This window comes from Postechiella marina (genome assembly GCF_039538365.1).
GTDB lineage: Bacteria > Bacteroidota > Bacteroidia > Flavobacteriales > Flavobacteriaceae > Postechiella > Postechiella marina.
On record NZ_BAABCA010000001.1, the window covers coordinates 461,371 to 576,713 of the forward strand.

Here is a 115,343-nt window from a genome sequence, read left to right on the forward strand (position 1 = left end):
TTGGCATAGGAGGAGGTTCTATTTTAGATTTGGCTAAGGCTGTATCTATTTTGTTAACAAACGAAGGTAGTGCAGAGAATTACCAAGGTTGGGATTTGGTTAAAAATCCAGCAATATACCATGTTGGTATTCCTACTATATCTGGTACAGGTGCAGAAGTGTCAAGAACAGCTATTTTAACAGGGCCAAAACTTAAACTTGGTATTAATAGTGATTACACACCTTTTGATCAGGTTTTACTAGATCCAGAGTTAACAAAAGATGTAGAGAAAAATCAGTGGTTTTATACAGGTATGGATTGCTATATCCATTGTATAGAATCGTTAAACGGAACTTTTTTAAATGAGTTTAGTAAAACATATGGAGAAAAAGCTTTCGATTTGTGTAAAGAAATATTTTTAGCAGATAACTTATCTGTTGCAGAATCTCAAGATAAGTTAATGATGGCTAGCTGGCATGGCGGAATGAGTATAGCTTATTCTCAAGTAGGCGTTGCGCATGCGTTAAGTTATGGTTTGTCTTATTATTTAGGAGTTAAGCATGGTATAGGTAACTGTTTAGTGTTCGATCATTTAGAAGAATATTATCCAGAAGGTGTTGCTCTTTTTAAAACTATGAAAGCTAAACATGATATTGAACTGCCTCAAGGTATTTGTGCTAACTTAACCGATGCCGAATTCGATATAATGATTAAAGTAGCTTTAAGTTTAGAGCCTCTTTGGGAAAATGCCTTAGGAAAAAAATGGAAAACAATAATAACTCCAGAAAAGGTTAAATCTTTATATCAAAAAATATAAAAACTGTTACTTTTTATAGCTAGAATAAAGATTGGCACATAATTTGCTTATTATTAAGTAGAAATGAATGAAACATAAAGTAAACAATTATTTGTTCCTAAAAAGAAACATTTATTTTATAAAAAATACAAAAGCTACCTCGTTTAAATGAGGTAGCTTTTTTAGTTTTAGAATTTATTTAATCTATGTTATTTAAAAACGGTAAACAATTGTTTAGTACGCGCAAGAGTGCTCTAATTTGTATTATTTTTCTAAAAAAAAATGTTATGTAGACCAGAGTTTTAAAATTATTTATTTTGAATTAATCAAAATAAAAGAGACTTAGAATATTTTATTAAGATGTTAAAAGATGTTAATGAATTTATTTTGAAGCTATTTAAAAGTGGCGTCTCTTTATATATTCTGTATATTTAACCTCATATGATAAAAGATACTAAAATTGCCGTATTAATAGACGGAGATAACATTCCATCAAAATATATTACAGAAATGATGGAAGAAATAGCAAAGTACGGTACACCAACAATAAAGCGAATTTATGGCGATTGGACTAAGCCACATTTGTCTAAATGGAAAAATGTATTGTTAGAAAACGCTATAACGCCAATACAACAATACGGTTATACAACAGGAAAGAATGCAACAGATTCTGCCATGATAATTGATGCTATGGACATTTTGTATTCTGAAAAAGTAAATGGTTTTTGTTTAGTATCCTCTGATAGTGATTTTACAAAGCTAGCAACGCGCTTGCGTGAAGCTGCCATGGTTGTTTATGGTATGGGCGAGAAAAAAACACCAAATCCATTTATTGTAGCTTGCGATAAGTTTATTTATTTAGAAATTTTAGCTAATGATGATGACAGTGATGGAAATGATAAAGACGAAAAAAGCACGAAGCGTAAAAAAACAAATTTATACAATATAACGCCAAAAGTAATAAAGTTGCTTAAAAACTCTGTTGATGATGCTGCAGATGACGATGGTTGGGCTTTTCTAGGAGATGTAGGCTCTTTAATACTAAAAAAACAACCAAACTTTGATTCTCGTAACTTTGGTTTTCAAAAATTAACACCGCTTTTTAAATCGCTTCCACAATTTGAAATGGAACAGCGAGACCAAAGTAATGGTAGGTTTAAATTAATTTATGTAAAGAATAAATAGTTTTACTGTGTTGGTACTATAACAAAAGCCATAGCAATGCTATGGCTTTTGTTATTTAGTTTTTATAAATAATAGTTTATTTATTCCATTTTCTAGGGCTTGTTTGGTTTGCACTTGGAAAATCTGCTGGCACTTCTTGGGTTACTTTTCCTGTAGCTACCCATTCTGCTCCGCGTTGCAAAGTGGTAATAAATCCGGCACACTCAAAGGAATAATCTGTATGTCCTAATGCTGTGTGAAAGACACGTCCCTTTTTATAATTAATAGCCATAAGCATAGGCTCGTGTCTACCCGTCCTGCTTTTTCCATTTTCTTTGTCAGAATATGCGGTGGCTAATACTGTCATATTTTCTGCTGGACCTCTTAATTTCTCGTAAAGTTCATCTTTAGTGTGTAGCCACATTTTAGGTAATCCTTTCATTATAGGGTGTTCTGGAGCTCTTGTTTCTAAAATAAATTCGGTTTGTTTACCGTGTTGCCCGCAGTTACCTTCTTTATGGTCGTGTTTTAATTCTCCTTTATCGGTGTAATAAACATATGGTCCAGATTTTGCATTTCGACCACCCCAACCACCAAGGCCAATCATTTTATTATACTCGTCCCAATCTCCAAAAGAGTTATCAGCAGCATGAATTACTATTAATCCGCCACCATTAGCCATATATTTTTCAAAATTAGCTTTAGTTTGTGCTGGCCAATTAGAGGCTTTCCATCCTAAATTAGATACTACTAAGTCGTATTTACTAAAATCTGGACTAAAATTAGGGTCTTCTTTTGGGTTTTTTACTGGTGTTGTTTCAATAGGAGGTGTTAGCGGGTATTTCTTTATTAAATCATCTCCTTTCCATGTAAAAGCCTTTCTTGTTATGTCTACTTTAAACATAGATGTTTCTTCAAGATAATCTTTAATCATTAAAGTAGATTTTGGCCAAATACTATGGTTGTTTTCCCCATCTATTATTAAAACATTTAATTTAGATTGAACTTTGTTTTTAGATGTTGATGTTCCTAATTTGCAATTAAATACTAAAACACTTAAACAATAAAATACTACTAATTTTAACTTCATTTTTTTATTTATTAATTTTTAAAAGTCCATGTTCTTGAACTGCTTTTATTTTCTAACGGAAAATCTTTTGGTACTTTTTGTGTTACATTTCCTGTGGCTACCCATTCTGCACCACGTTGCAGTGTGGTTATAAAGCCAACAGACTCCATGGAGTAATCCATATGGCCTAAAGCCGAATGGAAAATGCGTCCTTTTCCGTATTCTATAGCCATAAGCATAGGCTCGTGTCTTCCAGTTCCTGTTACTTTTTTATTCCAAGGTGGTGCGTTGTTAATAGTGTCAGAGTAGGCTGTAGCAAGAATGGTCATGTTTTTAGCAGGGCCTCGCATGCGGTCGTAAAGTTCGTCTTTTGTGTGTAACCAAACCTTTGGGAGTCCCTTCATTATAGGGTGTTTAGGCGCTCTAGTTTGTAATTTAAATTCGTATTGTGCACCATGCGAAGCGCAAATACCTTCAGAAGGATCGCGTTTTTCTTTTCCTTCATTATTATAAAAAGCATATGGGCCAGATTTTGCATCTCTATCTCCCCAAGCTCCAAGACCAATCATTTTATTGTATTCTTCCCATTGTCCCCAAGCATTGTTTGCTGCGTGAACTAAAACCATACCTCCTCCATTTTTCATGTAATTCTCAAAATTTGTTTTAGTTGCTTCAGGCCATTTAGCAGATTTCCACCCTAAATTATTTACAACCAAGTCATATTTTTCAAAATCTGGGTTAAAATTAGGATCGTATTTTGTTTCTTTTACTGCTTCTCTTTCAATACCGTCGTTAAGTGGATAAAGGGTTAAAAGGTCGTTAATGTTTTCTACGCCTTTAACTTTGTTATAATGCGGACCAATCCAGGTGTATTTCTTACGATAAACATCGACCTCGAACAAACCTGTTTCTTCAAGGTAGCTTTTCATCATGAATGTGGTTTTAGGCCATATACCATGATTGTTTTCTCCGTCAAGTATTAATACTTTTAATTTTTTATTAGTATGGCTAGCTCTTGTTTGCGATTTGCATCCAACAAGCAACATGCCGCATAAAATGAAATAGCAAGAGAATAAGAATCTCATATTTAGGTTTTAGTTTAGTGGATAAACTAAGATATAAAAAAGCGTAGAAGTGTTTTCGAAAAAAACAGCTATTTCATATAATTAACGAAACTTTTAAGTAAAATATAAAAAACGATAATTGGTAGAGTTTAATTTTTATCTAAAATTTTATCCATTATCCAGCTGGTGTGTAGCGCAGTATTGCCTGTAGAAGGGTGTGATTTGCTATCTAGTAACAAATAATCTCTCATATTTTCTACATGATATTTCTGGATGTGTTTTGGGTTTTCTATAGTTATTTCTTCTGTTTTTGAAGTGGTAGATAGAATAATTGGGTTTTCGTGAAAAACTGAAAATTCTATGGCGCCTTTGCTTCCAGTAATTTTAACACGATCTTCATGCTCGTTTGCTCCAAAATTCCAATTTCCTGCTCCAGTTATGCCATTGTTATGTATCCAGCAGGCAGTAACAGCGTCTTTGGCAGTGTATAAACCTTGCTGATTAGTACTTATGCCTTGAGCTTCTTTAATATTTCCAAGAAGGTAGGTAAATAGGTCTAAGCCATGACTTGCTAAATCGTCAAAATATCCAGCAGGAGCTATATTAGCATCTGTGCGCCAATTGTATGTTTTAGAGAGGTCTAATTTACTAGCGGGCTTGTTTAAGCGCCAACTTATGTGTCTAACATTTCCAATTTCATTGTTATCTAAAAAAACTTTTATTTTATTAAACCTAGGAAGCGACCGCCTGTAATAAGCTACAAATAGAGGGAGGTGCTTTGTGTTAAAAGCATTGTAAATCTCTAAGGCTTCTGTATAATGCGGAGTAATTGGTTTTTCTATACAACATGGTTTATTGGCTTCTGCTACTTTTAAAGCGTATAATTTATGTGTGTCTGGAGGTGTGGCTATATAAATAGCGTCTACATCAGGATCGTTTATTAAATCATCTGCATTAGTGTAGTATTTGCGTATATTATGTCTTTTAGCATAGTCAATAACTTTCTCTTTGTTACGTCGCATAACTGCAATAACATTAAATCCATCTGTTTGTTTGTAGGCAGGGCCACTTTTGGTTTCGGTTACACTACCACAACCTATAAATCCCCAGTTAATTGTTTTATTAAGAGCCATAATGATGCATTTTAATTTAGAAATATACAATTACAAAAATAGAAGAAATTGTGCATAAAAAAAGCGCTTATTAAAAGCGCTTTTTTTAGTTTATGTTTTTGGTTTACCAGCGGTAACGAATGCCTAGTGCTATATCAAAATCTAAATCGTCAGCAAAATCTCCAAATCCTAATTCTGGTCTAAAATCTAAAGATACCTGCAGCGGAATATCAAAATTGTATTCTACACCTATATCGCCAGCAACAAATAAAGCGGTTTCGTCTGTGCCTTTTAATGCGTTTTTACCATCAAAAATAGCAAGACCTCCACCAGCACCAACAAACCAGTTAAAATTACCATCCAATTCCATAACCCATTGGTATAAGCCTGTAAGTTTAATAGCGTTGTAGCTACTGCTGTTTCTCCAACCTAAATCGGCTTCTAATCGGTTAGAGTCGCCTAAAGCACGTTGATATGATACTTCTGCACCTAAACCATCACTGTCTCCTAAACGTAAGCCTATAGCGTTGTCTGATATATCTTGAGCAGAAACTGCCATTGTAAAACCTAAAAGTGTTAATGATAATAGAAATAATTTTTTCATAATGTTTGTAGTTATCGTTTTTGTTTATATACGGTCGGATTGCTAAAAAAGACCACTTTTTAAAATTCAATTTACTTTTGCAAAAATAACGCCAAAAATGTAATTATATTTAACAACTGTATAAGATTATAGATTATTTAAAAATATTTATGACGTTAACAACACATTTACAAGAGCTAAAAGCAAAACTTTCTGGCGAATTATTTTTCGATGATTTAATAAAATCCATTTATGCCACAGATGCGTCGGTTTATAGAATGTTGCCTTTAGCTGTTGCTTACCCTAAAAACAATGATGATTTAAAGCTTTTAATTGCTTTTGCTAGAGTAAATCAAACTAGTTTAATTCCTAGAACAGCAGGCACATCTTTAGCAGGGCAATGTGTGGGAGAAGGTATAATTGTAGATGTTTCTAAATACTTTACTAAAATAATAAAGCTTAACGAAGCTGAGCAAACTGTTACAGTGCAGCCAGGAGTTGTTCGCGATACTTTAAATAATTATTTAAAGCCTTTTGGTTTATTTTTTGGCCCTAATACATCGACATCAAATCGTTGTATGATTGGTGGTATGGTTGGTAATAACTCTTCTGGAACAACAAGTATTCAATATGGTGTTACTAGAGATAAAGTTTTAGAATTACATACTATTTTAAGTGATGGTAGCGAAGCTGTTTTTAAGGATTTATCTGCAGAAGAGTTTCATCTTAAAGCAAAAGAAACGTCGTTGGAAGGAGAAATTTACAAGACGATTTATTCAGAATTAAAATCAGAAACGGTTCAAAATCAAATTAAAGATAATTTTCCTAAACCAGAAATACATAGAAGAAACACAGGTTATGCAGTTGATGAGCTGATTAAGAACGAGGTATTTGCTAATACTTTAAGCAAATTTAATATGTGTAAGTTGCTTTCTGGCAGCGAAGGTACTTTGGCTTTCTCTACTCAAATTACTTTAAAATTAGATAAGTTACCGCCACAAGAAAGTATTATGATAGCAGCTCATTTTAGCAGTATTTCTAATTGCTTAAGTGCTGTGGCACCTGTAATGAAGCACAATTTGTATACCTGTGAAATGATGGATAAAACCATTTTAGATTGTACAAAACAAAATAAAACCCAGGCCGAGAATAGAATATTTATTCAAGGAGATCCTAAGGCTATTTTAATATGCGAAGTAAAAGCAGATACCCTGGCAGAGGTAAAGATTTTGGCTAGTAATTTGTTAAAAGATATCGAAAATACAGGTCTAAGTTATGCTAATGCTATTCTTGAGGGACTAGATATTAACAAGGCTAGCGAGTTGCGTAAAGCGGGTTTAGGCTTGTTAGGTAATATTGTAGGCGATAAAAAAGGCGTAGCCTGTATAGAAGATACCGCAGTGGCGTTGCCAGATTTAGCAAACTATATAGCAGATTTTGCTAAATTGATGCAAACATACAATCAAGATATTGTGTATTATGCACATGCAGGTGCTGGCGAGTTGCATTTAAGACCAATTTTAGATTTAAAGAAAGCGGTTGACGTAGATTTGTTTAGACGTGTAACTACAGATGTCGCTAAATTGGTAAAAACCTTTAAAGGATCGTTTAGTGGTGAGCATGGAGATGGTATTGTAAGAGCTGAGTTTATTCCGTTAATGATTGGCGAAGATAATTATCAACTTTTAAGACGTATAAAAAAAGCCTTTGATGCTCATAATATTTTTAATCCGAATAAAATAGTTGATGCTTTTGCAATGGATAAAGCATTGCGATACGAACAAGATAGGGTAGAGCCTGAAATAGAAACGTTGTTAGATTTTTCTAAATCTCAGGGTATTTTACGAGAAGCAGAAAAATGTAATGGTTCTGGAGATTGTAGAAAACTGCCTGAGTTTGGTGGTACAATGTGTCCAAGTTATCGGGCTACCAATAACGAAAAAGATACCACGCGTGCACGTGCCAATGTGCTGCGTGAATTTTTAACAAATTCAGATAAGTCGAATAAATTTAATCACGAAGAATTAAAAGATGTTTTCGATTTGTGTTTAAGTTGTAAAGCTTGTTCTAGCGAGTGTCCAAGTAGTGTAGATGTGGCTAGTTTAAAAGCAGAATTTCAGTATCAATATCAAAAGGAGAATGGCGTCTCAATTCGTACTAAATTATTTGCTTATAATAATAGTTTGAATGTATTAGGAAGTAAGATGCCAAAGCTTGCTAATTTTGTTTTTTCTAATGGGTTTACGTCATCAATTTTGAAAAAAACTTTTGGAATTGCAAAGCGTAGAAGTTTGCCTTTTATTTCGACTAATAGTTTAAGTAGTCTATTTAAAAATACTGAATTTGAAGTTGTTGATAAAAATATTGCGAAATCTGTAATTTTGTTTAATGATGAATTTACTAACTATTTAGATACCCAAATAGGTATTGATGCTATTGCGCTTTTAAAAGCTTTAAATTATAATGTAAAACTAGTAAAAAATGAAGAATCTGGGCGTTCTTTCTTGTCTAAAGGACTTCTAGAAAAAGCAAAAAAAATAGCTAATAAAAATGTTGATATTTATAAAAATTTAGTTTCAGAAAACACGCCTTTAATAGGGTTAGAACCGTCTGCTATTTATACTTTTAAAGATGAGTATTTAAAGCTTGCAGACGATAAAATTTCTGCTGAAGCGATATCGAAACATACATTTTTAATAGAAGAGTTTCTTCAAAAAGAAATTGAATTAGGCAACATAAAAGCAGAGCAATTTACTATAGAAGCAAGAGTAATTAAATTTCACGGACACTGCCATCAAAAGGCAATGAGTAATCAAATGTCTAGTTTTGCAGTATTAAATTTACCTAAAAATTACAAGGTAACCATTATACCTAGTGGTTGTTGTGGTATGGCAGGTAGTTTTGGTTACGAAAAAGAGCATTACGATGTAAGTATGCAAATAGGTGAGCAAACGTTGTTTCCAGCTGTTAGAAAAGCAGCTATAAGCACAGTTATTGCTGCTAATGGCACAAGTTGTAGGCATCAAATAAAAGACGGTACAACTCGCGAAGCAAAACACCCTATATCTATTTTAAGAGAAGCCTTGATTTAGGTGTATGGGTTTGTTTAATGCGATACAACTTTTAATCCTACTATAGATGTTATAAGGGTTGTTATAAAAAATAACCTCCAAAATGTAGCGGGTTCTTTAAAAACAAGAATGCCAATTATAGCGGTGCCTACTGCACCAATACCTGTCCAAACAGCATAAGCGGTACCAATAGGTAGTTCTTGTGTTGCTTTTATTAGTAAAAACATGCTAATGGCTAAGAAAATTATAAAGCCAATGTACCAGTATGTAGTTTCGGTTCCAGAAGATTCTTTAGCTTTTCCTAAACAGGCAGCAAAAGCAACTTCGCAAAGCCCTGCAATAATTAATAAAATCCAATTCATGTTTAAAGCGTTTCGTGTTGGGGTTTAAAAATGCATTTTCATGCCTTCGTGAGAATCTATAAACCCTAGTTTTTTATAGAAATTTATAGCCTTAGGGCGCAGTTTATCGCTTGTTAATTGTAATATACGCACATTTTTTTCTTTAGCTCTTTTTATGGTCCAATCAAATATGGTTTTACCTACACCAAGTCCGCGTTGATCTTTTCTTACTTGAACAGATTCTACTTGCGCTCGCAACCCGCCATAATAGTTCATGTATTGTATATAAGAAAGTTGAAAAGTAGCAATAATCTCTTTATTATCATTTTCAACAACCATTAACTCTTGGTTCTTATCAGCATCTATGGCCTTAAAAGCATTTAAATAGGTTTCGGGTAAAGGTTTGTTTAACTGCTCTCTTTTTTTTCCTAAGGGGTCGTCTGCAAATAAACTTACTATTTGGTATATGTCTTTTTCGGTAGCTCTTCTAAAGTTCATTCTAGATTAAATTTTAAAAAAAATAAACGCATTGTATATAGTAAAGCAATGCGTTTAAAGGATATTGTAAACTTTAATCAAAAATAATAAATTTAAAGCACCTTTGGCTAATTAAAAGCGAGTCTATATTATTAAAAAAATCTTAAAAATTAAGGTTTTATAGTTTGTTTCTTTTTCTGCGGATTAAAAATTGTAATAGCAGCAATTAAATCTTTCATTTCCATGCTTTTTACGTCTTCATCAGCATAAAAAGGCGATAATTTATCTTCGCTATATACGTAGGTTTTCCAGCGTTTAAATTGGTATTCTAGGGCAGTAAAGTGTTCTACCCAATCGCCAGAGTTTAAGTAAAGTGTTTTACCGTGCTTGTTCTCTTTGTATTCCATTTTTGGTTGGTGTATGTGCCCGCACACCACATAATCGTAATTGTTTTCTATTGCTAAATCAGATATTACATTTTCGTAATCATTAATGTATTTATCAGAGTTTTTGGTGTTGTTTTTAATTTTTCTAGAAAGCGAAAGCTTTTCTTTACCTAACCTCTCTAAAATCCAGTTAGTAAATCTGTTAATATGTATAAGTATGTTGTAGCCATAACCCCCAAACTTAGCAATCCATTTTGTGTTAGGAATAGAAAGATCGAATACATCACCATGAAAAAACCAACCACTTTTACCGTCTAAATTTAAAACCAACTTGTTCACAATAGTAATATTACCAATAGTCATGTTGCTAAATTTACGTAACATTTCGTCGTGGTTTCCAGTTATATAGATAATTTCTACACCACTAGCGCTCATATCCATAATTTTTTTAATTACCTTAAGGTGCGATTTAGGAAAATAACGTTTGCTAAATTGCCAAATATCAATAATATCGCCATTTAAAATTAATTTTTTAGGCTGAATACTATTTAGGTAAGTTAATAATTGTTTCGCGTGGCACTCGTAACTGCCAAGATGAACGTCGGATATTACTACGACTTCTATTTTTCGTTTTGTTTTCAATATCGGCTGGATTTTAATAACATAAAGAACGAAAATTAGTATTACTTAATGATTACCATATATTTATGTAACTATCAGTTTATTGTTAAGCTACTGTAATACTATTTGCTTATTTTTTCTTAATTGTTTGGTTTTTATGCTTTTATTTACCTTTTTAAAAATCTATTTTTTACAAGCTTAAAATAAATACTACAAATCGTTTTTTAGTGTAATATTTAGAACAATTAATGTGTAAAAAAGCATTATTTTAGCGAAAAAAATATATTATGGCAGGCAATTCTTTTGGAAAACTATTTAATCTTACAACTTATGGCGAATCTCACGGACCTGCATTAGGTGGTGTAATAGATGGGTGCCCATCTGGTATTGAGTTAGATTTAGATGAGATTCAAAACGAATTAAACCGAAGAAAGCCAGGACAATCTGCCATAGTAACCCAACGTAAAGAACCAGATACCGTAAAGTTTTATTCTGGAGTTTTCGAAGGAGTAACAACAGGAACTTCTATTGGTTTTGTAATAGAAAATACCAACCAGAAATCTCACGACTATTCGCATATTAAAGATAGTTATAGACCAAGCCATGCCGATTATACTTACGATAAAAAATATGGTGTTAGAGATTATCGTGGTGGTGGTCGTAGTTCTGCACGCGAAACCGCATGTCGTGTTGTAGCTGGCGCTATCGCTAAACAAATGTTAAAAGGTGTAGAAATACAAGCCTATGTGTCTGGAGTTGGTACCATGCGATTAGATAAACCATACACTGAGTTAGATCTTACTAAAACAGAATCGAATATTGTGCGTTGCCCAGATCAAGATATGGCAGCAAGCATGGAAACCTATATAAAAGAAGTACGTGGTAAAGGCGATACTGTTGGCGGTATTGTAAGTTGTGTAATTAAAAATGTACCCGTTGGTTTAGGCGAACCGGTTTTCGATAAATTACATGCCGAGTTAGGCAAAGCCATGTTGTCTATAAACGCTGTAAAAGGTTTTGAGTATGGTAGTGGTTTTCATGGTAGTACAATGTACGGTAGCGATCATAACGATGCATTTAATAACGATGGCACAACAAAAACCAATTACTCTGGAGGTATTCAAGGAGGAATAAGTAACGGAATGGATATTTATTTTAACGTTGCCTTTAAGCCTGTAGCAACGCTTATTCAAAAGTACGAAACCATAGATAAAAATGGTAACACCGTAGAAATGCAAGGTAAAGGGCGTCACGATCCATGTGTTGTACCAAGAGCTGTGCCTATTGTAGAAGCTATGGCAGCCTTAGTAATTGCCGATTTTTTCTTAATAAATAAAGTTTATAGTTAGAAGCTATTTCCCGCTTTCCACTATATCTTTTTAAAACGTAATTGCTAAAAGCAAGTATTCGTGGCCTATTTTTATTTTAGTGTCAGCCCAAGTATAACGGTTTTAAGTTATTAAAAAGGATGTCGTATCAATCGGGGCTAAGCCACCAGTAAAGGCCTGTTTTTTAATTAAAGTAAGTGTTTGTTTAAAGCTGTAGGTGTTGGTTTTTAATATGTAATATTTTTAAGAAGAGTTTAATTTATTGCTTTATTGCGTTTTTCTTTCTTAAATCTATCTTATAAAAAAGACCTAATTGTAAGCGGTGTAAGTCTAACCCTTTTATTTTTCGGTTTAAATAGCCCACTTGTATATTAGCAGATTTAAAAATGTTAATACCCAATGCAGCATAAGCTCTATTTTCTGTAAACTGGTCGGTATCTTTGGTTTTTACAACAACTAAAAATTCGTTGTTTAGCCTAATAAATAATGCGTTATTAAGTTTTATTTTAGTGCCCAATCTATAACGTAAACGGTTTAATAAAATGTTATTTGCAGGCTTATTTAAAAAGCGTTGTTCTACTCTAAACCTATGGTCTATTGGTAGTTTTGCTAATTTATGTTTGTAGCTAATTTGCTCCATTAATCTATTTTCGTAGGTATGCGCACTTTCTTTTTTAAAACCACTATCTATATCCATAAAACCGTAAGCAAACGAGGTTGTAAGTTTATTAGAAACACGATAATTAACAGCAAGACTAGTAAACAGAAAGTTAAAATTGTCTGCAATTTTGTAATGCCAAGATTGCAATGTGTTACTAAAACTCATTTTGTTAGATATTGTATAAGTACCAGATGTTGTAAACCAAGAACCTAATTGGTCTTCTACAGGTGTTTGACTAAGCGTAATGTTTATACTAAGCAGTAATACTATAAGGGCTATATAATATTTCATCTTAAAAAAATATAAGAATTAATAATAAAAAGGAGCTCTATTAGAGCTCCTTTTTTGGTTAAATAAGAACCTACTAAAAGTGTTCGTGTAAGTGATGGTGTTCATCAATTAACGGGCCACCTTCAATAATTTGTTCGGATGCTTGATGAGCAAATTTCTCAAAGTTTAAGTGAAATGAGTGTGCTAAGTGTATAGCTTTACCAACATAGTCTCCTTTTTTAAGCCAAGTATTCATTGGGTCTAAAATCTCTGATGGTACACCAGGACAGTATTTAGGCATAAATAACCCGAATATAAAGTTTTGTTCGTAGTCTACATTATCTAACTCTCCGTTAAGTATAGCAGTAATCATGGCTCTTGTATACTTTAATTTTATACGCGACCCCACACCGTAAGGTCCTGCGCTCCATCCTGTATTAATTAGCCAAACATTTACGCCAGCTTCAGTCATTTTTTTGCTTAACATTTCGCCATAAACGGTAGGGTGTAATGGCATAAAAGGCTCTCCAAAACAAGCAGAGAAAGACGGTACAGGCTCTGTTATACCAGCCTCTGTTCCTGCAACTTTAGCGGTATACCCAGAAATAAAGTGGTAAGCAGCTTGTCCTGGTGTTAATTTAGATACAGGAGGCAATACACCAAAAGCATCGCAAGTTAAAAAGAAAATGTTTTTAGGGTTGTTAGCATATAGCGTTTCCTGTATGTTGTCTATATGGTAAATAGGGTAGCTTACACGTGTATTTTGGGTAATGCTACTATCTTCATAATCTGGTTCTCCATTGTCTTTAATAACAATGTTTTCTAGTAAAGCTCCTGGTTTAACAGCTCTAAAAATGTCTGGTTCTTTTTCTTCGGATAAGTCGATTACTTTAGCATAGCAGCCACCTTCAAAGTTAAATATGGTGTTGTCTTTTGTCCATCCATGTTCGTCATCACCAATTAGTTTTCTTTCAGGATCTGCAGAAAGTGTTGTTTTTCCGGTTCCAGATAATCCAAAGAAAATTGCAGTATCGCCATATTTGCCAACATTAGCAGAGCAGTGCATTGGTAACACGTCTCTTTCGGTTGGTAAAATCATGTTTAGAGCAGAGAAAATACCTTTTTTCATTTCTCCTGTATACGCAGATCCTCCAATTAAAGCTATCTTTTTTGTAAAGTTTATAATAGAGAAATTACCTTGGCGTATACCGTATGCTTTTGGGTCTGGACACTCGTAACCCGGTGCATCAAGTATTAACCAATCTTCGTTAAAGTTTTCTAATTCTTTTTCGCTAGGTCTTAAAAACATGTTGAAAACAAACATGTTAGACCAAGGGAATTCTGTTATTGTTCTTATATTAGTTCTATATTCTGGTTCTGCGCATACATAGCCATCTCTTACATAAATTTCTTTTCCAGAAAGGTATGTTGTAACTTCTTTTTCAAGTTTATCAAAGTTTTCTGGAGAAATAGCTTTATTTGTTTTTCCCCACCATACTTTTTCTGTGGTATAATTGTCTTTTACAATAAATCGATCTTGTGGAGATCGTCCTGTAAATTTTCCTGTATTAATAGCAAGAGTTCCATTGGCAGTTTCTTTACCTAAGTTTTTTTCAACAGTAATTTTCTGAAGTTTTTTAGGAGATAAATTCCAATGTGCAGTAACGTCTTTTAATCCGTATTTTTCTAAATCAGGATTTTTTGTAGTGATGATTGCTTCTTTCATTTTAATTCAATTTAAAGGTTCCTATTAATAATTATTTTAAAAAGGCCATATTATTGGCACTAGTAGTAATGTTATAATGAAAAACATAAGTAAAAGAGGAGCTCCTACTTTAAAGTAATCCATAAATTTGTATCCGCCAGCAGACATAACCATAGCGTTTGTTGTTGTACCTACAGGAGTTAAAAATGCTGTAGATGCGCTTATGGCAACAACAATCATAAAAGGTTCTGGCGACAGGTTTAACGACGATGCTGCAAGTATGGCTATTGGCGCCATAAGTACTGCGGTAGCAGAGTTGTTAATTACCTGGCTAAATGTAGTTGTTAGTAAAAATACACCGCCTAACAATACGATAGGGTGAATGCTTCCTAAATGGTTAACTAATGCATTTGCTACCAGTTGTGCTGTTCCTGTTTTTTGTAATGCTATGCCCATTGGTATCATGGCTGCTATCATAACAACGCTTGTCCAGCTTATGCCTTTGTATGCTTTAGATATAGGTACGCAACCTGTTAATAATACAATACCTGCACACATTAGTGCTGCCATAGACCCTGGTACTATTTTAAAAACTAATAGTAAAATCATTAATAATAAAGCGCCTAGTGCGATAAATGATTTAGTGCTTAAAGTGTCTACATTTTTAGACATGCCTTCTGGGCTGCCACATATAACCAGGTTTTCGTGGTGTTCTTTTAAATCGTCTATGGCTTCCCATGTACCGCGTATTAAAAAAGAATCTCCTACTTTTACAGTAATTTCTTTATTTAATAAAGGTTTGTTGTTTCTAGATGTAGCCAGTAATTGTATGTTATATCTTTTAAAAAAATCTTCTAGTTTGTCTTTTTTACCAACTAGCATAGAGTTTGGGTTTACTATAACCTCTGTCATTCCAACCTCTTGGTTAATTAGGTTGTGCTTTAATTCATGGGTAACATGTTCTAGGGGTAATAAGCCTAGTCTAAATGTTATCATTAACTTATTAATAGCTTCAGTTTCTCCCTTTACGGTAATAATATCGTGATAGAATAAAGTAGTGCTAGGATCTGGAAATTCTTCAAATTGCCCTATACCTTTAATTACATTTGGATGTCTTCTTTTTATTCTAATAATACTTACGTTATAATCGTTTTCAAATTGCCATTGCTCTAGTTTTGTGTTAATTAATGGCGATAAAGATCTTACGCGAAGTCTGTAATATCCGCTATCTACCTTATAGGCTTCAATCCATTTATGGAATGTAGATTCTATATTTACAGGTTTATTGTTTGTTTTGTTTTTAGGTAAAAGTTTGTATCCTATGTATCTAAAGTAAAGCAGAGCAATTATTAAAAGCGGTAAACCTATAAGGCTAAATTCGAAAAACGAAAAACCTTCATATCCTGACTCAATTAAAGCATTACTAGCTATAATATTTGGAGGTGTACCAGTTAAGGTTAATAATCCGCCAGTGTTAGATCCAAAAGCAACAGGCATTAACATTTTAGAGGGTAATGTGCCAATACTCCAAGCTGACGATATTGTTAAAGGCATTAATGTAGCTACAGTGCCTGTATTGCTTACAAAACCAGATAATATACCAGCACCAAGGGATACAATAACTAATAGCTTCGAAATGCTTTTTCCTGCCCATTCTACAAACTTTTTACCCGCCAATGCGGTCCAGCCTGTTTGAGACAAACCTTCTCCTATTATAAAAAGTGCAGCAATCATTATAACAGTAGGATTGCTAAAACCACTCAAGGTTTCTTTAGCGTCTAGAATACCTGTTAAAAACAAGCTTATCATAGAGAGTAGAGCAACAATATCTGGTGTAAATTTACCCCAAACAAATAAAGCAATGGTTATACATAATATAATTAGCATTAAATAGATCATTCTTTTATTGTTTTAGGTGGTTAGTCTTTATTTTAAAATCTTTATAATTAAATTTGCCTTTTAATATGAAGTAAAATTACAGAGCATGTCTGTTATTAATTATGACGATTGTCATGCTTTAAAATAGGGGCTTTCTTTTAGGTTTTTAGCAATGTTTAGTAGTTAGAAATAAGAAAAACATAAACGAAAACGTATTCGTAATAAAGGTTTTTACGACATTGTGTTACTTTTATAAATTATTGTCTTTTTTAGACAGTAAAAAGGCCTTAAAAAAATAAATAAATTATTATGAAATTAGATATTCTAGCTATTGGAGCGCATCCAGATGATGTAGAGTTAGGTTGCGGAGGCACACTAGCAAAAGAAATAGCATCGGGAAAAAAAGTAGGCATTGTAGATTTAACTCGTGGTGAGTTAGGTACGCGAGGCACAGCAGAAACACGAGATAACGAAGCTGCTAATGCATGCAGGATATTAGGAGCAGAAGTTCGAGAGAATTTAAAATTTGCAGACGGATTTTTTATAAACGATAAGCAACATCAATTAGAAGTTATTAAAATACTTAGAAAGTATAAGCCCGAAATTGTTTTGTGTAATGCTATTAACGATAGGCATATAGATCATGGTAAAGGGAGCCAATTAGTTAGTGATGCTTGTTTTTTAAGCGGTTTAATTAAAATAGAAACTAAGTTAAATGGAAGTAACGATGCACAACAACCTTGGAGACCTAAACAAGTATACCATTATATACAATGGAAAAATATTGAACCAGATTTAGTGGTTGATATTACGGGTTTTATGGATGCTAAAATGGAAGCTGTTTTCGCATATAAAACACAATTTTATGATGAAAACAGTAAAGAACCAGAAACACCAATTACGAGTAAGAATTTCTCTGATAGTGTTAAATATAGAGCTAATGATTTAGGTAGGTTAGTAGGCGTAGAGTATGCCGAAGCATATACAGTAGAGCGCTATGTAGCGGTAGATAGCTTATTTAATTTAAAGTAAATAAAGTTTTAATTTAAAATTAGATTGCAATTTTAAACTATTTTTAAAAATAATTTAAAATTTATTTACAAATAAATATAAGTAAATGAAATAGTTAGAAGGCAAGCGCTAATTAATTATAAATACTTGATTAAAATTTTAATAAAAGTCTTTGTAGAATTGCTTAAATCTATTACATTTGCACACGCATTACAAAATGCAGTTACACGGTGGTTGTAGCTCAGTTGGTTAGAGCATCGGTTTGTGGTACCGAGGGTCGCCGGTTCGAATCCGGTCTTCCACCCAAAAATAAAAGCCTTTCAATTTATTGAAAGGCTTTTTTTGTGGAATAAAACGACTATATAAAAGCAAAATCTATTCGGTTTAATGTTTTATTTATTTACTTGTAATAAAATATTAATAGGCATCAATGTTAAGAATACTTAATTTAGCTTTTTATTATTATAAACGACATTTAAATGCAACACTATAAAGAATCCGCGAAAGCGAAAACAAAGCCAAAAGTAACCATGGCAACAGCTTTTAAAACTATAATTTGGCCTAGACGTAACTTGGTTTTTATAGGTTTATTACTTATTGTAATTCGTAGCTTTTCAGGATTGGTTTTACCCTGGCAAAGTAAAGTTTTGCTAGACGAGGTTGTACCTAATAAAGATTATCAACAGTTAAAATATTTAATAGCTTTTGTATTGGGGGCTATTTTAATACAGGCAATTACATCGTTTTTATTAACTAGAATTTTAAGCGTACAGGCGCAGTACTTAATAAGCGAATTACGAGCACAGGTACAGAAAAAGGTACTAGCTTTACCTATAAGCTTTTTCGATAACACAAAATCTGGTGCTTTAGTATCTCGTATTATGAGCGATGTAGAAGGTGTTAGAAATTTAATAGGTACAGGATTAGTACAATTGGTAGGTGGTACGTTTACAGCTATTGTATCTTTAGTTATTTTAATTAAATTAAATCCATGGATGACGCTATTTGTGTTTATACCAATATCTATATTCGGTTATATTGCCTTACGAGCTTTTAAATACATTCGCCCCATTTTTAGAAAACGAGGAAAAATAAATGCCGAAGTTAAAGGTAGACTTACAGAAACGCTTGCAGGCGTGCGAGTTATTAAAGCCTTTAATGCAGAGGAACAAGAAAATATTGTTTTTGAAAAAGGGGTAGATAAATTGTTTCAAAATGTAAAAAAGAGTTTAACAGCCACAGCTTTAATGACGAGTTCTTCGACTTTTTTAATAGGTGTAGCAACAACAGGTATAATGGGAATTGGCGGGTATTATATGATACTTGGAGAAATGACAAGTGGAGATTTTCTTTTCTTTACCTTAGTGCTTGGGTTTATGATTGCGCCTATTGTACAGATGAGTAATATTGGAAGTCAACTCACAGAAGCATTAGCTGGTTTAGATAGAACTGAAGAGCTTATGAATATGGCTACCGAAGATGAAAATGAAGACCGTGTACATAATTTAGAAACTATTAAAGGCGATATGGTTTTTGAAGATGTATCGTTTTCGTATGAAGAAGGCAAGCAGGTATTACATAATATTAATTTTATTGCTCCAGCAGGATCTGTTACTGCTTTAGTAGGGAGTTCTGGATCGGGTAAATCGACAATTGCTGGTTTATCGGCAACGTTTTTAACGCCAAAGACAGGTCGGGTTACTATAGATAATCAAGATTTATCGAAAGTAAAATTAAGTTCGTATCGTCAACATTTGGGTGTTGTTTTACAAGATGAATTTTTATTTGAAGGTACAATTAAAGATAACATTATGTTTCCAAGACCAAATGCAAGCGAAACCGATTTACAGAATGCAGTAAAAGCTGCTTATGTAAACGAGTTTACAGATAGATTTGACGATGGGTTAGATACTTTAATAGGTGAACGAGGTGTAAAATTATCTGGAGGTCAGCGACAACGTCTGGCTATAGCACGTGCTATTTTGGCAAACCCTAAAATTATTATTTTAGACGAAGCCACTTCTAGCTTAGATACAGAGAGTGAGGCTTTAATTCAAAAAAGTCTGGGAGAACTTATTAAAAACAGAACCACTATTGTTATTGCGCATAGGTTGAGTACGATTAAAAAAGCAGATCAAATTCTAGTAATAGAATCGGGACATATTGTAGAGCGTGGTACTCACGACCAACTTATAGCTCAAGAGGGACGTTATTACGATTTATATACTTATCAAGCCAAAATTTAAATTATTTATTATGACTACAGTTAATTTAAAACCCAATGAATATCACGAGTTTTACAGTACTTATATAAATAAAGTACCTAAAGAATTAGAGTTGATTGCTGGTTTTATAAAAGGAGGAGCACATTTAATTCAGTTTTTTAAAGAGCTACCTGCAGATAAATTAGAATATAGATATGCTGAAGGAAAATGGAGTATTAAAGAGGTTTTACAGCATATTATAGATACCGAGCGTGTTTTTATGTATCGTTGTTTTAGAATAGCAAGGCGCGATAAAACACCCTTGGCTGGTTTTGAACAAGATGATTATATTAACCCATCGCAAGGACATAATAAAGCATTAAAAGCTTTGCTTGAAGAGTATGAAGTTGGCAGAAAAAATGCTATTGTTTTGTTAAAAAGTTTAGGTAACGAAGATTTGCAATATATTGGTAAAGCTAGTGGTTGTAATATGTCTGCAAGAGCAATTGCATTTGCTACTATTGGTCACGAGTTACATCACATAGATATTTTAAAAGAGCGTTATTTATAATATTATATTTTAATATGATTAAACATAAAATAGTATTGATGCTTATAATTATGTAATTATTGTAACTAATTTTTTCTTGTGGTATATAAAAACAAGAACAGACAGAATACCAAAAACTGAAAAACCTATAAATAAAGGCAACACAGATAGCTCTACAAACCCACCAATGTAATTTGCTATGGGTACTGCAACTACAGTAGATAAGAAACCATTAATAGCAGCTCCTATACCTGCAATATGCCCAAGTGGCTCCATGGCCAAAGCTCTTAAGTTTCCAAAAAGAAAGCCCACAGCAAAAAATTGTACAGCAAAAAAGCTAACTAAAATGGCCACATGTGGGTTTTTACCAGACCAAAACAAAACAACATATAGCAAAGATATACATGCATAGGCTACAGCTGCGCTAAACGATATGCGAAGCATACCATATTTTTCTACAAGTCTACTGTTCATAAAAGTGGCTAAACCAATAGATATAGCTAAACTTGCGAATATGTAAGGAAACATTTCGGCTAAATTATATTGCTCTTGAAATATTTGTTGCGAGGTGCTTAAGTATACCATAAAAGAGCCTGTTATAAAACCAGAAACAGCTGTAAAAGCCACAGCTTCTTTATGCTTAAAAAACTCTTTAGTACCTTTTATAAAAAGATCAAAAGAGAATTTAGCTCTTTTCTCTTTTGGTAAGGTTTCGGGCTGTCTTAGCGAAAACCAAATCATAATTCCAATTCCAAAAATAAGATTAAAATAAAAGATAGATTGCCAATTAAACAGGTTTATAAGTACTTGCCCTAAAGTAGGTGCTATAATTGGTATTAAAATAAAAAACATAACAACTATAGATACTATTTTGGCCATGTAATTACCACTGTAAGAATCGCGAATCATAGATAGGCTTAAACTTCTTGGAGACGATAGCCCAATACCTTGAAATATTCGTCCAATAATCATTAATTCAAAGCTTTTTGTGGTAACACAAATAATACTGGCTATAATAAAAACAATAAAGCCAAAATATACAATAGGTTTTCTTCCAAAACTATCAGAAAGTGGTCCAAAAATTAACTGACCAAAACCTAAACCAAGAAAAATCATGGTTATAAGCAGTTGGTTATTTTCGTGGTTTGTTACGTTAAGTGTTTTTCCAATTTCTGGTAAAGCAGGTAGTAATGCGTCTATAGACAATGCTACAATAGACATTAACGAAGCCATTAAAGCAACAAACTCAAATTTAAATGTATTCTCTTTTTGCATAGTGCAAAAGTAGAATAATAAAAGAGGAGAAGCTTTAAATTAACCTAATAAAACAGTAGTGTTAGTGTTAAAGTTTCCATAAAAACCAAACGTTTTTTTAGCGAACTTTTTTACTCGATATTTGTTTTTTTATTCAAACTTTTATTTATCAAACCCATAGCAACATAAAGCACAGGAGATATTAATATTTCTTGAACTCCACGAGCAAAATGTTTAGTATCAAGCGTAATTTCTGAAATTAGCCAATGATATAAGCCTATAAAAACAATAATGGCTAAGCCAGAAATGTGTACCAAATGCCATAAAGATGATAACCATTTATCTTTTAATTTTCCAAGATGGAAAGTACCTATAAAGTATATAGCAAAAGTAGTAATTAGCCCAATAAGGTGCATTATTTTTGTAGGAATGTGGTCGAGATCTCTGTTTTCAGCAATATATAAATAATACCAAGTGTAAATTATTATTATTAATATAAGTCCAGCTATAAAGCGTACTTTATCAGATTTGTAGATTTTCATTTCTTTAAATTAATTTTACGACTAAACAACATCCATATTAATAAAGTTCCTGTGTAAACCATAGCGTTAAACAAATAATGGTGAGCAAAATCAAAGTATTGGTGGTAGTATTCTCGAAGGTATATAAGTCCAACACATCTAATTATATTAATTAAATGGAGAGTAATAAGTCCTAGTATAATATACTTTATTTTTCGCCAAAATAGAGCAGGCATACAAATTATAAATCCAACATAAAGCACCATTAATTCTAGACCATTACATACATTTGCTATATGAAGAATTACATTGTCGTGGTGGTATATAGCAGATATTTCATATTCAGCTTTTGTACCTTGAAAAGGATATTTATCTATTTTTCTAACAGATGTAAAACCAGACATGTCTCCTAAATTATTTAAAACATATACAGAAACATCTGCCACGTTAGTGGTTAATGGATGGTCTAAATATCTAGAATCGTATAAAAAAATATTGTAAACAATTTTCCATACAATAAATAGAAGGAAAGCTTTACCTAAAAAAAGACGAATAGGCTTTGGTATATCGTTCTTTAAAGATTTAAAATTTATCATTTTTTATGGGACTTTAATAGCAAAAAGAATAAATAAAATTCATTTATACTAGCACAGCGAAAGTAAGTACATTATTTTTTATAATTTAAATCTGTATGTAATTTTCGATATAATTTGCTTTTTTTCTTTAAAAGGCACTTAATTTTATAAAGACTAACAGTAACTAAAGCACATTAAAAGTTATTAATAAATAATAGTTAAAAAGTTTGTATAGTTATAAAACCATGTTATAATTGCTAAAATTAAGTTTTAAAAACACCTAAGATATGATGCAAAATGTTTTAATAAAGTTATTTAAGCGTGATTTAAATAGCGTAAAACTAGAAATTAACGCTTATAGTAGTGAAGCTAATATGTGGTTACTTAAAGATGGTATAAATAACTCTACAGGTAATTTAAGTTTGCATATTGTTGGTGGTTTAAATCATTTTATAGGTGCTGTTATAGGAAATACTGGCTATGTAAGAAAACGAGATTTAGAATTCTCTTTAAAAAATGTTTCTCGCCAGGATTTAATAAATCAACTTGATGATGTTGAGTTAATGATAGAAGAAATTGTAGCAAAACTATCTGATAAAGATTTAGAAAACACCTATCCTATAAATGTTTTTAAAGAACCTATGACAGTTGGTTTCTTTTTAACACATTTAACAACGCACTTAGGGTATCATTTAGGGCAAATTAATTATCATAGGCGATTATTAGATAAATAAAAATAAATCAAGAAAAAACATTTACGATAAATGCGATTAAAAAAAGGTTTAGAGTTTTAAACCTTAAAAATTGCATGTATAATATTATAAAGGCTATTAAAACACGAGAGTCTTTTTTTATTTCGGTTATATTTGCTTCAAATTAAATTACAAGTATGCCTTTTAAAAAATTAATAGAGCCATTAAAAAATATTTTAGAACATAAGGGGTTTAGCGATCCATTACCGTTTCAAAAAAAAATATTATCAAAAATAAAAGGAGGAGCAAGTATGTTTGCAATAGCTCCTAGAGGCTCTGGTAAAACAACAAGTATTGTAATAAGTGTTATTCAAAAACTAAAAGGGAAAGCTTTTGAAGATGCTCCACGTGTTTTAATTTTTGTAAAAGATAAACAGGCTGCTTTAAATTTAGAGTTAGAGTTTAATGCCTTTAAACGAGGAACAGATTTACGTGTTTATTGTGCATACGAAGAGAAAAGTATAGACGACCAAAAAGATGAAATTTATTTTGGAACCGATATTGTTATTGCAACACCTAAACGCTTAAACAAGATTTTTTACTTAAATGGAATAAATTTAAATAAATTACAAATGTGTATTGTTGAAGATGCAGATTTTTTGTTAGGTAATAATGCTTTTGCAGAAGTTACACGAACACCTGAAAGTATAGGTAAATGCCAATATTTAATTTTCTCTGAAAATTTTGATAAACGTTTTGAGCGCTGGCAAGATACTTTTATGTACAATGCACAAGTAAATAAGCTCTAATTTTTTTAAAGCACCAACTATTTTACTTTTCTTCTATATAATTCAATAGCTTTTGTTTATTCTTCTAAAGGAATATATACTTCTGTAATATAATCTGCTGGGTTTGGTGTATTGCCAGGGTCTGTTTTATAAATTTCAAAAGGGTTAATAGGAGATGTAGCTATATTATTTTGAGTAATATAAGCTTTTGCAGCATTCCAAGCTTTAGGTAAATAGGTGTAATTCCCCTTTAAAGTCGTTTTTAAAACTTTTGTTTTTGGAATAAAACCACATAAAACTTCGCTACCATCTTCAACATTTATTTTATTCATTACAGGTATGGCATTGCTCATTATAATATTGCCATTTTCAGGGTTCATTTCATTATAAATGGTAAAAGGCATTCCGTTAGAAACAATATTATTTTTAGACATATAACTCATAATTTCTCCATATTGTTTCGCCATAACTTCACTAATATTCGAGCCAGAAACAGATGTAGTTTTGTACATGTAAAACCCACCACCATATTCTGTTATACCATCTATTTTTACACTGTTTTTTTGCATACCTGCAGTTACAATACTGTCTAACTTATATAAACCTCTATCAAAATCAGGCGAAGTGTTTTCTTCAATAGAACCAGCAAAAGTGGTATACATTTTGGTCATAAAATCTTGTTTCCCTTTCATAGCCCAAGTTACTTTAGTGCCAGTTTCTGTTGGTTCAAAAGTCCAATTTATGTTAGAATTAGAATCAAAAGGTTTTATAAATGTTATAAGTTGTTCTATTTGTTTATTTTTTTCTAAATTTAAAGTTCTCACACTGCCTTCTCCTAATAGTTCTCCATTCCATTCGTAATAAGCATCTATTCCAGATGTTTTATCACCATAATTAAGATCTGCATGAGGTTCTTGCTCTATCCAAGGCGAAAATTCTGGCCAATTTTTAAAGTCATTAACCTTATTAAATAGTAAAACGCTTGGTGCTTTAATATCTCTACTTCTAGAAAAAGAAAATTCGTTTGGTTGCACAGCAATGTATATAGAGGTGCCAATAAAAAGTATTAAGAATAGAAAAGAGAGGTATTTAAAAGTTTTCATGACTATTAAACTTTAGTTTAAATTAGAGAATTATTAGTTTTAGAGAATAAGAATAAGTTTTTCGTAATTAAAAATGGTTATTTAAAGATATTATTTAAATTTGCGCTTTAAAATAAACAATTACTTATTAAAAGTAAAATTAAACTATTTTTTATGAAATTAAAATTATTATTTGGTTTGATGCTAATGCTAGTATCTTTTTTTTCTTGTAAAAAAGAAACTAAAGAGGTTAAAGCAGAAAGTACAGTTAGTAAAAAAGATATTACCTTTAATAAAGAAGTAGATCGTTTTGCTGATATAAGAGTATTAAGATATCAAATACCAGGTTGGGATGTTTTAACTTTAAAAGAGCAAAAACTTGTATATTATCTTACACAAGCTGGTTATGCTGGTAGAGATATTAGTTGGGACCAAAACTACCGCCATAATTTAGCTATAAGAAAGGCGTTAGAGCATATTTTTGTAAATTATAAAGGAGATAAATCAACCTCTAATTGGCAAGAATTCGAAACGTATTTAAAACGTGTATGGTTTAGCAACGGAATTCATCATCATTATTCTAACGATAAAATTAAGCCACTTTTTTCTTCTGCATATTTAAAAGAGTTATTGGCAAGTACTAATACTGTTTTAAAAGGTGAAGCTTTCGATGTTATATTTAATAAGGTAGATAGTAAAAAAGTTAATCAAGCTAAAGGAGTAGATAATGTAGCCTTATCTGCGGTTAATTTTTATGGACCCAACGTAACAAATGCAGATGTAGAAAGTTTTTATAAGGCTAAAAAAATGCCAAATCCAGAAAAACCATTGTCCTTTGGTTTAAACTCTCAATTGGTAAAACAAAATGGTGTTTTAAAAGAGCGCGTTTATAAATCTGGCGGACTTTATGGCTCTGCTATAGACCAAATAATTAAATGGTTAGAATTAGCTAAAGGTGTTGCAGAAAATGATAAGCAAGCCAATGCTTTAGGTCTTTTAATAGAATACTATAAAACTGGAGATTTACAAACTTGGGATGACTATAATGTCGCATGGACAAGTGCTACCGAAGGTAATATTGATTACATTAATAGTTTTATAGAAGTGTATAACGACCCTTTGGGTTATCGAGGGTCTTATGAAAACATAGTAGAAATTACAGATTTTGACATGTCTCAAAAAATGAAGGTTTTATCGGATAACGCACAGTGGTTTGAAGATAACTCTACATTAATTGATGCACATAAAAAGAAGAATGTTGTTGGCGTTACTTATAAAGTTGTAAATGTTGCTGGAGAGTCTGGAGACGCTTCGCCAAGCACACCAATTGGCGTAAATTTACCAAATGCAAACTGGATTAGAGCAGAGGTTGGTAGCAAGTCTGTATCGTTAGGAAATATTATAAATGCAAGTAATAATGCTGGTAGTTCTGGTCGATTGGAAGAGTTTGTTAATGATGAAGAAGAATTGGCTATTCATAAAAAATATGGAGAATTAGCAGATAAATTAGAGACTGCCTTGCACGAGGTTATTGGGCATGCTTCTGGACAATTAAACCCTGGAGTTGGAGAGACTAAAGAAACTTTAAAAAATTATGCATCTACCCTAGAAGAAGGGCGTGCCGATTTGGTAGCATTATATTATATGTACCATCCTAAATTGCAAGAATTAGGTCTTGTAGATGATTGGAAAAAAGTAGGAATGGCTTCTTATGATGCATATATAAGTAATGGATTAATGAAACAATTAATTCGTTTAAACATAGGTGATAATGTAGAAGAGGCGCATATGAGGAACAGACAATGGATTTCTGCTTGGGTATTCGAAAAAGGTAAAAAAGATAATGTTATAGAAAAAATAAAACGTAACGGTAAAACATATTTTAATATAAATGATTATGATAAGTTACGTGTACTTTTTGGTGAATTATTAAGAGAGACACAGCGCATAAAATCTGAAGGAGATTACGCTGCTGTTGAAGCTCTAGTTGAAGGCTACGGAGTAAAAGTAGATCAAGGCATTCATGCAGAAGTTTTAGAACGCAATAAGAAATTTACATCTGCGCCATATAGCGGATATGTAAACCCTGTTTTAGTACCAGAAAAAAATGAAAATGGGGATATAGTAGCGATTAAAGTAACACATCCTGATAGTTTTACAGATCAAATGTTAAACTACAGTCGCGACTATAACTTCTTACCAGAAGTTAATTAAATATTATTAGAATTAGTCAAACAGAAAAATGCAGGCCCTTTAGTTAAGGGTCTGTTTTTTTATTTACACTAAATACTAAAAGAATAATATTTATGGCTAAAAGAAAGCTAATTATTAATAAAACTTGCATGTAGTATTGTTTACTTATTAAGTAAGATACATAAACCTCAAAAAGGTTGCGTAAAATTTTAATGTTTTATTATAAAACAGGTAAAAACCTTTTTTTCCTACTCGTAATACTTTGTCTTATAAAAAAAAACTAAGGCTTTTCTTTCGAAAAGCCTTTATAAAATTGCGTTAATGTTAAAGTTACCTACATAACCCTGCTATTATTAATTAAACAATTTTTACTTAAAATATTATAATAAATGTTAATTTTAAACAACTAAATGCTATGCATCTATTTGCAGTATTTTAACCATGAATAAAAGTGTATTGTTCAAAAAAAATAGTGGGGATATGCTGTTAAAAAGAAGCTTTAAAACAAAATTTCGAGCTTAAGAATTTATTAGCATAATCAAATGTAATAAATTCTAACTTTTAATTCGTGATAATTTATATATTTCTTGGTTTATCAATTTGTTTAACTTTATTTTAATTAAGATTTTTTACTAAAATAAATGGTATAAAAAAAGACCTTCAATGCAGAAGGTCTTATAGTAATGTATAATGATTTTTTTATTGATAAATAGGAATTTTTAAACCAACATATACATCGGTAGTTTTTGTAGAATCTGATAAGAGATTAGATAAAACAGATCCAGACCCTACCATTAATGGACCAAATCTAAAACCTCCACCCCAAGCAAATTCTCCATATTGTCTTAGGCTAATTGGCGAGTATATACTAAACCATTTAGTTTCTAGTCTAGGAGAAAGTGTTACTGTATTTATTACCGTATTGGCATTGGGAGTATTGTTTTTTATAAGCGATAAGTTACTTTGTAAACTTATGTATATTTTATTTTTTATTTGGTAGTCTACTAATAAACGAAGCGCTGTAGGTAATTTTAATTCTTGTGTAATTTTTTCTTCAGTACTTTCGTAATTATCTTCTAGAAATTGTTCTGTGTCATCATCAAAATCAGAAGCATTAACTGTTTCATTTAAATCGTAAGTTGTTACTGTACTGTTGTCGTAACTTATAGAACCAATATCTGTAATGGCAGCGCCTATTTTTAATTTGTATTTGTTTTGTTTTCTAGAAAATAAAGAGTCTTTTACTTTATTAGGTCTGTATTCGTATGTAAAACCAATATCTGCACCAAAACCAGAACTTAAATTGTCAAAATTAATATCGTCATTATCAAAACCTTCAGTGGTTCCGTAGCTTAAAGAACCTTGGGTAGCTAATTCTTTAGTGCTTGCAGTATATTGTCCTTCAAAACCAGGGCTGTTAATAAATAGAGCTCCAGCACCTTGTAAGTATTTTAAAGTAACGCCTCCTTTTAAAAAGTTTTTGTCTGTATCTACTAATATACGCCCATAAACAATTCCTGCTTCTGCCCATGCATGAATATTTCCAGTTAGGTTTTTAGAATCAAAATCGAAGTCATAGTCAATATCAAATTCATCTGCAACACCTTCATAAAGTTCTCCGCTAATGTTATTAATATTTAAAAAGGCTCTTACTCTACTAACAACACCAATACTGCTTTTTGGAGATAAGTTAAACATAAAAGAGGGACCAAGTATGTCAACATTCATAAAAAAATTGTTAGCATTCGATGGGAATTTTTCTGCATCAGTTTCAAAATCAAAACCTTCGTCAGAGTTTATAATATCTCCTACACTTAATCCTAAATAGTCTGAGCCACCAAAAACACTAGCAGAAAATAAATTAATGTCTGCTTTATATTTAGAATCGACCACATTAGATGGATTTGCAGTAAGAGATTGTATACCAGAATAATTGTCTGCGGTATTACCAATGTAGCTTTGTGCACTTAGCTTTATAAAACCAAAAGCACATAAAACCATTACTGTTAAAGTTTTTAATTTAATCATGTTGTAAATAAATTATTGTTAATGTTTGTTAAGTTTTGGGGTCTAAAATACAAATGCTAAAGGAAAAAGGGGGTACTTTAGACAAGGTATTTTTACCCATTTATCGAAAAGTTTTCGTCAACAAAATTTTAATAATTTAAAGGTAAAGCCTCTTTTCTCTGCTAAATCATCATTTTTTATAATTATTAAAAACTGTATTTAATTTTAGCCTTGTCTCTTTTAGAATTAGAGATTTGTATTTAGATATTAAAATGATAATTTAATGGTCTCTTTTTTTTGATTAAGAAAATAAAAAAAGACTACTTAAAAATGAATTTTATAGCTACTATAGAGAGAATAAAAGTAATAAAAGCAATTAAAACCCAATAGCTGCCAGAATAAAAGCGCTTATGTAGTTTTAAATCTTTACGATAAGTAAAACCAATAACAATAGAAAAAACTACAAAAAAGATAATTCCAAAAATGATTTGACCGTTACTAAACATATGTTATTTTTATGCGAATTTAATGAAATAGAAAAGATTTTCTTCTTCAAGAAAATTAAAAATATAATTATTTATGAAAAATAAAATAGAAGCTGTAAAAGCTTTTCATACAGCATTTAAAATTGGGCATAGAGAAACGCCTAAAGCAGATTTAGGTATAGATAAAAATACCCTACGTTTTAATTTAATGAAGGAAGAAAATGAAGAATATTTAGAGGCTGCAAATAATAACGATTTAGTAGAAGTTGCCGATGCCTTGGGAGATATGCTTTATATTTTATGTGGTACCATTATTGAACACGGTATGCAGTATAAAATAGAGGAGGTTTTTGAAGAAATACAGCGTAGTAATATGAGTAAACTTGGAGAAGATGGCCAACCAATTTATAGAGAGGATGGTAAGGTTTTAAAAGGCCCAAACTATTTTAAACCTAACATTGCAGATATTTTAAACAAATAAAATACAAAACAAAAAAAGAGAAGCTAATGGCTTCTCTTTTTTTGTTAAAATTATGTTTTGTGTTAAAGTTTATACCTCCAACCAAAAGAATCTTCAGATTTATTGGTTTGAATATCTGTAATTTGCTTTTTTAATAAACTAGCGTAGGTTTCTTTTAATTCTGGTAAATCAAAATCTTCGTTTTTATAACCAAAGCCTGCAATTGGCGAAATTACTGCAGCAGTACCTGCCCCAAACATTTCTTTAAGCTCTCCATTTTTAGCAGCGTCTACAACTTCTTTTACAGTTATTTTTCTAACTTCAACAGGTATTCCTTTGCTTTCTGCAATGGCAATAATACTTTTTCTAGTAATACCATCAAGAATTCTGTCGCTAGTAGGCCCTGTTATTAAAGTGTCGTTAATTCTAACAAAAATATTCATGGCACCAGCTTCTTCAATATACTCGTGTGTATTATCGTCTGTCCAAATAACTTGTTGGTAGCCTTTATCTATAGCCAATTGTGTTGGGTAAAATTGCCCAGCATAATTACCTCCAGCTTTAGCAAAACCAACTCCGCCATTAGCAGATCTAGAATAAGTTTCTTCAATTAAAACTTTTACTTTACCAGAGAAATAAGATCCTGAAGGTGCAGTACAAATAATAAATTTATATTCGTTTGCTGGCGAAGCGTGAAAGCCATTTCCTGATGCAAAAATAAACGGACGAATATATAAAGAGCTACCTTCGTTTGTTGGTATCCAAGCTTCATCAACCTTTAGTAAAGCTTTTAAACCATCCATAAAATAATTTTCGGGTAATTCTGGAATAGCCATACGTTTAGCCGAAATGTTTAAACGCTTAATATTGTCTGTAGGTCTAAATAAAAAAACATCATTATTAGTGTCTTTGTAAGCTTTCATACCTTCAAAAACAGATTGTCCATAATGAAATATTTTTGCAGAAGGATCTAAAGTAATTGGATGATATGGTACTATTTTTGGCTTTTGCCATTTACCATCTTTAAAATCGCATTCTAACATATGGTCAGAAAAGACACTACCAAACTTTAAATTATCAAAATCTATGTCTTTAATTTTAGACGTCTCTGCTTTAATTATTTCAATATCGTTAATTATAGTACTCATAATTTTTCATTATTATATGATACAAATTTAGGTAAAATGGATTTTAAAAAATGCTATATTTACACAAATCCTTTAAAAAAAATAAATTATTGTTATGCGAATTGCTTTATTAGTATGTATCACTGTTTTTTTTGTAACATCTTGCAAAAACGAAGGTTCTAAAAAAGATGTAGAAATTAAGCCAATAACCAAAGTTAATTACCAATCTTTCGGAAAAGAAATTTTAGCTATAGACGCCATAAAAGCACCATCGATGGCTGCTCATTATAAAACCATGAGTATTGGCGACAGTGTGCCATCTAAAATGCGAGCCAAAGTTACTGGTGTATGCAAAGCTAAAGGGTGTTGGATGACTTTAGATTTAGAAGATGGTAACGAGGTTATGGTTAAATTTAAAGATTATGGCTTTTTTGTACCTAAAGATATAGAAGGAAAACAAGTTATAATTAACGGTAAGGCTTATATAAAGGAAGTACCTGTAGAAGAGTTGAGGCATTACGCAAAAGATGCAGGCGAATCTCCAGAAAAAATAGCAAGTATAATTAATCCAGAACGCACGCTTTCTTTTGAGGCAGATGGTGTTTTGCTAAAGCCATAATTTTGATTAGAGAAGTTGTAATAACAGGAGACGGATCGTCTACCATACATTTGCCAGAATGGAATGAGCAATACCACTCTAAACATGGAGCAATTCAAGAAGCGTATCACGTATTTATAAAAAGTGGGTTGCATTACCTATACAATTTACCGCATGCAAATTTTAAGGATGCGTCTCAAAACTTATCTATATTAGAAATTGGTTTTGGCACAGGGTTAAATGCCTTTATTACGCTTATAGAGGCAAATACATTAGAAATGAATATTTGTTATAATGGTGTAGAAGGTTATCCTGTTTTGGGAGAAGAAATTAATAAGCTTAATTATGCTTCAGAATTAAAAAATAATACCGAGGCTTCTTTGTTTAAAACTTTGCACGATGTAAGCTGGGAAGAGGCTCATAAAATAACTCCAAATTTTGAACTCACTAAAACTAATTTATTTTTTGCAGAAATTAAAGATAAAAGCAAATACAATCTTATTTATTTTGATGCATTTGGAGCTCGGGTTCAACCCGAACTATGGACAGAGTCTATATTTTTAAAAATGTATGAAGCTTTACAAAACAATGGTGTTTTGGTTACCTATTCTGCTAAAGGCAGCGTACGCAGGGCTATGCAGTCGGTTGGTTTTGAAGTAGAACGTCTACCAGGGCCTCCAGGCAAAAGGGAAATGCTTCGGGCCACAAAGAAAAGCGGATGTTAATACACTACAAATGTTAAACCTAATGTAAATGTATAGTCTTTGGTTTATATGTTTCGTAACTTTAAAATAAAAAATGCGCTTATTAATTACTGGTGCCACTGGGCTTATAGGAAATGAAATAGTTAAGAAATGTCACCAACAAAATATTGATGTAAATTATTTAACTACTCGAAAATCTAAAATCGAGCAAAAAAATAATTACAAAGGTTTTTATTGGAATGTAGAAAATCAAGAAATAGACACAGCTTGTTTTAAAAATGTAGATGCCATTATACATTTAGCTGGTGCAAGTATATCTAACCGCTGGACACCTAGTTATAAAAATAAAATTATTTCGAGCCGAGTAAATAGTACATTGCTTTTAATTAAAGCATTAAAAGGCGAAACTCACTCTATAAAACATGTTGTTTCTGGAAGTGCTATTGGCGTTTACCCAGATTCTTTAACGAATTATTACGATGAGTCTTTTAATGGCGAAAACGATTCGTTTTTAGGTGAGGTAGTAAAAAAATGGGAAGCTGCTGTTGATGGGTTTTCTAAGTTAGATATACATGTTTCTAAAATACGAACAGGTTTAGTATTGTCTTATAAAGGAGGCGCTTTACCAGAGATGGTTAAACCTATTAAGTTTGGTGTTGGTGCAGCATTTGGAAATGGTAAACACTGGCAGTCTTGGATTCATATTTCAGATTTAGCAAACATGTTTTTATTTCTTTTAGAACAGAAGTTGTATGGCGTTTATAATGGTGTAGCGCCTAATCCAGAAACAAATAAGGCTTTAACAAAAGTTATTGCTAAAGTTGTAAATAGACCGCTTTTATTACCTAATATTCCTAAATTTGTAATGAAAATTATTTTAGGCGATATGCATCAGTTACTGTTTGATAGCCAAAGGGTAAGTTCTAAAAAAATTGAAGATCAAAATTTTTTGTTTGAATATCATCATTTAAAACCAGCTTTGGAAGATTTGTTATGATATAATAAATTCTACAATAATATTTTAATTCATTTTATATTTTTCTCTGTATGCTGTTGGACTTAAGCCTGCCTTCTTTTTAAATAACCTTGAGAAATATTGCGGATATTCAAAACCTAATTCATAAGCTACTTCTGCAATGGTTTTATTAGGTTTTAACAAAATATTCTTAGCAGCATTAATTAGATACAATTGTATATGTTCGCTAGCTGTTTTACCTGTTTCTTTTTTTAGAGTATCGCTAAGGTAGCGTTGCGAAACCAACATTTTATTGGCTAACTGTTCTATGCTAGGAATACCTATGTTTTGTTGTGGTTTCAATTCAAAATGTGCTTCAAGCTGCTGGTTAAATATTTTTAGTAAATCATGAGACATTTCTTTTCTATTTAAAAATTGCCTTTCGTAAAATCTATTGGTATATTTTAAAAGAGTGCTTAAATGAGATATAATAATGTCTTTGCTAAAAGCATCAGGATTATTATGGTATTCTATTTCTATGTGCTCTACAATAGATTCTATTTGCTTTTCTTCTTTTGGCGATAGGTGCAAGGCTTCGTTTACAGTGTAAGAAAAAAAACTGTATTTTTTAATTTGTTGAGCTAATTCTGTCCCGTTAAGAAAATCTTCATGAAAATTTATAGAAAATCCTTTTTGCTCAAATATTACACTGTTATCCCACTGTAATACTTGTCTTGGTGCTATACATATTAACGCTCCGTTAGTAAAATCATATTTTGTGCGTCCATAATTCAAGTGACCTTTTATTATCTTTTTTAAACTTATAGAATAACAATTATTGGTAATAGGAGGAGAGTGATCTATTGGACACGGAAGAAAATTATTTGCTCCTGCTGTTAATACACTTAGCAAAGGATGTTCTGGACTAGGTAACTGCATATAATTAAAATAAGACGATAGTGTTTCGAAGTGTTTCATGCTTGTTTTAATTTTTTAATAGTTCTTTTGCCAATTGCAACTGTGTATTATAGTTGTTAATTCTAGAATGTGCTGTGCCATCAATTAATAGAATTACAATTAGCATTGCTATAGTTGTAATCATGCTAGCTCGCCAAATAGGCTTGTCTATAAATACAATAATTAGCGCACAAGTGGCTATAATTAAAGGTATTGCTTTAAAAACAATGGTTTGATATTCTTTTAAAGTGTTTTCTGCGCGTACAAGTTCAGAATTTATAAAAGCTATGGCATCATTCTTATAAGCTGTTTCAAACTCTGTAATTCTTAATTTGTTTGTATAGACCAACCCAAAACCAATAATTAAAAGTAATATACCCGCTACTAAAAAAGGGATAATGTATGCTCTTGCTATATCGGTTTTTCCTAGTTGCCAAAAGCCTAAACTGGCTAAAACAAATAATATTCCGAAAATAATGAAAAATTGGGTTGAAAAAACTTCAGATTTTGCCCAATCGGTTGCTGTTTTTAATATTTCCATTTTTTATATCAAATTAAAAATTCCAATTACAATTTGTTTCTTTTTCCGAAATACTCCAAAGTTTATCTGCAATAATTTTGTTATAAACAAAAGATTCTATTTCGCATTCGTCAACAGGGCCTATCCAATTCATTATACCTGTAGGACCGTAATAAGCTTTTTCTTTTAAGTTGCCTTCTGTGGCACACATAATTTCTGGATAAGCGCCTTTTTTTGCAGATTGTACTAATGGCGAATTTGAAAGTATAGACCAACTTATTCTGGTAATTAAAGATGTATCTTTTTTTATTAAAGATGTTTTTGATGCGCCAGGGTGACACACATAGACCTTTACCTTTTTATTAGCAGTTTTAATTCGATCTTGTAGTTTGTAGGCAAACATTATTTGAGCTAATTTACTATGACAATAAGTATTATTTGGGTGATAATTTTTGTTGAAATTCATGTCGTCGAATTGAATTGTTTTTAATCCCATTTTATAGCCTTCGCTACCAACAATAACAATTCTTCCATTTGCTTGTTCTACTTTCCCGAATAGCAGATTAATAAGTAAAAAATGCCCGTAGTGATTAATGCCTAGTTGAGACTCGAACCCATTGGTTGTAAACTCTTGCTTAGCCACTTGTGCAACTGCTGCATTACATATTAAAGCATTTATATGCGGTACTTGTTTAATAAGTGCTTTTGCTGCATGGCGTATAGATGCAAGTTCTGCTAAATCCATTTTTATAAATGATATTTTTGCATTACTGCCAAATTGCTTTTTTAATCTATTTATGGCTTTAGTAGATTTTTTTTCATTTCGATTAAGCATAACTACTGTTGCTGCTTTGCTTAAAAGTATTTTTGAAGCTTCAAAACCAGTACCTGTATTTGCTCCTGTAATAACGTAGGTTTTACCCTCTAAACTGTTTATTTTTTCTGGAGTCCATCCTTTTTTACCAAATGTTTTCGTATTCATCTTTAAATTTATTTTTTATTAAATAGAATATGACAAAGGTAATTGTTAGGTGTTTTTTAAGGTTTAAACAAAATTACGATACTTGTATATTTTTTGGTGTTATTCTTTAACAGAGCTCCAGTTTTCGCCAGTTTTTATTCTGTAAAGTTGCATTTCAGAAATTCCAAATTGTTTAGCAATCATTTTTAATCGTGTTCTTCGGTTAGGGTCGTTTATTTTACGCTTTATAAGTTTAACTTTTGTTTCTGTTAGTTTAGTATTCGATGGCCTTTTCCTAACAATGTTTTTAAACTCAGGGTTGCTAAATTGATGAATTTCTTTTTCTTTTTTTGTAGCCCATTTTAGGTTTTCTACTCTATTATCGGTCTTATCGTAATTTAAATGTAAAACACAAATACCATCATTTTTATCTAGAAAATGCTCTGCAACAAGTTTATGCACGTATCTACTAGTTTGTTTACCATTCTTTTTTTGTTTAAGTGGTAAGTTTTGATATCCGTTTATAAAGTATTCTTTAACTAGAAACTCTTTATCTGTTTTACAGTTTATAATTCTTCCGTAATTAGATATTTTAAATTTTTCGTTATCAGAAATATTGTCATCAAATACAATTTCTTTCCATTCTTCATTCCAATAATTTCGTATCATATCGTTTTGTTTTTTTATTATTGGTAATAAATGATTTCCTAATCATTTTACTATACCTTGTTTGGGTATACTATATGTTAAAACGAAGTGTAATTTAAGTTTTAACCTGTGGTAATTAAACTTAATCTACCTTAACACGTTCGTCTCTATTAGCTAATTCCCATGCTGTATGAAATATTAATCTTGTACGTTTTTCTAACAAGTCGTATTCTATTTTATCAGGTGTATCGGTTGGTTTATGGTAATCGTCGTGTGTGCCATTAAAATAAAAAATAACGGGAATATTGTTTTTAGCAAAATTGTAGTGATCCGACCTATAATAAAAACGGTTAGGGTCGTCGTCTTCATTAAAAGTATAATCAAAATTGATATTAAAATATTTGTTGTTTACAGCTTCAGATATATTGTGCAATTCTTTACTCAATTTATCAGATCCTATTAAATATAAGTAATTACTATTGTTTTTATGTTTATCGTCTATACGTCCTATCATATCAATGTTTAAGTCTGCTACAGTATTTTTTAAAGGAAAAATAGGGTTTTCTTCGACGTAATATTTAGAACCAAATAAACCAATTTCTTCGCCTGTAACATGTAAAAATAAAACAGAACGTTTTGGTCCGTGCCCTTTATCTGCAGCTAATTTAAAAGCTTCAGCCATCTCCAAAAGAGCTACGGTGCCAGAACCATCATCGTCTGCTCCATTATTAATAAGGCCATCTTTAGTAACACCAATATGGTCTAAATGTGCAGAAATGATAACTACTTCGTTAGGTTTTTCTGAGCCTTTAATGTAAGCCATAACGTTTTCTGAGTCTCCGCTTGCTCGTCCTTTAAAGTATGCTTCAGGAATTTTTTGAAAATAGTCGCCATTGGCAATAGGAGAGGGGATGTTGTTGTTAACGTAATATTTTTTTATAAACTCTACAGCTTTCTTTTGCCCAGAAGCTCCTGTTTTTCTGCCTTCAAAATCGTTAGAAGCATAAATGTATAGTGCTTCTTTTAATTCTTCTTTAGTAATAGACTTTGCATAGTCTATTACTAAAGAAGATGCTTGTAGTTTTTTTTTGCTTTGAGACGAGCTACAAGAGCTAATTAAAACAGTGAGTATAAGTAATGTTGTTATTTTCTTCATTGTAAAATGATTAATACTTTTAATTTACAAAAATATAATATTCTTTGTTTAATTTTTCAAGAATTTATTGTCTAGGTCTAGCGCTAGTCGGTTTTTTTGATTTGCAATTTGCCATGCAGTAGAAAAAATTAAACGAGATCGTTTTTCTAAAAGCGGATAATCAATTTTATCTGGTGTGTCCGATGTTTTATGATAATCGTCGTGTATACCATTAAAATAAAAAATTACAGGAATATTGTGTCGTGCAAAGTTATAATGATCTGATCTAGAATAAAAATCATTTACATCATCTTCATTATTATAAGTATAATCTAGGTTAATGTTAAAAAAGGAGTGGTTTACCTTCTCAGATAAATAATGAAGTTCTTTACTAAGTCTATCGGCTCCTATAATATATAGGTAGTTGGGGTTTTCTTTGTGCATTGTGTCTACCCTACCAATCATGTCAATATTTAAATTGACAACCGTATTTTTTAAAGGAAAAACCGGGTTTTTTGTGTAAAATGACGATCCGAGTTTGCCTATTTCTTCTGCAGTTAAATGTAAAAAAAGGATGCTTCGTTTAGGGCCATAACCTTCTTTTTTAGCTTTATTAAAGGCTTGTGCTATTTGCATTATTGCTACTGTGCCAGAGCCATCGTCGTCTGCGCCAAGGTTTATAGATCCATTTTCTTCTATACCTAAATGATCTAAATGTGCAGAAATAATAACTAATTCGTTGGGGATTTCTGTGCCTTTAATATATGCCAATACGTTTTCTGATGCATTGTAGGGTTTAGGAAGAAAGCTTTTAGGTATGTCTTGATAATAATTATCTGTACCAAAAGGTGATGGTATTTTTTCTTGGAGGTAGAATTTTTTTAGAAAATTGCTAGCTAGCTTCTGGCCTTTGGTTCCTGTTTCTCTACCTTCAAATTTATCTGAAGCAAATTGATATAATTGTGTTTCTAGCTCTGTAGCAGTTATGGTTTTATAATAATTAACAACCAAACTACTGTCTACTATTACAATGCTATTTTTTAAATTGTTAATTTTTGTTGTGTACCTCGTAGATGCGCAGGTACCAAGTAGGGTTAATGCCGAGAGAATGCAAAAAGTTTTCATGTGTGCTATAAATTAATCACATGCTTGCTTACTACTATTAATTTGTCGGGAGAATAATTATTGTAGTTTACTATTATGTTGATATAGCATCAAAGATATTAAAAATGAAATAAAACAGCTACTATTCTATTTCAATGTCTTCTAATTCTTCAATATCTTCAAGTTCTATATCTAATTCTTCAAGCTCTTCAATGGCTTCTTCTTTAGATTCTGTTTCTTTTTCTACCATATCTTGCGTGTCTCCAATTTCAGTTTCGTTAAAAGCTGCTTTGTAGGTAACAATAGCAAGAGAGGCTAGAGTTAGGAAAAATGTAAACTGAATAATTTTTTTTACTTCGCCTTCTTTTTTAGATAGATAAAAGGCTATACCTCCAAATATTAAAGCTAAAACACTGGGGAAAATGGCTAAGTTTGATACAGGTAAAACCGATAAAATTACAGCTAACACAGAAGCTATAAGTGCTAAAATGGTGAAAATTTTTTTCATAATAAGTGTATTGTTTAGTGTTAGTTTTTTAAACCCGAAGCAGATTTAATTTTTAGTTCTCCATTACCAACTGGAATTTTAAATTTACCGTAAACCATAATTTTATTAGCATCTGCAGTAAGCCATATAAGATTGCTATTAGTGCCTTTTAGCACGTCTGAATTGCTAGCGCTAATAGCTAGTTTATAGCATGTTTTACTACCAATAGCAGTGTTAATAGTTTCTTTGCCAAGGTATGTTAATTGGGCTTTGTTTTCTTTTCTATCAAAAAGAATAGTAACCGTTTTTTTACTGCCAACATTCATGCTCTCGTAATCGAATAGGCGTATGTTATAAATTGTAGAAACAATGTCTTTAGTTCCAGAATTAAAAGAGAAATTTTTCTTCTCTACATAATTTTTCTTTTTAGTTAAAACAGATTTTACAGTTTTAGTTTTATGGCTAAAAGTGTATTTCATGTTTTTAAAATAACTTCCCTCATTAATATCTCGCTTGTATAAATATGGGGTTAATGTTTTTGGGTTTACATAGCTTTCGTACAAATCACGTATTTTAAAAAAACTATCCCATTTACTGTAAGTAAGTGCAGTACATTTTAGTCTTAATAAAGTGGTTTTGGAGGTCATTACATTACTAGTTTGTAAGGTAACCTGTGCAATGTCTGTTAGTATGCCAGACATGTTGTAAGACGCGGTGTAGGTAAGCTTTTCTCCTGCAGCAATAGCTGTATTTTGCGCGCTTAAAGACACCGTAAAAAATAAAGATAAAATTAAATAGTAAGCCCTCATAATAGGTTAAGTTTAATGTTAATAACGTTGTATTTAACATTTATTGTGCCGAAAATACGATGCTTAAAAATATTATGCTAATTTTTTTACTTCTGCTTTAGTTATAAAAAGGGTTGCTGATAATTATCATAGTTTAAAATTTATTATAAAATTATATTTGGTTACTAACCAATATCATAATAATTATGAAAAATATATTATTACCTACAGATTTTTCTAAAAATTCTATTAATGCTATTGATTATGCCATGCAGTTTTTTAAAAAAGAGCGTTGTAAGCTTTACATTCTTAATGTACAAAAAGTATCTACTTTTATAACAGATGATATGATGACTGTGGCAGCATCCTCGTCTGTTTATAACACGATAATAGATGTTTCGAAAAAATCTATAGCCAATATTATTGCTACTATGCAAAGCGCTTATAACAACCCGAGGCATAAGTTTTGTGCTTTAGTAGATTTCGATAATTTTGTTGACGCTATAAAACAAGTGTCTAAAATTCATGATATAGATTTAATAATAATGGGAACTAAAGGAGCAACGGGGTTAAATAAAATTATTTTTGGTAGTAATACAGTACATGCTATGCAATGTTGTAATGTACCTGTTTTAGCGGTGCCAAATGGTTGTAAATTTACGGAGCTAAAATCTATAGCTTTAATGGGCGATAATTTTTTAAGCTTTCACGTCGATAAATTAAAACCATTAAAGCGGTTATTGTTTTTAAGAAAAGCAAATCTAACCGCTTTACTAATAAAAGGAGCTTTAAAACCTAACAGATGTATTTTTAAAAGTAACTTTTTTAACGCTTTATTTTCTAAAGTTAGTTGCCAAAGTTTGGAAGTGTCTAATAATAATTTAGTAGAAAAAGTAGACCATTATTTGTCTACAAACAATATACAAATGTTTGCCCTTTTAACCGAAAATCATTCTTTTTTAAACCGCTTATTTCGTATCCATAAAGTAGAAACTTTAGGTTTTAATATTAACATTCCTTTTTACATAATGCATGCCTAAAAAGGTGCTGTCTGTTTAAAATTTAAATTTTTTGTGTAACAAATTTGTAATTGGTGCGTCATACAAGTATCAATCAAATCACAATCGTATAAAATGAGACAAGACAATCAACTTTTAGTAGTTGCGCATTTAAGCCAGTTAATAACCTTAATAATAGGTTTTGGGAGTTTGCTACTTCCATTAATACTTTGGGTAACTCAAAAGGAGAAGGTTTACCAAATGGATTTGCATGGTAAAAATATTATCAATTTTCAATTAAGCTTAATTGTTTACTGTATTATTTGTGTGCCACTAATTTTATTTTTTGGTTTAGGCTTATTAGGTTTTGTTGTACTTAGTATTATATCTGTTGTATTTCCTATATTAAACGCCATAAGGGTAAGTCGTGGCGAAACTCCAAAATATCCATTATCTCTTAATTTTATTAGTTAGTTTAATTATACGAGATAACTAGAAAGCTTGCCTAATGGTGAGCTTTTTTTTTGAAAAGACAAAAAACAAATTCATAAAAAAAGCAGCAACCCAAAAGGTTACTGCTTAAGTTTTATATTTTTTGTTTATTATAGTATTAAGAGTTAAGCATAACAGGCATAACAAGCATAGTTATGTGTTCGCCTTCATCAAGACCATCAATTGGCGTTAAAATACCCGCTCTATTAGGCATACTCATTTCTAATTGCACATCTGTAGCGCTTAGGTTGTTTAACATCTCTGTTAAAAAACGCGAGTTAAAACCAATTTGCATATCGTCTCCTTGGTAGTCGCAAGTTAAACGCTCTTCTGCTTTATTACTGTAATCAATATCTTCAGCAGAAATATTTAATTCTGCACCAGCAATTTTTAAACGAATTTGGTGTGTCGTTTTGTTAGAGAATATACTAACGCGACGCACAGAGTTTAAAAACTGTGTTCTGTCAATAGATAACTTATTAGGGTTTTCTTTAGGGATTACCGCTTCGTAGTTTGGATATTTTCCATCAATTAAACGACAAATTAACTCAGAGTTTTCAAAAGTAAATTTGGCGTTACTTTCGTTGTACTCAATAGTAACATCTTCATCACTAGCTGCTAAAATTCCTTTTAAAAGATTTAAAGGCTTTTTAGGCATAATAAATTCTGCCACTTGGTTAGCCTTAATATCCTCACGCGTATATTTTACTAGTTTGTGAGCGTCTGTAGCAACAAAGGTTAAACCTTCTGTAGAGAACTGAAAAAATACACCGCTCATTACTGGGCGTAAATCGTCGTTTCCTGCAGCAAAAATAGTTTTGTTAATAGCAGTAGCAAGTACATCGCCTTTTATTATGGTTGTACTTGGGTCTTCTAGAGCAACTGCCTTAGGAAATTCGTTTCCGTTTGCGTAAGCCAAAGCATATTTACCGTGATTAGAGCTAATTTCTACGGTGTTGTTTTCTTCAACAACAAACGTTAAAGGTTGCTCTGGAAATGTTTTTAAAGTATCTAAAAGTAAACGTGCAGGAATGGCAACGCTACCTTCGCTATCACTTTCTACATTTAAAGACGAAGACATAGTAGTTTCTAAATCACTTGCAGAAACAGTAAGTTTGTCGTGGTCTAATTCGAATAAAAAATTATCTAATATTGGTAATGTATTCGAACTGTTTATAACGCCACCTAAAACTTGTAGTTGTTTTAATAAGTATGTACTTGATACTATGAATTTCATCTATGAGTGTAGTTTTAATTTTAAATATATGTTACTTACAAATATATTCTATACCATTTAAAATTCGAAACAAACTTATTAACATTTAAGCAGTATATTTTTTCTTTCTAATGTAGTTGAAAACAAAACCAAACACTGCGAGCAATACTAGTGGTAATAAGATGTTTATAAGTTGCCATTTTGTTTTTTGAGAGGCTATTTTACCTTGATCTAAAAAAGCAACAGCAATTTCTTTAGATCGAATGTTTATAAGTCCGCCATCATCTAATAAAAAATTAACGGTATTAAGTAAAAATTCTTTGTTTCCGTAAGTTTTTCCGGTCCATCTATCAAAGCCAAGTTCTTGTGGTATATTTTTAATTACATCGTTTTTTATAACGTCGCCATCAGCTATAATTACCATTTTTGTATTCACGCTTTTACTCTTGTTTGTATTAAGTTTAAAAGGTTTTACTCTATTTTTGTAAACCGATGAAAATTCACCTTCTAATAAGACTGCAAGCGTTTGGTTTCCTTGGTTAAATTTTTGGGGATTTTGGTCTTGTGTAACCAAATTTAAGCTTATTTGTTTTGGCGTGCCTTCTAGCTTTGTTAAAGGTGCACTTTGTAATAAAATGGTTTTTTTTATATTGTTTTTAAGTGTATCTATTTGGTTTGCAAAATCAAATTTTACTAAGTTTAAATTATTTACAATAGGGTGTTTACTGTTTGATGCTGCAAGTGGCGAATAAGGCCATTTTAAATGCTGAAATTGCGATGCGCTACCTTCGCCCATTGCCAAAGTAATAGGTGCAGAGTATAAGGTGCTAACTATTACAGGGTTTATTCTGGCACCGTAATTAAAAAAGAAATCGGTTAGGTTTAAATCTCTAGTAATAGCAAAATTACTACCAGAGTTATTATAAAGACTATCTTTTTCTATTGTTACAGCGTCTAGAAGCCATAGGCTTTTTCCGCCATTCATGGTAAATTGATCTAGAACAAATTTTTCGTTTTCAGAGAAAGCTTTTGTTGGTTTAGCAGAAATTAAAAGATCGAAATTATTTAAAGCCTTTAAAATACGTTGCGGATTTTTAGAAACGCTATCTAAGGGAAAAGGTGCTATAAAGTAATATTCGCCTAATTTTTTAACAAAATCTGCAATGTATTTGTCTTCGAGCTGTTTGTTGCCTTTTAAAATGGCTATTTTTCGCTTTTTAGGTTGTGTTAGTTTATTAAAACCATCTGCAAAAGCATACTCTAAATGTTGCACAGAATTAGATACTAAATCTTGTTGCGAAGCACCAATTTTATTCTTAATTAAAGGTATGGTAATGGTTTGGTTGTTGTAACTTGCTAATGCCCAAGGAAAAATTACTGCTTTAGACGATTTCCCGCTTTCGCTAACACTTAATTGCATTGGTGTTAATCCGCGCTCGCTTAATTGCTGTATGTTTCGTTCTCTAGTGGTTTCGTTTTCTAGCGGGTCTATAAAGTTAAAAAGTACATTGTTGTTTTTTGCAGCAAATTCTTCTAATAATTGTTTTGTTTCGCGTTGCAGACGTCTAAACTCTGATGGGAAATCTTCACCTTTTAAAAATACATCTACAACTATTGGCGATTCTAAATTTTTAATAATGTTTATTGATGCATTGCTAAGTGTATAGCGTTTATCTTGAGTTAAATCGGCACGCGTAAAAAACGAAAAAGCAGTAATATTAATAAAAATCAAGAGTATAAATAAGCCAGTAATTTTAATAAAATCGGTTTTTCTTAGTTTTTCGGTTTTAATACCATAAACGGTTAAAACAATAAAAAAAGCAGTAGTAGTTATAAAGTAAATAATATCGCGAGTATCTAAAACGCCACGACTCATACTTTTATAATGCGTGCTCATGCCCAATTGTTCTATAAATGTACTTGCTACATAATCTGCAATACCTTCAAAACCAATGTAAAACAGAAAACAAAGAAAAACAGCACATATAAAAGACACAATTTGATTTTCTGATAGGGTAGAGCAAAACACACCAATAGCAGTGTAACTTGTAACCAAAAACAGCAAACCAAAATAAGAGCCTAAAGTGCTACCCATGTCTAAATTACCAACAGGATTACCCAATTGGGAAACCGTATAAACGTAAATTAAGGTTGGTAAAAGAGCAATTAAAATAAGTACAAATGCGCCTAAATATTTACCCAAAACAATATGTAAATAAGAAATGGGCTTGGTTAATAGCAACTCTAAAGTACCTTGTTTTTTCTCATCAGAGAAACTGCGCATAGTTACCGCTGGAATTAAAAATATTAAAACCCAAGGCGCTAGTAAAAAGAAAGACGATAAATCTGCAAAGCCAAAATCTAGAATATTAAATTCGCCTTTAAATACCCATAAAAACAGACCGTTTAGTAGTAAAAAAATAGCAATAACTAAATACCCTATTGGTGATGCAAAAAACGAGTTTATTTCTTTTTTTAGTATAGCGAACATCTACTTTTGTTAATTGTTAATTGTTAATTGTTGTTGGTTACTTGTTTTTTGTTTATTTCGTAATTGTTAGTTAAGAGATTCTAATTTATTAACACTCCAAGCTTCGGGTTTAGCATTAAAAAGCACTTTTGTTTTACTCCAAATACCTTTAAATAAATCAGAGTTTCTGTAATTATTTAAATCGACTTCAGAGTTCCAATAGCTATAAGTAAAAAAAACATTAGTATTGTTTTTATCTCTATATAATTCTAAAAACTGGCAACCTTCAAAATGTCTAATTTTAAGTTTGTTTAATTCAAAATTGTCTAGAAATTCATCTATATGTTTTTCAAAAAAACTCAATTTAACAATTCGTACTAGCATTTTAATTTTTTGTTTTAATTGGTAAAATAATATACAATTTCAATTTAAAATCACATCAGTTTTTAGTTATTTATAGTGCGAATAGGTGGTGTAATAAAGTTTACGGTTATAGTATTCATTACACTTAAACCAAGCAGGGTAGACGCGCTACCAATTGTTGCAGGGTTACTTTTATACACAGCAATTTCTAAAAAACCACCAGAATTAAAAACCACTAGTTTTTTACCACCAGCATGGCGTTTATCTTCTGGTATTTCAAAATTAACAATGTCGCTATATTTAGAGTAAATGGTTTTAAACTTGTAGTTTCTGGCAGATATTTCGAACTCGCGCCCTTTTTGTATCGTTTCAAAAAAATGACGTTTTATATTAGTAACTACATTACCATAATTATCAATGTAAATAACACTACCAATAATTTGGGTTTTATCGTCGTTTACATACGGTGCAATATTTTTTATAGGCTTAATATCTTTAATGGTTTTACCTATAACTTCTAGAGTGCCACCACGTGCAATATGGCAAGATACTTTAACAAAAACATCTAATACTGGAAAACTGGTTTGAATTTTGTCGTGTATATTAATTTCTACAATTTTCTCTGGTGCTATTTCTGCACAAATCATGCTCATAATACCATTATTGGCACAAATAAAAAAATGATCGTCTAGCTTTATAGCAATATGTTTGTTCTCTGTATTTAATTCAGAATCTATACCAATAATATGTATGGTTCCTTTTGGAAAACTGCTGTAAGCGTTTTGAATAATATATGCAGCTTCTGGAATATTAAAGGGAGATACAGAATGCGAGATATCAACAATTCTTACATCAGGGAGTTCACTATAAATAGCTCCTTTTGTTGCGCCAGCAAAGTAATCTTTTTCACCAAAATCGGTAGTTAATGTAATAATCGCCATTGGCAAAATTGTTGATATGTTTTTAATGTTTGGTCACTCAAAATTATGTATTTTTGAGTTTTACGAATATAGATTACAAATCTAATAAATCATTTTATCTCTGTAAATTTATTTTAGATTAAAGATTAATTTTATAAACCTAAAACCACGCCTTTGAACGAAATCATCATTCAACTTGAAGAAATTTCTCCAAAAGAGTTTTTTGGAGCACAAAATGTAAACATAGAACTTCTTAAAAAATACTTTCCAAAGCTAAAAATTGTAGCAAGAGGCAACGAAATAAAAGCCTTTGGAGACGAAGAACTACTCGAAGAGTTCGATAGGCGAATAACCATGCTATTAAAGCACTTTGCAAAATACAATAAGTTAGACGAGAACGCTATCGAGCGCGTTTTAACAAGTCAAAGTAGCGAAGATTATAAAACATCCTCTAAAAGTGGCGAAGTAATAGTACATGGCGTAGGCGGTAAATTAATAAAAGCGCAAACAGCAAACCAACGTAAAATGGTAGAGCTTATGCATAAAAACGATATGGTTTTTGCCATAGGCCCTGCAGGAACAGGTAAAACCTATACAGGTGTAGCATTGGCAGTTCAAGCCTTAAAAAATAAAGAAGTAAAGCGTATTATTTTAACAAGACCAGCGGTAGAGGCAGGTGAGAATTTAGGATTCTTACCAGGCGATTTACAAGAAAAACTAGACCCGTACATGCAACCTTTATACGACGCATTACGTGATATGATTGCCCCAGAAAAATTAGCACATTACATAGAGAAAGGTACTATACAAATAGCACCATTAGCCTTTATGCGTGGGCGTACGCTAGATAATGCCTTTGTAATTTTAGACGAAGGGCAAAACACCACCCATGCCCAAATGAAAATGTTTTTAACACGTATGGGCAAAAACGCTAAATTTTTATTAACAGGAGATCCTGGGCAAATAGATTTACCACGACGTACCATTTCTGGATTAAAAGAAGCCCTTTTAATACTTAAAAACGTAGAAGGTGTAGGTATGATATTTCTAGACGATAAAGATGTAATACGCCATAAATTGGTTAAAAAGGTAATAGAAGCCTACAAAGCCATAGAAAACAACGATTAATTTAAGTTATAAAAAACAATAAAAATAATTAGAAGCTATTTCCAGCTTTCGGCAGTCGCTTTTTTGTGTTGCATAAGTGCAACAACACAAAAAGAGCTTCAACAAAGCCTCAATCTGGGCTAGGGCATAGTAACTAAAAATAAGCTAAGAGCCAAAAGCAATTAAAATGAGTAACACAATAATAGACACTAATTTCAATTTTCCAGGACAAAAAAGCCTATACAAAGGAAAAGTAAGAGCAGTTTATAACATTAACGACGAAGCGTTGGTTATGGTAGCAACAGACAGGCTATCGGCCTTCGATGTTGTTATGCCAAAAGGAATACCATACAAAGGGCAAATACTAAACCAAATAGCCACAAAAATGATGGCTGCAACACAAGATATAGTACCAAATTGGTTAACAGCAACACCAGACCCAAATGTAGCAGTAGGCCACTTATGCGAACCCTTTAAAGTAGAAATGGTAATTCGTGGTTATATGTCTGGGCATGCAGCACGCGAGTACAAAGCAGGAAAACGTATGCTTTGTGGTGTACCTATGCCAGAAGGAATGAAAGAAAACGATAAGTTTCCAAGTCCTATTATTACACCAGCTACAAAAGCAGAAATGGGAGATCACGACGAAGATATTTCTCGCGAAGATATTTTGGCAAAAGGTATTGTAAGCGAAGCAGATTATATTATTTTAGAAGATTATACTCGCAAATTATTTAAACGCGGAACAGAAATAGCTGCTTCTCGTGGTTTAATTTTAGTCGATACCAAATACGAATTTGGTAAAACTAAAGACGGTAAAATTGTTTTAATAGACGAAATACACACACCAGACTCTTCTCGTTATTTTTATGCCAATGGTTATCAAGAGCGTCAAAATAAAGGAGAAGCCCAAAAGCAGTTGTCTAAAGAGTTTGTACGACAATGGTTAATAGCAAACAATTTTCAAGGCTTAGAAGGGCAAACGGTACCGCACATGAGCGACGAGTATATTACATCTGTAAGCGAGCGCTATATAGAACTTTACGAAAACATAACTGGAGAAACTTTTGTAAAAGCAGACGTTTCTAACATACAAGACCGTATAGAAAAAAATGTAGTTGCTTATTTAAAGTAGCAATTGCATTATTTAATAAAAACCAAAAGACCTTGCATTTGCAAGGTCTTTTGGTTTTATAAATTCTTATATTTTTTAAAATTAGGCTTAACACTTATTTTTTATTCGGGTTTATAAACTTTTACTGCAGAATAATTTTTGGTTAAGTTCTAAATAGAGATGTTATTTTAAATGTGGGTAAACGTTTTTTTAAGGCTCAAGTATTTTTGTAATTAACGCTTTATATTTTTGAATATCTTTTTCAATTTTTTTTTGTAATACAACCCATAAAACTAAGCCTAATGCAAAGACCGTTCCTCCAAGAAAATACATAGAAGGGTTTATGCTTATTCCAGAAATTATGGCAGCAAGAAAACCTAAACCTAAAATAATATGAGTAAATATTATAAATTTTATTAAAAAGTGTTGATTAAAAGTAATTTCTACATCGGTACTATTTTCGGTATCATTTTTAAACAATTCACCATTAACAATAGTCCAATTTTGGAATACGATATACCATGGATAAAGAATTCTTTTTCGCATTTTAAACGTTAGTAAATTATCTTTTGTACTATTCGTATTAAAAACAAATCCGCCAATAGCGCTAAGCTCCAATTCTAATTTCTTACTAACCTCTTTAGGGATGTTTTTTAATTTAAAACTCCATGTTTTCATATTATAGTGTTTTTTATGTTTGCCATTGGTATAGTGAAAGATACGAAAATTAATGCTTTAAATAAATTTAGCTATTTGTTTTATTTAAGCGAAAATTTATTTTTTGATGTATACATTTGGATTATGTTTTTCCATGTAAAATTCTGGGTGTGGCAATGCATTAAAACCAAATTTTTTATAAAGCCATTCAGCTGTATCTGTCAATAAAATCCATCTTCTTAATCCTTGAAGGTTTGGGTGTATCATTATTTCATTAATTAACCATTTACTTAACCCATTTCCTCTATGATCTTTTAATATATATACATCTCCTAAATATGCAATAGTTGAATAATCAGAAATTATTCTAGCAAAACCAATTTGCTTGTTTTCGTAATAAAGCCCAAAATTTAAAGAGTTTTCTATTGATGTTTTTAAAGTATTGATTGGAATTCCGTTAGCCCAATCAGTTTCGTTTGCAAGAAATTTGTGAATGCTTAAAACATCTAACCTACTCTTGTCTGTTGAAATAGTATACTTATTTCTATGTGTTTCTCTAATTTCCAATTTAGTTTTTTTTATTAATGCTAAAAGTAGATTTAAGAAATATAGGATATTGCGTAAACCTAACCCTAAAATTATAACTAAATCAAATATAATATTTTGTTTTTTGTTAAACTTTAAAAACGTCAAATTTATGATTGGCAGACTTTGTTGTTTAAAATGTATAACACCTCTAGCTTAATCACAATTTGCAAACTAGCATTAATCAATTTTATAAATAAAAAGTAGAAATGTATCACTTGTAAAGGCGTATAAGGTGTAAATAATTATTCACGCAGAACTTGAGTCATCAAATAAAATAACTTTTCTTATTTTTAAGAAATTTTAAAAGACACACGAATGAATGTTCTAGGAATAGATATTGGAGGTACAGGAATGAAAGGCGCGCTAGTAAACGCCATTACTGGCGAAATGATAACTAAGCGGTTTAGAATACCAACACCAAAATCTAGAAAGCCAGAAGAAATGGCAAAAGTTTTTAAGAAAATTGTAGAGCATTTTGAGTATAATGGACCTGTAGGTGTTGGTTTTCCTACCATTATAAAGCATGGAGTTTGTATGGCTACGGGTAATTTACATAAAGATTGGTTGGGTGTAAATGCTAAAGCGCTTTTCTCTGATGCTTGCAAATTGCCTGTTACTGTTATTAACGATGCCGATGCTGCTGGTTATGCGGTTATGAATTATGGTATTGGTAAAGGTAAACAAGGCTTGGTAATGATGCTTACCATAGGCACTGGATTGGGTAGCGGTGCATTTTTTAATGGGGAGTTGCTTCCTAATTTTGAGTTGGGACAAATACCATATAAAAAATATAAAAAAATAGAGGAGTATGCCTCTAATTCTGCTAAAGAAAGAGACGGATTAAGCTATAAAGATTGGGGTAAACGTTTTAATAAATTTTTAGAATTGGTAGAAATAATTACTTGTCCAGATTTAATTATTCTTGGTGGTGGTAGCTCTAAAGATTTTGAGGCTTACAAGAAACAAATTAAAATAAAAACGCCTGTTTTACCAGCAGAACTTGGTAATCATGCAGGAATTATAGGCGCTGCAGCTGCTGCATTGCATGAAGCTCCTAAAGATTAAAACTAAATAAAAAAACTAAAACTAAATAGTTTAGTCTTAAAAATATAAAAGACCTTGTTTAGAAGGTCTTTTTTTTGAAATGTAATATTTTAATGCTTCTCTTTTATTCCTGATGTTTTTTTTTGAAGTATTTTTTTTATTCGTCCTATCGAAATTTGAGATAGATTCCAATTATAACCTTCAAAATTAGTGGTGTTTGTAAACTGAACCACTACTGCGTCAATAGCTTTGTAATATTCTGCTAGACTTTGGTAACCAGGTACTAAACCACCGTGGTTGTATTCGTAAATAGAGGTATAAATATCTTGTTCACCTGCATTAAAAACAGTGCCATTGTTTAAGGCTCTTAAAAATATGCCAACATCTTGTGCGGTGGCTAGCATACCTTGATCCTCGGTTTTTAAATCGGGTTCGTAGCCAACGTGATAACCGCTCATAACATCATCTATATTAACATCTTTTATAGAGAAAAAAGTGTTTTTTAAATTTAAAGGAGTTAAAATTTTGTCTTTAATATATTGCTGATGGCTATAGCCTAAAACTTGATCTATAATTTGAGAAAGTAGCAAATAATTAGTGTTAGAATATTCGTAATCTTCGTTGGGTTTAAACGATGCAGGTAGATCGAGTATTATGCTTAGAGTTTGTTCTGCATTTTCTGGCGGATTTGACCAATAATCTGGATAGTTTGTAAAATTAGGAATACCGCTACGATGTTGTACCATATGTTTTAATGTTATTTTATCTGCGTATTGTATTCTATCTATAAGCTCGGGGAAGTAATAGGCTAGAGGTTTGTTTAAATCTAAACGTTTGGCTTTAACTAATTTGGAAATAGCAACAGCAACGTATAATTTGCTAATACTCGCTATTTTAAATAATGCATTAGGGTTTGCAGGTGTTTTTTGTGCTTTATTATGGTATCCGCCAGTATAAAATTCGGGAACTTTACCTGTTTGCTCTACATAAACAATCATACCATCAAAACCATGCTTTATAGTTGCATTTACCTCTTCTTGAATGGTATTTGGTAAGGGTAATATCCATGCCCAAACTAAAATCCATGGTACATAAAACATCGAAATTATAGTTGATGTAAATAATACAATTCTAAATATGTTGCGTGCTTTATTTTTCATGTTTAATACATTTAATAAGCAAATTAAAGGTAATCATTTTGTTTGTAGAAAAGCAAACTACCCAATTGTTGTTTTTATAGTATGAATTGGTTAATACCTTATTGTACTGCTCTTTAAATTAAAAAAAATAAGTGTGGGTGGTATGTTAAAAAAAACAAGACCTTGCTTTGGCAAGATCTTGTTTTTTATTTCTTTTCTAGATTAAAAAGCGTATTTACTTTTTGTTAATTTGGGCTAAAATCGTGGGGTCTTGTATTTTATTGTCTTCAGCCAATAGTTTCATTTTCGATATAATTTCGGCCGATTTTGGATCCTCATCAACAAAAGGTAAAAATAAACGTCCCCGATGTTGGCTGTGTACAGGTAGAATAGATAAAAATAATCCGTCTTTGCTTATGTTTCCACTTCCTAAATGTATGCTGTAATTGCCTAGTTTTCCTTTTACAAGTATATGGCGTTCTTTTACTTCTATGTTGTCTAATTTAAATAATCTTGCAGACTCTTTAGCTAACACAGCTCGCATTTCCATAGTGCTATGGCTTGCTTCGGGGTCCACACCTCCAACATGAGCTACACTTACCACTAAATCTATATCGCGCATAACTTCACTAAAAATTAGAGGGTTTATGGATGCTAACGGAATGGATTCGTAATTTTTTAAAGAGGTAAAAGCAACATATTCTAGTGTTGGTGCTTCTATATCTGCTGGCGAGTACCAATCTGCAAGCGCGTGCATAGACGCCATAAAGCCTTGTTTATGGTATACCTTTTGCAAACCTTCTTCGTAATTAATAGTCCAACCTCGTCCGCGCAATAAGGCTATGGTTTTTTTAGGCTGAATTTGGTGACCTTGGTAACGTTGCGATCTGTTACTGGTTTCTTTTTCGTTATCTGTAATAACATAAAGCTCTCTAAATATTTGTTTAAATGGTTGTACAAGTTTTTTGTCGAAAGCAAAACGTTGGTATAAATCCCATTGTACAGCTTGATATAAATGCGATGGATGGGCAATAACTAGTGTATCGTCTGCATGTAATTGGTGCAGTTTATCATCACTATCTAGTAATTGGCTGTTTTGCCAAAAACCAGAACTGTTAGTCGCTTTATTAAATAAAACGAGCTTGCTTAATAACGGATTTACAACAGGATGACTCATGATGTTTTCTAGCTCTTTTTTAGAAAAAGCATCTTCGTTAATCATAGCTTTTTCTAGAGACAAGCGCGTTCTAGAATATTGCTTACTAAGATATGTTTTATTGTTTTTTAAGTTTAAAACTGCTTTGTTTTTTTGATGCTTTTTAGGAATGGATTTTTGAGTTTTTCCATTCTTTTCGACCTTTAAACTAGCTTTTCCGTTACTATCTACTATTAATTTAATTATAGTATCATCAATAGTAACCGTTGCATTATCCATTATTTTTTGTGCAGCTTTAGACTCCATAGCCCAACTAAAGCGTACACTATCTTTATAACCCGCGTTTCTAGATAGGTTTTCTAAACCAATCTCTACCGCATTTTTTTCGCTTTCTTGACGCTGCGATCCAAATTGTTTACTTTCTTTTAAAAAGGTTTGCAGCAAATCGTATCGTTTAAGTAAATCGTTTTCTGGGTTTACTTTGCTTAGAGGTATTAAGCCTAATGCGCGTACATAATCTTTATCGCGTTTGTCTTTAATTTTTTTAAGCGTTTCGGTAATTTTAACTTCATTTAATAAAACACTAGAGTATAGTTTTATTTGCTTGTGAGCTAAACCATGCGAAATGTATTTTGAGGCATTATGTAACAATTTCCAATTGGCTTTTCCTAAGTCTGAATATACATTGTAAAACCAATCTATATCTAAACTTCCTTTTTTAAATTGCTCTATGGCAACGTCTGAATATCTTGAAATAAGCGTTTCTTTTTCGGCACTCATATATTCAGAGCTATGTGCATGAAACCACCAAACCGCAGCTTCTAGTTTGTCTAATTTTAAGTAACGCCCAATCCAATTGGCCCATTGCGTAGCATAACAAGCTACTTCTATAAGTCTGGTTTTGGTTATTTTAGATGTTTTTAATTGTTCTGAGAAACTCTCGAATGTATCGGTATCACTAGGTATACAGCCTTTAATAATAGCGCTAAAGGTACTTGTTTTACTTGTGTGGTTGTACGAGTAGCCTCGTTCAAAATTAGTTTTTCCTAAACGTTCTAATACTTCAAATAGATAATGAGCGCCTTCTACATTATAAAATTTATTAATGTATTTTGATGCTTCAGTTTCTAATTCTCCACGCTCTAATTCTATTTGAAGTAAATTCTTTTTTAAAGGTTTAAAAATTTCGAAAGGTAAATTAAGTGTTTCTTTGTAGGGTTTATTTTTTGCATGTTGGCTATCCAAAGAAAACAATCTAGACTCAGATAATATGGTATTTAGTAAAACATCGTCTTTTGTAATGGTATTGTTATTATACAATTGAAACGTATCTCTTTCTGATGGGCGAGGGAAATTTCGTTTTTTTATTGGTGCGCCTAAAGCATCTTTTAAAATAGTAATGTGCTTAGGGTGTCCTAAACTTTGCGCCATTAAATAGTTTTGTAATTGCCAATATCTTTTTTTGTTTTCAATGTTTAGAGTCTCGTCAATACTAAAAAAGTTATTATACAGTAATACATCGCACCAAAACATGTTGTTTACTCGCCATTTATTAGTGTCTAGATTTTTAGTTTTTAATGCTTCAGGAAAATTTGCAATGGCATCTTCTAAAAGGTCTAATTTAAAACAAGACAAGGTGTTTTGGTCTACATACGCATTAGATAAATGATTTAGTATGGTGTAAATTTTACGGTTTATACTGTAATAAAAATGTTCTTTTTTTAAATTTAAACCATCTAATTTAGGAATGTATTTTTTATAATACGGAATTAAAGCGCCATAAACTCCATACGGGTTTGTAAATTCATGAGCATAATGCATTGCAGCATGCATTTCATAATCGTTTAGTTTGCTTTGGTTGTACCAATCTATCCAAATGTGGGCTAGGGGTAAATTATTTAGTTTTTCTAAAGGAGTGGCATCCTTGTTTTTTGTAATAGTTGTAATATGTTTTGATAGAAGCGTTGTTTCTATTTCGCCTTGATAACCTTCGTGCTGATATTCAAAATCCTTATTGTTTTCAAAAAGAAGAATAAGCTTATTAATAGATTTAACTGTTTTATCCTCATCAATAAATCTAGAAATTATACGGTCTTTTTTTCCTAGTAAACTGTTTAAAATATTTTTTTTCTCAGGAAATTTTGTTTTAAGCTTTATTAGTGGCGATAAATTATTATAGTCTATAGCTCCAAAACCATTAGTAAAACTTAGAGCGTTTGTAGTGTTAGAAAACTTATCTAAAAAAATTTGTTCGTTTTTATTAAGGCTGGTTCTTTCGTTGTAACTAGCTACTTGTTCTGTTACATAATTGGTGTATAATTGTTTTTCGTCTAGAATAGTTAAAACCTCTAAACCTGCTAATCGCTGATCTATTTTTTTAGAAACTATTAAATTGTTGGTACGTTTTTTTACAATAGTCTCAGGCTGTTTTATAAGTAATTGAATACTAGCTTCTCGTAAATATTTATTTTTACGTTCTAGTATTTTTTCTAGAATATCTAGTTCTTCATCTTGCAACTCCATGGCATAAAAAAGACGAATTCCTGTAGCCATGACCGATTGATTTCTGTCTTGTATAGCTTGATGTGCAACATGGCGTTTCCAGCCTAAGTTTTTAGAATTTATCGGGGTGCTTTTCTTTTGTGTGCTTATATTCCAATAATATGTATAATGATCTGGAAATAGTTTTCTAATAAATGCTTCTCTAGAATCTGAAGCTATAGCACTTATATTTTGAGCTAAAATCTCAGATTGTATCTCGCTTGCATTTCTAATTAATATGTCATAAAAAGTTTTTGGTGTAATTGTGTAGTTTTTCCATGAAAATACAACGCTTTCAAAAGTTTTACCTTTTGCAGGTAAAGCATCGGCATGTGCTTTAATGCTTTTAAACATAGCATCTTTAAGCTCGAATTTAGGGCTGTTGGCTAACATCCAATAGTCTAGCTCTATGTCTTTGCCAAACTCTTTTTCCATGTATGGCACCAAGCTAATGTTTGTTCTTTCTGTTTCTCTAACAAAAAATAGAGCTAGTAACTTTATGTTTTTATTTGTATTGGTATAAAGTAAGTTTAGAGCTTTAACGTTGGCTTGGTCAACCTCTTCTATACCAAGTACCCAAAGAGCAACGTATATTTCTAAAAAATCTTTACTCTCTAGCGCTTTATCTATATCGGTTTTGTTTTCTAATAAATGCAGGCTAAGCTCTAAAACCCTCTTAATAGTAGCTTTTTTAGGAGCTTCCCAGCCAAAACCAAACCAGGTATCTACAGCTCGAACAACACTGCTAAAACGCATTAAGTCGTTTTCTAAAATTATAGTAACCATATACTTTAAAGCGCCAATTTGGGTTTCGTCAAGACTCTCTAAAATGGTTTGTCGTAAACCTTCTTGGCGTTGTGCCGCAAGTAAAAGTTTGCCAACTTGCTCCCAATATTTTTGTTTTTTTGTAAGTAGTAAGCCTTTTATTAAAGATCTTGAAATACCTCCAATTTCGTCTTCAGCATTAATAATATCCGAAATTAATTCATCTAAATCTTCACCTCCTTTTTCTAAAACAACACCAATAAGATAAGCGTGAGCATGGTTTTGATGGTAAACATCATATTGTATTTGTTCGAAAAGAGACATGCTGCCAAATCCAGAATTAACTCCAGATATACATAAATATTGCAAAATTTTAATTTTGTTTTCAATTAAATCTGTATCTGGTACTTTTCTAAAAGAGCGTCTGTTATAGCCTTGTTGGTAAGGTAGTTTGTTTATTAAATCCCAAATATCTGCAATATATGGAGCGCGTATTTCGCCAAAAAGAGCACGAGCCAATTTTAAGCCTTCATTAGTTTTCCACGGATTAAATAAAGCATCGTTTCCAAAAACATCAGTATATTTTGGAGTCCATTTAGGATAGCTAACCTTACTTGGATACAATTTAGAAATGATTAACCCTAAAGTCTGATATTTTTTTGAGTATAATAGAAACGAACTTTTAGTAAGTTTTATTTTTTCTTTTGATTTTAAATACTTTTCTGCTTGTTCGTTAGAAATCATATATAATGTTGTTGTGTTTTTAATGCCAATAAATTAATATGTTTTTTTACCAATAGGTTCCAGATAAAAAGGTCATGCGCATAAAAGTAATCGTACTTTCTTTATCTATTATAATAGTTTCATTTAGTGCTTTTATTTCGTTATCATTAATAAAAACTAAAAATAAACCATCTAGAAAGCTTTGTTTGGCATTACTAATAGCATCTGCCTTTATAGCTAAAGTTTTATTTTCGATAGCTCCAAAACCTATTTTTCCTTTTTCTGATTGTTCTTGAATGTTTTGTGGGGTAAGAAAAGCTTGTAATTGCAGGTTTTCTCTTTTGTCGTTAAACTTTTTAATTTCAGATATAACACATTGCTCTATAAGTTCTTCTAGTGTTTTTGGAGTTTTTTCGATGTCGAAATTAAGTGTTTTAATTTTCTTTTTACCTAATCGCTTAAGCTGGATGGTTAGCATATTTTGCTTCTATAATTTATATGTGATGAATATTAGTACAATATAAGAAGAGTTTTGTTTTTTTATAATTTAGGCTTTTACTTTTTATCGATAAATTTTTTAGTCACAAAGTTCCCTTTTTCTACCTGAAAATCAGTGAGTAATAAAATGGCTGTTTAAAAAGTATTATTGCTATAATTAACTGATAAATAGATGGTTTTATTTATTCTTGATAAGAATATAATCTTTTTTTAACGTAAGAATATGACTTAATATTTATCAAGGTTTTTCTTGTGCATATTATATGAATATAATATGTTTGCTTTACAAACAAACAAAATAAACAATTTAAATTATGAAAAATTTATTTTTATTATCAATTATTGCGGTATTATCAATTGGAAGTGTAAATGCTCAAGAGTTTAAAGCTGGAGTTAATGCAGGTTTAGTTACTGGTGATTTTAGTGACTTGGCATCTTTTAATTTAGCATTAGATGTTGCGTACTTATGGGATGTTGCAGATCAAATTCAAGTAGGTGCTATAACTGGTTTTTCTCAAACTTTTACAAAAGAGGTTGATGGTTTTGACACTAACGATGTTCAGTTTTTACCAATAGCTGCTGCAGGTCGTTTTGCAATTTCTGATCAGTTTACTATTGGAACAGATTTAGGTTATGCAGTAGGTATTAATGATGGTAATGATGGAGGGTTTTATTATGCTCCAAGAGTTCAATACAGTGTAAACGAATCTCTTGATATTGTTGCAGCTTATAGAGGTGTAAGTATTGATGCTGGGCCTGTAACATTAGGATTTAATACAATAACTTTAGGTGTAGAATTTGCTCTATAATTTATTGTAATAACATAAAATGATAATTAAAAGGAAGCCATTTGGTTTCCTTTTTTTGTTTCTATTTTAATATATTTACAGCATGAAAAAACTAATAATCATTAACGGACCAAACCTAAATCTTTTAGGTAAAAGAGAACCAAATATTTACGGTAGTTTAACGTTTACGGAGTTTTACGACGAGGTAATAAAAAAATACCCCGATGTAAGTATTGATTATTTTCAGTCTAATAACGAAGGCGAACTTATAGACAAATTACACGAAGTAGGGTTTAATTTTGATGGTGTTGTATTAAATGCAGCAGCATATACACATACATCTGTTGGAATTGGTGATGCTGTTAAAGCTATAGAAACACCAGTGGTAGAGGTGCATATTTCTAATACTTTTAATAGAGAAGAATTTAGACATCATTCTTTTATTTCTCCTAATGCCAAAGGTGTAATTCTTGGTTTTGGTTTACAAAGTTACGAATTGGCTATTCAGAGTTTTTTATAGTATAAAAAGATAAAGCATAAAAAAAGCGATTCAATAATATTGAATCGCTTTTTTTTATAATTCTAGTTTTGCTTATATATGTATACACTCGTCGTAAGCATCAGCAACAGCTTCCATAATAGCTTCACTCATGGTAGGATGAGGGTGTACAGCTTTTAATATTTCGTGTCCAGTTGTTTCAAGTTTTCTTGCAACTACAGCTTCTGCAACCATATCTGTTACACCAGCTCCAATCATATGGCAACCAATCCATTCACCATATTTTGCATCAAAAATTACTTTTACAAAACCTTCTTTATTTCCTCCAGCACTAGCTTTACCAGATGCTAAGAAAGGAAACTTTCCAACTTTAATATCAATACCTTTATCTTTAGCTTGCTGCTCGGTTAAACCAACAGAAGCAATTTCTGGAGTACAGTAAGTACAACCAGGTATGTTTCCGTAATCTAAGGCTTCAACATGTTCGCCAGCAATTTTTTCTACACATAAAATACCCTCAGCAGAAGCAACGTGTGCTAATGCTTGTCCGGGAGTTACATCGCCTATGGCAAAATATCCAGGAATGTTTGTTTGGTAAAAATCGTTTACAATTATTTTGTCTCTATCAACAACAATACCTACGTCTTCTAAACCAATATTCTCTATGTTAGATTTAATACCTACTGCAGATAAAACTACATCGGCTTCAAGAATTTCTTCGCCTTTACTTGTTTTTACATGAGCTTTAACACCGTCTCCAGATGTATCAACAGATGTTACTTCGGCCGAAGTCATAATTTTAATGCCTTTTTTAGTAAAAGAACGCTCTAATAATTTAGATACATCTTTGTCTTCTACAGGAACAACGTTTGGTAAATATTCTACAATAGTTACTTCTGTACCTATAGAGTTGTAAAAATCTGCAAATTCTACTCCAATAGCACCAGAACCAACAACAATTAATTTTTTAGGCTGTTTAGGTAAGCTCATGGCTTCTCTATAACCAATTACTTTTTTACCATCTTGAGGTAAACTTGGTAACTCTCTAGATCTAGCACCAGTAGCAATAATAATATTGTTAGCGCTATATTCTGTACCGTCAACATCTATCTTTTTTCCTGGTTTTAGTTTTCCGTAACCAGAAATAATATCAATTTTATTTTTTTTCATTAAAAATTGAACACCCTTACTCATACCATCTGCAACACCACGACTACGTTTAACAATAGCGTCAAAATCATAATCTGCTCCTTCAACTTTTAAACCATAGTCTTCGGCATGTTTAAGGTATTCAAATACTTGGGCAGACTTTAGTAAAGCCTTTGTAGGAATACAACCCCAGTTTAAGCATATACCTCCTAGTTCGCTTTTTTCAATAACAGCAGTTTTTAAACCTAATTGAGAAGCTCTAATAGCTGCTACATAACCACCAGGTCCACTTCCAAGAACAATAATATCGTATTTACTCATTTGTTAATTTTTAGGTTACGAATTTACGAAATCGATTTTGAATAAAGAATTTAGAAACCTATAAATTTATATCTTTTACTACCTTTGCGTTGCAACATTATATATATGAACATACCAAGAACGAGTTTTCCTCGAATTGTTATTATAGGTGGAGGTTTTGCTGGAGTTTCTTTAGCAAAAAAATTATCTAAACAAGAAGTGCAAGTTGTATTACTTGATAAACATAACTACCATACGTTTCAACCGCTTTTATATCAGGTGTCTACAGGAGGTTTAGAACCAGATTCTATAGCTTATCCTATTCGTAAAATATTAAAAGATTTCCCTAATTTTCATTTCAGATTAGCCGATGTTAAACAAATAGATACAGAAAATAATAGTGTAGACACTAATATAGGAGCTCTAAAGTTTGATTATCTTGTAGTTGCTTCAGGGTCTAAAACCAATTATTTTGGCAATTCTGAAATAGAAAAACATAGTATGGCCATGAAAACCATACCACAATCTTTAAATTTAAGAAGTTTAATTCTTGAAAATTTTGAAGAAGCTCTATTAACGTCGGATTTAAATGAGCGAAATGCTCTTATGAATTTTGTTATTGTTGGTGGAGGTCCTACAGGTGTTGAACTAGCTGGTGCTCTAGCAGAAATTAAAAAAGGTATTTTACCTAAGGATTATCCAGATTTAGATACACGTTTAGCACAAATAAATATTATACAATCTAGCGGATGTCTTTTAAAAGGTATGAGCGATAAAGCGTCTGCAAAGGCCGAAGATTTTTTAGAAAAGTTAGGTGTGCATATCTGGAAAAATGTTAGGGTAACTAATTATGATGGTAAAAATGTAATAACAAATACCGATTTAGTTTTTCAAAGCTCTACTGTGGTTTGGGCTGCAGGTGTAAAAGGAGCGGTTATTAAAGGCTTGGATGCTAATAATTTTGTAAGTAGGGGTAGCAGGCTTTTGGTAAATAATTTTAATCAGGTAAAGGGGTTTAAGCATATTTTTGCTATTGGAGATGTGGCATGTATGGAAAGTGAAGAAAACCCATACGGTCATCCCATGATGGCACAACCAGCTATACAACAAGGGGAACAGTTAGGCGAAAATATTTTAAACCTAATAGAAGATAAAACTATGCAACCTTTTGTTTACAAAGACAAAGGTTCTATGGCTACCGTTGGCCGAAATAAGGCTGTAGTAGATATGCCTAAATTTAAATTTCAAGGTGTTTTTGCTTGGTTTGTTTGGATGTTTGTACATCTTTTTTTCTTAATAGGTTTTAGAAACAGAATGGTGGTTTTTGTAAATTGGGTGTACAATTATATACGTTTTGATAGAGAAGCACGTTTAATTATTCGCCCTTTTAAAAACAAAAACAAAGTGGACGATTAGTGTTTTTTAGCTTTTTTTTAAATTTATAAATCGTCTGTAAAATGACGTTTGCTTTTATGCTTGCCAAATTTTTCTTTGTTATATTTAATAGAGTCCCCTTTAGGTATAGATAAAGTTATCCAAGATTTTCCTTTTATAAGTTTGCCTAAAAGTACAATTTGCCCAGTATGGTAACCGTAGTGTGTTAACTGCCTGTTTAAGGCTTCTGTAACCGTATGGCCTTGGTTTCTAATGTAAATAAGGCGTTCTAAATCGGTTTTATCAAGTAAGTTAATAGCATTAAATAAGCAAGCCCATCCCGTGTTCCATGCTGCAATTAATTCTGTTTTATTCGTATATTTTTCTTCAAATTCTAAATCGCGATGCCTCCATGTTTTTTCACCATCTTCAGTTAAAAAATTAGTCCACCGGCTAAGCATATTACCAGCCATATGGTTTACAATTATAGAGATTGAATTTGTGCCTGGTACATATTCTTTTTGCAAAGCATTAAAAGGCAATTGCTCGAAAGTTTTGTCGCCTAAACTTTTATAATATTCAAACTGTTTAATTACACTTGATAAATACGATTCCAAATAATTTAATGTATTAGTTAGCTATAAATTTTAAAGCTACACCGTTAATGCAATGGCGTTTACCAGTTGTTTTTCTTGGTCCATCGTTAAAAACATGACCTAAATGGCCACCGCATGTAGCACAGTGTTCTTCGGTTCTAGCATAACCTAAATCGTAATCGGTAGAAAATTCTACATTACCCTTTATTTCTTGATCAAAACTGGGCCAACCTGTTCCAGAATCAAATTTGTTTTCACTTTTAAATAAAGGCGTATTACAGGCTTTACAAGTATACACACCTTTGTTGTCATTTTTATTTAAAGCACTAGAAAAAGCACGCTCTGTTCCCGCTTTTCTTAAAACATAAAATTCCATGTCTGTTAATTCAGATTTCCACTCAGCTTCGGTTTTAGATATTTTATAAGTTTTATTTTCCTTTTGGGCGTTTCCTTTACAATTAAAAAAAAAGAAAGTTAAAGCGACTATAAATATTTTTTTCATGCTAAATATGGTTTGTTTTGTTACTTAAGTCGAGAACATTAAGAAAACATAACATTGAATTCTAAATATACTTTATTGGGTGACTTCTAAAAAAAAGTTGTGTCTTACTTATTACAAGATACAAATTTTGTATTTTTATAACCTATAAACCCTAGAAAAATGAAGATAAAACATACGCTTATATTAATTGGTGCAGCAGCTATAGTTACAGCTTGTGCTACTAATCCATTTACAGGAAAAAAGACTATGGCATTGGTGCCTAATTCGCAATTGTTTCCTAGTGCTTTTGCTCAATATGGTCAATTTTTAACAGAAAATAAAGTAGTAACAGGAACAAAAGATGCCGAAATGATAACTAGAGTAGGGCAACGTATTGCTGTTGCTGCAGAGCGTTGGTTAAATGCTAATGGGCATCAAGGGTATTTAAATGACTATAAATGGGAGTATAATTTGGTAGACGATAAAACGGTAAATGCTTGGTGTATGCCAGGAGGAAAAATCGTTTTTTATACAGGTATTTTACCAATTGCTGATGGAGAAACAGGTGTTGCAGCAATTATGGGGCACGAGGTGGCTCATGCATTAGCAAACCACGGACAGCAACGTATGAGTGCTGGTTATTTACAGCAAGGTTTAGCTGTAGCAGGAAATGTGGCTATTAAGGATGAGCAAACAAGAAATGCTTTTAACCAATATTATGGAGTAGGATCTAATGTTTTAGGTATGTTACCTTTTAGTAGAAGTCATGAAACTGAAGCAGATAAAATAGGTGTGTATTTAATGGCTATTGCGGGTTATGACCCAAGTGAAGCAGCCGATTTATGGAAGCGTATGAAGGCTAATAGTGGAGGAGAAGCACCACCAGAAATGCTAAGCACGCACCCATCAAACGATTCTAGAATTGCAAATCTTACTGCATTGGCTCCAAAGGCTAAAGAAGAAGCTAAAAAGTTTGGCGTTACATCGTTTAGATAGAAAATAAATAGCATTCAAATAAAAATATTTGATTACTTTAGAAGCTGCTCAAAACGAGCAGCTTTTTTTGTACAATAATTCCTTGCTTATTTTTAAAGAGTCATGAGTTTAGGTTTTATTAATTTGATAGAAAAAAGACCTAAATAGATATTGCGTATGGTAAAATTAGAAAAAGGAAGTAAAAAACTGTTAAATGCTTGGGCGTTTTACGATTGGGCAAATTCGGTATATACTTTAACCATTGCTTCTTCTATATTTCCAATTTTTTATTCGGCATTATTTCTTTCAGAAATTAAAACAGTTCAAGCTTTTGGTACAGAATTTAAAAGTACTGCGCTAATAACTTTTGTTACTGCATTTACTTTTTTGGTAGTAGCAATAACTTCGCCTATACTATCTGGTATTGCAGATTATGTAGGTAATAAAAAGAATTTCTTAAAGTTTTTTTGCTATGTAGGTAGCGTAGGTTGTATTGGTTTGTACACCTTTAGTTTAGAGCATATACATTTAAGTTTAATGTTTTATTTTATGGGGTTAATAGGTTATTGGGGAAGTTTAGTTTTTTACAATTCGTATTTGCCAGATATTGCTTTTCCAGAACAGCAAGATAAAATTAGTGCACGAGGCTTTTCGATGGGATATATTGGTAGTGTTATTTTATTGATTATAAATTTAGCTATGGTAATGAAGCCAGATTGGTTTGGTTTTGATATAAGTATAGATGATGCGATAAGAAAAACGGGAAGTGAAGAAGATATTATGATGGCATTAAAAAAAGCTAAAGATGCTGCTTCTTTTAAAGCGATGAAAATAGCTTTTATAACAGTTGGTGTTTGGTGGGCTTTGTTTAGTCAATACTCTTTTTATTTTTTACCAGCTGGTTCATCTAAAGGACATAAGGTAACAAAAGCAGTGGTTTTTAATGGCTTAAAAGAATTGCGATTGGTGTGGAGACAGCTTAAACAAAATTTAAGATTAAAGCGTTATTTGTATGCTTTTTTTGTTTTTAGTATGGCAGTGCAAACCATTATGCTTGTAGCGGTTTATTTTGGAGAAGAAGAGATTGATTGGGGTGGTGCTAGCGAAAAAACAACAGGATTAATAGTAAGTATTTTAGTAATACAATTGGTTGCTATTTTGGGAGCTATTTTAACATCTAAAGCATCTTCTAGATTTGGTAATATTAAAACACTTATAGTTGTGAATTTTATCTGGATGGCTTTGTGTTTTTATGCTTATTTTATGCAAACGCCTATACAGTTTTATATAGCAGCAGGTTTTGTAGGCTTGGTAATGGGTGGTGTGCAGTCTTTAGCACGATCTACGTATTCTAAATTTTTACCTGAGACGGAGGATACAACTTCTTATTTTAGTTTTTATGATGTAGCAGAAAAAATTGGTATTGTTATAGGTATGGTAATTTTTGCAACTATAGATCAGGTTACTGGTAGCATGCGTAATGCTATTTTGTTTTTATTTATTTTCTTTTTATTTGGAATTGTATTGTTGTATCGAGTACCAGAAAAAGAAAAGCATGTACAATAAAGAATATTAAACAGATGCACTTTGTCTTTTTAGAAAGATAGATTTTAGAAAAATAGAGTAAAAAAAAATCCGTTTTCAATTTGAAAACGGATTTTTTATGAGTTTGATTTTATATTAAGATTCTGCAGGCTTTTCTGCTTTTTCGATAGAAATACTAAGCTCTTCAGATTTTGTATCTAAATCAATTTTAATATTATCACCATCTTGAAGATGAGAAGCTACAATTTCTTCTGCTAAAGCATCTTCTACATATTTTTGAATGGCTCTTTTAAGTGGTCTTGCACCATATTGTTTATCAAAACCTTTGTCTGCAATATAATCTTTCGCACTTTCTGTAATGGTTAGATTGTATCCTAAACCTTTAATTCTAGCTAAAAGTTTTTCTAATTCGATATCTATAATTTTGTTTATGTCTGCTTTTTCTAGAGCATTAAAAACAACAACATCGTCTATTCTGTTCAAGAATTCTGGAGCAAAAGATTTTTTTAGGGCATTTTCTATAACCTTAACAGCATTAGCATCTTCTTGTGCTTTTTGCGAAGCAGTACCAAAACCAATTCCTGTTCCGAAATCTTTAAGTTTACGTGCACCAATGTTAGAAGTCATGATAATTATCGTGTTTCTAAAATCAATTTTTCTGCCAAGGCTATCGGTTAAATGTCCATCGTCTAAAACTTGTAAAAGCATATTAAATACATCTGGGTGTGCTTTTTCAATTTCATCTAAAAGAATAACAGCATAAGGTTTACGTCTTACTTTTTCTGTAAGTTGTCCGCCTTCTTCGTAGCCTACGTATCCTGGAGGCGCACCTACCAATCTAGAAATGGCGAATTTTTCCATGTATTCACTCATGTCAATTCTAACAAGCGAGTCTTCAGAGTCAAATAATTCTTTAGAAAGTACTTTTGCTAGCTGCGTTTTACCAACACCAGTTTGTCCTAAAAATATAAAAGAACCAATAGGTTTGTTAGGGTCTTTTAGTCCTGCACGGTTACGTTGTATCGCTTTAACAACTTTTGCTACAGCTTCGTCTTGACCAATTACTTTTCCTTTTATTAATTGTGGTAATTCGGCAAGTTTATTAATTTCTGTTTGCGCAATTCTATTAACAGGTACACCTGTCATCATAGAAATAACATCGGCAACATTGTCTTCTGTTACTATTTCTCTATGTTGTTTTGTGTCTTCTTCCCATTTTTCTTGAGCAATGCTTAGTTCTTTTTCAATGCGTTTTTCGTCATCTCTAAGTTTAGCAGCTTCCTCATATTTTTGTTTTCTAACAACAGCATTTTTAGTTTCCTTAATGTCTTCTAGTTGTTTTTCTAACTCAATAATTTGTTTTGGCACATCTATGTTGGTAATATGCACTCGAGAACCTGCTTCGTCTAAAGCATCAATAGCTTTGTCTGGTAAAAAACGTTCTGTCATGTACCTATTAGTTAATTTTACACAAGCTTCAATAGCTTCTGGTGTATAATCAACATTATGGTGTTCTTCGTATTTACCTTTAATATTGTTTAATATTTCTATGGTTTCATCAACGCTAGTAGGCTCAACAATAACCTTTTGAAAACGTCTTTCTAAGGCACCATCTTTTTCAATATATTGTCTGTACTCGTCTAGAGTAGTAGCACCAATACATTGTATTTCGCCTCTTGCTAAGGCTGGTTTAAACATGTTAGAAGCATCTAAACTTCCTGTTGCTCCGCCTGCTCCAACTATGGTATGAATTTCGTCAATAAATAAAATAACATCGTCATTTTTTTCAAGTTCGTTCATTACAGCTTTCATACGTTCTTCAAACTGTCCTCTATATTTGGTTCCTGCAACTAAGCTTGCTAAGTCTAAAGTAACTACGCGTTTATTAAATAAAATACGCGATACTTTTCGTTTAACAATTCTTAATGCTAAACCTTCTGCAATGGCAGATTTACCAACACCAGGTTCTCCAATTAAAAGTGGGTTGTTTTTTTTGCGTCTGCTTAAAATTTGAGACACGCGTTGTATTTCCTTTTCTCTACCAACAACAGGGTCTAACTTTCCTTCTTCGGCAAAAGCTGTTAAATCGCGTCCAAAATTATCTAAAACGGGTGTTTTAGATTTCTTGTTAGTCTTTCCTGTTGGACTATTAAATACATTGTCTTTTGGAGCATCTTCAGAGCTTGCATCATCATCTTGAAAAGATTCTGCTTTAGGCTCTATATAGTCATTATCGTTTGTAATCATAGATTTAAATTGTTCTTTAACATTATCGTAGTCAACTTTTAATTTATTTAAAAGCTTAGTAGTGGGGTCGTTTTCATTTCTTAAAATACATAATAGCAAATGTGCTGTATTTATTGATGTACTTTGAAATAGTTTGGCCTCTAAAAACGTTGTTTTTAAAGCGCGTTCTGCTTGTCTTGTTAAATGTAAATTCTTTTTTTGGTTAGAAGCAGTGGTAATATTAGGGTTTGCAGGACTTAAAATCTCGACTTTACGCCTTAAATGATTTAAGTCTATATCTAGTGCATTCAAAATATTTATTGCTTTGCCATTACCATCTCGTAAAAGTCCGAGCATTAAATGTTCTGTACCAATAAAATCGTGTCCTAATCTTAGGGCTTCTTCTTTGCTATAAGCAATTACATCTTTTACTCTTGGGGAAAAATTGTCATCCATAATAGGTTCCTTTCTGCATTAAAAATACTAAAACATTTTATCTAAGGCAAAAACTATACCTTAAATTATAGCTAAAGTTGCTAATTGACGAAAAAAAGTTTATTAAATCAAAATTTATGCATGCATAGTTATTAACCAAAAAGGGATTAAAAATTGTTAATAAATAGTCCTAAAATTTAACTAAGATCATTTATTCTCACTAACGAAATTACTATATTAGCATGTTTTGAAATATTGATAAAAATTTAATTAAATATATATGGCAGAAGGAGAAAAATTGATCCCTATTAACATTGAAGATGAAATGAAATCTGCTTACATTGATTATTCAATGTCAGTCATTGTGTCACGTGCTTTACCAGATGTAAGAGATGGTTTAAAGCCAGTACATAGACGTGTGCTTTACGGTATGCACGAACTAGGTATTAGAGCAAATTCGGCACATAAAAAATCTGCAAGAATAGTTGGTGAAGTTTTAGGTAAGTATCACCCACATGGAGATACATCTGTATACGATGCTATGGTGCGTATGGCTCAAGAGTGGAGTTTACGTTATATGCTTGTAGATGGGCAAGGTAACTTTGGCTCTATAGATGGAGATAGTCCTGCAGCAATGCGTTATACAGAAGCACGTATGCGAAAAATATCTGAAGACATGTTGGCAGATATTGATAAGGAAACAGTAGATCATAAATTAAACTTTGATGATACCCTACAAGAACCAACAGTTTTACCAACACGAATTCCTGGACTATTAGTTAATGGAGCTTCTGGTATTGCTGTAGGTATGGCAACAAATATGCCACCACATAACTTAACAGAGGTTGTTAATGGTACTATAGCATACATTGAAAATAATGACATTGAAATAGACGAATTAATTACTCATGTTAAGGCGCCAGATTTTCCTACCGGAGGAACTATTTATGGTTACGATGGTGTAAAAGAAGCTTTTCATACCGGTAGAGGGCGTATTGTTATGCGTGCCAAAGCTAATATAGAAGAGGTTAATGGACGAGAGTGTATTATTGTAGACGAGATTCCGTACCAAGTGAATAAAGCAGATATGATTAAGAAAACTGCAGATTTGGTAAACGATAAAAAATTAGAAGGTATTTCTACTATTCGAGATGAATCTGATAGAAATGGTATGCGTATTGTTTACGTTTTAAAGCGAGATGCCATTCCTAATATTGTATTAAACAAACTATTTAAATACACAGCATTACAATCGTCTTTTAGTGTAAATAATATTGCTTTAGTTGATGGGCGTCCAAAACTTTTAAATTTAAAAGAATTAATACACCATTTTGTAGAGCATAGACACGAAGTTGTAGTAAGACGTACTACTTACGAACTACGAAAAGCAGAAGAGCGTGCTCATATTTTAGAAGGTTTAATTATTGCTTCAGATAATATAGACGAAGTTATAAAAATTATTAGAGCATCTTCAAACGCAGACGAAGCTAGAAATAATTTAATAGAACGTTTTAAACTCTCAGAAATACAAGCAAAAGCTATTGTAGAAATGAGATTGCGCCAGCTTACAGGATTAGAACAAGATAAGTTGCGTGCAGAGTACGAAGAGATTATGAAAACCATTACCGATCTTAAAGATATCTTAGATAGAAAAGATCGTAGAATGGATATAATTAAAGAAGAATTAGAGGTTGTTAGAGATAAATATGGTGATGAGCGTCGTTCTGTAATAGAATATGCTGGTGGCGATTTAAGTATTGAAGATATGATACCTAACGAGAAGGTTGTTATTACCATTTCTCATGCAGGTTACATTAAACGTACATCTCTTACAGAATATAAAACTCAAAATAGAGGTGGCGTTGGGCAAAAAGCATCAACAACACGTAATGAAGATTTCTTAGAGCATTTATTTGTTGGTACAAACCACCAATACATGTTATTCTTTACCCAAAAAGGAAAATGTTTCTGGATGCGTGTTTACGAAATACCAGAAGGTAGTAAAACTTCAAAAGGTAGAGCTATTCAAAACCTAATAAATATAGAACAAGACGATAAGGTAATGGCCTTTATATGTACTCAAGATTTAAAAGATGAAGAGTATATTAATAACCATTATGTTATTATGGCAACCAAAAATGGTCAAGTTAAAAAAACAGCTTTAGAGCAGTATTCTAGACCAAGAACTAATGGTATTAATGCAATTACTATTAAAGATAACGATGAGTTGCTAGAAGCTAAATTAACAACAGGAGAAAGCCAAGTAATGTTAGCACTTAAATCTGGTAAAGCCATTCGATTTGAAGAAGCTAAAACAAGACCTATGGGGCGTGGTGCTTCTGGAGTAAGAGGTATAACTTTACAGCATGATAAAGATGAAGTTATAGGAATGATAGCTGTAAATGATATGGAAAGTAATATTCTTGTAGTTTCGGAAAACGGATATGGAAAACGTTCTAGCTTAGAAGATTATAGAATTACTAATAGAGGAGGAAAAGGAGTAAAAACCATTTCTATTACAGAAAAAACAGGAGATTTAGTATCTATTAAAAATGTAACAGATGATGATGATTTAATGATTATTAATAAATCTGGTATAGCTATACGTTTAGCAGTTAAAAATTTAAGAGTTATGGGTAGAGCTACCCAAGGAGTTAAGTTAATTAACCTAAAAGGAAACGATTCTATTGCTGCAGTTGCGAAAGTAATGCACGACGAAGATGATGTTGAAGTAGTAGGTGAAGAGACGGAAAACGCTGCTAATACTGATGTTTTAGAAGATGGCACAACTCTTGATAATACTAATGAAGAAAATAACACTGAAAATTAAAACTAAATTTATTTAAAATGAAAAAACAAACTATTATAGCTTTAGCTCTTTCTGTTAGCGCATTTTCGTTTGCACAAAAGAAGGAAATTAAAACAGCTGAAAAAGCAGTAAAAGCTAATAATTTTTCTGAAGCTATAGCAGCTCTTAAACAAGTAGAGCCTCTTGTAGAATCTTTGGATGAGAAAACAAAATCCAAATATTATTATTTAAAAGGTGTTGCATTATTTGCAAACGGAGCTGGTAATAATAACGATGTTACTAATTCTTTAGAGAATATAAACAAAGTAAAAGGAGCTTATGGATCTGAAATAAAAGCGTTAAAACAATCTATGATTAATAGCTTTTTAACAAAAGGTAATAACGCTTACGAGAAAAAAGATTACAATACTGCATCTACTAATTTCGAGCGTGTTTATAATTTAAACAAAAAAGATACTGTATATCTTTACTACGCTGCTGCAACTGCAGTAACAGCTCCAGATTATCCTCGTGCTTTAAAACTTTATGGAGAATTAAAAGACTTAGGTTACACAGGTATAGAAACTAAATACTATGCTATTAACAAAAAATCTAAAGTAAAAGAGAATTTTCCAAGCAAACAGTTAAGAGATGTTGCGTTAAAATCAAAAAGTCATATAACACCTACTCAAGAAACAACAGAGTCTAAAAAAGCAGAAATTGTTAAAAATGTAGCTTTAATATATGTAAGTGAAGGTGATAATGAAAAAGCTGTAGAAGCCATTAAAGATGCGCGTGCAGAAACTCCTAACGATGTTAACTTAATTTTGACAGAAGCTAACCTATACCACAAAATGGGTAATACAGAAGAGTTTAAAAGATTGTTAACTATGGCTACAGAAATGGATCCAGAAAATGCAGATTTACAATACAATTTAGGTGTAATTGCTGCAGAATCGAAAGATGTTGCTGCTGCTAAGAAGTATTACGCTAGAGCTGTAGAGTTAGACCCTACTTATATTAATGCTTATATTAATTCTGCTGCATTAGTTTTAGGTGAAGAAGCTGCTCTTATTGAAGAAATGAATGGTTTAGGTAGCTCGAAAGCTGATGATAAAAGATACGATGAGTTAAGAATTAAGCGTCAAGATATTTACAGAAGCGCTATTCCTTTATTAGAAAAAGCATTAGCTATTGAAGAAAAGAATGAAAGTGCTGCTACTACATTATTAAATATTTATAGTGTATTAGGAGAAACAGATAAGTATAAAGCTTTAAAAGCTAAAATGGAAGGATAGTAATATTCTTAAAATAATAGGGTGTTAAATAAACACACCTTTATAATTATTTAAAACGCTCTGCAACATATGTTGTAGAGCGTTTTTTTGTTTTAGCTAATAGTCTGTAAAAGCTTATTTTTAGTGGTGTTTAAGCATTTGTTATTAAATTACTGTCTGTTTTATATTTACCAATGCACACATTTTATTTACCAAACTACACAACAAAATTGAGTTAAATAACAACTTTTACATGGTAAACTTAAAAGTTTTAAATGTTATGAGTAAAAGTATAAGGAAAGTCAATTTTAAATTATCAACCATCTTTATTTTGTTTATTGTGTTGTTAAACTCAGTATGCTTATTTGCAACTGTAGCAGAAAACAAAGGAGAAATTGTTGTTTTTGGAAATGAAATAGCAGATGATGCTACTCCAAAGGTATTAGAGCGTATGATGCAGGCAGAGGCATCTCCAATTTCTGTTATAAAGTTTAAAAAAGGAACGTATCATTTTTATCCAGATAAAGGTTTAGAGGTATTTTGTTATATATCTAATCATGACGATGTTATGGTAAGAACAGCTTTTCCCATATTTAATTTTAGTAATTTAACTATAGATGGTCAAGGTTCTACATTTATTTTTCATGGTAGAATGGTGCCTTTTTTGGTCGATAATTCTAAAAATATATCTATAAAAAATGTATCTGTAGACTGGGCTATGCCATTTCATAGTGAAGGGGTAGTTGTAGCTAGAGACGAAAAAAATAAAACTTTTGATTTACAAATATCAGACGATTATCCTTATGAGATTAGAAACAATCAAATTGTTTTTGTAAAAGAATATTACGAGCATACTTTAGGACAAACCATATTATACGACCCAGAGCGTAAGGCTATTGCATTCGATACTGAATCGTACACCAATATATCAAACGGAAAAAAATCTGCAGTTCAAAATAACATTGATAAAATAAAATATAAATATAAAATCGATCCACGTTCTAAAACTCAAAAAGTTTTGGGTATTCAAAAAACATTAAAGGTAGAACAGTTAAAACCAGGCTTAGTTCGATTTACAGGTCATAAAAAGAAAATGCCACCTATAGGTATGGTATTAACAAGTAAAGGAGATCAAAGTATAAATAGGTTGGCTCCTGCATTTAGAGTAACACATACTGCTGGATTTAATGCCATAAACGTGAATGTTCATCATGCTGGTGGAATGGGATTGATAGCAGAAAACTCTTCTGATCTTATTTTAGATGGGTTTAATATCACAGCATCAAATGGGCGAATGGTATCGACATCTGCAGATGCCACTCATTTTGTAGGGTGCAGAGGTAAAGTAGAATTAAAAAACTGTGTCTTTAAAAATCAATTAGACGATGCTACTAATGTACACGGTACTTACCAAGAAGTTGTAGATGTAATAGACGATTATACTTTAGGTGTAAGAATGGGACATGCGCAACAGCAAGGTTTTCAAATAGGTGTTAAAAACGATAATATTGGGTTGGTTAGATTAAGTGAGTCATTTTTCTCATATGGTAGGTTAACTATTAAGAGTATTAAGAAAATTAACGGACGTTATCAAAAAATAACCTTTAACGAAAAATTACCAGCAAAAGTAGCGCCAGGAGATTTAATAGAAAACCTAGATGGCTATCCAGATTTATTGGTAGAGAATTGTACAATAAGTAGTAACCGAGCAAGAGGCTTGTTAATTTCTAATCCTAAAAATACTATTATAAGAAATAATTTTTTCCATACAGAAATGGAAGCTATTCTTATACCTGTAGAGAGTGGACATTGGTTTGAATCTGGAAATGCAGCAAATGTTGTTATTACTGGTAATACGTTTCAAGATTGCCAACATAGTGGATTTAATAGAGGTGTAATTCGTTTTGTAACAGATGATGATAACGAAAATATAGCCTTCAAAAACATAGAAATATCAAAAAATACTTTTAATCATTTTGACAATTTAATTCTAGAAGTAGCCAATACAGATGGTTTAAAAGTGTTAGGTAATACCATTACAAATTCAGGTACATTCCCTATGCTTCACCCTAAAAATCCTGCAATTAAAATAAAAACGTCTAAAAATATTCAGTTTAAAAACAATAATTATAAAGGTAAAGCCACCACAATTTTAGAAAAAGATAAAACTATAACTAATGTAAAATTTAAATAACTAAATCTCTTTATGACAAAACAAAATCAATAAAATTAATCACTCCAGCGCATGGTATTACTAACTAAATACCTGGAGGACACATTAACTATTTAACAAAAAAATCACTAACTAAATTAAATTAAATGAAATTAAAACAAAAATTTAAAACAGCGAGGGGCTTGAGCTATTTTATGCTTACCCTGCTTGTTTCGCTAAGTTTTTGCGTGAATGCTCAAGCACAGAGTATAACCGTAAAAGGAGTAATAACTAGTGAAGACGATAATTTACCTATACCCGGAGTATCGGTTCTTGTACAAGGAACTAACACAGGTACTATATCAGATTTTGATGGAAACTTTTCTGTAAAAGCTAAAATGGGAGCAGTGCTACAGTTTAGCTATTTAGGTATGACTGAAAAATTCGTAACTGTAAAATCGGCAGAAATGAAGGTGGCAATGGCCTCAAGTTTAGAAGACTTAGAGGAGGTTGTTGTTGTTGGTTATGGCGCGGTTAAAAAGAAAGAAGTTACTGGTGCTGTAGCGCAAGTAAAGGCAGAACAAATTGAAGAGTTTGTAACGTCTGATTTAGCTTCAGCATTACAAGGTCAGGTTTCAGGTGTAAGCGTTACTGCTTCTAGTGGAGAACCAGGAGAGTCTGCAAGTATTCAAATTAGAGGGGTTACCTCTTTAATTGGTTCTAACGAGCCTTTATATGTTGTAGATGGAATTGCACAGCAAGGAAACCCCAATATAAGTCCTAACGAAATTGAAACTATAGATATTTTAAAAGATGCAGCTTCTGCAGCAGTTTATGGTACAGAAGGTGCTGGAGGTGTTATTTTAATAACAACAAAGCAAGGTAAAGAAGGTAAAATGAGTGTAAGTTTTAATACGTCATATGGTGTACAAACACTTCGAGAGGGTATTAGATTAATGGATTCTAAAGAAACACTTTTTTTTAATATTACGCAGGTAGATAATGGAGCTTCTATTTTCGATCCAGGCCCGACTAGAGTTCCAGAATGGTTAAATAACAATAATAAATTTGACGATTATGTGCTGGTTAATGGTGCGAGTACTTCGAGACATACATTAAATGTATCGGGCGGAGCTAAAGGTTTTTCATATAACGCTACAGTTAACTACTTCGATCAAGATGGTACTTTAATTAATTCGGGAACAAAAAGAATAGATGGTAGAGCTTCAACAAGTTATAAATCTGATAATTGGAGAATTAATACAAGTGTAGGTTTTACAACAGAGAGAAGACAGCGTTCTAGTAATGGTTTAATATCTAACGCGCTTCGTTATTCACCACTTTACCCATTAGTAGAGCCAGCAGAAGATGTAATTTACTCCACAGGAAATACAGGAGATGGAGGAGTAAGAACGCCTTTAGAAATTTTAGCACAGGCATTAAAGAGAAAAAATGAAGGTACTAGAGATAGAATAAATGCAAGTTTAAGTATAAGCAGAGACTTAGCTCAAGGTTTAAGTTTTACATCTACAATTGGTACTGCAATAACAGATGAGTACACCGATATTTTTTCACCACAATATTCTATAGTATTTTTAAACGGAGACCCTACAGAAACAGATCCGCTTAAAAGTATTGTACAAGCATCATCAACAAGAAGCACAACTTTATCTACAGATGCTACTTTAAGATATAAGAAAAGATTTGGAGATCATAATTTTGGAGCACAAGCAACCTTCGCTGTAAAAGAAGAGACGTACAAAGGGTTTTTAGGAAGTAAAAATGGAGTGCTAGATAATTCGGTTGAAACTTTAGATGGTGGAAGTATTAATCCTGTAGCTTCTTCTTTTGATAAGTTTAAAAGTACACAATTAGGTGTATTAGGTCGAATTACTTACGATTATAAAGGTAAGTATTTATTATCTGCTTTAGTGCGTAGAGATGGTTCTGCTAAGTTTAGCCCTAATAACCAATGGGCAACTTTTCCTTCAATAACTTTAGGTTGGAATGTTTCAGATGAAGGTTTTTGGAGTCCTTTAAAAAGAACAATAAACAATTTTAAAATTAGAGCAGGTAGAGGAACAGTTGGTAATAACCGTTTTAATAATTATGCATATCAAGGTACTGTTAGAAATAACTCTAATTACATATTTGATGAAAACGATACCGAGTTATCTTTTGGGTCTGCAGTTTACAATTATGCGAATGCCAATGTACAGTGGGAAACCAAAACAGAATCTAATATAGGGTTCGACATGGGCTTTTTTAGAAACAAAATATCGCTTAGTGTAGATTTTTACGATTCTAGAAATAAAGATATGTTATTTCCAGTAAGAGTACCTGGGTCTGCAGGTGCATATGACGGGGCAGGTAATGTAAACACTATTTTAAATGTAGGTAACATGACAAATAAAGGTTTTGAAATTGCTGCAAAGTATAAAACCAAAATTGGTAAAAGTAACTTTAATACAAACTTTACATTTACTAGAAACTCTAATAAAATTACAAGTACTGCAGGTCAATCTTTAATATTTAATACAGGTTCTAGAATTAACTCTAACGATTTAACAGTGTTTGCAGAAGGGTATGAAGCAGGAGCATTTTGGTTGTATGAAACCAATGGAGCTATTAACACAGAAGACCGTTTAGCAGAATATCAAAAGCTGAAGTTGGATGCACAAATGGGAGATATAGAAGTTGTTGATTATAATAAAGATGGTAAAATTGATGTAAATGATAGACATTACACGGGTAGTGGATTACCAGACTTTGAAATTGGTTGGAATTTTCAATGGAGATATAAAGGCTTTGATTTAGGAATGAATTGGTTTGCATCTGTAGGGTCTGAAATTATAAATGGAAATAAAATTGAAGCTTATACAAGAGGTAGACATAGAGATTTGTTAAACATGTGGTCTGCAGATAATCCTACGTCAAGTATTCCTATTCTTAGAGATTTTGGAACAGATAACTACCAAACTAATTATGATTACTGGGTAGAAAGTGGAGACTATTTAAGATTAAAACTGATAACTTTAGGCTACAGCTTACCAAAAGATTTAGTACAAAAAATAGGGCTTACTAATTTAAGAATGTTTGTTTCTTCTCAAAACCCAATTACAATAACAAACTATTCTGGGTACGATCCAGAAATTGGAGGAAATGTAGTAAGAAGAGGTATCGATGCATCAAGGTATCCATTATCAGCTTTATATACATTAGGAGTAAATGTTAAATTTTAAAAAGCGAAAAATGAAAAATTATAAATATATATTTAGTTTGGTTGCTTTAATAGTAACTTTACAATCATGCGAATCTTATCTAGAAGAAATTAATCCTAACGGTGTTTCTACAGATAATTATTGGAAAGATTTAACAGAGTCTAACGAAAACCTAACCTCTGTATATAATGGTTTATTAAACCAATACATTTGGGGTATAGATAATGAGGCTTTAAGAAGCGATATAGGGTTTCCTAAAAGCAGAACAAATCCAGTTAGTTATGGTTACGAGTGGCATTCTCAAAAATTTGATAACACGGGAACACATTATTTTAAAAGCTGGAATGGTATGTATAGAGTTATTTGGAGAGCCAACCAAGTAATAGCAGGCTTAAATAATATGGGAGATCAATTTAAAAGTGAAGAATCTTGGACTACTCAAATGGGAGAAGCTCGTTTTTTAAGAGGATTAATGCATTTTTATCTACATTCAATTTATAATAACGGTCAAATTATAATTAGAGATGAAGCTCCAGAAAATTTAGAGGAATTTTCTAAGCCATTATCTACTTCAGAGGAAGCTATAACATTTTTTAGAGATGATTTAAAGTATGCTTACGATAACTTACCAGCAATTCAACCTCAAAAAACTAGAATAAGTAAAGGTACAGCAGCATTAGTTTTAGGTAAAAGCTATTTGTATACTAAAGAGTATGATTTAGCGATGCCTTTGTTAAACGATGTTATAACAGGACCATATGGATATAGTTTGCTAGAAGGAGATAATGTAAAATTATTATTTACTCAAGATGGCGATTATAATTCAGAATCTATTCTAGAATTAAACTACACAGAAGTACATCAAAGGTTAGTGCAAAATAAAGACGAATGGGATGAAGAAGCTTACACCAATAGATGGGCAAGATATACCGCACCAGCCAGTCCGTTTGGAGGTGGTGGTGCTAATTACTTTTTACCAACATCTTGGTTAACATTTGCTTACTCTAATGAAGTAAAAGACACTAACGATTCAAGAAACAAAAAGGAAGATGGTGTTACATCTATAAGTGTACCACTAAGATGTGCACAAATGATTGCTGTGGTTAACGACGAAGAGTCTACATATTACCAATCTAAACCAGGATATGAAAAAGTGCCTTTTGGTGGAACTACGTTTTCATACTTTAAAAAACTGACTAATCACGATAGGCTAACATCAGAGGATAATAATGCTATTGGTAGTTCTTGGGCTTCTGGTAAAAATGTGGTTATTTATCGTTTATCTGATGCTTATTTAATGTATGCAGAGTGTTTACTAGAAACTGGAGATCTTCAAGGTGCTATAGATAATATTAATGTTATTAGAAAAAGATGGGGGTTAGAATCTTTAGTATTAAATGATGAGTCTTTATTTATAGATTATACAAGTGGAGCTGCAGAAAGTACCGATTACGAAACTAAATTAAGAGATCATTTAAGACATGTAGAAAGACCTTTAGAGTTGTGTTTAGAAGGAAATGGAGAAAGAGCAATAGATTTAAGACGATGGAATGTTACTAAAAAGCGTTTTCAGTATTTATCAGATAGCGAATACCGAGTTGTAGATTATAACTTTACTAAGGAAGATGGAACAACAGGTAAAGGTAGTTTAATAGAAAAAGGCGAAACATTAGTGGCTAATTCAAACTTAAATATAGAATTTGATGAAGCTGCGGTTAACTTTATAGAAGAGCTACACGCGTACTTACCGCTTCCAAATGATGAGATTTTATATAACCAAGAAGTAGACTAAAAAAAGAGAATTATGAATAATAAAATAAAAACATTTGCAGTTATGTTGTTAGGAGTTTTCGCTTTTACAACAAGCTGTTCAGAAGATGAGTTTTCATTGTATGGAGATTCGCTAGATAATAACAGTGATTTTTCTAGTTTTAAATGGTATACTAGTGGTACTAAAACTACAGCTAGAGAAAGCGAAAAGCAAATTAACTTAAATACATATGTAGCCTTTTATGATGTATCTAGAAATCCTTTAACTCATATTTGGAACATACCAAATTCAGCTAATTTATTAAATACAGAGTTTACAGAGTCAGATTCAATTTACGATAAGTTTATAATTTCAGGAAAATCATCTCAAGAAGATTTGGTAAATGTACATTTCCCAGAACCAGGAGTGCACGAAGTTATATTATCAAATACATTTAAAGATTCTGTAACAGATGCAGTTAAATCTGGAAACGAATGGGTAGTGAATAAAGTGTTTACTATTGATGTATTCGCAGACCCTAATCCAACAGGTAAAGTTTATAGACAAAATTTTATTACAGATCCAGACAACCCAACAGGTCCTACTATTTTAGATGAAGATAATCCGTTTTCTGAATTTTTAACAATATCAGAATCAGACAACCCTCAAGAAGGAGACGTAGACTCTTGGCAAGAAATATCTATAGAAGCAGGAGAAACATTACGCTTTGAAGATTTATCAATTACTAACGAAATAGGTAGAGTAGATGGTGTAAAATGGTATTTAGATGGCGGTAAACCAGAAACAAGTGGTAAAGAAATAGCAGATATAACTTATAATAAATTAGGAGATTATACTGCATGGTTTGAATCTAAGCGTAGTGCAGAGGCTGGGCCAGTAAGATCGGTTTCTAAATTAATTCCTTTAAAAATTAAAGTAACTAAATCTTCTAAGCCATTTAAATTTAATGGAGGTTTAAAAATAGACGAAAATGGTGTTATTTCTTTTTCTGTAACAGGAGAAGCTGTAAAAGCATTAAATCAAGAATCTAAATTTAAAGTACATGTAGTTAATACAGAAGCTGGATTCGATGGAGATATTGCAGTATCTAGCGTCTCTATTAGTACAGATGATGCTACGGTTTTAGAGTTAAAATTGGCAGAACCTGTATATAATTCAGATGTTGTAACCGTCTCATATATTGGTGGTGCTATAGATGAGGACAGGATAACATCTGTAGACGAAAGATATCTAGAAGATTTTGCAGATGAAAATTTAAAAATGTTTTTTGGAGGCATTATGGATTTAGGTCAGTACACAGGATACGAAAGAGTTTGGGGAGGTAGCGGTAACCAATTTAAAAAGGCAAATTCTGAAGGTTTTTGGGGGCAACACAATGCAAATAAAGAAACTGGTATAGTGTATTACTGGAGAGATACGGCACAGAAATATGAAGGTAATAGTGCTATGAAATTTGAAACTTCTAGCTCAGGTATTCCTGCGCTTGCAAGATTACAAGGAAATAAGAATTTTAGTGCAGTTGAAGAAGGTAGTTATATTCCTTCTGTTTGGGTATTTCTAGATCCAGCAAATACCATGAAAACTATACAGTATAACTATACAACTAATGTGGATGCTACTTTTAATTTCGATATTTCTACGGTTGCTCGTGGTAAATGGGTTCAAGTAACTCTACCAATTATAGAGCTTCCAAATATAGATAACGGAGGAGGTAGATTAGACATAAATATAACTAATGTAGGACAAGATGATGCTATAGTACAACTTATGTGGTTAGATAATTTTGATTTATTAAAAGTTATTAAAAGATAAAACATGTTTAACGCCCTCATTTTTATAAAGAGGTCAATAAATAAAAATAATAAAGATGAAAAAAATTATAAAATATATAAGTGTATTAGCAATTATTGCTATAAGTAGTTGTAGCAGTGTTGACGATAAAGATATAGCCACATTAGATACTGTTTCGGTTTATTCTATAACCAATATTACAGGAACAAATGCAGTATTATCTATGTCTGTATATAGAGATAATCCTTTATTAATTGAGTATTTAAATGCAACAACAGTTAAAAGTTACGAAACAAATACTTATGTAGATAACTCTGATGATACAACATATGCTGTATCTTTTAATAAAGTAAAGGTAACAGAACAAGAATCTGGAACAGACTTTATAGAAGAAATTAGTTACGTTATAGATGCAGATGTAGCATTAGGAACTGGTACTTTAACTATTACTAATAGTGATTTGTCTGAGGAGGTTTATACGATTTCTATAGCTAAACAAAATAGATTTATATAAAAAATATTATTTTCTTAGATAAAAAAAGGAGTAGTATTAAACTACTCCTTTTTTTGTATTTTCTTTTCTCCTTTTTTTGGCATTGGCCCACGTAGATGGATAACCAAACCGTTTAAAAAATTTCTAAGAATTTGATCGCCACACTCCATATATTTTGGATGATCTTCTCTTCTAAATAAGGCCCCTAATTCACTTTTAGAAATTCTAAAATCTACCAGAGCTAAAATTTTCACAATATCATCGTCTCTTAGTTTTAAAGCAACTCGTAATTTTTTTAAAGTATCATTATTTGTCATATCAATATGTTTAAAACACTTAGGTTACCGTTCATCGATAATAGAAAAGCAAAGTGCCTCTTTTAGCGTTTTTTTTATTTTGTAAAGATACTTTAAATATTTTTTCAGTTTAAATATGTTTTAAACCACATATAGTGCTGATTACTAGGTATTTGTAAATAAGTGTTATTCGTTTTAAAATTATCGATAAAGAGTTTAACAGCATTTTTATTAGATAAAAAAAAATAGAAGATGATAAACTAAATAAAATTTACGATAAAATACTAGGTGTTTTTCGATAAGCTACATTATATATACGATAAGAACCAAACACTTCGCTGTATCTTTATTATAGATGATTAATACCCTTGAAGATGATTAATAGAGTAGAAAAATTAAGTTTACTTTCCGAAATGATAGCTTTTGCAAAGTATGATAAAGACATTAAGCACATTGAATATAATTTTTTATTAGGTGTTGCTAAACAATTAGATGTAAGTAGATCTGACTTTGAATATTTAATAGAAAACCCAATATCTTATACACATTTAAAATCGCATAGCGAACGTATTGTTCAGTTTCACAGATTGGTTTTATTAATGAATATTGAAAGCAAAAATAATGCTAAAAACAAAGGAGTTATTAAACTGTATAACTTTGGTTTAAGAATGGGTTTAAGTCACGAATCTATAACTAAAGTATTATATCTTATGGAAAGCTTTCCAAACAAAATTGTCCCTCCAGATGTTTTAATAGATATTTTTAAAACGCAATATAACTAAGATTAAATTTTGAAGTGTTGAATCTTAAATTTATTGAAAGCTAAAAGTTTATACTTTTAGCTTTTCTAGTTTATCTTGATATCCTTTTATTTCGTCTCTCAATTTGGCTGCAATAATAAAGTCTAAGGCTTTTGCAGCTTCTTCCATAAGTTTTCTTTTTTCTCTAATTTTCTTTTCGAGCTCAGGTTTACTTAAGTATTCGCTTTCTGGTTCTGCAGCTTTTAATGCTTCCATTTCGTAACTATAAGTACTTACAGAGTTTTTAGATAATACACTGTCTAAGCTTTTATTTAAGGCTTTAGGTTTTAAATTATGCTTTGTATTGTAGGCTATTTGTTTTTCTCTTCGGTACTCTGTTTCGTCAATAGTTTTTTGCATGCTTTTAGTAATTTTATCGGCATACATAATGGCTTTACCGTTTAAGTTTCTTGCAGCTCTACCAACAGTTTGGGTGAGCGAACGTGCAGAACGTAAAAAACCTTCTTTATCGGCATCTAAAATAGCAACTAACGACACTTCTGGTAAATCTAAACCTTCACGAAGTAAGTTTACACCTACTAAAACATCAAATATACCTTTACGTAAATCTTGCATTATCTCTACACGCTCTAAGGTATCTACATCACTATGTATGTATCTACAGCGTATTTGTATACGGTCTAAGTATTTTGTTAACTCTTCGGCCATTCGTTTGGTTAGTGTAGTAACCAATGTACGCTCGTCTTTTTCTACTCGTAGCTGGATTTCTTCTATTAAATCATCAATTTGATTTAAACTAGGACGTATTTCTATAATAGGATCTAAAAGACCAGTTGGTCTTATAATTTGTTCTACATAAATACCATCCGATTTTTGTAACTCGTAATCGGCTGGTGTTGCACTAACATAAATAACTTGGTTTTGAAGCGCTTCAAATTCTTCAAACTTTAATGGACGATTATCCATAGCAGCAGGCAATCTAAAGCCATAATCTACAAGGTTTTCTTTTCTACTTCTATCTCCGCCATACATAGCATGTACTTGGGATATTGTGACGTGACTTTCGTCTACTACCATTAAAAAATCATCTGGAAAATAATCTATTAAACAAAACGGTCTTGTACCAGGAGCTCTTCCATCTAAATATCTCGAATAATTTTCTATACCAGAGCAGTAACCTAATTCTCTAATCATTTCTAAATCAAACTCAGTACGTTCTTTAAGACGTTTTGCTTCTAAATGCTTTCCTATTTCTTTAAAGTAATCGTGTTGTTTTACTAAATCGTCTTGAATATTTTTAATAGCACCTTGTAATACATCTGGCGAGGTTACAAACATATTGGCAGGGTAAATATTTAATCTGTCGTATTTTTCTACTACCTTGTTTGTCATGATATCAAAAGATTCAATATCTTCAATTTCATCTCCAAAAAAATGAATGCGAAATGCATCATCTGCATAACTAGGAAAAATGTCTACCGTATCTCCTTTTATTCTAAAATTACCATGTTTAAAATCGGCTTCGGTTCTAGAATATAAACTTTGTACTAATTGGTGTAATAATTGGGTTCTAGAAATTTCTTGATCTCTTTCTAGGCTAATAACATTTTTTTGAAACTCTACAGGGTTTCCAATACCGTATAAACAAGACACAGAGGCAACAACTAGCACATCGCGTCTACCAGAAAGTAGGGATGAGGTTGTGCTTAACCTCATCTTTTCTATTTCTTCGTTTATAGATAAGTCTTTTTCTATATAAACTCCAGAAACAGGAATGTAAGCTTCTGGCTGGTAATAGTCGTAGTAAGATACAAAGTACTCTACCGCATTATCTGGAAAAAATTGTTTAAATTCTGAGTATAACTGCGCAGCCAATGTTTTATTATGAGCTAAAACCAAAGTAGGTCTTTGTACTTCTTTAATAACATTGGCTGCGGTAAATGTTTTACCAGAGCCTGTAACACCTAACAAGGTTTGATATTTTTCGTTAGTATTTATGCCTTCTACTAATTTTTTAATAGCTTGTGGCTGATCTCCGGTAGGGCTAAATTCAGATTCAATTTTAAACTGCATATAGCAAAATTAAACAAAATTTGTGTGTTATCGCTTTAAAGTAAAGTGTCCTTTTAGTTCAAATTCTTTACCCTTATAAAAAACATGAGCAAGATACCAATAATCGTCTGTTGGCATCTTAACACCATTATAAGTTCCATCCCATCCAGAAGAGGTATGTGGTAATGTTTTTAGTAGTTTACCTTGTCTGCTGTAAATGTAAATTATTGTACCAATTAATTGATTAACACCTGTTATGTGCCAAGTATCAAATTGGCCATCTCCATTTGGAGTAACAAATTTTGGTACATCTATTACCATGACTTCTTTAGAAATAGATAAACATCCATTAGCATCTATTACTGTAATAAGGTGCGGACCAATACCAACGTTTTGAAAAAAGTTTGAGCGTTGTGGCTCGTCTTCATCTAATTGGTAATAATAATCACCAATACCACTAACGGTTATTGTAATGTTGTTGGGGTCTGAAAAATCTACAGTTTCGGTAATCTCAATGTTTGCTTGTTCAGACTCTATTACATTAAATGTATTTGTTGTTTGGCAACCATAAGCAGATGTAATGGTAAGACTATATGTGCCTATTTCTGTAATTTCTATACTTGCAGTGGTTTCTCCATTGGGTAACCATAAATAAGTGTCGTTTGCAAAACCTGTTTCGGCATTAACTACTAACGGAAAGTTTTCTAAACAAATAACTTGGTTTTCCACAGTATTTATTGGTTTGCGTCTTACAGTAGCCATAAAATTTGTTGTACTAAAACACCCTGTTTTTATATTTTCTATTCTGGCATAAATCATACTTTCAGCATCTACTTGGTGTATGTTGGCCAAAATGTTGGTTTTGGCTATAGCGTCTTCTTCTGTTAAATAATAGCTAAAATTAAAATCTGTAGGGTTTTGGTTGCCTAATATAATGCTGTTTTGTTGGCTAAAATCGAACCCGTAAATATTATCATAATCGGTATCGCACGCTTCTATATCGCTTGGTTTATTAGCTATAGGTAATGGGTTAACTATAAGTTGAAATGGATAAACATAATGGCATCCTCTTGATGCCGATTCTATTCTTATATATATAGTATCGTTATAAGATGTATATGTGTAATCTGTACTAATAGCATCTGTGCCTAACTCGGCATTGGCAGCGTTTGCATAGTAGGTAATAAGGGCATCAGCATCGTTATTTACAATTATAGTATTAATTTCGTTTAAGTTGAAATAACGTGTTGGGTTATCGCAAATTTCGTGAGTTTCAAATTGATTTATTGCTGGTGGCGATGTTACCTTTAATTCTTGTTCTACCACATTATAGCAGTTTGCAGAGGTATTAAAAACTTTAATGTAAATGGTTTGTGGGTTACTTTTGTTTGTGTAATTTTTTGGGTTTGAAATAGCCGAAGCATCATTATCTAGTAACGAGAAATCGTCAAAATAAGATATTATAATATTAGCAGATGCTGTAGCGAGTAAATCGCTTTCATTTTTAGATATATTAAAAACAACAGTTTCATCATAATCCATATCGCACTGCACGATTGTGTTTACTTGGTTAGGGTAGTCGTGTACAATAGTTGTAAACTGTGTTATACTATAGCACCCTGTATTATTGTTTTCTATACGTGCAAAAATGTTTTGTTGGTTTTGGGCGTTATAATTATCTGGTAAAGCCGAGGTTTTATTTATGGCTGCGTTATTACTATCGTAATACGTAATTGTAAAATTATTAGGATTTTGGTTTCCGTAAATGCTATTGTCTTGCATTTTTAGGTTAAAAACTTCAAATTTATCTGCACTTTCATCGTCGCAAGCTTCCATGTTGCTTGGTTGGTTTGCTGTGGGTAAAGGCGTTACAATTAATTGAAACGGATAGACGTAATGGCAACCTCTTGCAACCGATTCTATTCTAATATAAATAGTATCTTTTATTGTACTATATGTATAATCTGTGCTTATGGGGTTAGTATAGGCTTCGGCATCTGCTTTATTTGTGTAATAGGTAATTACAGCATCACTATTGTTAGTAACAATAATATTGTTTATAATGTTGAGGTCGAAATAGCTAGCATAATTATCACAAATTTCGTGAGTTTCAAATTGATTTATTACTGGTGGCGATGTAACATTTAATTCTTGTTCTATAACATTATAACAGTCTGCAGATATGTTATAAGCTTTAATATAAATAGTTTGAGGGTTATTTTTGTTAGTGTAGTTTGCTGGGTCTGTAATAGCTGAAGCATCATCGTCTATCAAAGAAAAATCGTCAAAATAAGAAATAGTTATGTTGCTTGATGCGGTAGCAAATAAGTTTGATTCGTTTTCTGATATATTGAAAACAACAGTTTCATCATAATCTATATCACATTGTACTAATGGAGTAACTTGGTTTGGGTAATCGTGAACAATAGTATTAAACTGTGTGGTATCAAAACATCCAGTTACGTTATTTTCTATTCTAATATATATAATTTGTCCGTTTTGGGCATTATAATTGTCGCTTAATGCAGACTCACCATTTAGAGCTGCATTGTTGTTATCGTGGTATGTTATGGTAAAATCGTTAGGGTTTTGGTTACCATAAACAGCATTGTCTTGTGTTCTTAAATTAAAAGTCTCGAAAGTATCTGCACTAGCATCGTCACAGGTTTCCATGTCGCTGGGTTGATGCGCTACAGGTACCGGACTAACAATAAGTTGAAAAGGATATACATAGTGGCATCCTCTAGTTGCCGATTCTACTCTGGCGTAAATAATGTCGTTTGTTGTATTATAGGTATAATCGATATTGAAGGCATTTGTACCATTTTCTGCTTCAGTATTACTTGTATGGTAGGTTATAACAGCATCTGGGTCGTTATTTATTAGCTTAGTGCTTATATCGTTTAGGTTAAAATAATTTGAAGAATTATCGCAAATTTCGTGTTCTTGAAAATCATTTATTGCCGGAGGAATATCGACTTCTAAATTAATAGGAAGACTTACAGAACAGTTAGAAATGGTGTTATTAATTTTAATGTATACTGTTTCTGGGTTGTTTGTATTGGTATAATTTTCTGGGTCTGTAATAATATCTGTATTCAAATCTACACCTTCTTCTGTAGAGTGATAGGTTATTACAAGATTGTTTTGCCTTAAATCTAAAATTTCCAATTCAGATAATGTTAAATCAAATGTTGTTAATCCGTCATAATTTGAGTCGCATACAACCAAAGGCGATGGCGTTGTGGTGTTTGGTACTTGTATAACACTTAGCGTAAAATCTGTTATTCCGTGGCAGTAGGTTCCGTTAGTAATGCGAACATAAATGGATTGCGGATTGTAAGAATTCGTAAAAATTGGATCTATAGGATTATAACCATACTCTGCATCGTAACTACTGGTATGAAGCGTAACAGTTAAGTTATCTGCTATTCCTTGTTTTATAAAATCTATGGTTGGATTTAAATCGAAGGTTTCTGAGCCATCGTTAGAAATATCGTCGCATACTGGTATATCTTCGGGCTCGTTAAAAAGCGGAACAGAGCCTACTTCAAGTTCAAAAGATGAGGTGCCAAAACACTCTTGGTCTGTGTAACTTTCTACTCTAACATATATGGTTTGCGGATTAGAAGTATTTTTATAAGCATTGTATTTATCGATAATATTGGTTCTGTCAATAGCATCTTGAGCAGTTTCAAAATAAAGTACATCTTTGCCATACTGTCCATTTAAAACATCTGGATCTTTTAGATAAAAATAAAAATCTGCTTCATCATTAGCATCAGATTCACAGTTTTCAAAAATGCTAATATCTTCAAAAATGGGTAGTGTATTTATATTTACATATACCCACGATATATTATAACAAGAAGTGGTTTTACTTTGCACTCTAAAGTAAAGGTATTGTCCGTTTACAGCTTCGTAAGCTGTAGGGTTGTCCATAGGGTTTTCGCCAGCAACAGCATTCCAATAATCGTCATAATAAGTAATATCTAAGTCTGTAGTATTTGCAACCACTTGAGGTAAACTAGCTGTTACATCTACAACATATCGTTCGTCTTGATCGTCATCACAAATAATAATATTATCTGGGTACCCTACAACAGGAGCAGTAATTATATTAATATCTATAGGTTTTACAACTACACAGCCGCTTTGCGTATTAGATACTCTTATAAATATTTGTTGTGGGTTTACCCAATTATAAAAGGTATCGCCTAGTCTGTTCTCGTCGTTAAGAGCATCAACTTCGGTTAAATAATAATTTATACTCACAGGCGATATGCCTTTGGTTAAATCTCTACTAAAAGTTTCTAATAGAATAGAGGTGTAACCATCGGTGTCTGTATCGCAATAATCTACGCTATCTATTTCGGGTAAAACCAAAGCAGGTTTTATAATTAAATCGACTAAAAAATCGACAACACATACATCGTCCACAACTCTTGTGTATAAAGTAGCAAGACTAGAGGTTACTAAATAAGGTGTGTTTTTATTTATGGGGTTGGTTTGATTGTCTAAATCGTCTTGAGATTCGTAAAATACAATATCTAAATCACCATAATCTAGTTTTATATCTTTTTCTACATCTAGTAAATTAAAGTATTCTTGTCCATCATCCGAGTAATCATCACAAATTACATAATCTTGGTAGTTAATACCGTAAAGTACTAAATTGGTTTGTAGCTCTACGGTAGAGATAGAAAAGCAGCCTGTAGTATCATCTTCTACACGAATATATACTAACTGGAAATATGGTGTAATGTTATTGTAATTTGTTTGGTTTGCAATTTCATTTTCGCCTGCCAATGCATCTTCTTCGGTTATATGGAATGTTGTTGTTGCATTGGTAACACCTTCTAGTACGCTAGGTATTACGGTAGTAAGGTCGAATGTTTCAATGCCATCTTCATCTTCTACACATTTATTAATCCAATGTCTACTCTTGTCTATTGCTGGGTTTTCTTGTACAGTAACATCCATTGTGGTTGTAGCGTAGCAACCTGTAAAAGAATTATAAACTCTAACATAAAGTGTATCTGTTAGGTTTACGTTTGTGTATGGTGCGTATATTTGGTACCATCCAGAATCTGCATCTTCTTGTGTGTAATGGTAAGTAACCTGCAGGCTATTATCTCCGCCAGTTATTTCGTCGTTTGCCTGCCATAAATCTATAACGGTAAAACCATCGTTTTCTTGATCGTCGCAAACAATTAAAGGAGCTGGTTTATTAATTTTAGGCGATTCGTTTACAACTAAATTAAATGTAGGATAGGCTAAACAACCGTTAACTGTATCTTCTATTCTTACATATATTATTTGCGGATTGCTTGTGTTAGTAAAGTTTGATGTAATTGAATTGCTGTTGTTTTTGGCATCATCTTCAGATTTATGATAGGTTATATTGTATGTTCCTGAAGGTACAGAGTAAAGTATTTCGTAATATTTTAGATCTAAGTTAAAGCTTTCGAATCCATCGTTACTGCTATCGTCACATAGAATAAAATCAGAAATATCACCAGAAATTTGTTCGCCATTTAGAGTTACTTCTATTTCATCTTCTATAATACACGACGACTCATTTACTTGCAGTGTTATTTCAACTTTATATACTCCAGATGTTAAGGCTGTATATGTAGCCTCTTTTTCGCCTACAATTAAATTATCGTTTAAATACCAAGCGTATGTTGCGAGGTTATTATTTATATCGCCATTTAAATCTACCGTATTGGCACATGTAGAAAGATCTGGACCTAAATCTACAGTAGCATTAAAGCTGTTACCTTCTATAAATACAGCAGAATCGAATTTGTAATCGGTTTGATCTGCAATTACTAATTTAATATGATATTTTACATTAGGCGTAATACTTGTATTGGCTGTTAGTACAGTAGTTCTTCCATTAAAATTGGTGTCTCCAGAACCAAAACCATCAAAATATGCTTCGTTTTGTGCTGCACAGAAACCTACAATATTTTGGTGTATAGTTTTTGTGTTTACAGGTGTGTTTGTTCCTGGAATTAGAGCAATGTTGGTATATGGATCTGTGGAGCCTGCTTCTTTTATTAAAAAAGCGAATCCGTCTGAATAGTTACATGGGTTGTCTTCATAATATTCTTCGGAAGCCAATAGATAATTAAATTGTACTTGATTTGAAAAGGATACAAAATCGAACTCAATGGATGTTGCATTTAACGTGTTACTAATGCCAAGAGCAGTTTCTAAATCGTTATCTGTTCCCCAACCATCATCTCCTTCTGCTAAAATTGCAGTGTTTGCTGTGTTACCAGCAGCATTTACGCTACCAGTAGATAGTACTATTCCGTTTTTAAAAGGAAAATTAGATGATGCTTTTTCAAAGTAGCCATAACTTTCTAAACTACTAGATTGTCCGTTTACAGTAGAGGATATGTTAGTTATTTCTACACATCCTTCTGCTAGGTTATTTAAAATAAGTTGCTCTAAAGATATAGAGCTATCTGTGGTAATTTGTTGGGCTTCTGCTTTATATGTAAATAATAAATACAGAAAAAAAGCTAGCGAAAAAATAGGCTTCATGCTAGGAGTGGTTTTGTATAATTTGCCTAGTTAGTTGCAAATAATTGGTTAATAGCTATTGTAAATTTATATATTATATAGACACAAAGCCATACCTATAAGTAGGTATATTTAACATATTCGCTTATATGTTAAAATTTTTGGATATACTACCAAATATTTTTAAAATTAATACTTAATAAATAGATTATTAGATGGTTAAAGCTATCTCTTTAAGGTAAAATGTCCCATAAACTCTCTACCATCTTGTAATAAAACTCTAAACCAATAATCGTCTGCAGGCATTGGAGCGCCATTAAAGTTTCCATCCCAACCTGGTGAAAGCGGACTTATTTGTTTTAATAGTTTACCATATCTATTGTAAATAATAATATTGCTATTGGGCTGTATATTGGCACCAATTCCTTTTATTTTCCAATAATCATTTTGGCCATCTCCGTTAGGAGTAAAATATTTGGCATGTCCAATTACAGAAATATCAAGTGTTGTAGATCCGCAAATTTCATCATTTATGTAAATGGTGTAAAAACCAGCTCTAACATTTTCGAAAACTGGATCGCTTTGATAATTTATAAAAGGCGAGCCTTCTTCTCTTAAAGCAAACTCGTAATTTCCAGACCCTAAATTAGTAGTGTTTATGGTAACTGAATTGTTTTTAGAGAGGTCTACAATGCTAACATCGTTATTGGTAATTGTCGCTCTTTCTGATGCATCAACAGTAATGGTTCTAGTTCTAGAACAGCCAGTACCATCTGTTTTTGTTAGTGTTACAGCATATGTTCCTGGTGTAGATACGGTAATGGATTCGTCGTTCGAAATAAACTCATTAGTAATAGTACCATCTGTGCTTGTCCATCTCCATTCGTAATCAAAACTATCTATAACACTAGCTTTAGTAACATCTAAATCTATAGAAAAAGTAGGATCTGACGAGCAAACAATTCTAGGAGATTCTACACTAAAGTTTGGGAGAGGGTTTACTATTAAATCTATATTTGTATTTGCTGTACAGGTATTATTTGTTGGGTTTATAACTTCTATAGCAATGGTTTGGTTGCTTGATATTAGTGTGGTAGGTAATGTTGTAGCATTGGTTATTGCTGTTCCTAATTCATCAATATAGCTAAAATAAATTTCCATGCCTGTTTGGGCTCCTAAAACGGTGTTTTGTACTGCAGATAAATCGAATGGGTATAAACCATCGTCGTCTATGTCTCCTGCGCTACCATCGCATACAGGAGCAATAGTTACGGGGTTTGCAACAGGTTGTTCATCTACAATAAAATCTATAGTTGTAGTGTCTGAACATGCACCATCAGGATCTGAGGTCGTATTGTTGGTTACAACAACCGTTATGGTTTGATTTTCTGTTAAAAATGTAGACTGGATAGGGCTTGTTACTCGAGTACCATCTGAATATAACAGCGGAGAATCGGTGGCGTCGAAATAGGTAATGGTAACATTATTAGGGTTTTGTCCGTTTAAAATATTGGCTTCTAGTTGCGATGTGTCAAATGGATACGATAATACACTATCGTTTGTATCGTAATCGCAAACTCTAGTAAAACTTACAGGGTTTGCTGTTGGTAACGATTCTACAATCAATAAATCTGTAAACTCTTCTAAGCCTAGGCAATTGTTACCTAAATCGCTTTTTACGCGTACCCAAATGGTTTGCATATTTGGAGAATTTGTGTTTTGATGGTTGCTAATATCTGGTATTTCGTTTGTTTCTAACTCGGCATCAATTTGACTTTCGTAAAAATGAACGCTTACCGTAAAGGTTGGGAAAATAACGTTAGAGATATGCGTAGCAAGGTTGGACATATCGAAGGTAGATATACCATCTCTAACATCTGTACCATCATCACATTGATAAATTGAATTTGGGGTGTAAGTTCCTAAAGCAGCACTAGATGGACTAACAGCTAAAGAAAGCGGAACAATTCTAGCGCATCCATTCGGATTTTCTACACGTATCCATACGGTCTCGGTAGTAAAGCCCAAACCATCTTGGTAGTTTGCTGGGTCTGGTATTGTTGTGCCATTTGTATTGGCTTCGTTTTGGTCATCATAATAAGTAAAAGTATACCCCTCAGCACTGTAATTAGGATTAATTTCTTCTTTAATTCTATTTAAAGTTAAATTGAAAAAAGCTTGTCCATCATTAGAATCGTCATCACATTGCGTATAAATATTAGGATTACTAACTTGTGGTAGTTGGTATACTTCGATATCGAAAGCGGTATCTGCATAGCACATATCTAATAGGCTATTTGTTTCTCTAACATAAATAGTTTGACCACCTGCAGTTGTATTTGTAAAAGCAGAAGGTGTTGTTATTTGGTTGTCAGGTTGTCTGCTAGCATCTGTATAATAGGTTAGTGCAAAATCTGTAGCGCTTTGCCCATTAAGTATTTCTGTTTCACGCTGTGTTAAATCGAAAATAATATAACCATCGGTGTCTGTACCTACAGATGTATTGTCACATTCTTGAATAGGTGTTACATTTGGAGGAGTTAAAGGTACTGGTGTTTCATAAACTTCTATATTAAAACTAGAAGTAGCATAACATGCTGTATTCGCATCATTTTCTACACGTGCATAAATGGTTGTATTTCCACTCTCAAAAGGACTTGTAATTATTGGTGTGCCAGCATTAGCATCGGCTTGTGTAGCGTGGTATGTTATTGTTTGTCCAAAAGCAGTACTAATATCGTCGTTTTGTAATATTAAGTTAAAAGATGCGGTACCGTTATTGTCGCTATCGCATAGTTGCATAGTAGGAGCGGTATTTGCAATAGGTAATTTGCTTACGGTTAAAGTTATTTCGTCTGAATAGAAATTACAACTGTTTCCATTTCTATTTAATAAGGCTCTGTATTGGTAATTGTTTATTGTAGTAGGAGCAGATGTAATATTTAAATCTGCAGTTTGTGCACCACTGTATAAAGCATCATCTGTAATGGAGTTCCAGTTTGTACCATCTGTGCTAACTTCCCATTGAATAAAGTCTATAGTAGCAAGGCTAATAGATATTGTTGTGTTAGAATACTCGCATACTTCTGTGTCAATTGGTTCTGTAGTAATAGTTATAGGTGCTGCTGTAGAGTAATTTGGATCTGGTAATGTATATCCGTTTGATGAGCTTGTAACTAACCCATTAGCATCTACAGTAACAGGGCTATTACCTATAATATTGTCGCTATCTGGATCAGTAAATCCAGCCTCAATAACATCGTTACAGCCATCGCCATCACTATCATAATCTAAATAATCAAAAATACTATTGGCATTAATATCGCTAATAATATAATCTAAACTTCCGCTATCTGGAGCAGTTTCTGCAGAGTCTACTAAGCCATTTAAATCTGTTGGCCCCATCCAATCTACAATGCCATTAACATCGGTGTCGGATAGGTGAGAACCATAACCACCAGATTCTAATAAATCGTAGACACCATCATTATCGCTATCTAAGTCATAAAAATCGGGTATACCATCACTGTCAGAGTCAATAGCAGATGGGATGTTATTATATGCATCGTCAAGACCATTTAAATCGGAGTCAATTCCAGATAAAAGTATTAGAGCACCTGTGCCTTCTATATAATCTGGAATACCATCATTGTCGCTGTCTAAATCTAAATCATCTTTAATACCATCGCCATCGTTATCATTTTTAAAGCAAGTTAAAGACAGGATACCGTTAAAAATTGAGGTGCCTGTGGTGTTAGATAGTTTGTGAATAAAAGAAAATGAATCGACTTGATTTGCCAAAAATTGATACGGAGTCGAACCGGTAGGTGATGGATTTATTTTAAAATGAATTTCTGAACCAGAAGTTATTGTAATTCCTGTTTCGAAAACACCATCAAAATTAGTATCTACAAGTAATCTATCATCAGGATCTACTAATGTTATGTTTTTATTTGAAGGCAAAATTTTAGCAATAAAAAATTCACCATTAACAGATGCGTGCGTAACAGCTATGTCTTCTATAAACTTCATGTTAATAGGTTCTGAAAACGAAATAGTGTAGTTGTTTTCTGCATTACTATCTTGCGGTATTTCGCTAGTAAAATTACCTGTTCCTGTTAGTCTTAATTGGTTAGTACCGGTGCTTAAACGACTAGAAGATATGTTATTAGTGGCTATAGAAGAATTAATAGACCCATCTTGAAATCTAAGTATTGGAGGTCTTGTGTTAGAAAGGTCTAAAACAACATCTCCTTTAGATTCGGTGCAGTTTAATATGCCATCATTATCATTATCTATATCTATATTATCTATAATACCATCATTATCTTTGTCGTCTGGACAAATACTTACAGGTACTTCTACAGATTCTAAAATTAATCCAGAACATACTATTTCTCCTATTAATTTATATTTTCCTGGCACTGTTGGCGTAATATCTGGCGTGCTAATACCAGTGGTTACATATCCTGTTCCGTCGTCGTACCACCATTCATAATTATCGAAACTTGCAGTATTTGCAGCAGATAGTGTTACGTTAGGAATACAGTTTCCTAAGGTAACAAATTGGGCATCAAAATTAATTTCTGGTGGCGATGGAAAGCCTGAATAAAAACTACCAGAAGTAGCAGAGCCATTATAATTAAAGTAGGCACAATATAGCTCGTCGCTACTTTGTACAGAAACATTACCAAAAAGGTTTGTAAGTTTGTATGTTACGTAGTCTGGTTTTCCAGATACTGCATTAGCACTACCAATAGGAAAATTTTGAGTTTCGTTATTTACCGTTACAGTGGCGCCAACCTTGGTTACAATAGTGATACCGCCAGAGTAGTTTGTGTTACCAATATCTTCAATATTTGCAATATTATCTATATTGCCTCTAGCTTCGCAACTTAAAGGTGGTACAAAAAACATACCTTGGTTGGCTTCGCTTGGCGATCCGTTATTTCCTAAACCACCAATACCTTGATAGGCAAAAACATCTTGAGACGTTTCTACATACATATTTCCATTTGCATTATAGCTACTGCCTTGAATGGCATAATATTCTCCTGCATTTATTGTTGCAATAGCGGTTGCACTGCCATTTATAAATATAGAAGTATTATCTGTATGAGCTACAATTAAGACGTTCTCCCAGTCGTTATTACCTACGCCTTTTACAAAAATATATTCTTTTCCAATTTTTGATAAACCAGCAATTTGATCTATACCATAGTCCCTACCGCTACCTGTGCCAAAACTACCATTTGCAGAACCACAGTTAACTACTATATTTTTAGTAGATGTAACAAGTGCACCTATTAATCCATCTCTGTTGGTTGTGGTTTGCTCGAAACTATTTGTGGCAATTGTGTAACTATCTCCTTTGTTTAAAGTAATGGTAATTGGAGTTGTACCAGAATAGTTTTTTATAACTAAGCCTGTAGGTAAATTACTAAATGTAACTTCGGTATCGTCTTCTGTTGCCATTACAGACACAAAGCTTAAATAATTGTCTTGCGGGTTTGCATTTGTGTATGTGCCTATTCTAAAAGTAGTATCTAATGCAGAAACACCTTTGCTTACAAGCGCGCCAGCTTGTGCTCCTCCAGCTTCCATTCTTATAGATACATAAACAACATCATCTGCTTCTATAATATAGCCTTGGTTGCTAACAACTCTACTTGATGCTGTTGATGCTATAAATAACTGCCCATTGCCATTGCCTATATAGACTTCGCGTGGATTGAGGTTGGATACCACACCTGTAATATAACTTGCTGCAGGCTGGCCAACTGGAATTATAGTATACGATACATCTTTGTTACTTGGTGTAGATAGGTATATGTATTGATTTTCGGGGTTGGCGTTACCAAAGGCCGAGCTTGTTAATGGTGGTATATAATGTGTTTTACTTAGTTGCGAGAAGCCTTTAAATCCTAAAATTAAAAAAAGTAATATTAAGAGGTGGTTTTTATAGTAGTTGGTAAGCATTTAAAACTTAAATAATGTTGGTTATTATACAATTAAAATTGTGCCAATAACTAATTTAGCACATTTAATTATATTTGACCGCTAAAATTATAAAAGGTTTAATTATTTAAGATAAAAGGAGCGAAATTGCTGATTATTAGTTCTGTTTTATCGTTTTAATGCAAAATGACCTTTAATGTTAAAAGTCTCTCCATCTTGAATTACATCTGCAGAAAACCAATAATCGTCTGAAGGCATATTGGCTCCATTAAAAGTACCATCCCAACCTAAAGCAGTATGTGGTAAACTTTTTAATAATTTACCATGTCTATTAAAAATATTAACAACAGTACCTGGTAATTGCTCTATGCCAATAATATGCCAAGTATCGAAATCTCCATCGTTATTTGGTGTTACAAATTTAGGAACATCAAAAACGGTTACAACTCTCGATATATCCATACACCCGTTTAAATCTCTAACTGTAACCGTGTGCATACCAAAAGTAACGTTCTCGAATATATTAGATTCTTGGTGTTCGCCATCATCTAAAATATAAACATAATCTCCAGCGCCACTAACATCTACAGTAATGCTATTTGGGTCTGTAAAATCTACCGTTGTTGTAAAGTTAATATTTGCTACTTCAGATTCTATTAAGGTAAAGTTTTTAGTAAACGAACAGCCTGTAGTTTTAGTAACACGTACCCAGTGATCTCCTAAATCTGGAACATCAAACTCTACTTCGGCAGTAGTTTGACCATTATCCCAAAGGTATGTATCGCTAATATCTCCTGTATTAGCACTTATTGTCATTGGTAAGTCGTTTATACATAATGGCTCTATATCATCAATAGGTATTACAGGTAAGGGGTTTACTGTTAAAGTGAATTGTGTAACATCGTAGCAGCCTGTATTTGTGTTTACTATGCGTGCATAAATAACTTCTCCGTCTGTTGCGCTATGCAAATTATTTAAGCGATTGGTATTATTTTGTGCATTAGCTATATCGCTATTGTAATAATATACAGCATGTATTGCAGCGTTTTGACTTCCTATTATGTTATTGTCGTTTTGAGATAAATCAAACTCGAAAAAACCATCAAAATCATCATCACATTCAACTATATCTGGAGGCGTGTTAGCAATAGGGTTTTCGTTTATTTGAAGTATAAAAGAGCTTGTTATTAAGCAGCCTGTAATTGGGTTTTCAATTCTGACATAAAAAGTATGGTTACTTGCTGTGTAATTAAATGTCGTTTGAGTTATTGGATTAGTATTATTTGTAGCATCGTTTTGACTGCTGTAATATGAAATGTTTACAGCGCTAGGGGTGTTAACAATTAAGTTGTTTACTTGTAATAAATCATAAGTATCTGTGTCGTTATCACAAATTTCTATGGTTCCAATAGGATTGATTGTAGGTGGCGGATTTACAATTAATTCTAGAGGAATAACCGTAAAACATGTTGTAGCTGTATTGGTTACTTTTATAAACACTGTTTTAGTGCTAGAAATATATGCGGTAGGGTTTGTTATACTTAAGTTATTATCGTTTGTGTTTATTTCGTTTTCAAAGTAATGTACTTCTACACCAGTTTGAATTCTATCATAATTATCGTAAACAGCATTTTCTAAATTAAAAGTAGTTTGTCCATCATAATCTGTATCACAAAGAATTAAAGGTTCTGCATCTGATAAATTTGGAGATGCAATAACATTTATACCAAAACCTTCAATTACTACACATTGCGAGCTATTGCTTTCTATTCTTGCATAAAGTTGTTGTGGGTTAACTGTGTTGTTAAACAGAAGTGGTTGTGGGTTATTGTTTTCTTCGGCATCTGTTAAATTTAAATGAAATGTAACGGTGTTATTCTGTGTTCCGTTTTGGTTTATTTCTGTAATCTTTTCATTTAAATCGAAGGTTCCTAGTTCATCGTTACTAGAATCATCACACTCTAAAAATGGGGTAGGAGCTGTGTAAACAGGGTTTGCACCAACTTCTATTGTAAACGAAGTGTCTTCAAAACAATTTGAGTCTGTAATGTTTTGAACTCTAATATAGATTTCTTGCGGACTAGAAATATTGGTATATGATGTGTTTTTATCGATTAGTACAGTTCTAGAACTATCTTCAAAATAAAGCACCTCTTTACCAGCTTGTCCATTTAAGATATCGGCATCTTTATCAGAGAATAAAAAATCTGCTCTGTTGTCTCCATCATCTTCACAGGATTGAAAATTACTTATCGTGCCAATTATAGGTAAAGTATTAACATAAATATCTAAAGTAGCTATATCGTAACAACCAGAAGTATTGTTTTCTACTCTAACATATACGGTTTGAGTATTGGCCGTATAATTTACCCTGTCGGTTAAAGAAATAGGATTTGTATTTGTATTGGCATTATCGCTATCTGTAAAAAAATCGATTGACAAGCCAGATGTGCTCGGTACAATTTCTGATATTTTATCTTCTAAATTAATAAGGTATAAACCATCATCGTCATCATCACATATTAAAAAAGGCGATGGTTCTGTAATTGTTGGAGCTGGTACTATTTCTATTTCAAAAGAATTTATTGTGGTACATCCTGTGTCTTCGTTTTCAATTCTGGTATAAATGGTTTCAATAGTGTTTGTGTTTTCGTAAAACAGAGGTAATTGGTTGGTATTAAATTCGGCATCATCTTCGGTTGGATAGTAGCGTACAACAAAATCTGTGTTTCCTCCGGTAATTAATTCGTCGAATGTTGCTAACTCTATACTTATAATTCCGTCGTCGTCGTCGTCACAATACTCTGTAGGCTCTATGGCATTAAAAACTAAAACAGGGTTTACTACTAAGTTTATTTCTTCTACTTCAGAACAAATACCATTGCCTATGCGTATGTATAATGTTGTTGGGTTTGAGGCAGGATATGGTGTTCCTTTAGCTAAAGCGTTGTTACTGTTATTTAAATCGTCTTCTGTTTCGTAAAAGTCTACAACAATATTATCTAAGTCGTTAGCAATTTGAGTTTCTATAACCGCAAGGTTAAAAACAACGATACCATCATTAGTCTCGTCATCACACAAAGCGAAATCTCCTGTGTCTGTTCCAGTAATTAATAAGTTTGTATGAATTTCTAGAAATGTAATAGTTGCACAGCCCGTATTGTCATCTTCAATTCTAACAAAAATAATTTGCACATCTGGCGTTATATTTTGATAATCTGTTTCGTTAGCAATTGGGTTTTCGTCATTATTGGCATCATCAAAACTATCGTGAAATGTTATGGTTACAGGATCTGTTAATCCGTTTAAAATGTTAGGAATAGCCTCGGTTAAATTAAAATTTGCAGTGCCATCATGGTCGCTATCGCATGCATCTAAGTATTCTGTTTCTCTGTTAACTATAGGGCTTGTTGTAACCTCTATAGTTAAGGTAGATGTGTTAAAACATCCTGTTTGAGTATTTACAACTCTAATATGAAGCTCTTCTGTAGGGTTTGTATTTGTGTAAGATGTTGGGTCTGGAATGGGGTTGTCTCCAGTAGTTGCGTCTAGGGAGTTATAATGATAAGATACAAGGTAGTCTGCTATTCCTCCAGTTATTTCATCGTTTTTTTGAGTTAAATCTATACTAGTTTGTTGGTCAGGAAGTGTGTCTGAATCACATTCAGATAAATTAGTTGGATCTGTAATATTCGGAATTATATTTACCACTAAATTGAAACTTGTATATGCAAAGCATCCAGAATCTAAATCTTCTACACGGACGAATACCGATTGCGGATTTTGTGTGTTTGATATAGGTGCGGTTATTTCTCCTGTATTATTTCTTGCTTCTGTATCTGAATTATGATAAGATAACGCGTAATTTGTAAATGGAATTACGCCTGCCAATTCGGTGTCTTTTGTAGTAAGGTCAAAGGTTTCTGTTTGGTCTCCACTTAAATCATCGCATTGCACATAATCGCTAATAGCAGTTATGTTTTCTTCGCTACTAAGCGTAACAATAATTTCGTCTTCTTCTATACAATTTGAACTGTTATTTAATTGATTAGTTATTTCTACTCGATACGTTCCTGTTTGAGAGACATCAATTGTAGGGTTTGTTTCTCCACTTATTGGCGTAGTAGAGTTGTTAAAAAACCACTGGTAAGTAGATGTTGGGTTATTTATGTTAGCGTCTAGAGTAACCGAAGTAGCACAGGTTGTAATGTCTTCTCCTAAGTCTAAAATTTTAAAACTATCACCTTCAATAAAAACAGCAGAGTCCCATGTTCTATCTCCTTGATCTGCAATTACTAATTTAATATGGTATTGTACATATGGTGTAATAGGCGCAGAGGCTGTTAAAACGGTTGTTCTTCCGTTGTAGTTAGTGTCTCCAACATTATAACCATCAAAATATTGATCGTTAGCAGCATCACAAACACCAACAACCTCTTCGTGAATGGTACCAATGTTTACAGGAGTAGTTGTTCCTGGAATTAAAGCTATGTTTTGATAAGGCGCAGGGCTTCCAGTTTCTTTTATAAGGAAAGCAAACCCGTCTGCAACTTGGCAAGGAAATACACCTGAGTATTCTTCGGATGCAAATAAATAATTAAAGCTAACTTGATTTGAGATAGAAATAAAATCAAACTCTATAGATGTTGCATTTAATGTGTTAGTTATGCCTAGAGCATTTTCTAAATCAGCATCTGCTCCCCAACTAGCAGAACCTTCACTTAATACATTGTTGTTTTGTGTGTTACCTCCAGACTCTGCATTACCTGTAGATAGCATAATTCCGTTTTGAAAAGGGAAATTAGAGCCTGCTCTTTCAAATTCTGCATAACTTGAAAATCCGCTAGCGGTTCCATTAATAGTAGATGTTACATTGGATATTTCTACACAACCTTCAACTAAATTATCTTCAATAAGTTGCTGTATAGTAACGTTATCGTTTATGTTTATTTGCTGAGAAAAAGCTAATTGCGAGTAGCAAATTAATGCAAGTAATAGTAAATATAAATGTAGGTGTTTTTTCACTTTGCTATATTTGGGTAAACAACAAATTTTTAATTCATCGAAAGTAATGGATTTTTAGATGAAACGCAAAGAAAATCGGATAAAGTGCAATATTAAGCGTTTTACCTATCTATTGTCAGTATTTTAACGTAAAATGATTTTTAAATATTCTGCCATCTTCCAAGGTAATAGAAAACCAATAATCGTCTGCAGGAAGTTTTTCTCCATTAAATAAACCATCCCATCCATTTCCTGTTGGGTTTAGTTGTTTTATTAATTTACCGTATCTGTTAAAAATAAGAATTTTAGATCCAGCTTGAAACATTGTAGAGGTTCCTTTAATTTGCCAATAGTCATTTACACCATCGTTATTTGGTGTAAAATATTTAGGAAATCCAATTACAGATACAGCAACATTTATAGTGCCACAATTATTTTTAGCATCTTTTACGTTAATGGTATAAATTCCAGGTAAAACGTTTTCAAAAAGGGTGTTACTTTGGTAATTTCTATAAATAGTTGTGTTCGTTTTATCGAATAATGCATACTCGTAAATACCTGGCCCAGAAGCAAAAACCGTTACAGTATTATTATTAGAAGGATCTACTACTTTGTATTCTGGTATTTCGAAAGCTGCTATTCCTGATGCTTCAACTGTTATTGTTCTTTGTTTGGTACAGCCAGAATTATTTGTAACATCAACGGTGTATATACCTATTTCGTTAATTTGTGTTTGGTAAGTGGTGTCTCCGTTAGACCATTTATAAGTGTAATCAGTTGGTGTGCCCTCAACAATATCTGCATTAATTGTAATAGTTTCTGGGTACTTGTTTAAGCAATAATAAGTTCGTGTTTCTGTATTAATTTTTGGTAATGGAGCCACAGTTAATAAGACTTCGCTTATGCCATAGCAAGCATTGTTGTTTTCTGCTCTGGCATAAATTATTTGACTGTAAGGCGTTGAGTTATTGTAATTTGACGCTAATGTATTTTGTTCTGTAAGTGCATCGTCGTAATTTTCGTAAAAAGTAATAGGGTAAGTAATGCTATTTAAAGATTGCATTTCTAACGCTATATCATTTAAATTAAATGTATTAATACCGTCTTCAGAGTTTAATTCGTCGCAAGCAAGGGGTACATTATAATTGTTAATGTTAGTAGTAGATATTTGTAAAGTAAGTTGGGTTATACTTTTACAGTTAGTGTCTGTATTAATAATTTGTGCGTATAAAGTTTGCGGATTTTTTTCGTTTTTATAATTTTCTGTATTTAATATTTCGTTTTGATCGCTTTTAGCATCACTTAAAGTTTTAAAATAATGCACAGCTCTGTTTGCTGTGTTATTGGTTAAAACAGTTTGCGCTTCGGTTAAATTAAAGCTTGTTATCTGGTCATTTATACCATCTTCGTCACATTGAAGTAAATTGGTGTTTGTAAACTCTGGCAACGAATTAATGGTTATTTCTATAGCATTAGAAACAGCGTAACATTCTTCGTTTAAAATGTTTTCTATTCTGGCATATATAGATGTATTGAAAGCTGTTTGATTTGTAAAATTGTAACTTAAAGCATTAGCTTTTATTACTGCATCGCTATTATTTTTATAATAAGTAATTACAAATTCAGTACTACTTTGACTACCTAAAATTTCATCATCAAAAAGATGAAGATCTATATCTGTTAATCCGTTTGATGTATTAGAGTCTGTTGGTGTTTTTGTATCGCAAATACTTATAGGCATCACATTATTGGCTATGGGAGTATTAAAAACTTGTATAGAAAAATTAATACTAGTATCAAAACAAGTTGGGTTTTCGTTAAGACCAACACGGGTATAAATTGTTTGCGGATTCTCTGTGTTTTCGAAATTCCCTAATATTTCATTACTATTTAAATCGGCATCACTTTGAGATGTAAAAAACTTGATATTGTAATGCGATGCGCTTTGCATACCTAATCCTTCAATGACCTGATCGGTGAAATTAAAAATATGCTTAGAATCGTTATTAGTATCACAAATTAAAATATTATTTATAGGGTTTGCTACAGGAGGATCAAAATATTCTACTAAAACTTCGCCTTCTAATAAATCGCTACAATCTCCTGTTGTGCTTTGTATTAATACGCGATACAATCCAGGTTTAGATACTTCTAAATCGAAGTCAGACTCGGTAATAGGGGCATCATTAAAAAACCAGTTATATGTAGCGCCAGGAATGTTTTCTGCCTTTAGAGTAAATTTTTCTCCGTTACAAAGAGCTAAATAATTAGAGTTTGTTTCTTTTTTTGTAATATTAATTTTTTCTGAGAAGAAAGAAGAAATAAAAGGAGGTAAGCCTTGCGTAGACTCGCTACTTAATCTAATAGCATTGTGTTGGTAGTTAGCTTCTAGTCCTCTTTTATTAGGTGTATTTATTACAGAAAGATAGGGTAACCCTACAGCGTAGGTAGAGTTCATGGCTCTGTAAATTTTTCCGTTAGGGCCTAATTGTAGTGCGCCACGATACATTTGTCTATGCTCTAAAACAAATTCGCTGGCATTAATATTAGCAGCAGTAAGATCGTATTGTAATAAGGCGCTGTATTGACTAGCAGGATCTAGAAAAAAATCTATTGGCGGATTGTAATATGAAGAAACGTATAAAAACTCATTATTTTGAGAAAACTCTACTCCATATGGAGATTGTGGTTTATTAAATGTAGAAAACTGAATGTTTAAAGCTTGTTGGTTCGATACTACACCGGTATCTGGATTAAAATCGTATAAATATAAACCATCGGTAGAGTTGGCACAGGCTAACTTTTTGCCATCTGGCGATAGCTTTAAATACCCTCTTTGGTCGTTTATAGAAATACTAGGAAAAGTAGATTTTACAGGTGTTGTAACTAGTCCTGTAGCTGCTACTTCGTATGCATAGAATGTATTAAAGTTATTAAATAGGCTGGTGCTTGTTAAACCAGTTTCTGATGCAAAAGTAATAACCCATATAGATTTTGAAATGCAATCTTTTAAAACCGCACTAATTTTTTCAGAACTATCATTTAATAAATTTATGTTTTTAGATGCTGGTACAACATCTCCTAAACCTCCGTCTAATCTTAAATCTATAATGGTATAATTAAAACCTGAATCTATATCACCTTCAAAAGAAGAGGTGTCAACCGTAAATATATAATAAATATTAGGGTCTTCTGGTTTAGGAACTATTATAGCAGATTGCGAGCTAGATGGGTCTCCCCAAAGTCCGCTACCAGTAAAACTATTGGCATTTGGCATTGGTTGGTGTAGCTTGTTCCAAACCGTAATTCCATCTGTGTATAATAGTAAATTACCATCACTGTCAGAAATTGATGCACAGCCTTCTAGTGTATTTAATTTACCATTACTAAGGTTTGTTGTAGATCCATCAGAGTTAAACTGAATTCCAGAATTGGCACCAAAATACCAATTGTTGGCTTCTTTTTGTCCGTAAAAAGGAAGGACAAATAATAATAAGATAATAAGCGGGAGTATATTTTTCATCTATTGTAGCAAAGCTATCAAAGATAATTTATAAATCCCGTTTTTTTAACAGTTTGTAAGATAAAAAGACGAATATAACGGTCCAAGACAATGTAATAGCAATTTCGTACCAATGTACTGCGTAATCGTAAGATAAATCTATTTTATTAGGAAACTTAGTCATAGCTATACGTTGAAAGGGCTGTTCTATTAAGTTGTACATAGATTGTATGGGGAAGAAGTTTTGAATACTACTAGCAATTTTAGCATTAAATTGCCATGTAATTAACCCAAATAAAATCCACTCAACAATAAACAGTATAAATATAAAAGCAAGAGCAAAGGCCGATTTTTTTACAAGCATTCCAAAAAACAAACACATACTAAAAAAGGTTATTAATTTAATGCAATAAGCTAATAAAAATTCGGTTTGCGAAAAAACAATAGATGCTTCTGTATAGCTAGAATAATACATGCCTATACAAAATGTAATAAAGCTAATTAATACTGTAGAAACCAATGAGAAGAATACTATGGTGTAAAATTTAGAAAGTATAAATTCCTTTTTGCTTAACCCATCTATTAAATTTTGTTTTAGTGTTTTGTTGCTGTATTCGTTTCCTATCATGCTTACAACAACTATGGCAAAAAAGAATTTAAATTGTGAAGCAAAAAAAGTGGTTAAATGCCAAACAATAGGAAAGTTAAATATGCCTAACTCGCCTAATTCTAGTGTGAAAAAGCCAAAAACATTAATTTTTAAAGAAGACAATAATATTACAAAAAAGGGTAAAATAAAAGATGTAAATATTAGTATTTTGCTGGTTCTATTTAGTAAAAGTTTCTGTAATTCTAAATTTAGTAATCGTAGCATTTTATATGTTTTGGTTGAGTTAGTTTTTATCTGTTAATTGTAAAAATTGTTCTTCTAAACTTTCTTTACGTTGCACTAAATAAGATAGTATTATACCTTTTTCAAAAAGCATTTTATTTAATGTTTCAGATGGCATAGGCTCTTTTAAAAAGGCAGTAATTAAGTCGTCTTCAACTTTAATTTTACCAAATGCCAAATTATTTTCTAACACCTTAATTAATAGCTCTTTTTGTTCGCATTTTAACTCGAAAAAGCCATGACTAGAAATCATTTCGTCAACTCTACCAGAATATAATTTTACTCCTTTTCTTAAAACAACTACATGCGAGCATACTTTTTCTACTTCATCAAGTAGGTGAGAAGCTAGCAAAATTGTAGTGCCTTTACTTGCAATAGATTTTATAATTTCTCTAATTTGATGAATACCTTGCGGATCTAGACCATTTGTGGGTTCGTCTAAAATTAAAATCTCAGGATCGTTTAGCAGTGCAGAAGCAATGGCTAAACGTTGCTTCATACCTAAAGAGTAGGTTCTAAATTTGCTGTTTTTTCGCTCTAATAAACCAACAATTTCTAGTTTTTCGTCTATTTTTTCAATAGCAACACCTTTAATTTTACATACAAGTTTTAAATTTTGATACGCGGTCATGTACGGGTAAAAATTAGGACGCTCTATAATAGCGCCAACTTTTTTAAGGGCATTGTGCGTTGTTGTTTGCCCATCAAACCAATGAAAATTACCTTCGGTTTTATTTACAACATTTAAAACTATACCTAATGTGGTAGATTTTCCACTTCCGTTAGGCCCTAAAATACCGTAAACATTACCTCTATTAATGGTAAAGGATAAGTTTTTAACAGCAGTTAAATAGCCAAATTTTTTTGTGAGATTGTTAATTGTTAGTATTGTATCCAAGAACAAAAAAGTTTTATACTAGAATAATTCTAGTAGGTTAGTTATTAAGTAAGACGATGTGCGTTTAAATTTGTTACACCAGATATTTATAAATGATTATATTTTTGAATAACTTTACAGTCTATGCAAGATTTAAAAATATCAAAAAGGAAGCCATCATACAAAATAACGGACAAGTTACACGATTATCTTTCTGAATATAATAGAAATATTAAAATTCCTATTTTTTATGATGATTTACTTCGCTTTCAAGGCTCTATAGTTGTTTATGATAAGGATGATAACGACACACTATGGATTCGTGTTTATTATAACGAATTTGAACGCGAAGAAATAGATTTGTCTTTAAAAAAAGTTTATACCATTTTACACTCTGACGGGAACGAGAGTATTTTTCCTTATTTAAGTGTAGATGCCATAGATTATTGCACGTTTGGAAATTCGAAACCTTTTAGAATAAAAATACGTAATATTTTAAACGATAATTACACCTATTTTTATGTAAAAGTAGCTGATGCTTCTAGAATTTATGGTTTAGAGTTAGAGCATATGCTATCGCCTTATAACCTGAACTTTTTGGTAAGTAACAACACTTTAATAGAAGAGCATATTGCAGGTATTCCTGGCGATGTTTTTATAAAGAATATTTTACCTACTTGTACTAAATCTGAAAAGTCTCAAATTGCAAAAGAGTTTGTTAAGTTTAACGAGCGTTGTATGATTCGTTTGTTAGGTGATATGCGATCTTATAATTATGTATTTGTAACAACACACGATTTTGATCATGTAGAGTATAAGATAAGAGCTATAGATTTCGATCAGCAATCTTACGAAGGTAAATTTAATATTTATAGACCTCAGTTTTTTAAAGAAAATTTAAAAATGGTTGAATTGGTTTCAGAAACTTTTCAAAAATTATCTATCGATCAATATAAAATAGAAGAACGTTCTATTTTGGTTAAACGATTAAAGAGTTTTAACGATAGAATAGGAGCCTTATTATCTTGTATGAATGCAGATGTTATTTCTAAGGAAGAATATGTAGATTTATTAAAAATGAAAATTTTTGATTATACTCAAGAAAAAGATTTTAAAGCATGTAAGTCTATGGGGCAAATTCTAGAAAAAGCCTTAGAGTTTTTAGTTGATAATTATGAGAATGTAAAATTAAATAGGTTTTAATTCCAGTTTTCGTCAAAGTCTAGATTATCGTAGTCGTCTATATTTAAACCATCTTCAAACTCATTAAAATTATCTTCATTATCGGCTTCAAATAATTTTTCTGGTGCATTTTCGGGTACTTGACCTTGTACAAACATTAGGTTTGGATAATCCATACCCTCAGTAACATTAACAATTTCTGCAAGCTCTACATAAAATGTCCACATGCTTAAAAAATCGTATATATATATAAGTTTTGTTTGTGCTTCGTGCACAATATCATCTAGAGCTGTTTCGTTCATTAAACGCGCAGATCCATCTTCGCTTAAATCAAATAAAAAGATTTCTTCACCCTGTTCCCAAGCATCATTACTTATATAAAACGATGCCATTTCTGTGCCATCAAATCCAAAAGACTGTGTAATAATGTTATGTAAATCTTCTAAGGTATCGGTCTCACGAATTTCTAAATCGCGAAAAATATCCTCTTCAGTATCGTTGTCTAGTATAACTCTAAATCTGTAAATCATTGTCAAAAAATATGCTGCAAAGGTAAGCCTTTTTATAATTATTCTAAAAGAATTATATAAGCTTTAATGGCTTATGTTTTTAAAAAAGTTTTCTTTTTTTTTAGGTGAATTAGTGTTTTTACAAAGTGATTATTTACTAAAACGATGCAAAGTAAATGTCATGAAACTTAACAGAAAAAATGCGCTTACTTGATGCAATACTCCTAGCCAAACAGGAACTTGAAAAATAATGGTTAGCACACCTAGTAAAAATTGAATGCCAAGCATAGTTACTAGCCCATCTATGGCATTTTTTTGAAGAACAGTAGTTACTATTTTTTTAGATTTATACCACAATACTATAATTAATAAAGCTACAATATAAGCCAATGTTCTGTGTACAAATTGTACGCCACTTTTGCCTTCTATAAAGTTTTTATAAACAGGATTTTGCTCTATATAAACGGTTTCGTGTATAAATTTACCGTCGCTCATTAATGGCCAATGGTTGTGTATAAAACCGGCATCTAGTCCTGCAACAAAAGCTCCATAAATTATTTGTATAATTAAAATAATTAAGGCTATTCTAATAAAATTTCTAAAAGAACTGTTTATTATTTTTCTAATAGGAAACATTAAATCTAAAGCAACCCAAAATGTGTAAGCAAAAGTTAAAAAGGCAGTTGTTAAATGTGCTGCAAGTCTATAATGGCTAACATCGGGGTTATCCACCAAGCCACTTTTTACCATATACCAACCTAAAAAACCTTGAAAACCACCCATAAATAAAAGAATAATGGCTTTTTTTATAGTAGGTTTTGTTAGCTGTTTTGTTATTAAAAAATAAATAAATGGCAAGAAAAACACCATGCCAATAAATCTGCCAATTACACGGTGTAACCACTCCCAAAAGTAAATATCTTTAAAGTCTTGTAGCGAAAAATGATTATTTAATTTTTGGTATTCTGGATACTGTTTGTAAAGATTAAAAGCTTCATTCCATTCGGCATCATTCATTGGAGGAATGGTACCCGAAATTAATTTGTAATTAGAAATAGATAAACCAGAGTGGGTAAGTCTTGTAATACCACCAACAACTACCATAATAAATATTAATAAGCATCCTGTTAGCAGCCAGTAAATTACTTTTTTATTATCTTTTTTCATTTAGTTTAAATTCTGTTTTTATAAAAGGAATGAGAATTAAATATTAGCGGTTAAACCTAAGCGTTTTCCTTCTTTTAGCATAAGTTGAAAGGCTGCATTATAGTCATTAGGAATTTCACCTTCTAAAATGGCTTCTTTTATAGCATCTTTTATTAAGCCAATTTCTCTAGAGGGTTTTATGTTAAATGTTTTTATAATTTCCTCTCCAGAAATTGGAGGTTGAAAATTGCGTATGTGGTCACGCTCTTCTACTTCAACTATTTTTTCTCTTACAATTTTAAAATTATTGTGATATTTTTTAAACTTTTTCGGGTTTTTGGTAGTAATATCTGCTTCACAAAGGGTCATTAAATCTTCTACATAATTACCAGCATCAAAAACCAAACGACGTACAGCAGAGTCTGTAACTTCTTGTGCTAGAACAATAGGACGCGAGCTCATAAAAACCATTTTTTGCACAAATTTCATTTTGTCATTTAAAGGCATTTTAAGTCTTTTAAATAAATGATAAACCATTTTAGAGCCTTCAAATTCGTGTCCATGAAATGTCCAGCCTACCTTTTTACTAAACTTTTTTGTTGGAGCTTTGCCAATATCGTGTAGTAATGCAGCCCAACGTAACCATACATTATCGGTATGTTTTGCAATGTTATCTACAACTTCTAAGGTGTGGTAAAAATTATCTTTGTGTTTTTGACCTTCAACTTCATCAATACCTTTTAGCGCTGTTAATTCTGGTAAAATGTATTGTAAAAGGCCTGTTTTTTCTAGTAGTAGAAAACCTATAGATGGTTTTTTACTTTCTAATATTTTATTAAGCTCTACAACAATGCGCTCGTTAGTTATAATTTTAATTCTTTCGGCATTTCTTGTAATAGCTTCTAACGATTCTGGTTGAATAGTAAAATTAAGTTGTGTTGCAAAACGAACACCACGCATCATTCTTAATGGGTCGTCGCTAAATGTAATATCTGGGTTTAAAGGAGTTCTAATTATTTTATTGTCTAAATCTTTTACGCCATTAAAAGGATCTAGTAAATCACCATAATTAGTTTGGTTAAGCGATAATGCTAGAGCATTAATAGAAAAATCTCTGCGGTTTTGGTCGTCTTGTAGCGATCCGTTTTCTACAGCAGGGTTTCTACTATTTTCTGTGTATGATTCTTTTCTCGCACCAACAAATTCAACCTCTATATCATCGCATTTTAACATGGCGGTACCATAGGTTTTAAAAACCTGCACTTTTGGTTTTGTAGGCAAGTTTTTTGCAACTTGTTTGGCTAGTTTTATACCATCGCCAATGGCAACAACATCGATATCTTTAGCAGTACCTCTTTTTAAAATAAAATCGCGTACAAACCCACCAATAACATAGGAGTCTACTTCGATTTCTTTAGCCGATTTCGATATTATTTTAAAAATAGAATGATGTAATGCCTGTGCGTAATTCATATTAATTGTATGTAAAACCAAACTAGTTTTCTATTAAAAAATTAAACAGTTTAAGGTCTTATTATTTTTACGATGCCACTATTGCTTAATTTAATAATAGAAGAGGGTTTATCGCATTTTTTTTCGTGATGCAAATTTACAACATAGTCTACACCTTTTAAAATGGCAGGTGCTATTTCTTTAAACGATTTAGGAGTAGGTTGGCCACTAATATTTGCAGATGTAGATACTATGGCGCCATTTAATTTCCGCGAAAGCGCAAAACAAAAATCATCATTTGGTATTCTTATAGCAATCGATCTATCTTCAGCAATTAGGTTTTTCGCCAAATTTTGGGCGTTGTCGTAAATAATTGTTGTTGGTTTATCTGCAACATCAATAATACTAAAGGCAGCTTCGGGTATCTGTTTTACATATTTATTTAGCATTCTATCGTCTGCAACTAAGCATATTAAAGCTTTAGAGTCTTCACGTTGTTTTAGTTCGTAAATTTTTTTTACTGCATCTGCATTGGCTGCATCGCAACCAATACCCCAAACGGTATCTGTTGGGTAAAGTATAATTCCGCCTTCTTTTAGTACTGCTAGGGCTTTATTTATTTCTTCATTCATATTTTGAACCTTATATTTGCATGATGCAAATTTACAACAGAAAATTATAAAATATTAACCTAAAAGCATGCATCATTGGTTTGGCTTAATTAAATATTTTACTTTTAAAGAATAAAGTTAAAATTAGCTGTTTGGTATGATTAGAAAAATTAAAGTTTTTTTTAAAAGAAAGTTTAGAGATAAATTTAAAAAACTTATATCTAAAAAAGATATAGAATTACTAAGCAACAAAAACTTTGTTATTATAAGTAATAACTGTTGGGGAGGTGCGCTATATCGCTGGTATAATAGGTCTTATAATTCTCCATTTGTAGGGTTGTTTTTGTATGGGCCATGCTATATAAAATTACTTTCTAATTTTGATTTTTATATAAAACAAGAATTAAACTTTATAGAGATTTCTAGTTATAAAGACAGAATAAAAGATTATCCTGTAGCTTTATTAGGCGATGTAGAAATTCATTTTACACATTACGATAGTGAAGAAGAAGCAAAAGAAAAATGGGAAAGGCGAACCGCAAGAATGCTAGAGGAAAAGAATAAAGACCGGTACTTTTTTAAAATATGCGATAGAGAACGAGTTACAAAAGCACATTTAATTCAATTTCATAATTTACCTTTAAAAAATAAAATATCGTTTGCTATAAATGATTATGAAGCGCTAAAAGGTAAAAATCATATAAAAATGTTTGAGTCTCATAAAAATGAAAAGCGAACAGTGCCTAACGGTAAAAAGGTATTTAAATTAACGTTCTTGTACTTTAATTTAAATAACTGGCTTTTAAGTGGGGCAGAGCATTAAAAACAATAATATAGATATTTAATATAAATGAAAAGTGTATTTAGTAGTTTTAATAATAAAATAGAAAACACTAAAATAGTTAATCTTATTGAAAAATTTGATGCTATTGATGGAGGTGAAGGAGATCGAAATATTATAAAAATTGTAAATGTAAATGGTGTAAATCTTAATATTAAGGCATTTAAAACACCTAATTTAATTAACAAAATAGTGTATAATTTTTTTAGAAAAAGTAAGGCTCAACGTTCTTTTGAATATGCTATTAAACTAACAAAAATGGGAGTTGGTACACCTACGCCTATTGCTTATTTCGAGTATAAAAGTGCACTAGCCTTTGGAAAAAGCTATTACATAAGCGAGCAGCAAGATTGCGACATTACATATAGAACGCTTACTAAAGATTTTAATTACCCAGATTACGATAATGTATTAAGAGCTTTTACAAGATTTACTTTTAGTTTACACGAAAAAGGGATTCATTTTTTAGATCATTCTCCAGGTAATACTTTAATAAAAAAAAATGCAGGTAGCTATGATTTTTATTTAGTTGATTTAAATAGAATGAATTTTGAAACACTTGATTTTGAAACTAGAATTAAAAATTTTTCTAGGCTTACCATTCATAAAAGTATGGTTGAAGTTATGAGTGATGAATATGCCAAATGCACTAATGGCGATTACAATAAAATTTTTAATCTTATGTGGAAAGAAACAGAAGATTTTCAAGAAAAATTTCACCGTAAAAAGCGACTGAAAAAGAAATGGTTGTTTTGGAAAAACTAACGTGTTAATTTTTTCAATTCTTTATATCTATAATGCACACCATAAGCACTTAAATAACATATTTTAAGGCCTTTTACACCATCTAGAAAGCCTAACCTAAATATATAGTTTATAATAAACTTGTACAAAGGTCGTGCATAAAAATGAAAAAGATTAGCCTTTTTCCCTTTTTTAAATAACTCGAGAGCTTTAAGTGTGGCATAATGTTCCATTTTAGATTTATAATGTGCCGAGCTGTTAAAGCAATAGTGTAACATATCGTTTTTTAATACTTTGCTTTTACCTGTTACAATAGGCATTTCGTGTACTATTTTAGACTCGTTATACTTTACAAATCCTTTTTTGAATAAGCGATAGGTTTTATCTGTTTGAAATCCGCAAAAACGTATTCTCTTTTGCTTAAAAAAATATTTGCGCTTAAACATAAAAGCAACATAATCGATGTTGGTTTTTATTGTTTCTAGCAATTCTTTTTTTAGTTTTTTAGTTACGCGCTCGTCTGCATCAATAAATAAAATCCAATCTTTTGTAGCTTGTTTTATTGCAAAATTTCTCTGGTCTGCAAAGTTTTTAAATGGTCGCTGAATAACTTTTACGTGCTTAAAAGCTTGAAGTTTTTCTAAAGTGCCATCTGTGCTAAAAGAATCAACAACAATAATCTCGTCAACAAAATCAATGTTTTCTATAACTTGGTTAATATGATTAACTTCGTTGTAGGTTATTAGTAATCCAGATATTTTAGATGAATTCTTCAAATATTATGTTCTGTTTTCAAAATCGTAAAAGTAAGTATTCTTAATTATATAGAATGTTTTATTTGAATAGAAATAGTTAAGTTTTCTTTAGTATTACATGTTCTTTTCATAATTTGCTCACATATTAATATTCACCCTTTAAATAAATATTTATGACAGACATTTCTGTTATTATTAGCACTTATAACTCTGAAGCTTGGCTAGAAAAAGTACTTTGGGGTTATAGTTGTCAAACGTTT

At 31.9% G+C, this 115,343-nt stretch carries 86 protein-coding genes and 1 tRNA gene (2 of these 87 only partly in view); 37 read left to right on the forward strand and 50 right to left on the reverse strand.

What is annotated here, in order from left to right; all coding sequences use genetic code 11:
* Together ABD715_RS01875 and ABD715_RS01880 are read left to right on the forward strand one after the other, a co-directional pair.
* On the forward strand, positions 1 to 797 hold the 3' portion of the coding sequence (locus ABD715_RS01875) for an iron-containing alcohol dehydrogenase family protein (RefSeq protein ID WP_344786367.1). Its footprint begins 286 nt before the window's first position; 797 of the gene's 1,083 nt are visible here — the last part of the coding sequence; the start codon falls outside the window, past its left edge; its stop codon occupies positions 795 to 797.
* Between the two features lie 420 nt (positions 798 to 1,217).
* On the forward strand, positions 1,218 to 1,961 hold the full coding sequence (locus ABD715_RS01880) for an NYN domain-containing protein (RefSeq protein ID WP_344786368.1): 744 nt from the start codon (positions 1,218 to 1,220) through the stop codon (positions 1,959 to 1,961).
* A 76-nt stretch (positions 1,962 to 2,037) separates the two neighbouring features.
* Here ABD715_RS01880 and ABD715_RS01885 read toward each other — a convergent pair whose 3' ends face one another.
* From ABD715_RS01885 to ABD715_RS01900, 4 genes are all read right to left on the reverse strand, one after another.
* A complete protein-coding gene (locus ABD715_RS01885; protein ID WP_344786369.1) occupies positions 2,038 to 3,030 on the reverse strand; it encodes a ThuA domain-containing protein in 993 nt (330 codons plus the stop codon).
* A gap of 11 nt (positions 3,031 to 3,041) precedes the next feature.
* Complete coding sequence (locus ABD715_RS01890) at positions 3,042 to 4,094, reverse strand: ThuA domain-containing protein (protein WP_344786370.1); 1,053 nt, start codon at positions 4,092 to 4,094, stop codon at positions 3,042 to 3,044.
* Between the two features lie 128 nt (positions 4,095 to 4,222).
* Positions 4,223 to 5,206, reverse strand: a complete 984-nt coding sequence (locus tag ABD715_RS01895; protein WP_344786371.1) for a Gfo/Idh/MocA family protein — start codon at positions 5,204 to 5,206, stop codon at positions 4,223 to 4,225.
* Between the two features lie 103 nt (positions 5,207 to 5,309).
* Complete coding sequence (locus ABD715_RS01900; RefSeq protein ID WP_344786372.1) at positions 5,310 to 5,789, reverse strand: hypothetical protein; 480 nt, start codon at positions 5,787 to 5,789, stop codon at positions 5,310 to 5,312.
* Positions 5,790 to 5,938: 149 nt separating this feature from the next.
* Here ABD715_RS01900 and ABD715_RS01905 point away from each other — a divergent pair, with 149 nt between their 5' ends.
* Positions 5,939 to 8,860 (forward strand): FAD-binding and (Fe-S)-binding domain-containing protein, encoded by a 2,922-nt coding sequence (locus tag ABD715_RS01905; RefSeq protein ID WP_344786373.1) that lies wholly within the window; start codon positions 5,939 to 5,941, stop codon positions 8,858 to 8,860.
* Positions 8,861 to 8,874: 14 nt separating this feature from the next.
* Here the strand turns inward: ABD715_RS01905 and ABD715_RS01910 are convergent, their stop codons facing one another.
* The 3 genes from ABD715_RS01910 to ABD715_RS01920 all read right to left on the reverse strand — a co-directional run bounded on the left by ABD715_RS01910 (position 8,875) and on the right by ABD715_RS01920 (position 10,685).
* Entirely contained in the window at positions 8,875 to 9,201 is a 327-nt protein-coding gene (locus tag ABD715_RS01910) for a DMT family transporter (protein WP_344786374.1), read from the reverse strand.
* Positions 9,202 to 9,225: 24 nt separating this feature from the next.
* Positions 9,226 to 9,678: a GNAT family N-acetyltransferase gene (locus ABD715_RS01915; RefSeq protein WP_344786375.1), complete on the reverse strand. Its 453-nt coding sequence runs from the start codon at positions 9,676 to 9,678 to the stop codon at positions 9,226 to 9,228.
* A 149-nt stretch (positions 9,679 to 9,827) separates the two neighbouring features.
* A complete protein-coding gene (locus ABD715_RS01920) occupies positions 9,828 to 10,685 on the reverse strand; it encodes a UDP-2,3-diacylglucosamine diphosphatase (RefSeq protein ID WP_344786376.1) in 858 nt (285 codons plus the stop codon).
* A gap of 266 nt (positions 10,686 to 10,951) precedes the next feature.
* Here ABD715_RS01920 and aroC point away from each other — a divergent pair, with 266 nt between their 5' ends.
* On the forward strand, positions 10,952 to 12,013 hold the full coding sequence (gene aroC, locus ABD715_RS01925; protein WP_344786377.1) for a chorismate synthase: 1,062 nt from the start codon (positions 10,952 to 10,954) through the stop codon (positions 12,011 to 12,013).
* A 238-nt stretch (positions 12,014 to 12,251) separates the two neighbouring features.
* Here the strand turns inward: aroC and ABD715_RS01930 are convergent, their stop codons facing one another.
* From ABD715_RS01930 to ABD715_RS01940, 3 genes are all read right to left on the reverse strand, one after another.
* Positions 12,252 to 12,944 (reverse strand): DUF2490 domain-containing protein, encoded by a 693-nt coding sequence (locus ABD715_RS01930; RefSeq protein ID WP_344786378.1) that lies wholly within the window; start codon positions 12,942 to 12,944, stop codon positions 12,252 to 12,254.
* A gap of 73 nt (positions 12,945 to 13,017) precedes the next feature.
* Positions 13,018 to 14,649, reverse strand: coding sequence for a phosphoenolpyruvate carboxykinase (ATP) (gene pckA, locus ABD715_RS01935; protein ID WP_344786379.1), 1,632 nt, complete (start codon positions 14,647 to 14,649; stop codon positions 13,018 to 13,020).
* A 36-nt stretch (positions 14,650 to 14,685) separates the two neighbouring features.
* The gene (locus tag ABD715_RS01940) at positions 14,686 to 16,527 is read right to left on the reverse strand and encodes an SLC13 family permease (protein ID WP_344786380.1); all 1,842 of its coding nucleotides are present in this window, start codon (positions 16,525 to 16,527) and stop codon (positions 14,686 to 14,688) included.
* Positions 16,528 to 16,815: 288 nt separating this feature from the next.
* Here ABD715_RS01940 and bshB1 point away from each other — a divergent pair, with 288 nt between their 5' ends.
* The 4 genes from bshB1 to ABD715_RS01960 all read left to right on the forward strand — a co-directional run bounded on the left by bshB1 (position 16,816) and on the right by ABD715_RS01960 (position 20,292).
* The gene (gene bshB1, locus ABD715_RS01945; protein WP_344786381.1) at positions 16,816 to 17,538 is read left to right on the forward strand and encodes a bacillithiol biosynthesis deacetylase BshB1; all 723 of its coding nucleotides are present in this window, start codon (positions 16,816 to 16,818) and stop codon (positions 17,536 to 17,538) included.
* Between the two features lie 208 nt (positions 17,539 to 17,746).
* Positions 17,747 to 17,822: transfer RNA gene (locus ABD715_RS01950), tRNA-His, on the forward strand.
* Between the two features lie 174 nt (positions 17,823 to 17,996).
* The gene (locus tag ABD715_RS01955; protein WP_344786382.1) at positions 17,997 to 19,763 is read left to right on the forward strand and encodes an ABC transporter ATP-binding protein; all 1,767 of its coding nucleotides are present in this window, start codon (positions 17,997 to 17,999) and stop codon (positions 19,761 to 19,763) included.
* A gap of 10 nt (positions 19,764 to 19,773) precedes the next feature.
* A complete protein-coding gene (locus ABD715_RS01960; RefSeq protein WP_344786383.1) occupies positions 19,774 to 20,292 on the forward strand; it encodes a DinB family protein in 519 nt (172 codons plus the stop codon).
* Between the two features lie 48 nt (positions 20,293 to 20,340).
* On the opposite strand, the gene ABD715_RS01965 is transcribed toward ABD715_RS01960, so the two are convergent.
* From ABD715_RS01965 to ABD715_RS01975, 3 genes are all read right to left on the reverse strand, one after another.
* On the reverse strand, positions 20,341 to 21,546 hold the full coding sequence (locus ABD715_RS01965; protein ID WP_344786384.1) for a multidrug effflux MFS transporter: 1,206 nt from the start codon (positions 21,544 to 21,546) through the stop codon (positions 20,341 to 20,343).
* 110 nt (positions 21,547 to 21,656) lie between these two features.
* Positions 21,657 to 22,067 (reverse strand): hypothetical protein, encoded by a 411-nt coding sequence (locus ABD715_RS01970; RefSeq protein WP_344786385.1) that lies wholly within the window; start codon positions 22,065 to 22,067, stop codon positions 21,657 to 21,659.
* The gene (locus tag ABD715_RS01975; protein ID WP_344786386.1) at positions 22,064 to 22,642 is read right to left on the reverse strand and encodes an archaeosortase/exosortase family protein; all 579 of its coding nucleotides are present in this window, start codon (positions 22,640 to 22,642) and stop codon (positions 22,064 to 22,066) included. The genes ABD715_RS01970 and ABD715_RS01975 overlap by 4 nt, the downstream gene beginning before the upstream one ends.
* A 266-nt stretch (positions 22,643 to 22,908) precedes the next feature.
* Between ABD715_RS01975 and ABD715_RS01980 the strand changes: the two genes are divergently transcribed.
* Both ABD715_RS01980 and ABD715_RS01985 read left to right on the forward strand, forming a co-directional pair.
* On the forward strand, positions 22,909 to 23,355 hold the full coding sequence (locus tag ABD715_RS01980) for a DinB family protein (RefSeq protein WP_344786387.1): 447 nt from the start codon (positions 22,909 to 22,911) through the stop codon (positions 23,353 to 23,355).
* 155 nt (positions 23,356 to 23,510) lie between these two features.
* Positions 23,511 to 24,122 carry a DEAD/DEAH box helicase gene (locus ABD715_RS01985; RefSeq protein ID WP_344786388.1) on the forward strand — a complete coding sequence of 204 codons (612 nt, stop codon included), beginning with the start codon at positions 23,511 to 23,513 and terminating at the stop codon, positions 24,120 to 24,122.
* Between the two features lie 56 nt (positions 24,123 to 24,178).
* Here the strand turns inward: ABD715_RS01985 and ABD715_RS01990 are convergent, their stop codons facing one another.
* Positions 24,179 to 25,204, reverse strand: coding sequence for an SRPBCC family protein (locus ABD715_RS01990; protein ID WP_344786389.1), 1,026 nt, complete (start codon positions 25,202 to 25,204; stop codon positions 24,179 to 24,181).
* Between the two features lie 153 nt (positions 25,205 to 25,357).
* Between ABD715_RS01990 and ABD715_RS01995 the strand changes: the two genes are divergently transcribed.
* On the forward strand, positions 25,358 to 27,397 hold the full coding sequence (locus ABD715_RS01995) for a dipeptidyl-peptidase 3 family protein (RefSeq protein ID WP_344786390.1): 2,040 nt from the start codon (positions 25,358 to 25,360) through the stop codon (positions 27,395 to 27,397).
* A 678-nt stretch (positions 27,398 to 28,075) separates the two neighbouring features.
* Here ABD715_RS01995 and ABD715_RS02000 read toward each other — a convergent pair.
* Positions 28,076 to 29,404 (reverse strand): DUF5723 family protein, encoded by a 1,329-nt coding sequence (locus ABD715_RS02000; protein ID WP_344786391.1) that lies wholly within the window; start codon positions 29,402 to 29,404, stop codon positions 28,076 to 28,078.
* A gap of 558 nt (positions 29,405 to 29,962) precedes the next feature.
* Here ABD715_RS02000 and ABD715_RS02005 point away from each other — a divergent pair.
* Positions 29,963 to 30,349 (forward strand): pyrophosphohydrolase domain-containing protein, encoded by a 387-nt coding sequence (locus tag ABD715_RS02005; RefSeq protein ID WP_344786392.1) that lies wholly within the window; start codon positions 29,963 to 29,965, stop codon positions 30,347 to 30,349.
* A 62-nt stretch (positions 30,350 to 30,411) separates the two neighbouring features.
* On the opposite strand, the gene ABD715_RS02010 is transcribed toward ABD715_RS02005, so the two are convergent.
* Positions 30,412 to 31,476, reverse strand: coding sequence for a branched-chain amino acid aminotransferase (locus tag ABD715_RS02010; RefSeq protein WP_344786393.1), 1,065 nt, complete (start codon positions 31,474 to 31,476; stop codon positions 30,412 to 30,414).
* Positions 31,477 to 31,570: 94 nt separating this feature from the next.
* On the opposite strand from ABD715_RS02010, the gene ABD715_RS02015 reads away from it, so the two are divergent.
* The 3 genes from ABD715_RS02015 (at position 31,571) to ABD715_RS02025 (ending at position 33,754) form a co-directional block, all read left to right on the forward strand.
* Entirely contained in the window at positions 31,571 to 32,074 is a 504-nt protein-coding gene (locus ABD715_RS02015) for a DUF4920 domain-containing protein (protein ID WP_344786394.1), read from the forward strand.
* Between the two features lie 2 nt (positions 32,075 to 32,076).
* Positions 32,077 to 32,778 carry a tRNA (5-methylaminomethyl-2-thiouridine)(34)-methyltransferase MnmC2 gene (gene mnmC2, locus ABD715_RS02020; RefSeq protein WP_344786395.1) on the forward strand — a complete coding sequence of 234 codons (702 nt, stop codon included), beginning with the start codon at positions 32,077 to 32,079 and terminating at the stop codon, positions 32,776 to 32,778.
* 73 nt (positions 32,779 to 32,851) lie between these two features.
* Positions 32,852 to 33,754 carry a TIGR01777 family oxidoreductase gene (locus ABD715_RS02025; RefSeq protein WP_344786396.1) on the forward strand — a complete coding sequence of 301 codons (903 nt, stop codon included), beginning with the start codon at positions 32,852 to 32,854 and terminating at the stop codon, positions 33,752 to 33,754.
* 24 nt (positions 33,755 to 33,778) lie between these two features.
* Here the strand turns inward: ABD715_RS02025 and ABD715_RS02030 are convergent, their stop codons facing one another.
* From ABD715_RS02030 to ABD715_RS02065, 8 genes are all read right to left on the reverse strand, one after another.
* Positions 33,779 to 34,690, reverse strand: a complete 912-nt coding sequence (locus ABD715_RS02030) for a helix-turn-helix domain-containing protein (RefSeq protein ID WP_344786397.1) — start codon at positions 34,688 to 34,690, stop codon at positions 33,779 to 33,781.
* Positions 34,691 to 34,697: 7 nt separating this feature from the next.
* The gene (locus tag ABD715_RS02035; protein WP_344786398.1) at positions 34,698 to 35,210 is read right to left on the reverse strand and encodes a hypothetical protein; all 513 of its coding nucleotides are present in this window, start codon (positions 35,208 to 35,210) and stop codon (positions 34,698 to 34,700) included.
* A 13-nt stretch (positions 35,211 to 35,223) separates the two neighbouring features.
* Positions 35,224 to 36,171, reverse strand: a complete 948-nt coding sequence (locus ABD715_RS02040; RefSeq protein ID WP_344786399.1) for an SDR family oxidoreductase — start codon at positions 36,169 to 36,171, stop codon at positions 35,224 to 35,226.
* A gap of 99 nt (positions 36,172 to 36,270) precedes the next feature.
* Positions 36,271 to 36,819, reverse strand: coding sequence for an HNH endonuclease (locus ABD715_RS02045; RefSeq protein ID WP_344786400.1), 549 nt, complete (start codon positions 36,817 to 36,819; stop codon positions 36,271 to 36,273).
* A 121-nt stretch (positions 36,820 to 36,940) separates the two neighbouring features.
* Positions 36,941 to 37,954 (reverse strand): M28 family metallopeptidase, encoded by a 1,014-nt coding sequence (locus ABD715_RS02050; protein WP_344786401.1) that lies wholly within the window; start codon positions 37,952 to 37,954, stop codon positions 36,941 to 36,943.
* 48 nt (positions 37,955 to 38,002) lie between these two features.
* On the reverse strand, positions 38,003 to 39,058 hold the full coding sequence (locus ABD715_RS02055; RefSeq protein WP_344786402.1) for a M28 family peptidase: 1,056 nt from the start codon (positions 39,056 to 39,058) through the stop codon (positions 38,003 to 38,005).
* Between the two features lie 121 nt (positions 39,059 to 39,179).
* Complete coding sequence (locus tag ABD715_RS02060) at positions 39,180 to 39,545, reverse strand: FUSC family protein (RefSeq protein ID WP_344786403.1); 366 nt, start codon at positions 39,543 to 39,545, stop codon at positions 39,180 to 39,182.
* 20 nt (positions 39,546 to 39,565) lie between these two features.
* Positions 39,566 to 40,333: a DUF3108 domain-containing protein gene (locus ABD715_RS02065; RefSeq protein WP_344786404.1), complete on the reverse strand. Its 768-nt coding sequence runs from the start codon at positions 40,331 to 40,333 to the stop codon at positions 39,566 to 39,568.
* 185 nt (positions 40,334 to 40,518) lie between these two features.
* Here ABD715_RS02065 and ABD715_RS02070 point away from each other — a divergent pair, with 185 nt between their 5' ends.
* Both ABD715_RS02070 and ABD715_RS02075 read left to right on the forward strand, forming a co-directional pair.
* The gene (locus ABD715_RS02070; protein ID WP_344786405.1) at positions 40,519 to 41,352 is read left to right on the forward strand and encodes a universal stress protein; all 834 of its coding nucleotides are present in this window, start codon (positions 40,519 to 40,521) and stop codon (positions 41,350 to 41,352) included.
* A 93-nt stretch (positions 41,353 to 41,445) separates the two neighbouring features.
* Positions 41,446 to 41,784, forward strand: coding sequence for a DUF4870 domain-containing protein (locus tag ABD715_RS02075; RefSeq protein ID WP_344786406.1), 339 nt, complete (start codon positions 41,446 to 41,448; stop codon positions 41,782 to 41,784).
* A gap of 136 nt (positions 41,785 to 41,920) precedes the next feature.
* Here ABD715_RS02075 and dnaN read toward each other — a convergent pair whose 3' ends face one another.
* The 4 genes from dnaN to ABD715_RS02095 form a co-directional block, all read right to left on the reverse strand.
* A complete protein-coding gene (gene dnaN / locus ABD715_RS02080) occupies positions 41,921 to 43,039 on the reverse strand; it encodes a DNA polymerase III subunit beta (protein WP_344786407.1) in 1,119 nt (372 codons plus the stop codon).
* A gap of 85 nt (positions 43,040 to 43,124) precedes the next feature.
* Positions 43,125 to 45,509 carry a gliding motility-associated ABC transporter substrate-binding protein GldG gene (gldG, locus tag ABD715_RS02085; RefSeq protein ID WP_344786408.1) on the reverse strand — a complete coding sequence of 795 codons (2,385 nt, stop codon included), beginning with the start codon at positions 45,507 to 45,509 and terminating at the stop codon, positions 43,125 to 43,127.
* Between the two features lie 66 nt (positions 45,510 to 45,575).
* Positions 45,576 to 45,872, reverse strand: coding sequence for a putative quinol monooxygenase (locus tag ABD715_RS02090; RefSeq protein ID WP_344786409.1), 297 nt, complete (start codon positions 45,870 to 45,872; stop codon positions 45,576 to 45,578).
* A 62-nt stretch (positions 45,873 to 45,934) separates the two neighbouring features.
* The gene (locus ABD715_RS02095) at positions 45,935 to 46,792 is read right to left on the reverse strand and encodes an SAM hydrolase/SAM-dependent halogenase family protein (RefSeq protein WP_344786410.1); all 858 of its coding nucleotides are present in this window, start codon (positions 46,790 to 46,792) and stop codon (positions 45,935 to 45,937) included.
* A gap of 153 nt (positions 46,793 to 46,945) precedes the next feature.
* Here ABD715_RS02095 and ABD715_RS02100 point away from each other — a divergent pair, with 153 nt between their 5' ends.
* Together ABD715_RS02100 and ABD715_RS02105 are read left to right on the forward strand one after the other, a co-directional pair.
* Entirely contained in the window at positions 46,946 to 47,899 is a 954-nt protein-coding gene (locus ABD715_RS02100) for a PhoH family protein (RefSeq protein ID WP_344786411.1), read from the forward strand.
* A gap of 166 nt (positions 47,900 to 48,065) precedes the next feature.
* Positions 48,066 to 49,013, forward strand: a complete 948-nt coding sequence (locus ABD715_RS02105) for a phosphoribosylaminoimidazolesuccinocarboxamide synthase (RefSeq protein WP_344786412.1) — start codon at positions 48,066 to 48,068, stop codon at positions 49,011 to 49,013.
* A 189-nt stretch (positions 49,014 to 49,202) separates the two neighbouring features.
* On the opposite strand, the gene ABD715_RS02110 is transcribed toward ABD715_RS02105, so the two are convergent.
* The gene (locus tag ABD715_RS02110) at positions 49,203 to 49,670 is read right to left on the reverse strand and encodes a DUF423 domain-containing protein (protein WP_344786413.1); all 468 of its coding nucleotides are present in this window, start codon (positions 49,668 to 49,670) and stop codon (positions 49,203 to 49,205) included.
* A 96-nt stretch (positions 49,671 to 49,766) separates the two neighbouring features.
* Entirely contained in the window at positions 49,767 to 50,216 is a 450-nt protein-coding gene (locus ABD715_RS02115) for a GNAT family N-acetyltransferase (RefSeq protein WP_344786414.1), read from the reverse strand.
* Positions 50,217 to 50,552: 336 nt separating this feature from the next.
* Between ABD715_RS02115 and ppgK the strand changes: the two genes are divergently transcribed.
* A complete protein-coding gene (gene ppgK / locus ABD715_RS02120) occupies positions 50,553 to 51,302 on the forward strand; it encodes a polyphosphate--glucose phosphotransferase (RefSeq protein WP_344786415.1) in 750 nt (249 codons plus the stop codon).
* An 89-nt stretch (positions 51,303 to 51,391) separates the two neighbouring features.
* On the opposite strand, the gene ABD715_RS02125 is transcribed toward ppgK, so the two are convergent.
* The 3 genes from ABD715_RS02125 to ABD715_RS02135 all read right to left on the reverse strand — a co-directional run bounded on the left by ABD715_RS02125 (position 51,392) and on the right by ABD715_RS02135 (position 58,083).
* On the reverse strand, positions 51,392 to 52,441 hold the full coding sequence (locus ABD715_RS02125) for a serine hydrolase domain-containing protein (protein ID WP_344786416.1): 1,050 nt from the start codon (positions 52,439 to 52,441) through the stop codon (positions 51,392 to 51,394).
* 214 nt (positions 52,442 to 52,655) lie between these two features.
* Positions 52,656 to 57,626, reverse strand: a complete 4,971-nt coding sequence (locus tag ABD715_RS02130; protein ID WP_344786417.1) for a DUF4132 domain-containing protein — start codon at positions 57,624 to 57,626, stop codon at positions 52,656 to 52,658.
* A gap of 46 nt (positions 57,627 to 57,672) precedes the next feature.
* On the reverse strand, positions 57,673 to 58,083 hold the full coding sequence (locus tag ABD715_RS02135) for a hypothetical protein (protein WP_344786418.1): 411 nt from the start codon (positions 58,081 to 58,083) through the stop codon (positions 57,673 to 57,675).
* A gap of 334 nt (positions 58,084 to 58,417) precedes the next feature.
* On the opposite strand from ABD715_RS02135, the gene ABD715_RS02140 reads away from it, so the two are divergent.
* Together ABD715_RS02140 and aroQ are read left to right on the forward strand one after the other, a co-directional pair.
* Positions 58,418 to 58,912: an outer membrane beta-barrel protein gene (locus tag ABD715_RS02140; RefSeq protein ID WP_344786419.1), complete on the forward strand. Its 495-nt coding sequence runs from the start codon at positions 58,418 to 58,420 to the stop codon at positions 58,910 to 58,912.
* Positions 58,913 to 58,994: 82 nt separating this feature from the next.
* Positions 58,995 to 59,411, forward strand: a complete 417-nt coding sequence (aroQ, locus tag ABD715_RS02145) for a type II 3-dehydroquinate dehydratase (protein WP_344786420.1) — start codon at positions 58,995 to 58,997, stop codon at positions 59,409 to 59,411.
* Positions 59,412 to 59,483: 72 nt separating this feature from the next.
* On the opposite strand, the gene lpdA is transcribed toward aroQ, so the two are convergent.
* Positions 59,484 to 60,860, reverse strand: a complete 1,377-nt coding sequence (lpdA, locus tag ABD715_RS02150) for a dihydrolipoyl dehydrogenase (RefSeq protein ID WP_344786421.1) — start codon at positions 60,858 to 60,860, stop codon at positions 59,484 to 59,486.
* A 105-nt stretch (positions 60,861 to 60,965) separates the two neighbouring features.
* On the opposite strand from lpdA, the gene ABD715_RS02155 reads away from it, so the two are divergent.
* Positions 60,966 to 62,255: an NAD(P)/FAD-dependent oxidoreductase gene (locus tag ABD715_RS02155; RefSeq protein ID WP_344786422.1), complete on the forward strand. Its 1,290-nt coding sequence runs from the start codon at positions 60,966 to 60,968 to the stop codon at positions 62,253 to 62,255.
* 23 nt (positions 62,256 to 62,278) lie between these two features.
* On the opposite strand, the gene ABD715_RS02160 is transcribed toward ABD715_RS02155, so the two are convergent.
* Together ABD715_RS02160 and msrB are read right to left on the reverse strand one after the other, a co-directional pair.
* Positions 62,279 to 62,830 (reverse strand): DUF1572 family protein, encoded by a 552-nt coding sequence (locus tag ABD715_RS02160; protein ID WP_344786423.1) that lies wholly within the window; start codon positions 62,828 to 62,830, stop codon positions 62,279 to 62,281.
* A 13-nt stretch (positions 62,831 to 62,843) separates the two neighbouring features.
* Entirely contained in the window at positions 62,844 to 63,311 is a 468-nt protein-coding gene (msrB, locus tag ABD715_RS02165) for a peptide-methionine (R)-S-oxide reductase MsrB (protein ID WP_344786424.1), read from the reverse strand.
* Between the two features lie 159 nt (positions 63,312 to 63,470).
* Between msrB and ABD715_RS02170 the strand changes: the two genes are divergently transcribed.
* Together ABD715_RS02170 and ABD715_RS02175 are read left to right on the forward strand one after the other, a co-directional pair.
* Positions 63,471 to 64,286 carry a M48 family metallopeptidase gene (locus ABD715_RS02170; RefSeq protein WP_344786425.1) on the forward strand — a complete coding sequence of 272 codons (816 nt, stop codon included), beginning with the start codon at positions 63,471 to 63,473 and terminating at the stop codon, positions 64,284 to 64,286.
* 156 nt (positions 64,287 to 64,442) lie between these two features.
* Entirely contained in the window at positions 64,443 to 65,831 is a 1,389-nt protein-coding gene (locus ABD715_RS02175) for an MFS transporter (RefSeq protein ID WP_344786426.1), read from the forward strand.
* A gap of 114 nt (positions 65,832 to 65,945) precedes the next feature.
* On the opposite strand, the gene ABD715_RS02180 is transcribed toward ABD715_RS02175, so the two are convergent.
* The gene (locus tag ABD715_RS02180; RefSeq protein WP_344786427.1) at positions 65,946 to 68,492 is read right to left on the reverse strand and encodes an ATP-dependent Clp protease ATP-binding subunit; all 2,547 of its coding nucleotides are present in this window, start codon (positions 68,490 to 68,492) and stop codon (positions 65,946 to 65,948) included.
* Positions 68,493 to 68,751: 259 nt separating this feature from the next.
* Between ABD715_RS02180 and gyrA the strand changes: the two genes are divergently transcribed.
* From gyrA to ABD715_RS02215, 7 genes are all read left to right on the forward strand, one after another.
* Positions 68,752 to 71,301 (forward strand): DNA gyrase subunit A, encoded by a 2,550-nt coding sequence (gene gyrA / locus ABD715_RS02185; protein WP_344786428.1) that lies wholly within the window; start codon positions 68,752 to 68,754, stop codon positions 71,299 to 71,301.
* Positions 71,302 to 71,318: 17 nt separating this feature from the next.
* A complete protein-coding gene (locus ABD715_RS02190; RefSeq protein WP_344786429.1) occupies positions 71,319 to 72,557 on the forward strand; it encodes a tetratricopeptide repeat protein in 1,239 nt (412 codons plus the stop codon).
* 259 nt (positions 72,558 to 72,816) lie between these two features.
* Entirely contained in the window at positions 72,817 to 74,730 is a 1,914-nt protein-coding gene (locus ABD715_RS02195; protein WP_344786430.1) for a right-handed parallel beta-helix repeat-containing protein, read from the forward strand.
* A 125-nt stretch (positions 74,731 to 74,855) separates the two neighbouring features.
* Positions 74,856 to 77,930, forward strand: coding sequence for a SusC/RagA family TonB-linked outer membrane protein (locus ABD715_RS02200; RefSeq protein ID WP_344786431.1), 3,075 nt, complete (start codon positions 74,856 to 74,858; stop codon positions 77,928 to 77,930).
* Positions 77,931 to 77,940: 10 nt separating this feature from the next.
* Complete coding sequence (locus tag ABD715_RS02205) at positions 77,941 to 79,701, forward strand: RagB/SusD family nutrient uptake outer membrane protein (RefSeq protein ID WP_344786432.1); 1,761 nt, start codon at positions 77,941 to 77,943, stop codon at positions 79,699 to 79,701.
* Between the two features lie 12 nt (positions 79,702 to 79,713).
* A complete protein-coding gene (locus ABD715_RS02210) occupies positions 79,714 to 81,492 on the forward strand; it encodes a hypothetical protein (protein ID WP_344786433.1) in 1,779 nt (592 codons plus the stop codon).
* 55 nt (positions 81,493 to 81,547) lie between these two features.
* Positions 81,548 to 81,985 carry a hypothetical protein gene (locus ABD715_RS02215; RefSeq protein WP_344786434.1) on the forward strand — a complete coding sequence of 146 codons (438 nt, stop codon included), beginning with the start codon at positions 81,548 to 81,550 and terminating at the stop codon, positions 81,983 to 81,985.
* 41 nt (positions 81,986 to 82,026) lie between these two features.
* Here the strand turns inward: ABD715_RS02215 and ABD715_RS02220 are convergent, their stop codons facing one another.
* Positions 82,027 to 82,281, reverse strand: a complete 255-nt coding sequence (locus tag ABD715_RS02220) for a DUF1456 family protein (RefSeq protein WP_425567945.1) — start codon at positions 82,279 to 82,281, stop codon at positions 82,027 to 82,029.
* A 353-nt stretch (positions 82,282 to 82,634) separates the two neighbouring features.
* Between ABD715_RS02220 and ABD715_RS02225 the strand changes: the two genes are divergently transcribed.
* Positions 82,635 to 83,042: a TerB family tellurite resistance protein gene (locus tag ABD715_RS02225; protein ID WP_344786435.1), complete on the forward strand. Its 408-nt coding sequence runs from the start codon at positions 82,635 to 82,637 to the stop codon at positions 83,040 to 83,042.
* A gap of 48 nt (positions 83,043 to 83,090) precedes the next feature.
* Here ABD715_RS02225 and uvrB read toward each other — a convergent pair whose 3' ends face one another.
* The 7 genes from uvrB to ABD715_RS02260 form a co-directional block, all read right to left on the reverse strand.
* A complete protein-coding gene (uvrB, locus tag ABD715_RS02230; RefSeq protein ID WP_344786436.1) occupies positions 83,091 to 85,094 on the reverse strand; it encodes an excinuclease ABC subunit UvrB in 2,004 nt (667 codons plus the stop codon).
* A gap of 27 nt (positions 85,095 to 85,121) precedes the next feature.
* On the reverse strand, positions 85,122 to 91,631 hold the full coding sequence (locus ABD715_RS02235; protein ID WP_344786437.1) for a choice-of-anchor L domain-containing protein: 6,510 nt from the start codon (positions 91,629 to 91,631) through the stop codon (positions 85,122 to 85,124).
* Positions 91,632 to 91,835: 204 nt separating this feature from the next.
* Positions 91,836 to 97,589: a T9SS type B sorting domain-containing protein gene (locus ABD715_RS02240; RefSeq protein WP_344786438.1), complete on the reverse strand. Its 5,754-nt coding sequence runs from the start codon at positions 97,587 to 97,589 to the stop codon at positions 91,836 to 91,838.
* 147 nt (positions 97,590 to 97,736) lie between these two features.
* The gene (locus ABD715_RS02245) at positions 97,737 to 102,593 is read right to left on the reverse strand and encodes a choice-of-anchor L domain-containing protein (RefSeq protein ID WP_344786439.1); all 4,857 of its coding nucleotides are present in this window, start codon (positions 102,591 to 102,593) and stop codon (positions 97,737 to 97,739) included.
* Positions 102,594 to 102,708: 115 nt separating this feature from the next.
* The gene (locus ABD715_RS02250; RefSeq protein ID WP_344786440.1) at positions 102,709 to 106,095 is read right to left on the reverse strand and encodes a T9SS type B sorting domain-containing protein; all 3,387 of its coding nucleotides are present in this window, start codon (positions 106,093 to 106,095) and stop codon (positions 102,709 to 102,711) included.
* A gap of 28 nt (positions 106,096 to 106,123) precedes the next feature.
* Positions 106,124 to 106,948, reverse strand: a complete 825-nt coding sequence (locus ABD715_RS02255; RefSeq protein ID WP_344786441.1) for an ABC transporter permease subunit — start codon at positions 106,946 to 106,948, stop codon at positions 106,124 to 106,126.
* A gap of 19 nt (positions 106,949 to 106,967) precedes the next feature.
* Entirely contained in the window at positions 106,968 to 107,864 is an 897-nt protein-coding gene (locus ABD715_RS02260; RefSeq protein WP_344786442.1) for an ABC transporter ATP-binding protein, read from the reverse strand.
* A gap of 123 nt (positions 107,865 to 107,987) precedes the next feature.
* On the opposite strand from ABD715_RS02260, the gene ABD715_RS02265 reads away from it, so the two are divergent.
* A complete protein-coding gene (locus ABD715_RS02265; protein WP_344786443.1) occupies positions 107,988 to 109,046 on the forward strand; it encodes a hypothetical protein in 1,059 nt (352 codons plus the stop codon).
* Here the strand turns inward: ABD715_RS02265 and ABD715_RS02270 are convergent.
* From ABD715_RS02270 to ABD715_RS02285, 4 genes are all read right to left on the reverse strand, one after another.
* A complete protein-coding gene (locus ABD715_RS02270; RefSeq protein WP_344786444.1) occupies positions 109,043 to 109,555 on the reverse strand; it encodes an IS1096 element passenger TnpR family protein in 513 nt (170 codons plus the stop codon). The two genes, ABD715_RS02265 and ABD715_RS02270, sit on opposite strands and share 4 nt — an antisense overlap.
* Before the next feature lie 129 nt (positions 109,556 to 109,684).
* A complete protein-coding gene (locus tag ABD715_RS02275; protein WP_344786445.1) occupies positions 109,685 to 110,701 on the reverse strand; it encodes a COX15/CtaA family protein in 1,017 nt (338 codons plus the stop codon).
* Positions 110,702 to 110,737: 36 nt separating this feature from the next.
* Positions 110,738 to 112,153 carry a CCA tRNA nucleotidyltransferase gene (locus tag ABD715_RS02280; protein ID WP_344786446.1) on the reverse strand — a complete coding sequence of 472 codons (1,416 nt, stop codon included), beginning with the start codon at positions 112,151 to 112,153 and terminating at the stop codon, positions 110,738 to 110,740.
* Positions 112,154 to 112,203: 50 nt separating this feature from the next.
* The gene (locus ABD715_RS02285; protein WP_344786447.1) at positions 112,204 to 112,764 is read right to left on the reverse strand and encodes an L-threonylcarbamoyladenylate synthase; all 561 of its coding nucleotides are present in this window, start codon (positions 112,762 to 112,764) and stop codon (positions 112,204 to 112,206) included.
* Positions 112,765 to 112,900: 136 nt separating this feature from the next.
* Between ABD715_RS02285 and ABD715_RS02290 the strand changes: the two genes are divergently transcribed.
* A complete protein-coding gene (locus ABD715_RS02290) occupies positions 112,901 to 113,566 on the forward strand; it encodes a DUF1919 domain-containing protein (RefSeq protein ID WP_344786448.1) in 666 nt (221 codons plus the stop codon).
* A gap of 27 nt (positions 113,567 to 113,593) precedes the next feature.
* On the forward strand, positions 113,594 to 114,349 hold the full coding sequence (locus ABD715_RS02295; protein WP_344786449.1) for a Kdo domain containing protein: 756 nt from the start codon (positions 113,594 to 113,596) through the stop codon (positions 114,347 to 114,349).
* On the opposite strand, the gene ABD715_RS02300 is transcribed toward ABD715_RS02295, so the two are convergent.
* Positions 114,346 to 115,104, reverse strand: a complete 759-nt coding sequence (locus ABD715_RS02300; protein ID WP_344786450.1) for a glycosyltransferase family 2 protein — start codon at positions 115,102 to 115,104, stop codon at positions 114,346 to 114,348. The genes ABD715_RS02295 and ABD715_RS02300 overlap by 4 nt on opposite strands.
* Before the next feature lie 152 nt (positions 115,105 to 115,256).
* Here ABD715_RS02300 and ABD715_RS02305 point away from each other — a divergent pair, with 152 nt between their 5' ends.
* Positions 115,257 to 115,343 carry the start of a glycosyltransferase family 2 protein gene (locus ABD715_RS02305; protein WP_344786451.1) on the forward strand. The gene runs 729 nt beyond the window's last position, so 87 of the gene's 816 nt are visible here — the first part of the coding sequence; the start codon lies at positions 115,257 to 115,259; its stop codon lies off the right edge, out of view.

What these genes read in the sequence shown, in the direction of transcription:
- ABD715_RS01880 (WP_344786368.1), top strand. Translation starts at nt 1,218, where the DNA reads ATGATAAAAGATACTAAAATTGCCGTATTAATAGACGGAGATAACATT.
- ABD715_RS01885 (WP_344786369.1), bottom strand. Translation starts at nt 3,030, where the DNA reads ATGAAGTTAAAATTAGTAGTATTTTATTGTTTAAGTGTTTTAGTATTT.
- ABD715_RS01890 (WP_344786370.1), bottom strand. Translation starts at nt 4,094, where the DNA reads ATGAGATTCTTATTCTCTTGCTATTTCATTTTATGCGGCATGTTGCTT.
- ABD715_RS01895 (WP_344786371.1), bottom strand. Translation starts at nt 5,206, where the DNA reads ATGGCTCTTAATAAAACAATTAACTGGGGATTTATAGGTTGTGGTAGT.
- ABD715_RS01900 (WP_344786372.1), bottom strand. Translation starts at nt 5,789, where the DNA reads ATGAAAAAATTATTTCTATTATCATTAACACTTTTAGGTTTTACAATG.
- ABD715_RS01905 (WP_344786373.1), top strand. Translation starts at nt 5,939, where the DNA reads ATGACGTTAACAACACATTTACAAGAGCTAAAAGCAAAACTTTCTGGC.
- ABD715_RS01910 (WP_344786374.1), bottom strand. Translation starts at nt 9,201, where the DNA reads ATGAATTGGATTTTATTAATTATTGCAGGGCTTTGCGAAGTTGCTTTT.
- ABD715_RS01915 (WP_344786375.1), bottom strand. Translation starts at nt 9,678, where the DNA reads ATGAACTTTAGAAGAGCTACCGAAAAAGACATATACCAAATAGTAAGT.
- aroC (WP_344786377.1), top strand. Translation starts at nt 10,952, where the DNA reads ATGGCAGGCAATTCTTTTGGAAAACTATTTAATCTTACAACTTATGGC.
- ABD715_RS01930 (WP_344786378.1), bottom strand. Translation starts at nt 12,944, where the DNA reads ATGAAATATTATATAGCCCTTATAGTATTACTGCTTAGTATAAACATT.
- pckA (WP_344786379.1), bottom strand. Translation starts at nt 14,649, where the DNA reads ATGAAAGAAGCAATCATCACTACAAAAAATCCTGATTTAGAAAAATAC.
- ABD715_RS01940 (WP_344786380.1), bottom strand. Translation starts at nt 16,527, where the DNA reads ATGATCTATTTAATGCTAATTATATTATGTATAACCATTGCTTTATTT.
- bshB1 (WP_344786381.1), top strand. Translation starts at nt 16,816, where the DNA reads ATGAAATTAGATATTCTAGCTATTGGAGCGCATCCAGATGATGTAGAG.
- ABD715_RS01955 (WP_344786382.1), top strand. Translation starts at nt 17,997, where the DNA reads ATGCAACACTATAAAGAATCCGCGAAAGCGAAAACAAAGCCAAAAGTA.
- ABD715_RS01960 (WP_344786383.1), top strand. Translation starts at nt 19,774, where the DNA reads ATGACTACAGTTAATTTAAAACCCAATGAATATCACGAGTTTTACAGT.
- ABD715_RS01965 (WP_344786384.1), bottom strand. Translation starts at nt 21,546, where the DNA reads ATGCAAAAAGAGAATACATTTAAATTTGAGTTTGTTGCTTTAATGGCT.
- ABD715_RS01970 (WP_344786385.1), bottom strand. Translation starts at nt 22,067, where the DNA reads ATGAAAATCTACAAATCTGATAAAGTACGCTTTATAGCTGGACTTATA.
- ABD715_RS01975 (WP_344786386.1), bottom strand. Translation starts at nt 22,642, where the DNA reads ATGATAAATTTTAAATCTTTAAAGAACGATATACCAAAGCCTATTCGT.
- ABD715_RS01980 (WP_344786387.1), top strand. Translation starts at nt 22,909, where the DNA reads ATGATGCAAAATGTTTTAATAAAGTTATTTAAGCGTGATTTAAATAGC.
- ABD715_RS01985 (WP_344786388.1), top strand. Translation starts at nt 23,511, where the DNA reads ATGCCTTTTAAAAAATTAATAGAGCCATTAAAAAATATTTTAGAACAT.
- ABD715_RS01990 (WP_344786389.1), bottom strand. Translation starts at nt 25,204, where the DNA reads ATGAAAACTTTTAAATACCTCTCTTTTCTATTCTTAATACTTTTTATT.
- ABD715_RS01995 (WP_344786390.1), top strand. Translation starts at nt 25,358, where the DNA reads ATGAAATTAAAATTATTATTTGGTTTGATGCTAATGCTAGTATCTTTT.
- ABD715_RS02000 (WP_344786391.1), bottom strand. Translation starts at nt 29,404, where the DNA reads ATGATTAAATTAAAAACTTTAACAGTAATGGTTTTATGTGCTTTTGGT.
- ABD715_RS02005 (WP_344786392.1), top strand. Translation starts at nt 29,963, where the DNA reads ATGAAAAATAAAATAGAAGCTGTAAAAGCTTTTCATACAGCATTTAAA.
- ABD715_RS02010 (WP_344786393.1), bottom strand. Translation starts at nt 31,476, where the DNA reads ATGAGTACTATAATTAACGATATTGAAATAATTAAAGCAGAGACGTCT.
- ABD715_RS02015 (WP_344786394.1), top strand. Translation starts at nt 31,571, where the DNA reads ATGCGAATTGCTTTATTAGTATGTATCACTGTTTTTTTTGTAACATCT.
- ABD715_RS02025 (WP_344786396.1), top strand. Translation starts at nt 32,852, where the DNA reads ATGCGCTTATTAATTACTGGTGCCACTGGGCTTATAGGAAATGAAATA.
- ABD715_RS02030 (WP_344786397.1), bottom strand. Translation starts at nt 34,690, where the DNA reads ATGAAACACTTCGAAACACTATCGTCTTATTTTAATTATATGCAGTTA.
- ABD715_RS02035 (WP_344786398.1), bottom strand. Translation starts at nt 35,210, where the DNA reads ATGGAAATATTAAAAACAGCAACCGATTGGGCAAAATCTGAAGTTTTT.
- ABD715_RS02040 (WP_344786399.1), bottom strand. Translation starts at nt 36,171, where the DNA reads ATGAATACGAAAACATTTGGTAAAAAAGGATGGACTCCAGAAAAAATA.
- ABD715_RS02045 (WP_344786400.1), bottom strand. Translation starts at nt 36,819, where the DNA reads ATGATACGAAATTATTGGAATGAAGAATGGAAAGAAATTGTATTTGAT.
- ABD715_RS02050 (WP_344786401.1), bottom strand. Translation starts at nt 37,954, where the DNA reads ATGAAGAAAATAACAACATTACTTATACTCACTGTTTTAATTAGCTCT.
- ABD715_RS02055 (WP_344786402.1), bottom strand. Translation starts at nt 39,058, where the DNA reads ATGAAAACTTTTTGCATTCTCTCGGCATTAACCCTACTTGGTACCTGC.
- ABD715_RS02060 (WP_344786403.1), bottom strand. Translation starts at nt 39,545, where the DNA reads ATGAAAAAAATTTTCACCATTTTAGCACTTATAGCTTCTGTGTTAGCT.
- ABD715_RS02065 (WP_344786404.1), bottom strand. Translation starts at nt 40,333, where the DNA reads ATGAGGGCTTACTATTTAATTTTATCTTTATTTTTTACGGTGTCTTTA.
- ABD715_RS02070 (WP_344786405.1), top strand. Translation starts at nt 40,519, where the DNA reads ATGAAAAATATATTATTACCTACAGATTTTTCTAAAAATTCTATTAAT.
- ABD715_RS02075 (WP_344786406.1), top strand. Translation starts at nt 41,446, where the DNA reads ATGAGACAAGACAATCAACTTTTAGTAGTTGCGCATTTAAGCCAGTTA.
- dnaN (WP_344786407.1), bottom strand. Translation starts at nt 43,039, where the DNA reads ATGAAATTCATAGTATCAAGTACATACTTATTAAAACAACTACAAGTT.
- gldG (WP_344786408.1), bottom strand. Translation starts at nt 45,509, where the DNA reads ATGTTCGCTATACTAAAAAAAGAAATAAACTCGTTTTTTGCATCACCA.
- ABD715_RS02090 (WP_344786409.1), bottom strand. Translation starts at nt 45,872, where the DNA reads ATGCTAGTACGAATTGTTAAATTGAGTTTTTTTGAAAAACATATAGAT.
- ABD715_RS02095 (WP_344786410.1), bottom strand. Translation starts at nt 46,792, where the DNA reads ATGGCGATTATTACATTAACTACCGATTTTGGTGAAAAAGATTACTTT.
- ABD715_RS02105 (WP_344786412.1), top strand. Translation starts at nt 48,066, where the DNA reads ATGAGTAACACAATAATAGACACTAATTTCAATTTTCCAGGACAAAAA.
- ABD715_RS02110 (WP_344786413.1), bottom strand. Translation starts at nt 49,670, where the DNA reads ATGAAAACATGGAGTTTTAAATTAAAAAACATCCCTAAAGAGGTTAGT.
- ppgK (WP_344786415.1), top strand. Translation starts at nt 50,553, where the DNA reads ATGAATGTTCTAGGAATAGATATTGGAGGTACAGGAATGAAAGGCGCG.
- ABD715_RS02125 (WP_344786416.1), bottom strand. Translation starts at nt 52,441, where the DNA reads ATGAAAAATAAAGCACGCAACATATTTAGAATTGTATTATTTACATCA.
- ABD715_RS02130 (WP_344786417.1), bottom strand. Translation starts at nt 57,626, where the DNA reads ATGATTTCTAACGAACAAGCAGAAAAGTATTTAAAATCAAAAGAAAAA.
- ABD715_RS02135 (WP_344786418.1), bottom strand. Translation starts at nt 58,083, where the DNA reads ATGCTAACCATCCAGCTTAAGCGATTAGGTAAAAAGAAAATTAAAACA.
- ABD715_RS02140 (WP_344786419.1), top strand. Translation starts at nt 58,418, where the DNA reads ATGAAAAATTTATTTTTATTATCAATTATTGCGGTATTATCAATTGGA.
- aroQ (WP_344786420.1), top strand. Translation starts at nt 58,995, where the DNA reads ATGAAAAAACTAATAATCATTAACGGACCAAACCTAAATCTTTTAGGT.
- lpdA (WP_344786421.1), bottom strand. Translation starts at nt 60,860, where the DNA reads ATGAGTAAATACGATATTATTGTTCTTGGAAGTGGACCTGGTGGTTAT.
- ABD715_RS02155 (WP_344786422.1), top strand. Translation starts at nt 60,966, where the DNA reads ATGAACATACCAAGAACGAGTTTTCCTCGAATTGTTATTATAGGTGGA.
- msrB (WP_344786424.1), bottom strand. Translation starts at nt 63,311, where the DNA reads ATGAAAAAAATATTTATAGTCGCTTTAACTTTCTTTTTTTTTAATTGT.
- ABD715_RS02170 (WP_344786425.1), top strand. Translation starts at nt 63,471, where the DNA reads ATGAAGATAAAACATACGCTTATATTAATTGGTGCAGCAGCTATAGTT.
- ABD715_RS02175 (WP_344786426.1), top strand. Translation starts at nt 64,443, where the DNA reads ATGGTAAAATTAGAAAAAGGAAGTAAAAAACTGTTAAATGCTTGGGCG.
- ABD715_RS02180 (WP_344786427.1), bottom strand. Translation starts at nt 68,492, where the DNA reads ATGGATGACAATTTTTCCCCAAGAGTAAAAGATGTAATTGCTTATAGC.
- gyrA (WP_344786428.1), top strand. Translation starts at nt 68,752, where the DNA reads ATGGCAGAAGGAGAAAAATTGATCCCTATTAACATTGAAGATGAAATG.
- ABD715_RS02190 (WP_344786429.1), top strand. Translation starts at nt 71,319, where the DNA reads ATGAAAAAACAAACTATTATAGCTTTAGCTCTTTCTGTTAGCGCATTT.
- ABD715_RS02195 (WP_344786430.1), top strand. Translation starts at nt 72,817, where the DNA reads ATGAGTAAAAGTATAAGGAAAGTCAATTTTAAATTATCAACCATCTTT.
- ABD715_RS02200 (WP_344786431.1), top strand. Translation starts at nt 74,856, where the DNA reads ATGAAATTAAAACAAAAATTTAAAACAGCGAGGGGCTTGAGCTATTTT.
- ABD715_RS02205 (WP_344786432.1), top strand. Translation starts at nt 77,941, where the DNA reads ATGAAAAATTATAAATATATATTTAGTTTGGTTGCTTTAATAGTAACT.
- ABD715_RS02210 (WP_344786433.1), top strand. Translation starts at nt 79,714, where the DNA reads ATGAATAATAAAATAAAAACATTTGCAGTTATGTTGTTAGGAGTTTTC.
- ABD715_RS02215 (WP_344786434.1), top strand. Translation starts at nt 81,548, where the DNA reads ATGAAAAAAATTATAAAATATATAAGTGTATTAGCAATTATTGCTATA.
- ABD715_RS02220 (WP_425567945.1), bottom strand. Translation starts at nt 82,281, where the DNA reads ATGACAAATAATGATACTTTAAAAAAATTACGAGTTGCTTTAAAACTA.
- ABD715_RS02225 (WP_344786435.1), top strand. Translation starts at nt 82,635, where the DNA reads ATGATTAATAGAGTAGAAAAATTAAGTTTACTTTCCGAAATGATAGCT.
- uvrB (WP_344786436.1), bottom strand. Translation starts at nt 85,094, where the DNA reads ATGCAGTTTAAAATTGAATCTGAATTTAGCCCTACCGGAGATCAGCCA.
- ABD715_RS02235 (WP_344786437.1), bottom strand. Translation starts at nt 91,631, where the DNA reads ATGAAGCCTATTTTTTCGCTAGCTTTTTTTCTGTATTTATTATTTACA.
- ABD715_RS02240 (WP_344786438.1), bottom strand. Translation starts at nt 97,589, where the DNA reads ATGCTTACCAACTACTATAAAAACCACCTCTTAATATTACTTTTTTTA.
- ABD715_RS02250 (WP_344786440.1), bottom strand. Translation starts at nt 106,095, where the DNA reads ATGAAAAATATACTCCCGCTTATTATCTTATTATTATTTGTCCTTCCT.
- ABD715_RS02255 (WP_344786441.1), bottom strand. Translation starts at nt 106,948, where the DNA reads ATGCTACGATTACTAAATTTAGAATTACAGAAACTTTTACTAAATAGA.
- ABD715_RS02265 (WP_344786443.1), top strand. Translation starts at nt 107,988, where the DNA reads ATGCAAGATTTAAAAATATCAAAAAGGAAGCCATCATACAAAATAACG.
- ABD715_RS02270 (WP_344786444.1), bottom strand. Translation starts at nt 109,555, where the DNA reads ATGATTTACAGATTTAGAGTTATACTAGACAACGATACTGAAGAGGAT.
- ABD715_RS02275 (WP_344786445.1), bottom strand. Translation starts at nt 110,701, where the DNA reads ATGAAAAAAGATAATAAAAAAGTAATTTACTGGCTGCTAACAGGATGC.
- ABD715_RS02280 (WP_344786446.1), bottom strand. Translation starts at nt 112,153, where the DNA reads ATGAATTACGCACAGGCATTACATCATTCTATTTTTAAAATAATATCG.
- ABD715_RS02285 (WP_344786447.1), bottom strand. Translation starts at nt 112,764, where the DNA reads ATGAATGAAGAAATAAATAAAGCCCTAGCAGTACTAAAAGAAGGCGGA.
- ABD715_RS02290 (WP_344786448.1), top strand. Translation starts at nt 112,901, where the DNA reads ATGATTAGAAAAATTAAAGTTTTTTTTAAAAGAAAGTTTAGAGATAAA.
- ABD715_RS02295 (WP_344786449.1), top strand. Translation starts at nt 113,594, where the DNA reads ATGAAAAGTGTATTTAGTAGTTTTAATAATAAAATAGAAAACACTAAA.